Consider the following 115,343-nt stretch of genomic DNA (forward strand, 5'->3'; position numbering starts at 1 on the left):
GATGTAACCCTGGCCGCCACCAGTGCACCAGCCGACCCGGCGGATCATCTCGCTGCCTTCGATCAGCAGCGGTTCGCGGCCCATGACTTCCTGTACGCGGCGGGCGAAATCACGCGGCGTCACCGGTTCGCTCAGAGAGCCCACCAGACCGACAATTTTAAGGTTATCCGGATCGAGCGGACCTTCGACGGTGATGTCCAGCTGACGCGCGAGCTGCACGTTGTTACCAACTTCGGGATGCAGATCCAGCGGCAGATGGTAGGACAGCAGGCTGATGTCGTGCTTGAGCAGGGTTTTCAACCTGCGCTGCTTCATGCCGGTGATGCACGGGTTCTCGCCCTTCCAGAAATAACCGTGATGCACCAGCACCAGATCGGCCTGGGCCTCGACCGCAGCGTCCAGCAACGCCTGACTGGCGGTGACGCCACTGACGATGCGCATCACCTGCGGCCGACCTTCAACCTGTAACCCGTTGGGGCAATAATCGGCAATCTTTGCACTGTTCAGATAGCGGTCGGCTTCTTCGACCAGGGTGCTCAGGGCGACGGCCATAAAAGACTCCTAAATATCCCGTTCAGAGGCGCGCGCGGCCTCGTATAATGCGCGACATTATGGGCGGTCTCATACCGCCTGCAACCTTCCAGGACGTGCTTAATGCTCAAAGCGCTGCGTTTTTTCGGCTGGCCGCTGTTGGCCGGCGTGCTTATCGCTTTATTGATCATCCAGCGTTACCCGCAGTGGGTCGGGCTTCCGAGCCTCGACGTCAACCTGCAGCAAGCCCCACAAACCACCACGATGCAGCAAGGTCCGGTGTCGTATGCCGACGCGGTCACCACCGCCGCGCCGTCGGTGGTGAACCTGTACACCACCAAGGTCATCAACAAACCGAACCATCCGCTGTTCGAGGACCCGCAGTTCCGCCGCTTCTTCGGCGACAATGCGCCCAAGCAGAAGCGCATGGAATCGAGCCTCGGCTCCGGCGTGATCATGAGCCCGGAAGGTTATCTGCTGACCAACAACCACGTGACCAGCGGCGCCGACCAGATTGTGGTCGCGTTGAAGGACGGCCGTGAAACCCTGGCTCGGGTCATCGGCAGCGACCCGGAAACCGACCTCGCCGTCCTGAAGATCGATCTGAAGAACCTGCCGTCGATCACCGTCGGCCGCTCCGACAACATCCGCATCGGCGACGTGGCCCTGGCCATCGGCAACCCGTTCGGCGTCGGCCAGACCGTGACCATGGGCATCATCAGCGCCACCGGCCGTAACCAGCTGGGCCTGAACAACTACGAAGACTTCATCCAGACCGACGCCGCGATCAACCCCGGCAACTCCGGCGGTGCGCTGGTGGACGCCAACGGCAACCTGACCGGCATCAACACCGCGATCTTCTCCAAGTCCGGCGGCTCGCAAGGCATCGGTTTCGCGATCCCGGTGAAACTGGCCATGGAAGTGATGAAGTCGATCATCGAACACGGCCAAGTGATTCGTGGCTGGCTGGGGATCGAAGTGCAGCCGTTGTCGCAGGAACTGGCGGAGTCGTTTGGTCTGTCGGGGCGCCCGGGTATCGTGGTCGCGGGGATTTTCCGTGACGGCCCGGCACAGAAGGCGGGCCTGCAGTTGGGTGACGTGATCCTCACCATCGACGGCGAACCGGCGGGCGATGGCCGTCGCTCGATGAATCAGGTGGCGCGGATCAAGCCGACCGACAAAGTCACGATTCTGGTGATGCGTAACGGCAAGGAGCTGAAGCTGACCGCGGAAATCGGTTTGCGCCCGCCGCCTGCTCCGGTCAAAGAGAAAGAAGAAGAGTAAGCAGTCAACACACACAATCTGTAGGAGCGTGGCTTACCCGCGAAGAACGATAACGCGGTGTACTTGATGCACCGTGTCATCGTTCTTCGCGGGCAAGCCACACTCCTACAGGGTCAGTGTTGGCTTAGAGGTCGCCGAGGCCGTCGATCAACGCCTGATTCTGCTCCGGCGTGCCAATGGAAATCCGCAGGAACTGGGCAATCCGCTCCTGCTTGAAGTGCCGGACGATCACGCCCTGCTCGCGCAGCTTCGCTGCCAGCCCCGCCGCATCGTGCTGCGGGTGACGGGCGAAAATGAAGTTCGCCGCCGACGGCAGCACTTCAAAGCCTTTAGCCTGCAACTGCGAAATCACCCATTCACGGTTTTCGATCACCAGACGACACGTCTTGTCGAAGTACTCACGGTCCTCGAACGCAGCCGCTGCGCCGACATTCGCCATGCGATCCAGCGGGTACGAGTTGAAGCTGTTCTTGATCCGCTCCAGCGCCTCGATCAAATCCGGATGTCCGACCGCCAGGCCCACTCGCAGGCCAGCCAGTGAACGGGACTTGGACAAAGTCTGAGTGACCAGCACATTCGGATAACGGTCCACCAGACTGATCGCCGTTTCGCCACCGAAGTCGATGTAAGCCTCGTCCACCACGACCACCGAATCCGGGCTGGCCTTGAGGATTTGCTCAACCGCGTCCAGCGCCAGCAGGCAACCGGTCGGTGCGTTCGGGTTGGGGAAAATGATCCCGCCGTTCGGCTTGGCATAGTCCGCCGGGTTGATCTGGAACTGCTCATCCAGCGGCACCGCGTCGAATGTGATGCCATACAACCCGCAGTAAACCGGGTAGAAGCTGTAGCTGATGTCCGGGAACAGCAGCGGTTTATCGTGCTGCAGCAAACCGTGAAAAATGTGCGCCAGGACCTCATCGGAACCGTTGCCGAGAAACACCTGATTGCTCTGCACACCGTAATACCTGGCGACTGCGTTCTTGAGCAAATCACTGTTCGGGTCCGGGTACAGACGCAGGTTGTCGTTCAGCTCGGCCTGCATCGCCGCCAGGGCTTTTGGCGATGGACCGTAAGGATTTTCGTTGGTGTTGAGCTTCACCAGTTTCGCCAGTTTCGGCTGCTCGCCCGGCACGTAAGGCACCAGATTCTTGACGAACGGGCTCCAGAATTTACTCATGTTCAGTTTCCCTTTTGCTCGTCAACGATACGGTATTCGGCGCTGCGGGCGTGGGCGGTCAGCGACTCGCCACGGGCCAGCACGGAAGCGGTCTTGCCCAGATCGGACGCACCCTGCTCGGAGCAGAAGATGATCGACGAGCGTTTCTGGAAGTCGTACACACCCAGCGGCGACGAGAAGCGTGCGGTGCCGGAGGTTGGCAACACGTGGTTCGGGCCGGCGCAGTAGTCGCCCAAGGCTTCGGAGGTGTGACGCCCCATGAAGATCGCGCCCGCGTGACGGATCTGCGGCAACCAGGCTTGCGGGTCGGCGACCGACAACTCCAGGTGCTCCGGCGCGATACGGTTGGCTACTTCGATCGCCTGTTCCATGTCGCGCACCTTGATCAGCGCACCACGGCCATTGATCGAGGTTTCGATGATTTCGGCACGCTCCATGGTCGGCAACAGTTTGGCGATGCTGGCAGCGACCTGATCGAGGAATTCGGCGTCCGGGCTGACCAGAATCGCCTGGGCATCTTCGTCGTGTTCGGCCTGGGAAAACAGGTCCATGGCGATCCAGTCCGGATCCGTCTTGCCGTCGCACACCACGAGGATTTCCGATGGACCGGCGATCATGTCGATGCCGACCTGGCCAAATACGTGGCGTTTAGCGGTGGCCACATAGATGTTGCCCGGACCGACCACCTTGTCGACCTTCGGCACGCTTTCGGTGCCGTAAGCCAGCGCGGCGACGGCTTGTGCACCGCCGATGGTGAAGACGCGGTCAACGCCGGCGATGCAGGCGGCGGCCAGCACCAGCTCGTTGAGTTCACCACGCGGGGTCGGCACCACCATGACCACTTCGGTCACGCCGGCAACCTTGGCCGGAATCGCGTTCATCAGTACGGACGACGGGTAAGACGCCTTGCCGCCTGGCACGTACAGACCGGCGCGATCCAGTGGCGTGACCTTCTGGCCGAGCACGGTGCCATCGGCTTCGGTGTAGCTCCAGGAATCCTGTTTTTGCTTCTCGTGATAGCTGCGCACGCGGGCCGCGGCTTTTTCCAGGGCTTCGCGCTGAGGCACGGTGATTCGGGTCAGGGCCAGTTCCAGGCGTTCGCGCGGCAGGATCAGGTCGGCCATCGAGGCGACGTCCAGACCGTCGAACTGCCGGGTGAACTCCACCAGCGCCGCATCGCCACACTCACGCACGGCTTTGATGATGTCCAGCACCCGCTGATTGACCGAGTCGTCAGACACACTTTCCCAGCTCAGCAGATGATCCAGATGATGTGCGAAATCCGGGTCAGCAGCGTTGAGTCGGCGAATTGCAGTCAGTGCGGTCATAGCGAGAGCCTCATAGGATTGGCAAAAACTCAGGCGCCCGAAGCTAACATTCGATCCGCTTGGGCACCTGAGAATTCTGGCTATGAGGCGGATAGACGGCGCGCCTTGCGGTCGCGCAGGTGAATCAGCCGCGGTGTCGAGACTCCACTGCCTTGCGCAGGGTGTCGATCAACGCCTGGATACGGGCGTGCTGCATTTTCATCGAAGCTTTGTTGACGATCAGCCGGGAGCTGATGTCGGCAATGAAATCCTGAGGTTCCAGGCCATTGGCGCGCAGCGTATTGCCGGTGTCGACCACGTCGATGATCTTGTCCGCCAGACCGATCAGCGGCGCCAGCTCCATCGAGCCGTAGAGCTTGATGATGTCGACCTGACGACCCTGTTCGGCGTAATAGCGCTTGGCAACGTTGACGAACTTGGTTGCCACGCGCAGACGGCCCTTGGGCTCGACATCGCCGACGCGGCCAGCGGTCATCAGCTTGCAGAGGGCAATTCGCAGGTCCAGAGGCTCGTACAGGCCCTGGCCACCGTATTCCATCAGCACATCTTTACCGGCGACGCCCAGGTCAGCGGCACCATGCTCGACGTAAGTCGGCACGTCGGTGGCGCGCACGATCAGCAGGCGCACATCGGCCTGGGTCGTGGGGATGATCAGCTTGCGGCTCTTGTCCGGATTCTCGGTCGGCACGATGCCCGCTTCAGCCAGAAGCGGCAGGGTGTCGTCAAGGATGCGGCCCTTGGACAGTGCGATGGTCAACATGGGAAACGTCAGTCCTTATCAGGCTACTGATGCCCGGTCGCAAATGGCGCCGGACACACATCGAGGGCTCTCTCAATAAATGAAAAGACGCCCCCGACTTGAAACGAATTCAACGGGCACATCCTTATGCCCATGCAGCAAAAAAACTAGCCCGGTACGCGACGGATCTTCGCGCCGAGCATCTGCAGTTTCTCTTCGATGCACTCGTAACCACGGTCGATGTGGTAGATGCGGTCGATCAGGGTGTCGCCTTCAGCGATCAGGGCCGAGATCACCAGGCTGGCCGAAGCTCGCAGGTCGGTCGCCATGACTGGCGCGCCTTTCAGCTTCTCGGTGCCGGTAACGATAGCGGTGTTGCCTTCGACCTGGATCTTGGCGCCCATGCGGTGCAATTCGTATACGTGCATGAAACGGTTTTCGAAGATCGTCTCGATCACCGCACCGGTGCCTTCGGCAATGGCGTTGAGCGAGATGAACTGCGCCTGCATGTCGGTCGGGAACGCCGGGTACGGAGCGGTCCGCACGTTGACGGCTTTTGGCCGCTTGCCGTGCATGTTCAGCTCGATCCAGTCTTCGCCGCAGGTGATTTCGGCACCCGACTCACGCAGCTTTTCCAGAACGGCTTCGAGGATGGTCGGATCCGTGTCCTTGACCTTCACGCGACCGCCGGTCACGGCGGCAGCCACCAGGTAGGTGCCGGTTTCGATACGGTCAGGCATCACTTTGTAAGTGGTGGTGTGCAGACGCTCGACGCCATCGATGGTGATGGTGTCGGTGCCGGCGCCAGTGATCTTGGCACCCATGGCGATCAGGAAGTTCGCCAGGTCGACGACTTCAGGCTCGCGCGCGGCGTTGGCCAGAACGCTGCGGCCCTTGGCCAGAGCGGCGGCCATCATGATGTTTTCGGTACCGGTCACGCTGACGGTGTCGAAGAAGAAGTGCGCACCGCGCAGGCCGCCTTCAGGGGCCTTGGCCTTGATGTAGCCGCCTTCAACGTCGATGACCGCGCCCATGGCTTCAAGACCACGGATGTGCAGGTCCACCGGACGCGAACCGATGGCGCAACCGCCAGGCAGTGCGACTTCGGCTTCACCGAAACGGGCAACCATCGGGCCCAGTACCAGGATCGACGCACGCATGGTTTTCACCAGTTCGTACGGGGCGATCAGGGTCTTGATGGTGCGCGGATCGATTTCGACGCTGAGCTTCTCGTCGATCACCGGCTCGATGCCCATGCGACCGAACAGTTCGATCATGGTGGTGATGTCATGCAGGTGCGGCAGGTTGGCAACGGTAACCGGGCCATCGCACAGCAAGGTTGCAGCCAGGATCGGCAGGGCAGAGTTTTTTGCCCCGGAAATGCGGATCTCGCCATCAAGACGAGCGCCACCGGTAATAATCAATTTATCCATAAGAATCTCGACGCCCTTGGGCTCAGGTGCGCTCGGCCCAGGCCGCGCTGCTGAAAAATTTCATAGTGACCGCATGGATGCTGCCATCGGTGATCCATGGGTTCAAATGGGCATAGACCTGCTGCTGACGCTTCACCGGGCTCAACGCCGCCAGTTCATCGCTAATCACGTTCAGCTGAAAGTTGCAGCCTTCGCCTTCAACTTCCACCTGTGTGTTCGGCAGCTTTGCTTCAAGGAAGCTCTTCACTTCTACGGCCTGCATGCTCAACCTCAATCGGCGCCCTGTGCGCGCGGGTCGGACATCATACAAAAAAGCCCCGCGCCTGCGAACCCCGCGAAGCAGGACTCTGACGGGGGGCCTTCTTATCGATGCGGTTAGGGATGCGCCAACAGCTCGGTCAATTCGCTGACCTGAGCAATTTCACGCATGTCTTCGGGCATTGCACGGATGCTCAGCGGCTTGCCGACCTCCTGGGCATCACGCATGAAACACAGCAGCAGCGACAAGCCGACACTGCTGGACTTCAACACCGCCGAACAATCCACCACCAATGCGGCGGCCTTGCTGGCCTTGATCAGCGCCTGGCCCTGCTTGCGCAGGCCCGGGCCAGTGCGGTAGTCCAGCATCCCGCTTAGCATCAGCTCGCCGGATTCGCTCATGCGAATGGCCGATACACTCATTGGGCTTGCTTCTCGGGGGTTTGCTTCTCGCTGGCTTCCTTGGCTTTGGCGACTTCACCGGCCCAACCATTGATGGTCTTGTCCAGGTCGTTGCCATTGCGCTGCATCGCATCAGCGAACTGATCACGGAACAGCTTGCCGATGTTGATGCCATTGATGATCACGTTGCGCAGCTTCCACTCGCCATTGATCTTTTCGAGCGTGTAGGACACAGGATAGATCGCGCCGTTGCTGCCCTTGACCGTCATGCCAACGCTGGTGCGGTCTCCCGACTCGTCTTTGGCCGGATCAACGGTGATGCCCTGGTTGTTGTACTCAAGCAAAGCATTGCCATAGAACTGGAACAGGCCCTTCTTGAAGTTTTCTTCGAAGGTTTTCATCTGTGCCGGCGTGGCCTTGCGCGAATATTTGACCGTCATGATGCTCTTGGAGATGCCCTCGGCATCCACCACAGGGCCGACGATGGTGTTCAGCGCCGTGTAAAAGTCCTGCGGATCCTGTTTGTACTTCTCTTTGTTGGCGGACAGATCAGCCAGCAAACGGGTCGTGGTGTCCTGTACCAGTTCGTGCGCGGAAGGCGCCGCCACGGCGTTAGCCACCAACGGCAGAGCCGTGAGTAATACCAACAGGCCACGTCGCAAGGTAGAGATCATTCAAAAGCTCCTCATTTGGCGTCTTTGCTAACGGTATTGAGCAGGAATTTACCGATCAGGTCCTCAAGCACCAGCGACGACTGGGTGTCGTGGATGGTTCCACCATCCTTGAGCAGGCCTTCTTCGCCGCCCACGCTGATACCGATGTATTTCTCGCCCAACAGGCCAGCAGTCAGAATAGATGCAGTGGAGTCAGTCGGCAGGTTATCTACGCGCTTTTCCAGTTGCATCGTCACCCGACCGGTGAAGCTGTCGCGGTCCAGATCGATCGCCGTGACCTTGCCGATGGTCACGCCGGCCATGGTCACTTTAGCTCTGACCGTCAAACCGGCGATATTGTCGAAATAGGCATAAAGTTTATATGTATCGGTGGTTGCGCTCGGGGACAGGCCACTCACCCGCAACGCCAGCAACAGCAAAGCCAGGATGCCAGCCAGCAAGAAAAGGCCGACACCGATTTCCAGGGTGCGGTTTTGCATCAGAAATCTCCAAACATCAAGGCGGTCAGAATAAAGTCCAGGCCGAGTACAGCCAACGAGGCATACACAACGGTCTTGGTAGTGGCACGACTGATCCCCTCGGATGTGGGCTCGCAGTCATAGCCTTGGAATACGGCGATCCAGGTCACGACAAAGGCGAAGACGATACTTTTGATGATGCCGTTGAGCACATCGTCAGTGAACGTCACGCTGTTCTGCATGTTGGACCAGTAGGAACCTTCATACACACCCAGCCAGTCGACAGCCACCCACGAACCGCCCCAGATACCCACCACGCTGAAAATCATCGCCAGCACCGGCAGGGAAATGAAGCCGGCCCACAGGCGCGGGGCAATGATGTACTTGAGCGGGTCGACACCAATCATTTCCAGACTGGACAGCTGTTCGGTGGATTTCATGTTGCCGATTTCAGCCGTCAGGGCCGAACCGGCGCGTCCGGCGAACAGCAATGCCGTGACCACAGGCCCCAGTTCGCGCAGCAAGGTCAGGGCAACCATCTGCCCGACCGCCTGTTCAGAACCGTAGCTGGACAGAATGTTGAAGCCTTGCAGCGCCAGCACCATGCCGATGAACACCCCGGAGACCACAATGATCACCAGGGACATCACGCCCACCGAATGCAGTTGCTTGATCAGCAGGCCGAAACCGCCGCCGATGCCGCCTCGACCGAGCAAGGCATGAAACAGGAATATCGTCGAACGGCCGAACACCGCCAGCACGTCGATGCCGGCGTGGCCGAACCGGCGCACGCGTTCTATGAGTGAAATCTTGCGCATCAACGCTTCCCCAGAAGATCTGCGCGGAAATCCGTCGCTGGAAAGTGGTATGCGACCGGGCCGTCAGGTTCGCCGGTCATGAATTGGCGAATCCGTGGCTCCTGCGAGTTCATCAGCTCCTCGGGCGTGCCCTGCCCCAATACCTGGCCTTCGCCGACCACGTAGATGTAGTCAGCGATGCTCGCGGTCTCGGCCAGGTCGTGGGAGACCACGATGCTGGTGATGCCCAGGGCATCGTTGAGCAGGCGAATCAAACGCACCAAGACGCCCATGGCGATCGGGTCCTGACCGACGAATGGTTCGTCATACATGAGAATCTGCGGATCGAGGGCAATCGCCCGGGCCAGTGCGACACGACGCTTCATGCCGCCGGACAGTTCGTCAGGCATCAGGTCGATGGCGCCACGCAGGCCCACGGCCTGTAATTTGAGCAAGACAATGTCCCGGATCATTTCTTCCGGAAGCTCGGTATGAACGCGCAGGGGAAAGGCAACGTTCTCGAACACGTCGAGATCGGTAAACAGTGCGCCACTCTGAAACAGCACACCCATGTGTTTACGCGCATCGAACAAATCACTGCGCGACAGTTTCGGCAGGTTCTGACCGTTGACCCAGACTTCACCCTTGGTCGGACGCAATTGGGCGCCCATCAAACGCAACAGCGTGGTCTTGCCACACCCGGAAGGCCCCATGATGCCGGTGACCTTGCCGCGCGGAATACGGATATCGACGTTATTGAAAATGCTGCGCGCACCGCGCTTGAAGGTCAGTCCCTTCAGCTCGACCGCGTAGGCGTTATCGGCACTCATCTAAACTCCTTGCGATGCAGCCTCTCACTCGGACGCCTGACTTTCTGACGAAAGCACATACCTCCCCGGGCAGGCCGAACTGGCGGCGAACTATATCACTGCAAAGGCAAAGCGCCCAAGGGCCAAGCCGGGTCATGTTCAGCGACATGGCGTGCAAATGCTTCATTTAAAGGGATTCGGTAACAGGGAATGTCAAAGCGCGACGAACTTGCGTGAGGGTTTCGATCATTACCGCTATAATCGCCGCCTTTTCATCAGGCTATACGATTTCTGACATGAGCCAATCCAGCGACCTGATTCAATCAGCACAACGCACCATCCGCCTCGAACTGGAAGCCGTACAAGGCTTGCTGCCCCATATCGACGCAGATTTCGTACGCGCTTGCGAGATGATTCTGGGCAGCAAAGGCCGCGTGGTCGTGGTCGGCATGGGCAAATCGGGGCACATCGGCAACAAGATTGCCGCCACCCTGGCCAGCACCGGCACCACGGCGTTCTTCGTGCACCCGGCCGAAGCCAGCCACGGCGACATGGGCATGATTACCCGCGACGACATCATCCTGGCCCTGTCGAACTCCGGTTCCACCAATGAAATCGTCACCCTGCTGCCGCTGATCAAACGCCTGGGCATCAAATTGATCAGCGTGACCGGCAACCCCGACTCCCCGCTGGCCAAGGCTGCCGAGGTCAATCTCAACGTGCATGTCGAACACGAAGCCTGCCCGCTGAACCTGGCACCGACATCGTCGACCACCGCCGCCCTGGTCATGGGCGATGCCCTGGCCGTTGCGCTGCTCGAAGCCCGCGGCTTCACCGCTGAAGACTTCGCCTTTTCCCACCCCGGTGGCGCGCTGGGCCGACGCCTGCTGCTGAAAGTGGAAAACGTCATGCACGCCGGGCAGGAGTTGCCGCAAGTCCAGCGCGGGACGCTGCTCAAGGACGCGCTGATGGAAATGACCCGCAAGGGCCTGGGCATGACCGTTATTCTGGAAGCCGACGGCAAACTCGCCGGGATCTTCACCGACGGCGATTTGCGCCGCACCCTGGATCGCAGCATCGATATTCACAGCGCCACGATCGACCAGGTCATGACCGCCCACGGCAAGACTGCCCGCGCCGAGATGCTCGCCGCCGAGGCCTTGAAAATCATGGAAGACCATAAAATCAACGCACTGGTCGTGGTCGACAGCGAAGACCGCCCGGTCGGCGCCTTGAACATGCACGACTTGTTGCGCGCGGGAGTAATGTAATGAGCACGGACCTGCTGCAACGCGGCAAACAGATCAAACTGGCGGTATTCGACGTCGACGGCGTCCTGACCGACGGACGCCTGTACTTCCTTGAAGACGGCAGCGAATTCAAGACCTTCAACACACTCGACGGCCAAGGCATCAAGATGTTGATGGCAGCCGGCGTGCAGACCGCTATCATCAGCGGCCGCAAGACCCCGGTAGTCGAGCGCCGGGCGAAGAACCTCGGCATTCCCCACCTGTATCAGGGTCGCGAAGATAAACTGGTGGTGCTGGACGAACTTCTCGCCCAACTCAACCTAAGCTATGAGCAAGTCGCCTACCTCGGTGACGACCTGCCAGACCTGCCGGTGATTCGCCGCGTCGGCCTGGGCATGGCGGTGGCCAATGCCGCCAGCTTCGTGCGCGAACACGCCCATGGCATCACCCAGGCCCGTGGCGGCGAGGGTGCCGCCCGCGAATTCTGCGAACTGATCTTGCGCGCCCAAGACCGCCTCGATGCGGCCAACGCTGCGTACCTGTGAGCCAACTATGCTGAGCAAGAAATTTCGCAACATCCTGGTGTTCGGTTGCATCGCAGCGATTTTTGCGGCGGTCGGCTACTGGAACATCAGCCCGGAGCGCTTCCTCGACAAGCCGGCGGTCAAGGTCGACGAGACCAGGATCGACTGGTACGCGACCAACACGCACACGCTCCAGTATCTCGAAGACGGCAAATTGCAGTACGAAATGACGTCTGACAAAGCCGAGCACTTGAAAGCGACCGATGTCACCCTGGTCACCAAACCGGACCTCAACATGTTCCGGGGCACCGAGTTCCCGTGGCACGTGACCAGCGAGCACGCCGAGGTGAACTCCGGTGGCACTGAAGTCGAGTTGATCGACAACGTGCGCGTGAAGCGTACCGACGAAAAGAATCGCGACACCCTGATCACCAGCACCCGCATGACAGTGTTCCCGCAACAGCAATATGCGCAGACCGATCAACCCGTTAGAATCGACGGCGCTGGTGGTGTCTCGACTGGCAAGGGAATGAAAGCGTATTTGAAAGAAAGCAGGATACACCTGCTATCGAACGTAAGAGGACAGTATGAGGCTCGTTAAAACTCTCCCTATTTTGCTCGGTCTGGGCGCAGCACTGGGAAGCGTGAGCGCCTGGGCTCTGCCGAACGATCAACAGCAGCCTATCCGTATCCAGGCCGACGATGCCCAACTGGACGACAAGAATGGCGTTGCCACCTACACCGGCGACGTGATCATCACCCAGGGCTCGATGAAGGTTACCGGCAACAAGGTCACCATCACCCGCACCGCGGCCGGTGACATTGACGTGGTGACTTCGGTGGGCAACCTGGCCTACTTCGAGCAACTGCAGACCGCTGGCGACACCAAGCCGGTTCAGGGCTACGGCGTCACTATCCAGTATCACGCCTCGCAAGACCGCGTCGTGCTGATCGACAAGGCGAAAGTCATCGACAAGGACGGCAACGTTACCCAAGGCGAGAAAATCGTCTACGACACCAACAAAAAGCTCGCCAGCGCCGGCCGTGCCACAGGCACCAACGTGACCGAGTCGCGTCCGCGCATCGACATGGTGATCCAGCCGAAAAAGAAAACCGAAGAGCAAAAGGCCCCGTAATGGCAACTCTGAAAGCTCAGCATCTGGCCAAGAGCTACAAGAGCCGTCAGGTCGTGCGCGACGTCAGCCTGTCCATCGACAGCGGTCAGATCGTCGGCCTGCTTGGCCCTAACGGTGCCGGCAAGACCACTTGCTTCTACATGATCGTCGGCCTGGTCCAGGCCGATCAGGGCCGCGTCCTGATCGACGATCTGGACGTCAGCCACCAGCCGATGCACGGTCGTGCGAAGGCCGGTATCGGCTATCTCCCGCAAGAAGCGTCGATCTTCCGCAAACTCTCGGTCGCCGACAACATCATGGCGATCCTCGAGACCCGCAAGGAACTCGACAAGGCCGATCGTCGCAAAGAACTGGAAAGCCTGCTGCAGGAATTCCACATCAGCCACATCCGCGACAACCTCGGCATGAGCCTGTCCGGTGGTGAACGCCGCCGCGTGGAAATCGCCCGGGCACTGGCAACCAACCCGAAATTCATCCTCCTCGACGAACCCTTCGCCGGCGTGGACCCGATTTCGGTGGGCGACATCAAGCAGATCATCTACCACCTCAAGGCCAAGGGCATTGGCGTGCTGATCACTGACCACAACGTCCGTGAAACCCTGGATATCTGCGAAACCGCCTACATCGTCAACGATGGCCAGCTGATCGCCGAAGGTGACTCTGCCACCATCCTGGCCAACGACCTCGTGAAAGAAGTCTATCTGGGCCATGAGTTCCGCCTTTAAGCACTGAGGTGTCTGGCTGGTTGCCCGAGCGCCTGTCTCGATAAAAAATCAATACTTTTTTATTGTTACAGCGCTCTAGGCAAACGCTGCAGTTTCGGGCATATAATTTGCTTATGTTTGGCGCTCCGGCGCCCTGTAGTGGATGGCGCATGTGCGCCGGCGAATAAGGTGTTTAGCCCCTGCCATGAAACCATCGCTAGTCTTGAGAATGGGCCAGCAGCTGACGATGACACCGCAGCTGCAACAGGCCATCCGCCTGCTCCAATTGTCGACCCTGGACCTGCAACAGGAAATCCAGGAGGCCCTGGAGTCCAATCCGATGCTCGAACGCCAGGAAGAAGGCGACGACTTCGATAACACCGACCCTTTGGCCGACAAAGCCGAACAGCAACCCAACGCCGACGTCTCAGAACCCTCGTACCAGGAAACCGCCCCGACGGTGGACAACCTCGATGAGGGCGACTGGAACGAGCGTATCCCCAACGAATTGCCCGTCGACACTGCATGGGAAGACGTCTACCAGACCAGCGCCAGCAGCCTGCCGAGCAACGATGACGACGAGTGGGATTTCACCACCCGCACATCGGCCGGTGAAAGCCTGCAAAGCCACCTGTTGTGGCAACTGAACCTTGCGCCGATGTCTGACACCGATCGCCTGATCGCCGTGACCTTGATCGATTGCATCAACAATCAGGGCTACCTGGCCGAAACCCTCGAGGAAATCCTCGAAGCCTTCGATCCGGAGCTCGACATCGAACTGGATGAGATCGAAGCCGTCCTGCATCGCATCCAGCAATTCGAACCGGCCGGTATCGGTGCCCGCAACCTCGGTGAATGCCTGCTGTTGCAATTGCGTCAGCTGCCCGCCAAGACACCTTGGCTGGCCGAGGCCAAGCGCCTGGTCACCGACTACATCGACTTGCTCGGCAGCCGCGACTACAGCCAACTGATGCGCCGCATGAAGCTCAAGGAAGATGAACTGCGCCAGGTGATCGAACTGGTCCAGAGCCTCAACCCACGCCCAGGCTCGCAGATCGAGTCGAGTGAAGCCGAATACGTCGTTCCCGACGTGATCGTGCGCAAGGACAACGAGCGCTGGCTGGTAGAACTGAATCAGGAATCGGTGCCCCGCCTGCGGGTCAACGCCCAATACGCCGGTTTCGTGCGCCGCGCCGACACCAGCGCCGATAACACCTTCATGCGCAATCAGTTGCAGGAGGCCCGCTGGTTCATCAAGAGCCTGCAGAGCCGTAACGAAACCCTGATGAAAGTTGCCACCCAGATCGTCGAGCATCAGCGCGGTTTTCTGGAATACGGCGACGAAGCGATGAAACCGTTGGTGTTGCATGACATCGCCGAAGCGGTGGGCATGCACGAATCGACGATTTCCCGGGTGACCACGCAAAAATTCATGCATACCCCTCGGGGCATATATGAGCTGAAATACTTTTTTTCCAGCCACGTCAGCACCTCCGAAGGCGGCGAATGCTCGTCCACGGCGATCCGCGCGATCATCAAAAAACTGGTTGCGGCGGAAAATCAGAAAAAGCCGTTGAGTGACAGCAAGATCGCTGGTTTACTGGAGGCACAAGGCATTCAGGTGGCTCGCCGCACCGTCGCCAAGTACCGCGAATCCCTCGGGATCGCGCCTTCGAGCGAACGCAAGCGGTTGATGTAGAGCCACGCCACAGCGTTCCAGTGGTAGATCATCTGATCTACCGCTTTATGCACTGGCAACGAAGGAGAAGCTGTATGCAAGTCAACATCAGTGGACACCAACTGGAAGTGACCGAACCTCTTCGCACCTACATCGGCGAAAAACTCGAACGATTAGAGCGGCATTTCGACAAGATCACCAACGTGCAAGTCACGATGACGGTCGAGAAGCTGAAGCAGAAAATCGAAGCCACACTGCATATTCCCGGCAATGAAGTGGTCGCAAACGCGGAACATACCGACATGTACGCGGCGATCGACGCGCTGACCGACAAGCTGGATAAACAACTCAAAAAGCATAAGGAAAAGACCCAAAGCCTCCTCCAGGGCGCGACCGGTCGTTAACACTCCCAACCCATGATCCGACTTGAAAGCATCCTGACCCCCGGCCGTTCCCTCGTGAACGTGCCGGGCGGCAGCAAAAAGAAAGCCCTCGAGCAAATTGCCAACCTGATCGCCCGGGAAGTGCCGGATCTGGAGATGCAAGATGTCTTCGAGGCTTTGATTGCCCGTGAAAAACTTGGCTCGACCGGTTTTGGTAACGGTATAGCTATCCCCCACTGTCGGTTGAAAGGTTGCACCTTGCCCATCAGTGCCTTGATGCACCTGGATGCTCCCATCGATTTCGACGCCATCGACGGCGCTCCGGTCGACCTGCTGTTCGTTCTGCTGGTCCCGCAAGCGGCCACCGATGCGCACCTGGAATTGCTCCGCCAGATCGCCAGCATGCTTGATCGCAAGGAAGTCCGTGATCGCCTGCGTAGCGCCGCGAGCAATGAAGCCTTGTACCAGGTTGTCCTGGACGAGCAAAACAGGCACTAATCATGCGCTTGATCATCGTCAGTGGCCGCTCCGGCTCAGGTAAAAGTACCGCACTCGATGTTCTCGAGGACAACGGCTATTACTGCATAGACAACCTGCCTGCCGGGCTGCTGCCGGAACTGGCCGAACGTGCGTTGATTCATACCGAGCTGGCTCAGCCGCTGGTTGCCGTCTCCATCGACGCACGCAACTTGCCGAGTCACCTGAGCCGTTTTCCGGAACTGCTCGCAGAAGTTCGCAGCCGGCATATCCAGTGCGATGTCCTGTACCTGGATGCCGACGAAGAAACCTTGCTCAAGCGCTTTTCGGAAACCCGCCGTCGTCACCCGCTAAGCAGCGCCAATCGCTCGCTGGCCGAGGCGATCAACGACGAAACCAACCTGCTCGGGCCGATTGCCGACCTCGCCGATCTCAAGGTCAACACCACCAACCTGAACCTGTATCAGCTTCGCGATACCATCAAGCTGCGCCTGCTGAACCAGCCGGAACCCGGCACCGCGTTTCTGGTGGAGTCCTTCGGGTTCAAGCGCGGCATGCCGGTGGACGCCGATCTGGTGTTCGACGTGCGCTGCCTGCCGAATCCCTATTGGAAGCCGGAGCTACGCGACCAGTCCGGACTTGATCAACCGGTTGCCGATTACCTGGCAGCCCAGCCGGACGTCGAGGAGATGTTCCAGGACATCTCCACGTACCTGCTTAAATGGCTGCCCCGCTTTGCCGCCAGCAACCGTGCTTATGTCACCATTGCCATTGGCTGCACCGGCGGGCATCACCGCTCCGTCTACCTGACCGAACGTCTGGGTCAGGTCCTGCAAAAATCCCTGAAGAACGTCCAGGTCCGCCACCGCGACCTCAGCTAAAGGATTCACATCGCGATGCCTGCTCTGGAAATCGAAATCATCAATAAGCTGGGCCTGCATGCCCGCGCTTCTGCCAAGTTCGTTGGGGTGGCAGGTCAGTTTCCTTGCCAGATCAGAGCAGGGCGTACACCTGAGACCATGGTCGATGGCAAAAGCATCATGGCCATGATGATGCTGGCTGCAGGCAAAGGCACCAAGATCCATCTGAGAACGGAAGGCGAGCAGGAACAGGAAGCGATGGACGCCTTGGTGGCGTTGATCAACAACTTCTTCGACGAAGGCGAATAAAAAGATCGCAGCCTTCGGCAGCTCCTGCGTGTGAATGCAATCTCATGCAGGAGCTGCCGAAGGCTGCGATCTTTTTTCAGGCGAGCGCGGTATCCATCACCATCATCAAACAAAACCCGATCAACAGCCCAAGGCTGGCCAGCTTGTCGTGACCATGGCGGCGCGACTCGGGAATGACTTCATGGGTCACCACCAACAACATGGCCCCGGCCGCCAGTGCCAGGCCCAACGGCAAGAGCAACTCGGCCAGGCTCACCAGCCAGGCGCATAACAGCGCAAAGACCGGCTCGACCAATCCTGACGCCGCACCGATCAGGAACGCCTTGACCCGCGACATCCCGGCCCCGGCCAACACCAACGCAATCACCAGCCCTTCGGGCACATCCTGTAACGCAATGCCCATGGCCAGACTGTCGGCGTCAGGCATGCCACCGCCCGCCGAGACACCGACCGCCATGCCTTCTGGAATGTTGTGGGCAATGATGGCAAACACGAACAACCAGATCCGTGGCGGAATGACCGGCCGTTCCAGCGTGCCGACGAGCATTTCCGGCGATGCGCCAGATACCTTTCGATCCACCAGAAACAACCCGAACGCCCCCAGCATGACGCCGAAACTGATCAGCCCGCTGGCCGCCCAAGGCGTCAGCCCCAGGCTTTCAGCCGCAGCGATACCCGGAACGATCAGCGAAAACGCCGTCGCCGCGAGCATCACCCCGGCACCGAAGCCGAGCAGCGTATCGCTGAGCGCCTGGGGCATGCGCCGAATCACCAGCACCGGCACCGCGCCCAAGGCCGTACCCAGCGCACAGATCGCTCCGCCCTGTAAGGCGCGCAGCAGTTTGGGTTCAAGATCCAGCCACGCCAGGCCCTGGGCGACCAACAAGCTCATACCCGCCAACAGTAACAGCGACCCCAATGCGTAACGAAACATCCGCCCACTTCCGATCGCCAGTGTTTCAGTGCCCATAGTCAGCCCTGGATTTTTTTATAGAAGACTTAAACCAGTGCAGCCTGATAGCGCGCAGCGACTTCAGGCCAATTGATCACGTTGTAAAACGCGTTGATGTATTCCGGGCGACGGTTTTGATATTGCAGGTAATAGGCGTGCTCCCAGACATCCAGGCCGAGGATGGGGGTATTGCCGCTCATCAACGGACTGTCCTGGTTGCCGCTGCTTTCCACGACCAGGGTCTTTTGCGGCGTCACACTCAGCCAGGCCCAGCCGCTGCCGAAACGGGTCAGCGCGGCTTTGGTGAACGCTTCCTTGAAACGGTCGAGACCACCCAGTTGGTCGTCGATCGCCTTGGCCAGCTCGCCGTCCGGCTGACCGCCGCCGTTGGGCACCATGACTTCCCAGAACAGCGAATGGTTGGCATGACCGCCCCCCTGATTGATCACTGCTGCGCGGAGTTTTTCCGGCAGTTGCTGAACGGCAGCCACCAGTTTTTCCACCGGCCACTCGGCAAACTCGGTGCCTTCGACCGCAGCGTTCAGGTTGTTGATGTAGGTTTGGTGATGCTTGGTGTAGTGGATTTCCATGGTCTGCGCATCGATGTGCGGTTCCAGGGCATCGTAGGCGTACGGCAAGGCAGGCAAGCTAAAAGCCATTTCAATGGACTCCATGATGTAGAGGTGCTGCGGGCGACGCGGCATCGGTGTGCAGCAAACGATGAGTTCGTGGGTATTCGCCGTGCTCGCTGATGAAATTCAGCAGTTCGACGTAGGTTTTGCTGCTCTGACGCAGCGCTGCTTCGCGTAATGCCGGCGCCAGTCGCGGGTCCTGCATGGTCTTCAACAGCCGCTGGTGGATGGCGCACAGGTATTCGGCGCTCTCCTCCGGCTGGTTCAGACGCAAATGCAGGTCCGCCAGGTTGTGGTGGGAAATGACGCAGGCCGCCACCGCTTCGTCGGCGTCCACCCAGCGCTCGAATAACACCTGGGCCAGGGCCAATGCCTGCAGATAAGCCTCGCGGGCATCCACCAGTTCGCCCAGCATGAAACAGCGGTTTGCCCTTTCGATCGTGCGTTTCCAGTGCTCCATGGTGAGCCTCCAAAGCGGTTGAGGTGATTACACGCCGCCTGCGGTGAGTTTTTCCGGATTGAGCAACTCTTCCAGTTCGCTACGCGTCAGGTCGGTGTGTTCCAGAGCGACATCGATCACCGGCCGGCCTTGCTGATAAGCCTTCTTGGCGATTTCAGCAGCTTTTTGGTAACCAATGATCGGGTTGAGTGCAGTGACCAGAATCGGGTTGCGCGACAGCGCTTCCTTGAGCCGGGCTTCGTTGACCTTGAAGCTGGTGATAGCCTTTTCACCCAGCAGATGGCTGGCGTTGGCCAGCAACTCGATGCTGCTCAGCAGGTTCTGGGCAATGATCGGCAGCATCACGTTCAGCTCGAAGTTGCCCGACTGGCCAGCGATGGTGATGACTGTGTCATTGCCGATGACTTGGGCGGCGACCATGGCGGTGGCTTCCGGGATCACCGGATTGACCTTGCCGGGCATGATCGACGAGCCCGGCTGCAAGGCCTCGAGTTCGATTTCACCGAGACCGGCCAGCGGACCGGAGTTCATCCAGCGCAAGTCGTTGGCGATTTTCATCAGTGAAACAGCGGTGGTTTTCAGTTGCCCGGAGACCGCAACGGCGGTGTCCTGGGAGCCAATCAGTGCGAACAAATCGATGCCCGGCGTGAATCGCACCTGCGTCAGTTGGGTCAGCTGCTGGCTGAAAAGCCCGGCAAACTCGGGATGCGCATTGATACCGGTGCCCACCGCCGTGCCGCCTTGCGCCAGGGATTGCAGGCTCGGCAGCAGGTCCTGCAGATGGCCGATATTGGCCTTGAGCTGTTGCGCCCAACCGTTGAGCACCTGGCTCATGCGAACTGGCATCGCATCCATCAAATGAGTGCGGCCGGTTTTGACGTGGTGATGAACCTCTTCGGCCTTGTGCTCGATCACCTGCACCAGACGCACCAGCGCCGGCAGCAGTTGTTCATGCAACGCCAGCGCAGCGCTGACGTGGAGGGTGGTCGGGATGATGTCGTTGCTACTCTGGCCGCAATTGACGTGATCGTTGGGGTTCACCGGCTCGCCGAGCAGACGGCTGGCGAGGGTCGCGATCACTTCGTTGGCGTTCATGTTGGAACTGGTGCCGGAACCGGTCTGGAAGATATCCACCGGGAAGTGCTGCATGAAGTCGCCCTGCAGCAAGCCCAGTGCCGCGTCGACGATGGCTTTGCCCTGGGGTTCGCTGATCTGCTTGAGTTCGACGTTGGCTCGGGCAGCGGCGGCCTTGGCCAGGATCAGTGCGCGGATGAATTGCTCCGGCATCGGTCTGCCGCTGATCGGGAAGTTATTCACCGCACGCTGGGTCTGTGCGCCATAGAGGGCGTCCACCGGGACCTGGAGCTCGCCCATGCTGTCGCGCTCAATACGAGTCTTGTTCATCAGAAAATCCTTGCACCAGTTCTATGAGAGGAATCGAAGGCTGCAACTCGCAGGTCGCCAGTTGCCAGGTGTAGCTTTGCCAGCGCTTGAGGCGGCACTTGCAGAGGGAGAGGCGTTCGAGTTCGCGCAGCGGGCGCCACGCCTGATCCAGGCAATAAGTCCGCCAGTGCCAGGGCAGCGCGACATCGGTGGCGGTGTCGATCAGCAAACGGAAGGAAGTTTCGGCGATGGTCCAGGGTGAGGTCGCCGTGCAGCACGCCAGATACCGGCCTTCAGCCAGGTAATGTTCGATCAGGCGAGGCTCGTCGGGATCCATCGCACAGCGGATCTGGCGACTCATCCAGCGCCAGTTTTCGAGGTAGGGCTGCTCATGCAAGGCAGAACTCATGATCCGGGGCTCATTCGGTAATGAGATTTATTATTAGATGATAATGATAACCAATACAAGCCCGGAGTATGGTCCCTTGTAGGAGCCGGCTTGCTGGCGATGGCGATCTGGCATTCAGCATTGATGTCGACTGATTGACCGCAATCGCCAGCAAGCCGGCTCCTACAGGTGTGCTATGCGGGCACAAAAAAAGGCGCGCCCCCCCATTGGGTGGCGCGCCTTTTGTGTAGCGGTCGCGGGTTAGCTGCCTGCGACTGTCATCCGCTCGATCAGCACCGAACCCGTGCGAATGTTGCTGCGCAATTCCAGGTCGTTACCCACCGCAACGATCTGCTTGAACATGTCGCGCATGTTGCCGGCGATGGTCACTTCCTGGACCGCGAACTGGATCTCGCCGTTCTCGACCCAATAGCCCGCCGCACCACGAGAGTAATCGCCGGTGACCATGTTCAGGCCCTGGCCCATCAACTCGGTGACCAGCAAGCCACGGCCCATGCGCCGCAGCAAGGCCGCCTGATCTTCTTCGCCGTGGGTAACGAACAGGTTGTGCACGCCGCCAGCGTTGGCGGTGCTCGGCATGCCGAGCTTGCGACCGGAATAGGTGCCGAGGATATAGGACACCAACTCACCCTTTTCGACGAACGGCTTGGCATACGTCGCGAGGCCATCGCCATCGAACGCCGAACTGCCCATGGCGCGCATCAGGTGCGGGCGCTCATCGATCGTCAACCATTCCGGGAACAACTTCTGCCCAAGGGTGCCTTCCAGGAACGACGATTTGCGATACAGGCTGCCGCCGGAAATCGCCGAGAGGAAACTGCCGAACAAACCGCCGGCCAGTTCCGCGGAGAACAAAACCGGCACTTCACAGGTCGGCACCGGACGTGCGCCCAGACGGCTCGCTGCACGCTGTGCTGCACGCTGGCCGATGCTCACCGGGTCAGTCAGCAAATTGCCCTGGCGGTTAACGTCGTACCAGTAATCTCGCTGCATCTGGCCATCGGCCTCGGCGATCATCACGCAGCTCAGGCTGTGACGAGTCGAGGCGTAACCGCCAATGAAACCGTGGCTGTTGCCATAAACGCGGCAGCCCTGGTGAGTGCTGAGGGTAGTGCCGTCGGCGTTCTTGATCCGGCTGTCGGTGGCAAACGCTGCCGCCTCACAGTTCAAGGCCATCTCGATGGCTTGCTCCGGTGTGATGTCCCATTGATGGAACAGGTCGAAATCCTGCAGATCCTTGGCCATCAGCGCAGCATCCGCCAGGCCGGCGGCTTCGTCTTCGGAGGTGTGTTTAGCGATGGCCAGCGCTGCAGCTACGGTTTCACGGATCGCGTCCGGGCCACTGGCCGAAGTGCTGGCCGAGCCCTTGCGCTGGCCAACATACAAGGTGATGCCGAAGCCCTGATCGCGGTTGAATTCAACGGTTTCGACTTCGCGCTGGCGTACAGAGGTCGACAGGCCCTGTTCCAGGGACACCGCCACTTCACAGGCACTGGCGCCCTGGCGCTTGGCTTCAGCGATGATCTGCTCGACTTGTTCTTGCAGTGCCGGCAACGCTTGTGGGCCGACGCTTTCAACTGCACTCATGCTGTTCTCCACTCAAATTCTGCTTTCGGTAAAGGCCTTCGAGCGACCGGGCCGGACAAGCGGCCCCCGACTGGTTATCATGGCGGCGTTTCTTTGCGGACGGCCACCATGGTTGATTCTTACGACGACTCCCTCGATACGGGAGAAAAAAGCAAATCCCAGGTTAAACGCGAGCTGCATGCTCTGGTTGACCTCGGCGAACGCCTTACAACGCTCAAGCCTGACTTGCTGGCAAAACTGCCGTTGACCGACGCCATGCGCCGGGCACTGGCCGATGCGCCCAAGCACACCGCGAATATCGCGCGTAAACGGCACCTTATGTTCATCGGCAAACTGATGCGCGATCAGGACACTGACGCCATTCTGACGTTGCTCGATCAACTCGATGCCTCTACCCGGCAGTACAACGAACGTTTCCATGGTCTGGAACGCTGGCGCGATCGCTTGATCGCGGGCGACGATGCAGTCCTGGAGAAGTTCGTGCTCGACTACCCGGAGGCTGATCGTCAGCAGTTGCGCTCCCTGATCCGTCAGGCCCAGCACGAACTGGCGACCAACAAGCCGCCGGCATCGAGCCGTAAAATCTTCAAGTACATCCGTGAGCTGGACGAGACTCAACGCGGTCTGCGTTAAGTCCCTTCTCGGGTGAGTCGCCACGCGGCTCACCCGAAGCTCCATCCCTTACGATCCTGTGCCACCCACAGTGATCGCATCGATTTTCAGCGTTGGCTGGCCGACACCCACCGGCACCGACTGCCCGTCCTTGCCGCACGTGCCCACGCCGCTGTCCAGCGACAGATCGTTACCGACCATCGACACCTTGCTCATCGCTTCAGGCCCGTTGCCGATCAACGTCGCGCCTTTGACCGGCGCTGTAATCTTTCCGTCTTCGATCAGGTACGCCTCACTGGTGGAGAACACGAATTTGCCGCTGGTGATGTCCACCTGACCACCGCCAAGGTTGGCGCAGTAGATGCCGCGTTTCACCGACGCAATGATTTCCGCCGGATCGCTTTCGCCCGCCAGCATGTAGGTGTTGGTCATACGTGGCATCGGCAGGTGCGCGTAGGACTCGCGACGACCATTGCCTGTGCGGGCCACGCCCATCAGGCGCGCATTGAGCTTGTCCTGCATGTAGCCTTTGAGTACGCCGTTTTCGATCAGCGTGGTGCACTCGGTTGGCGTGCCTTCGTCGTCGACGCTCAGCGAGCCGCGGCGACCGGCCAGCGTGCCGTCATCGACGATGGTGCAGAGTTTGGATGCGACCATCTCGCCCATACGCCCACTGTAAGCAGAGCTGCCCTTGCGGTTGAAATCACCTTCCAGACCGTGGCCGACCGCTTCGTGCAGCAGCACACCGGACCAGCCCGAACCCAGTACCACCGGCAACGTACCGGCCGGCGCGGGAATGGCTTCAAGGTTGACCAGCGCCTGACGCAGCGCCTCACGGGCGTAGCTCATCGCGCGGTCTTCGGCGAGGAAATAACGGTAATCGGTACGACCGCCGCCGCCATGACCGCCACGCTCGCGGCGACCGTTCTGCTCAACGATCACGCTGACATTAAAACGCACCAACGGCCGCACATCCGCCGCCAGGCTGCCGTCAGTCGAAGCAACAAGAATGCGTTCCCAGACACCGGCCATGCTCACGGTCACTTGCTGGATACGCGGATCGAGGGCGCGAGTGGCGACGTCGATACGCTTGAGCAGCTCGACTTTCTCTGCACGGGTCAGCACTTCCAATGGGTTATCCGGCCCGTACAACTGGGCGACATCCTGAGTGGTGAACGCCTGCACCGTGCCGTTCTGCCCGGCGCGGGAGATCGAGCGCGCGGCACGCGCCGCTGCGCCCAAGGCTTCCAGGGTGATCGCATTGCTGTAGGCAAAACCGGTTTTTTCACCCGATTGCGCGCGAACGCCAACGCCTTGGTCAAGGTTGAAGCTGCCTTCCTTGACGATCCCGTCTTCCAGCGCCCACGACTCGGAAATCTGCCCCTGGAAATACAGGTCGGCGGCATCGATGCCCGGGCCGGCCAGATCGCCGAGCACACCCTGCAGGCTCTCGATAGTGACGCCGCCGGGCGCCAAGAGGTGTTCACTGACTGAGGACAACAACTCGCTCATATGCTTTACGCCTTAAATTCGTCGTTCTGAGGCAGGTCGCTGCGCGCCCTGCGAGAAAAAGCGCCGATGACTGGACACCGGCATCCGCGCCCGGATGGACGCCTGTTCGCTGCTATCGCGTTCGGCCAGCAGCACGGCCTCGCCTTGATCCTGTTGCGCGAGCACTCGCCCCCACGGGTCGATGATCGCGGCATGGCCGAAGGTCTCTCGCGGCCCCGGATGCGTTCCGCCCTGGGCAGCTGCGAGCACATAACACTGAGTCTCGATGGCCCGCGCACGGATCAGCACATCCCAATGCGCCGCGCCGGTCACGGCGGTAAAGGCCGACGGCGCGGTAATCAACTCCGCACCGGCAGCGCGCAATTCGCTGTACAGCTCCGGGAATCGCAGGTCATAACACACCGTCAGGCCGACCCGACCGACGGGTGTGTCGGCGACCACCACGCCACTGCCGTAAGCATAGTCATCGGACTCACGATAACGCCCGCGGTTGTCCGCCACGTCCACATCAAACAGGTGCAGCTTGTCGTAGCGCGCCACCGTTTCGCCCTGATCGTCGACCAGAAGCGAGCAGGCATGCACTTTGGCCGTCGGTTGATCCACCGGCGGCAACGGCAAGGTGCCTGCCACTATCCATAACTTGAGGTCGCGGGCGGTCTGTTTCAACCAGGGCAGGATCGGACCTTCGCCAGACGCCTCGGCGCGACCGATGTCAGCGATGTCACGGCGACCCATGGCGGCAAAATTTTCCGGCAGCACAGCCAGCTTCGCGCCACCGGCCGCCGCTTGCTCGAGCAGCCGACGAGCCTGGGCCAGATTGGCCAGCACATCGCTCTGGCTGACCATTTGAATCACCGCTAAAGACATGGCCTTACCCTTTTCTGAATCAACACATACCCGTAGAAGCGGCTGCAGGCTGCGTTCTTTTGACGTTGAATTTTGCAAGATCAAAAGATCGCAGCCTGCGACAGCTCCTACAGGGGGCTTACGGCCATGCTACTCCATAGGCCTGGAGAGTGGGCTCGGAAAAAAAGCGTTAAAAAGGTTTATCGAAAGTGATTTTCGGCTCTTTCCACGGGCCTTTGACGGTGTACTTCACGCTGGCGAAGCGCGCTACACGGTCACCGATCAGCTTGTCGATCAGGAACAACGCACCGCCAATGGCCGGTGCGCCGACGATCAGCGCGGCAATCGGCAGGTTGTTGGTCACCGGCAAGGTCACCAGCAGCTTCGCATCGACCTGATCGTTCACCAGATCCAGCTTGCCATTGAGTTCCAGATTACTCGACGGGCCGGTCAGCACGATCGGCTCACGAGTGTCATACACCCCGTTGGTCGCGACCAGCAGCCCCTTGACCCGGTCATAACTCAGACCCTTGCCGAACAGGTCGGAGAAGTCCAGACGCAAGCGCCGGCCGATGGAGTTGAAGTTGAGCAGGCCGAATACCCGCAATGCCTGGGCGCCGCCCTCGACTTCAACGAACTGGCCCTTATTGAGCGACGCATCGAGAGTGCCGGAGAAACGCTTGGTGGCCAGCCACGCCGGTGAACCGGGCCAGCGACCGTCAACATCCATGTGGAATTCTTCACTGGTGACACTGGGCGCAAAGCCCCAGCCTTTCAGCACATCCGCAAGGTTCTTGCCGCTCGCCCGGCCCTTGAACCAACTGGTGGATGCGCCAGGCACACCTTCCCAGCCGCCATTGCCCTGCAACAAAATGCCTTTGAGGCCCAGATCCAGTGTATTGAGCGCTATGCCCTTGGCGGTCGGACGCACTTTCAGCGACCAGCCCCCGACCAGATCCTGGCCCTGGAACAGTTGATTGATGGTGACATCCAGCGCCGGGATTTTGGTCGGATCGACAGTGGCCAGTGGATCCGGCGAGTTTTCATCGGACAGGACCGTCGGGTCCGGCGCCGGCAAACGCACGTATTGCAGATTGATCGCAATCGGTGCGGCTTTCGCATCAGGGATAGCGGCAGTGCCCTTGACCTGCTGGCTGTCGAGCTGCAACGCCCACGTCGTCGGTTTGCGGTTCAACTGCACCGACGCCTGATCCAGGGTGGTACCGATGCCGCTGAGCTTGCCGACCTTGAAGTCCGCGCTGCTGAGCAGTTGCTTGGCGCTGCCACCCGGATCCTGGCCGGCATATTTGTCTACCAGGTCTTTCCAGGGGCTGACATCCAGCTCCGACAACACGCCGCGCACCCGCAGGCCTTTGGCGCCGGGCAACACCGCATCGCCGCCACCGAGGAACAATTCGCCGCGACCGTCGGCGAAGTTGCCGGGCGGTGCTGCAAACGTGAAACTCGCCAGATCGCCATATTTGACCCAGTAACGCCGCTCCTGGCCTTGCAGGGTCATGCGGAACATCGTATCGCGCCCCACATCGGCCGTCATGCCGAACGGGGCCGGCAAATCCACCGCCACACCTTGAAGGTTCGAGTTGACCGTCAACTGGCTGTCGAGGCCATCCAGGGTGAGTTGCAACTGATAAGGGATCAGGCCGGACACCGGTAACGGCTGGGTAACGCTCAACCAGTCGGTGAGTTTCTTTACCTCGACCTGACCCGAGGCGGTGACACGGGTCTTGATGTTGCCCGGGCTACCCTCGGCGAAAATCTGCGCAGTGACCGGTTTGTCAAAGGCGCGAGCGCTGATGTTCTGGCCACTTAAACCCTTGGTGCTGTCAAAGCGGAAATCGCCCTTCAGCTGGGTCAGTTCAAGAACGGGCTCGGCCAGTTTCAAGCGCGCCTTGGCGGTCTTGAAATCGACGAGAATATTCGGCTGCTCGCCTTTGGCCAGTGGAATATCCAGTTTCACCTTGCCCTTCAGATCGCCCTCACCCTCCCATCCGGCAAAGGTCGTGGCGGTGCCGATCGGCGCTTCCTGGAGAATTTTCAGGCCATCGCCCAACCCGCCAGCGAAAGCGCCATCGAGTAACAGGTGAGGGTTTTGCCCGGCGGGCGCGTGGGGAATATTGACGTAAATATCGCTGACTTGCGTGTCGAGCAACTGGCCTTTGCTGGCCACAATACGCACGCCACTGTCCTCGATGAACACGTCGCCGCTGACATTGCTGACATGCGGCCAACCCGGCTGGAACGCCAGCTCCGCATCGTGAACCTTGAAGAACAGGCTGATGCTGCGAGCGGTGTCGGCAGCGCCATGATTCAGCGAGCCTTGATACTGGAAGAAGCCCTGGTCCACCGCGCCTTTGAGAATGGCCGTACGCAGCCATTCGTCCAGCGCCGGGCTGAGCACTTGCGGCAGGTACTTGGCGGTGTACTTGCCGTCGCCGTCCACCAGGCCGACCCGCAGGTCCATGTAATCTTCCTGGGTATGGTCGAAATGCAGGCGGATCAGGAAGTCGCCGGCAATCTTGCCCTCCTCGCCCAACACTTTCAGGTACGGGGCGATCAGGGTGAAGCCTTCTTTATCCAGCTTCCAGGTCAGCCGGGCGTTGGCCTGAATGTATTGCCATGGCTTGGCAAAAATCGGGTCGAGGTGCAGGACAAAATCCTTGCTGTCCATTCGCAGTTCGCCGTGACCGAGGTCACCGCTGATGCTGCCGCTGACATTTCGCGCTGCCGGAGCACCGTGATAGGCATCAAAGCCGACCTGGTCGAGGTTGGCGGCGAAGCTGACCTTGCTGTCGTCGGTGGCGCTGGGACGGAAGTCGACCAGCACGTTGCGCAAACCACCGGTCACCTTGAGTCGCTCCACGGCGGTGGCGACACCTTCGGGCAGTGGCCCCAGCGCATTCAGCAACGGCGTGAGCGGCGTGAGGTCGAGGCGATCGGCTTGCAGATGCCAGAGTTCTTCGGCCTTGTCGGTGGCCAGGCTTTGTTTGAGTTGCAGATGCGATTCCCAGCGGGTCTCGCCGAAGTTCATGGACAGCGAGTCCACCGTCACCAGGAAGCCTTCGGCACTGCGCTGGAAATAGCTGTTGAGCGCCAGGTTGTTGATCTGGATCGGCTTGCGCTCGGCGTAGGCGCCCTTGATCTGCGGCGCGTTCAAGCGGATCGCGGCGCTTTGCAGCGCGCCTTGGCTCCAGTTGATCCACAGCTCGCCACCGGCCTTGATCTCGGAAAAATTCCATTGCCGTGTCAGGCGTTCGGGAAGCCATTTCGACCAGTCGCTTTGCGGCAGGCTCACGTAAGCCTGCGCTTCGCCATCCTTCCACTGGCTGGCGCGAATGCGAGTGCGCAGGCTCATGGCCACTGGCTGACCGTCGGGCAGGGTCAGCCGCGCGTCGAGTCGCTGACGGGAGACGCCGGTTTTCAGGTTCAGGCCAACGTAGGTAAAGGTCAGTGGCGGATGGTCCAGCGGTTGCAGGGTCACCTGGCTGTCGAGCACCGACAGTTGCTGGACCATTTGCAGGCGATTGAGCAACTGTTCCGGGTCCAGTGGCTGATCCTGCTGCACCGGCAAGCCTTCCAGCGCCCAATGACCGTCCTCACCTTCCTTGAGGCTGATCTTCAAACCATTGAGTTCAAGGTGGGCGATGCGCACTTCACGCGCCAGCAGACTGCCCCACAGATCCGGCACCGCACGTACCTGATCCAGGCGCAGGGTATTGGCGCCCTCGCCGACCATTACGTCGTGAGCCAGCAGAATCGGCACGAAGCCGCGCCAGTTACCTTCCAGTTCACCGATGTGCAGCGGCATGCCCAGGGCAGCGCCGGCTTTGGCTTCGACGTCGGCCCGATACTCGGCCACCAGCGGCGTCAGCTCGCGGCCGAGACTGACGTAAAGCGCCATCAGCACCAAAGCCAACGCGCACAGGCCCAGACCCCAGCGGGTCAGTGCGGCCAAAATGCGTGTCAGACGCTCCATGTCAGTTGGCTCCCATGGCAAAAATACTGCAAAAAGCTGAGGCCAGCCGTTCTAGTTGGGGTGAAGCACAGCGATTCAGAGCAGCACCACGTCGTATTGTTCCTGGGAATACATGGTTTCCACCTGAAACCGAATGGTGCGTCCGATAAAACCTTCGAGCTCAGCCACGTTGCCCGACTCTTCATCCAGCAGGCGATCGACAACTTTCTGGTTCGCCAATACACGATAGCCTTCCGCCTGATAGGCACGAGCCTCACGGAGAATTTCGCGGAAAATTTCGTAGCAAACGGTTTCCGGCGTCTTGAGCTTGCCGCGACCCTGGCAGCTGCTGCAGGGCTCGCACAACACCTGTTCGAGACTTTCGCGGGTGCGCTTGCGGGTCATCTGCACCAGGCCCAACTCGGTGATGCCGATGATGTTGGTCTTGGCGTGATCGCGCTCCAGTTGTTTCTCTAGCGTGCGTAACACCTGACGTTGGTGCTCTTCGTCTTCCATGTCGATGAAGTCGATGATGATGATCCCGCCCAGGTTGCGCAGGCGCAGCTGGCGAGCGATGGCGGTCGCGGCTTCCAGGTTGGTCTTGAAGATGGTTTCTTCAAGGTTGCGATGGCCGACGAACGCCCCGGTGTTGACGTCGATGGTGCTCATGGCCTCAGCCGGATCCACCACCAGGTAACCGCCGGACTTCAGGGGTACTTTGCGTTCGAGGGCTTTCTGGATTTCGTCTTCGACGCCGTACAGGTCGAAAATCGGCCGCTCACCCGGGTAATGCTCCAGACGATCGGCAATTTCCGGCATCAGTTCGGCGACGAACTGCGTGGTTTTCTGGAAGGTTTCCCGCGAGTCGATGCGGATCTTCTCGATCTTCGGGCTCACCAGATCGCGCAAGGTCCGCAGCGCCAGGCCGAGGTCTTCGTAGATCACACTCGGCGCGCTGATGGTTTTGATCTGCTCGTTGATCTGATCCCAGAGCCTGCGCAGGTAGCGGATGTCCATGAGAATTTCATCGGCGCCCGCGCCTTCAGCGGCGGTACGCAGGATGAAGCCGCCGGCCTCCTTGATGCCTTCTTTGGCCACGCAATCGGTGACCACTTGCTTGAGGCGTTCGCGCTCGGCTTCGTCTTCGATCTTCAGGGAAATGCCGACATGCGCGGTGCGTGGCATGTACACCAGATAACGCGAAGGAATCGACAGCTGCGTGGTCAGGCGTGCGCCTTTGGAACCGATCGGGTCTTTGGTGACTTGCACCACCAGGCTCTGGCCTTCATGAACCAGCGCGCTGATGCTCTCGACCGCAGGGCCCTCGCGCAGGGAAATTTCCGAAGCATGAATGAACGCGGCACGATCCAGGCCGATGTCGACGAAGGCCGCCTGCATCCCCGGCAATACCCGCACGACTTTGCCTTTATAAATGTTGCCGACGATCCCGCGCTTTTGCGTGCGCTCGACGTGGACCTCTTGCAGGACACCGTTTTCAACCACCGCCACGCGCGATTCCATCGGCGTGATGTTGATCAGGATCTCTTCACTCATGGCAGGGTCTCGTTCAGGCATGTTCACGATAATGGCCGCATCTTGTCAGTACGACGCTCAGTGCGCGTTAAGGGTTTGCCAACAGGGTATGCCGAAATGGCCGAGCAGCTCAGCGGTTTCGCACAGCGGCAGTCCGACCACCGCCGAGTAGCTGCCATTGAGCCCGGCGACAAACACCGCGCCCAGTCCTTGAATGCCATAGCCACCGGCCTTGTCCCGAGGTTCGCCGCTGGCCCAGTAGGCCGCCGCTTCATCAGGATCGATGGGGCGAAAACGCACCAGGCTGCGCACAACCCGTGACTCACAGCGCTCACCGTCAAGCACGGCAATGGCGGTCAGCACTTCGTGCTCTCGACCGGCCAGCATCATAAGCATGGCGCACGCATCGGCTTCGTCCACCGGTTTGCCGAGAATTTTCCCGTTGAGCACCACGGCGGTATCGGCGCCCAGCACGCAGAATGCTGCGTCGGACACGACCGCACCACGCCCGGCTTCGGCCTTGCCGCGCGCGAGGCGCTCGACATAGGCCGACGGCGATTCATGATTCAAAGGGGTTTCGTCGATGTCTGCGCTGATGGTGGAGAACGGCAAGCCGATCTGCGTGAGCAGTTCACGGCGACGCGGCGAGCCTGAGGCGAGGAACAGCTGTTTCATCAAGACATCTCCCTTGTCGTGGTATGGGCAAATGCCTGACCGAATCAGTTGATTTTGTAGCGTCGACGCAGACCGCGCAAACCGAAGCTGATCCACGGCCAGAGCAACGCGCTGACCAGTGCCGGCAAGACCAGCGCCAGCGTTGGCTGACGGTTGCCGGTCAGGGCGCTGAGCCACAGCTGAACGAGCTGCGCGAGGCCGAAGATCACCAGGATCACCAGGCTCTGTTGCCACATCGGGAACATCCGCAACCGCTGTTGCAGCGACAGCACCAGGAACGTGATGAGGGTCAGGATCAACGCGTTCTGGCCCAGCAACGTGCCGTAGAGCACATCTTCGGCCAGGCCCAGGCACCACGCGGTAACCATGCCGACTTTCTGCGGCAGGGCCAACGCCCAGAACGCCAGCAGCAAGGCGAGCCACAGCGGACGCAAGATTTCCATGAATTGCGGCAGTGGCGAAACACTGAGCAGCATGCCGATGGCGAATGTCAGCCAGACCATCCAGTCGTTTCGGGAGGCGGTAGCACCGACCATTATTCTCTTCCCCCTTGGGTGGCCGGCGCGGAGACAGGCGGTTTGGCAGCAGGCTTCACGACAGCGGGTTGTGTCGACGGTGGTTTGGCCGCCGGAGTCGTCGCGGGGGGCTTGGCGGCGGCAGGATGTGCGGCGGCGGGTTTGGCCGGGGTAGCGGCAGCAGGTTTGGCCGGGGCAGCCGTCACAGGTGCAGCGGCGGGAACGGCCGGGGCCGCAGCGGCAGCAGGGGCAATCACACCGACAGGTTTCGGCACGGTCGCGGGAATGATTGGCCCGCCGCCCTGTGCATCCAGGTTTTCCTGGGCCTGAGCAGCATCGTTTGCGCGCTCTTCCGGCGTACGAGTGTCACTGAATACCAGCAGCAAGTAACGACTGCGGTTCAAGGCGGCCGTCGGCACGGCGCGGACAATGGCGAACGGCTGCCCGGAATCGTGAATCACTTCCCTGACTGTCGCCACCGGGTAACCCGCCGGGAACCGCTGCCCAAGACCAGAGCTGACCAGCAGATCGCCTTCCTTGATATCCGCCGTGTCGGCAACGTGACGCAATTCCAGGCGTTCAGGGTTGCCGGTACCGCTGGCAATCGCCCGCAGACCGTTACGGTTTACCTGCACCGGAATGCTGTGTGTAATGTCAGTCAGCAGCAGCACACGGGAGGTATACGGCATCAACTCGACCACCTGGCCCATCAGGCCGCGGGCATCGAGCACCGGCTGACCGAGGACCACACCGTCGCGCTCACCTTTATTGATGATGATGCGATGGGTGAAGGGATTGGGGTCCATGCCGATCAACTCGGCCACTTCGACCTTTTCGTTGACCAGCGCGGAGGAATTGAGCAACTCGCGCAGCCGAACGTTCTGCTCGGTGAGGGCTGCAAGCTTTTGCATGCGGCCCTGCAGCAGCAGGTTTTCGGTCTTGAGTTTTTCGTTTTCGGCGACCAGCTCGGTACGGCTGCCAAACTGGCTGGCCACACCTTGCCATAGCCGCTGTGGCAGGTCGGTGATCCAGTAAGACTGCATCAGCACCAGCGACATCTGGCTACGCACTGGCTTGAGCAGTGTGAAGCGGGCATCGACCACCATCAGTGCGACCGATAGCACGACCAGCACCAACAAGCGCACGCCCAGTGAAGGCCCTTTGGTGAAAAGCGGTTTAATAAGCCGCTCCTCCCAGGCAAATGTTTTCTTTATTCATACGGCAGACCGGCCTGGATACAGACTGACAGAAGGTAAACGCAAACAGGCAGCACTGCAAAGTGCCGCCTGCGCGCTCAACAGCATAGATGCATCGGGCGATCACTCGCTCGACAGCAGGTCCATCGTGTGCTTGTCCATCATTTCCAAAGCACGGCCACCGCCGCGAGCAACGCAGGTCAGCGGGTCTTCGGCAACGATCACCGGCAGACCGGTTTCCTGGGCCAGCAACTTGTCGAGGTCACGCAGCAACGCGCCACCACCGGTCAGCACCAGGCCACGCTCGGCGATGTCGGAAGCCAGCTCCGGCGGCGATTGTTCCAGCGCACTTTTCACGGCCTGAACGATGGTAGCCAGCGACTCTTGCAGAGCTTCAAGCACTTCATTGGAGTTCAGGGTGAAGGCACGTGGAACGCCTTCAGCCAGGTTACGGCCACGAACGTCGACTTCGCGAACTTCGCCACCCGGGTAGGCTGTACCGATTTCCTGCTTGATGCGCTCGGCGGTGGATTCGCCGATCAGGCTGCCGTAGTTGCGACGCACGTAGGTGATGATCGCTTCGTCGAAGCGGTCGCCGCCAACCCGTACGGATTCGGCGTAAACCACGCCGTTCAGGGAGATCAGCGCGATTTCAGTGGTACCACCACCGATATCGACCACCATCGAACCGCGTGCTTCTTCAACCGGCAGGCCGGCACCGATCGCAGCAGCCATTGGCTCTTCGATCAGGAACACTTCACGTGCGCCGGCACCAAGGGCCGATTCACGGATGGCTCGACGCTCAACCTGAGTGGATTTGCACGGAACGCAGATCAGCACACGAGGGCTAGGCTGCAGGAAGCTGTTCTCGTGAACCTTGTTGATAAAGTATTGCAGCATCTTTTCGCAGACGCTGAAGTCGGCAATGACGCCGTCCTTCATCGGACGAATGGCCGCGATATTGCCCGGCGTACGGCCGAGCATGCGCTTGGCCTCGGTGCCGACAGCAACGACACTTTTCTGGTTACCGTGTGTCCGAATAGCCACAACCGATGGCTCATTCAGGACGATGCCGCGCTCGCGCACGTAAATAAGGGTGTTGGCAGTGCCCAGGTCAATGGAAAGATCGCTGGAAAACATGCCACGCAGTTTCTTGAACATGGGAAAGGGACCCTAGGCAACGCGTGGGTAAAAAAGTGCGGCAAACTCTAACAACGACAGGGATTTTGGGCAAGGCGCCAATATGTTAAATTGGCCGCTTTTCTGTGCACCAACCCCCACAATCGCGGCCTTATGACCGTAGAAATGCGGTAGTGTTCAGACAATCTAACACACGGACGCCGTCCGTTCTGTTTTCCACTGGAGAATCGCAATGGCGCTTGAACGCTCCGACGTGGAAAAAATCGCTCATCTGGCCTGCCTTGGCCTCGATGAAGCCGATCTTCCACATATTACTTCGGCCCTGAACAGCATTCTGGGTCTGGTCGACGAAATGCAGGCGGTCAATACCGACGGTATCGAACCGCTGGCTCACCCACTGGAAGCCAGTCAGCGCTTGCGTGCAGACGTCGTGACCGAGACCAATCATCGCGAGGCCTATCAGTCCATCGCACCAGCGGTCGAAAACGGCCTGTACCTGGTTCCGAAAGTCATCGACTAAAGGGAAAGAGCCTGCAATGCATCAATTGACTCTGGCCGAGATCGCCCGCGGACTCGCCGATAAAAAGTTTTCTTCCGAAGAGCTGACCAAAACCCTGCTGGCGCGTATCGCCCAGCTCGATCCTCAGCTCAACAGTTTTATCAGCCTCACCGAAGACCTGGCGCTCCAGCAGGCAAAAGCCGCTGACGCACGCCGGGCTAACGGTGAGAACGGCGCCCTGCTTGGTGCGCCGATCGCTCACAAAGACCTGTTCTGCACTCAGGGCATCCGCACCAGTTGCGGTTCGAAGATGCTCGACAACTTCAAAGCTCCGTACGATGCCACCGTGGTTGCCAAACTGGCGGCTGCCGGCGCGGTGACGCTGGGCAAGACCAACATGGACGAATTCGCCATGGGGTCGGCCAACGAGTCGAGCTACTACGGCGCGGTGAAAAACCCGTGGAATCTGGAATACGTTCCAGGTGGTTCGTCCGGCGGTTCCGCTGCGGCGGTCGCGGCGCGCCTGTTGCCGGCAGCTACCGGCACCGATACCGGCGGCTCGATCCGTCAGCCCGCTGCACTGACCAACCTCACCGGCCTGAAACCGACATACGGTCGCGTTTCGCGCTGGGGCATGATCGCTTACGCCTCCAGCCTCGATCAGGGCGGTCCATTGGCCCGCACGGCCGAAGACTGCGCGATCCTGCTGCAAGGCATGGCTGGCTTCGATCCGCAGGACTCCACCAGCATCGATGAACCCGTGCCTGATTACAGCGCCAGCCTCAACGGCTCGCTGCAAGGCCTGCGCATCGGCGTGCCGAAAGAATACTTCAGCGCCGGCCTGGACCCGCGCATCGCCGACCTGGTCATGGCCAGTGTCGAAGAGCTGAAAAAACTCGGCGCCGTGATCAAGGAAATCAGCCTGCCGAACATGCAGCACGCGATCCCTGCGTACTACGTGATCGCTCCGGCGGAGGCCTCTTCCAACCTGTCGCGTTTCGACGGCGTGCGTTTCGGCCATCGCTGCGAAGACCCGAAAAACCTGGAAGACCTGTACAAGCGTTCCCGTGGCGAAGGTTTCGGCGTGGAAGTGCAGCGCCGGATCATGGTCGGCGCCTACGCGCTGTCCGCCGGTTACTACGACGCCTACTACCTGAAGGCCCAGAAGATTCGTCGCCTGATCAAGAACGACTTCATGGCCGCCTTCAATGAGGTCGACATCATTCTCGGCCCAACCACGCCGAACCCGGCCTGGAAGCTCGGCGCCAAGAGCAGCGACCCGGTCGCTGCGTACCTGGAAGACGTCTACACCATCACCGCCAACCTCGCGGGTCTGCCGGGCCTGTCCATGCCTGCAGGTTTTGTCGACGGTCTGCCGGTCGGCGTGCAACTGCTCGCCCCGTATTTCCAGGAAGGCCGCTTGCTCAACGTTGCGCACCAGTATCAGCTGAACACTGACTGGCACACCCGCACCCCAACCGGCTTCTGAGGAGAAACACATGCAATGGGAAGTCGTGATCGGGCTGGAGATTCATACCCAGCTCACCACCCGGTCGAAAATCTTTTCCGGTAGTTCCACCACCTTCGGTTCCGAGCCGAACACCCAGGCCAGCCTGGTTGACCTCGGCATGCCCGGCGTACTGCCGGTGCTGAACCAGGAAGCGGTGCGCATGGCGGTGATGTTCGGTCTCGCCATCGATGCCGAGATCGGCCAGCACAACGTGTTCGCCCGTAAAAACTATTTCTACCCGGACCTGCCGAAGGGCTACCAGATCAGCCAGATGGAATTGCCGATCGTCGGCAAGGGCCACCTGGACATCGCCCTGGAAGATGGCACGGTCAAACGCGTCGGCATCACCCGCGCGCACCTGGAAGAAGACGCCGGTAAAAGCCTGCACGAAGAGTTCAGCGGTGCCACCGGCATCGACCTGAACCGCGCCGGCACGCCGCTGCTGGAAATCGTCTCCGAACCGGACATGCGTAGCGCCAAGGAAGCCGTGGCTTACGTCAAGGCGATCCACGCGCTGGTGCGCTACCTGGGCATCTGCGACGGCAACATGGCCGAAGGTTCGCTGCGTTGCGACTGCAACGTGTCGATCCGTCCTAAAGGCCAGGTCGAATTCGGCACGCGTTGCGAGATCAAGAACGTCAACTCCTTCCGCTTCATCGAGAAGGCGATCAACAGCGAAGTGCAGCGTCAGATCGAGCTGATCGAAGACGGCGGCAAGGTGATCCAGCAGACTCGCCTGTACGACCCGAACAAGGACGAAACCCGTCCGATGCGCAGTAAAGAGGAAGCCAACGACTACCGTTACTTCCCCGATCCGGACCTGCTGCCGGTGGTTATCGAGGACTCGTTCCTCAATGACGTGCGCGCAACATTGCCGGAACTGCCACCGCAGAAACGCGAGCGTTTCCAGGAGCAGTTCGGTCTGTCGGTCTACGACGCCAGCGTCCTGGCCACCAGCCGCGAGCAAGCCGACTACTTCGAAAAAGTCGTGAGCATCAGTGGCGACGCCAAACTGGCGGCCAACTGGGTCATGGTGGAACTGGGCAGCCTGCTCAACAAGCAAGGCCTGGACATCGAGCAGTCGCCGGTTTCGGCCGAGCAACTGGGCGGCATGCTGCTGCGCATCAAGGACAACACCATCTCCGGCAAAATCGCCAAAGTGGTGTTTGAAGCCATGGCCAACGGCGAAGGCAGCGCGGACGAGATCATCGACAAGCGCGGTCTGAAGCAAGTAACCGACACCGGCGCGATCTCGGCGGTGCTGGACGAAATGCTCGCGGCCAACGCCGAGCAGGTCGAGCAATACCGCGCGGCAGACGAAGCCAAACGCGGCAAGATGTTCGGCTTCTTCGTCGGCCAGGCCATGAAAGCCTCCAAAGGCAAGGCCAACCCGCAACAAGTCAACGAACTGCTGAAAAGCAAGCTCGAAGGCTGATGAGAATGGAGCCAGCACTCAAATCTGGCTCAAATCCCTGTGGGAGCGGGCTTGCTCGCGAAAGCGGTCTGACAGTCGACAAAAGTGTTGAATGTGCAGCCGTTTTCGCGAGCAAACCCGCTCCCACATTTGTATGTGGAAACCATTGAATGAAACGTCTACTTGGTGCCGCCCTGCTCTCGCTGCTCGCCGGTTGCGCCAGCACCGATGTCGTCGATCCACACGGCTACGACCAGACAGGCATGGCGTCCTACTATGGCGCCAAACACCAGGGTAAACGCACCGCCAGTGGTGAACGTTTCGACAAGAATTCCCTGACCGCCGCCCACCGCCAACTACCCTTTGGTACGCGGGTGAAGGTCACCAATCTGAAAAACGACAAATCCTGCGTGGTCCGCATCAATGATCGCGGGCCGCACATTCGCGGGCGCCTGATCGACTTGTCTCATGAGGCCGCCGAGCAACTGGGCATGATCAAAAGCGGCACCGCACGGGTTCGCGTGCAAGCCCTCGACTGACTGACGGAGCCCCGACCATTTTCGGACTTGCCGACATCCCACTGATCAGCATGATTGAACTGCTCAGCGGCCTGGTTCTGCTGATCGCCGGCGCCGAGCTGATGGTGCGCGCCGCCGTGCGCCTGGCCGCGCGACTGCATGTACGGCCGCTGATCATCGGCCTGACCATCGTCGCCCTGGGCAGCAGCGCGCCGCAGATGGCGGTCAGCCTGCAAGCCACCCTGGCGCAGAACGCCGACATCGCCGTCGGCAGCGTGATTGGCAGCAGCATCTTCAACATCCTCGTAACCCTTGGGCTCTCGGCGCTGATCATCCCGCTGCGGGTTTCGCGGCAACTGGTGCGCCTGGACATTCCGTTGATGATCGGCGCCAGTCTGCTGGTGTTCGTTCTGGCCTGGAATAAAGAACTCACCCGCATCGATGGCGTGATGCTGCTGACGGCGCTGGCACTGTATCTGGGCTTGTTGCTGCGACAGTCGCGGCACTCGGTCCGTCCGCAATCGACAACGCATGACACCCCGCAAGTGCCGTGGTTCAGCAGCCTGCTGATGATCGTCGCCGGTCTCGCGATGCTGGTGTACGCCGGGCATTTGCTGTTGGGCGCCGCGGTATCGGTCGCCAAAGACCTGGGGCTGTCGGAAAGGATCATCGGCCTGACCATCGTCGCCGTCAGCACGTCCCTGCCGGAGCTCGCCACTTCGTTGATCGCGGCCTTGCGTGGTCAGCGCGACATCGCCGTAGGCAACGTGATCGGCAGCAACCTGTTCAACCTTCTGGGCGTGCTGGGCGTTACCGCACTGATCGCGCCGTCACCGTTGTCGGTCTCGCCCAACGCGCTGGATTTCGACTTGCCAGTGATGCTCGGCGTCGCGGCGCTGTGCTTGCCGATGTTCTATTCCGGTTATCGGGTGACCCGCGCCGAAGGTCTGCTGTTTCTGGGTTTGTACCTGGCGTACGGTCTGCACGTGGTGTCGTTCACCACCGGCATGCCGCTGGCGGGCAAGCTTGAACACCTGATGCTGATTTTCGTCCTGCCGGCGCTGGTGGCGTTTCTGTTGTTCACGTCGCTGCGCGCCTGGCGTCGCCAACACCACAAGAGGGAATTGCCATGACCGACCCAAAAAAGCCCGGCGTTGAAGTCCGCCGCCAAGTGATGGGCGACGCCTTCGTCGACCGCGCGCTGGGCAATGCCACCGAGTTCACTCAGCCGTTGCAGGATTTCGTCAATGAACACGCCTGGGGCAGCGTGTGGAATCGCGAAGGCCTGCCGCTGAAAACCCGCAGCCTGATTACCCTCGCCGCACTGACCGCGTTGAAGTGCCCGCAGGAATTGAAAGGCCACGTGCGCGGTGCACTGAACAACGGCTGCACCGTGGAAGAGATTCGCGAGGCGTTGCTGCATTGTGCGGTGTATGCAGGCGTGCCGGCGGCGATCGACGCGTTTCGGGCGGCGCAGGAAGTGATTGATACCTACCAGAAGCCCGAGTAATCAGCCCGAATTGTGCTGACAGTTCGGCCGTCTTCGCGAGCAAGCCCGCTCCCACATTTGATCGCCAGTGGACACAACATTTGTTTACAGCTCGGACCAGTGTGGGAGCGGGCTTGCTCGCGAAGGGGCCCGACAAAACACCGCAAACCCCAAGTTAAATCCACCCACCCCACTGCAACAAAAAGATCCCGATGTTGGTGGTCACCGCCGCCATCAGCGTGGTGATCACAATGATCGCCGCCGCCAACTCATGATTGCCATTGGCCGCCCGGGCCATGACAAAACTGGCCGCCGCGGTCGGGCTCCCGAAGTACAGGAACAGGATCCCCAACTCCGCGCCGCGAAAACCCCATAACCACGCGCCCAGCGTTGCCAGCACCGGCAGGCCGATCATCTTCACCAGGCTTGAACTCAATGCCAACTTGCCGCTCTTGCGCATGGCCGCCAGCGACAGCGTGCCGCCAATGCAGATCAACGCCAACGGCAACGTGGTTTGCGCCAGGTACTGACCGGACGTCTCCAGCCAGCCCGGCAAACCGATCTTGAAATACGCAAACGGCGCCGCCGCAAACACGCTGATGATCAGCGGATTGATCATCACGCTTTTGCAGATGCTCCAAGGGTCGGACTTGATCACCGGGCTGTAGACCGCCAGCACAATGGTCGAGAGGGTGTTGTAGAACAGGATCACCAGCGCCGCGAGAATCGCCCCGAGGGAAATCCCGTAATCGCCGTACATGCTCGCCGCCAGTGCGAGACCGATGACGCCATTGTTGCCGCGAAAGGCGCCCTGGGTGTAAATCCCGCGGTCTTCACGCGGACACTTCCAGATCGCCCAGCCCCAGGCGATGGCGAAACACACCAGCGTCGCAATCGAGAAATAGATCAGCAGCGCCGGTTGCAGCGCGGCGTGCAGGTCGGCATGCAGGATGCCCAGAAACAGCAACGCCGGCATGGTGACGTTGAACACCAGGGCCGACGCGGTGTGAATGAAGTTGTCGTTGATCCAGTCGATGCGCTTGAGCAGCACACCCAGAAACAGCATGGCAAACACCGGCGCGGTGATGTTCAGGGTTTCCAGAAAGATTGCCAGCATGCCGGGTGAACCTTGGGTGGGCCTCGTTAGGGGGCTAATGATAAGCCACCAAGTCCTCTGGCGTCTGTTAGACCGCTATCGCGAGCAAGCCCGCTCCCACATTTGATCGCATTCTTTCTGGCAGTACGCGGTCGAATGTAGGAGCGGGCTTGCTCGCGATGCAGGCGACTCGGTCTTAGGTAATCGGCGCCGGGTTGAACAAGGTGATGTCGTTATGCAGCTTATGCTGCTCGGCCCACGTCTGCTTCTTGCCGCTGGCCACGTCCAGGTAGTAGTGAAACAGCTCCCACCCAAGATCCTCGATAGAAGCCCGCCCGGTCGCAATCCGCCCGGCGTCGATGTCGATCAGGTCTGGCCAGCGCTGCGCCAATTCAGTCCGGGTCGACACCTTCACCACCGGCGCCATCGCCAAGCCATATGGCGTACCGCGCCCGGTGGTGAACACATGCAGGTTCATCCCCGCCGCCAGTTGCAACGTCCCGCAGACAAAATCACTGGCCGGGGTCGCACAGAAAATCAGGCCTTTGCGCTTGAAGCGTTCGCCAGGGCCAAGCACCCCGTTGATTGCGCTGCTGCCGGATTTGACGATCGAGCCCAACGACTTCTCGACAATATTCGACAGCCCGCCCTTCTTGTTGCCCGGCGTGGTGTTGGCACTGCGGTCCGCTTCGCCCTTGGCCAGGTAACGGTCGTACCAGTCCATTTCCCGCACCAGTTCCTGAGCGACTTCCTCGGTTTCGGCACGGGAGGTCAGCAGGTAAATCGCGTCACGCACTTCGGTGACTTCGGAAAACATCACCGTCGCGCCTGCGCGCAGCAACAGGTCCGAGGCAAAACCCAGCGCCGGGTTGGCGGTAATCCCGGAGAACGCATCGCTGCCGCCGCACTGCATGCCGAGGATCAGCTCGGACGCCGGCACGGTTTCCCGGCGACGCTGATCGAGCTTCTTCAAACGGGTCTCGGCCAGCGCCATGATCTGCTCGATCATCTCGGTGAAACCGTGACTCGAATCCTGCAAGCGATACAGCCACGGATCGCTCAGATCCACCGAGCTGTCGTTCTCATGCATCACCTGCCCGGCCTGCAATTTCTCGCAACCCAGGCTGATGACCAAGGCTTCACCCCCCAGGTTCGGGTTGCGGGCCAGGTTGCGCACGGTGCGGATCGGGATGTACGCATCAGTCGCGGTAATCGCCACACCACAACCGTAACTGTGGGTCAGCGCCACCACGTCATCGACGTTCGGATACTTGGGCAGCAATTCGTCCTTGATGCGTTTGACCGCATGATCGAGCACCCCGGTGACGCACTGAACCGTGGTGGTAATCCCCAGAATGTTGCGCGTGCCGACAGTACCGTCGGCGTTGCGATACCCCTCGAACGTGAAACCTTCGAGCGGTGCCTGCGCGGCCGGCACTTCGGTGGACAGCGGCAAGCTGTCCAGCGGCGGCGCGGTAGGCATGCGCAGTTGATCTTCCTTGACCCAACTGCCACGCGGAATCGGCTGCAACGCGTAGCCGATGGTCTGACCATAACGAATCACCTGGCCGCCCACCGGAATGTCTTCCAGGGTGACTTTATGGCTCTGTGGCACGAAGTCCACAGTCACCAGGCCATCGGGAAATTCGGTGCCGGCGGGCACGCCCTGGTCATTGACCACAATCACTACGTTGTCCCGCTCGTGCAGGCGGATGTAGCGCGGCGAGTCGGAGTGTTCAATCAACTGCATGACGCCGCTCCTCAGGAATGCGCTTGAGACAATTTGTTGTTGGTTTCAGGGCCGCTGACTGGCGGCTCTTTGAGCACCACACGCTTGATCGGGCCGACAATCACCAGGTAGCTGAACACTGCAACCAGTGCGTTGCAACCGACAAACACCAGCGCCCATTTGAACGAGCCGGTGGAGCTGATGATGTAACCGATGACGATCGGGGTGGTGATCGAAGCGATGTTGCCGAAGGTGTTGAACAAGCCACCGCTGAGACCGGCGATCTGTTTTGGCGAGGTGTCGGACACCACGGCCCAACCCAGCGCGCCCACGCCTTTGCCGAAGAATGCCAGGGCCATGAAGCCGACAACCACCCATTCAACATCGACATAGTTGCAGGCCACGATGCTGCTGGAAACCAACAGGCCGGCGATGATCGGTGCCTTGCGGGCGAAGGTCAGGGAGTGGCCCTTGCGCAACAGGTAATCGGAAATCACCCCGCCGAGCACACCACCGATGAAGCCGCAGATCGCCGGCAGCGAGGCGATGAAACCGGCCTTGAGGATGGTCATCCCGCGCTCTTGCACCAGGTACACCGGGAACCAGGTCAGGAAGAAGTAGGTAATGCCGTTGATGCAGTACTGGCCCAGATACACGCCGAGCATCATGCGGTTGGTCAGCAACTGGCGAATGTAGTCCCACTTCGGACCGTCAGCCTTGGTGCCTTTGCCTTTGTCCTGGTCCATGTCGACCATGCCACCGTTGTCGGCGATGTGCTTGAACTCGGCATCGTTGATCATCGGGTGCTGGCGCGGGCTGTAGATCACCTTCAGCCAGATACCCGAGAAGATAATGCCGATCACGCCCATGACGATAAACACGTGCTGCCAGCCGAAGCTGTAGACGATCCAGCCCATCAGCGGCGCGAACAGCACGGTGGCAAAGTATTGCGCCGAGTTGAAGATCGCCGATGCAGTGCCGCGTTCAGCGGTCGGGAACCAGGCCGCCACGATGCGTGCGTTGCCGGGGAAGGATGGCGCTTCGGCCAGGCCCACCAGAAAGCGCAGCATGAACAGCGCAACCACCGCCGTGGACATGCCGAACTCGCCGACATAACCCTGCAGCACGGTGAACAATGACCAGGTGAAAATGCTCAGCGCGTAGATTTTTTTCGAACCGAAACGGTCCAGCAGCCAACCACCGGGAATTTGCCCGGCCACGTAGGCCCAACCGAATGCAGAGAAGATGTAGCCGAGGGTGACCGCGTCGATGCCGAGGTCTTTTTGCAGGCTGGAGCCGGCGATTGCGATGGTAGCCCGGTCGGCGTAGTTGATCGTGGTCACCAGAAACAGCATGAGCAGGATCAAATAGCGGACGTGAGTCGGCTTTTGCGTCGATTGCATGTAGATGTACTCCCACTGATTATTTTTATGCGGGTAATAACGATGTTGTTTGCAGGAGCCGGCTTGCTGGCGATGCAGGCACCTCGGTGTGTCATTTACACCGTGGTGATGCGATCGCCAGCCAGCCGGCTCCTGCAGGTGGATCAGGAACCGACGTAGGCAGTTTTTACGACCGTGTAGAACTCTTGCGCATAGCGACCCTGCTCGCGGGAACCATAGGATGAGCCTTTACGCCCACCGAATGGAACGTGGTAATCCACGCCCGCGGTCGGCAGGTTGACCATCACCATCCCGGCCTGAGAGTGGCGCTTGAAGTGGTTGGCGTACTTCAGCGACGTGGTGGCGATGCCCGCCGACAGACCGAATTCGGTGTCGTTGGCCATGGCCAGTGCCGCTTCGTAATCCGCAACGCGAACCACGTTGGCCACCGGGCCAAAGATCTCTTCACGGCTGATGCGCATCGCCGCTTCGCTGTCGGCAAACAGCGTCGGTGCGAGGTAGTAGCCTTCAGTATCGCAAGTCACCAGACCACCGCCGCTGACCAGTCGCGCACCTTCGGACTGGCCGATGTCGATGTACTTCATGTCCTGTTCAAGCTGGGCCTGGGAAACCACAGGACCGATGTCGGTGCCGGCTTTCAGCGCGTGGCCGACCTTGATCGACTTCATGCGCTCGGCCACGGCCTCGACGAACTTGTCGTGGATGCCGGCGGTGACGATGAAACGGCTGGATGCCGTGCAACGCTGACCGGTGGAGTAGAACGCGCTCTGCACCGACAGCTCGACCGCTTGTTTCAGGTCGGCGTCGTCGAGAATGATCTGCGGGTTCTTGCCACCCATTTCCAGCTGAACCTTGGCCTGGCGCGACACGCAGCTGACGGCGATCTGACGACCGACACCGACGGAGCCGGTGAAACTGATGCCATCGACTTTCGGGCTCTGCACCAACGCATCGCCCACCACGCGACCACTGCCCATCACCAGGTTGAACACGCCGGCCGGGAAGCCTGCGCGGGAGATGATTTCAGCCAGTGCCCACGCGCAACCCGGAACCAGATCAGCCGGTTTCAGCACGACGCAGTTGCCATAGGCCAGGGCCGGGGCGATTTTCCATGCCGGGATCGCGATCGGGAAGTTCCACGGGGTGATCAGGCCAACGACGCCCAATGCTTCACGAGTGACTTCAACGTTGACGCCCGGACGTACCGACGGCAGGTAGTCGCCGGACAATCGGAGTGTTTCACCGGCGAAAAACTTGAAGATGTTACCGGCGCGGGTCACTTCGCCGATGGCTTCAGGCAAGGTTTTGCCTTCTTCACGGGCGAGCAAGGTGCCGAGTTCTTCGCGGCGAGCGAGGATTTCGGTACCGACTTTATCCAGCGAGTCGTGACGCGCCTGAATGCCGGATGTGGACCAGGCCGGGAACGCGGCGCGAGCAGCGTCGATGGCGGCGTGGACCTGGGCCAGATCGGCCTTGGCGTAGTTGCCGATGGTATCGGTCAGTTCGGACGGGTTGATGTTGGCGCAGTAATCGCTGCCGGCAACCCATTCACCGTTGATGTAGTTATCAAAGCGTTTTGCATCTGCCACTGGACTGCACCTTTTAAAAGAAGTCCTCACACAAAAAGCCGCTGATTGCTCAGCGGCCTTGTTTAATCGGGTGTGTTACTGCGCACCTTGCTTGTCGATCAGCGCGGCGAGCATTTCGTACTCTTCGCCGGTCAGGTCGGTCAGCGGTGCACGCACAGGACCTGCGTCATAGCCGGCAATTTTCGCACCCGCCTTGACGATGCTCACCGCGTAACCGGCTTTGCGGTTACGGATATCGAGGTACGGCAGGAAGAAGTCATCGATGATCTTGCCAACGGTGGCGTGATCTTCACGAGCGATGGCGTGGTAGAAATCCATCGCGGTTTTCGGGATGAAGTTGAACACCGCCGAGGAGTAGACCGGCACGCCCAGCGCCTTGTAGGCCGCTGCGTAGACTTCGGCGGTTGGCAAACCGCCCAGGTAGCTGAAGCGATCGCCGAGGCGGCGACGGATCGACACCATCAACTCGATATCGCCCAGGCCATCCTTGTAGCCGATCAGGTTCGGGCAGCGCTCGGCCAGACGTTCCAGCAGCGGCGCGGTCAGGCGGCAGACGTTGCGGTTGTAAACCACCACGCCGATTTTTACCGATTTGCACACGGCTTCAACGTGGGCGGCGACACCGTCCTGGCTGGCTTCGGTCAGGTAGTGCGGCAGCAGCAACAGACCTTTGGCGCCCAGACGCTCGGCTTCCTGTGCGTATTCGATGGCCTGGCGGGTCGAACCGCCCACACCGGCCAGGATTGGCACGCTGGTTTCGCACGTGTCGACGGCAGTCTTGATGATTTCCGAATATTCGCTGGCCGCCAGAGAGAAGAACTCACCGGTGCCGCCTGCGGCGAACAGAGCCGAGGCGCCGTATGGGGCCAGCCATTCGAGACGTTTGATGTAGCCCGCGCGATTGAAGTCGCCCTGAGCATTGAAATCGGTAACCGGGAAAGACAGCAGACCGGAAGAGAGGATGGACTTCAGTTCTTGTGGATTCATTATTCGAACACCCTGAGTTGCACGTTTGTGTGTGTGAGGAAATCGTTCAGCCTGCGCCGAAGTTGTAGGTCATCGTACAACTTAAAAAACAACCGTCAACTGCATTTCATCGCGGCATCCAAAATTTATGCGTCGGAAAAGTATTTTCTTGACGTAGGAAAGTTCTCCTCTATGCTCTGAATAACTGTATATACATACAGTTATCTTGAAACATACCGACGACATATCAAGGAGATAGAAATGTCAGGTCTACACGCACAAACCCAGGAAAAACCGAAGCAGGTCATCGCGGGTCTGGATGATCTGTTTACCGAGAACGGCATCGCCATTACCGGTAATGACCATCTGGTCCTGCGCCTCGACACCCATGGCACCGACGCCCATCAACCGCCCACCTCTGCATTCGGTAACGCCGTGAAAGGCAAGCCACAGCTGAGGTTCGAGGGTGGTGAACACACGGCCATCGGCGATAACACGCTGCTGCGTTTCGTCAAGGACGCACCCGCGATCGTGGCGTCGCAGGTCGAGCTGCACCTGCCGAACGGCTTGGCACTGACCTATGGGCAGGTCGTTGCGTTGGGAGGTGATTTCTATGGAATTGCGGATAAACCGGTCAGCGAAGGCGTAACCGCTGCCGACCGGGTCCAGCGCTTTACCGAGGCTTTCAATTCCCTGGCGGTCCTGCCGGCGTCCAATGCCGAGGCGAAGCTGATTCTCGCTGTCATGCAGAAGGAAATCGCTGCGGTTAAACAGGCAATCAAAGATGGCAAACAGCCCCACGAGGCGTATGACGCACTGGGTGATACGTTGTCAGAAGAGTGGAACAAAATCACCGGCGGCGGCAGTTTCGTCTCAGCCCTGTACCCATTGGGCCGCTACCTGAAACTGGCCGCCAACAACGCTGACCACTTCGCCGAGTGGGCACTGCTGGCCTACATCGCCGGGCACACCGCCGCGCTGCAACAAGCGGTGATCGCCCACAACAGTGGCGATGACACGTCGCTGGAACTGGCCTACGCGATGAACGCTTTCGCCGATCACTACCTGACCGACCTGTTTTCCGCCGGCCACCTGCGCGTGCCGCGCAAACAGTTGGCGGCGGTGGTCACGCCGAGCGACCTGGGCTCGTTGATTACCCGTTTCATGCACGACGAAGACAGCAAGTTCGGCCTCAACGTGCGCAATGGCGACGGCGCTCAATGGCATGCGTATGGCGACAAGCGCTACTTCGATGCAATCGACAGCGCCAATCGCATCCAGGTCAATCAAGCGGTCCAGGTGTCGGCGGATGAGATTTTCGCGGCTTACCTCAGCGGCATCACCCCGTCGCCGGGCAGTTTCGCGGCATTGAAAAAACTGCCGGATCTGCAAGCGGTGTTGAGCCCGGCGGGTAATTTCTCGCCGCTGTTCAAGGTCGAGGGCAACAAGGTGTTGCGGCGCAAGGACGTCAATAACCTGAATGACACCGCCACCGTCGATGACTGGTGGGGCTGGAGCACTTACCTGCTGCTCAAGGACTACAACCCGACTGGCAACGTAGCCTGATAAGGAGATCGATGATGACTATCAAATTGAAACTGGAACTGGCTTCGGGCGATTCGCTGAAGGGTGCGCCGTTGGAGTTGTTGGCTGAGGGCGTATCGATTGCTCGGGCGGTGGTGGGTGAGCGTGGGGAAGTGGTGTTCGATGCCAGGCCCGGTGTAGCTCGGTTGGCGGTGAGGGTGGATCGTTCGATTCTGCGTTCAGGCTGACGTTGTGGTGTAACGGCCACTGAGACTCCATCGCTGGCAAGCCAGCTCCTGCAGGAGCCGGCTTGCTGGCGATAGCGGTCTCTCGAGCAACCCGTAACCCGGGTTGAAATATTATCCCCGCTGCGCTTCAGCCTCTTCATGCGCATGACGCAACCGCTCGCGACTGTTCGTCAAATGCAAACGCATCGCCGCCCGCGCGGCATCGGAATCCTGACGCGCAATCGCATCGTAAATCTCTTCGTGCTCACGGCTCAGACGGCTCATGTAGTGCTGCTGGTCATCATGGGCCAGGCGCGCCGAGTTGAGGCGCGTACGCGGAATGATGCTGGTGCCCAGGTGAGTCATGATGTCGGTGAAATAGCGGTTGCCGGTCGACAGTGCGATTTGCAGGTGGAACTGAAAGTCCGAGGCCACGGCATCGCTGGCGTGGGCCGCGCTTTCGTTCAAGGCGTCCAGCGCGGCGCGCATCAACGCCAACTGTTCAGGGCTGCGGCGTTGCGCCGCGAGGCCGGCGGATTCCACTTCGAGGCTGATTCGCAGCTCCAGAATCGCCAGTACATCACGCAGCGTCACCACGGTGGCCGGATCGATACGAAAACCGCTTGGGCTCGGGGTATCGAGCACGAAGGTGCCGATGCCATGGCGGGTTTCCACCTGCCCGGCCGCCTGCAAACGGGAAATCGCCTCGCGAACCACGGTGCGACTGACGCCATGGGCATCCATGATCGCCGACTCGGTGGGCAACTTGTCGCCGCGCTTGAGGTGACCGTCGCGGATCTGCTCGGACAGCACCGTCACCAGTTCCTGTGCGAGGCTGCGGCGCTTGCGAGGGAGGCGAGGTACGTCGATCGGGTTTTCCATGGTGAACGTCTGTCTCGAAAAATTCGGCTGAAACCGCATCATAGCTCAACGCGGTTGTACGATCACCACCACCCCTATTGTAGGAGCGAGCTTGCTCGCTCCTACAATAGGGGTGGTGGTTATGCGGTCACGGTCTGATCCACCAGATGCCCGTTGTCGATGCGCACATGCCGTGGATGGAATCGTTTCAAACTGCTGCGATGCCCAACGCTGACAATGCTCAGCCCCGGAATCTCATCGATCAGCGCCTGATACAGCGACGCCTCATCCTCTTCGTCCATCGCCGAGGTCGCTTCGTCCATGTACAGCCATTGCGGTGCATAAAGCAGCGCACGGGCAAAGGCCACGCGTTGCTGTTCACCCGGCGAGAGCATGCGCTGCCAATGATTCGCTTCGTCCAGGCGCGAAACCAGGTGCGGCAAACGACAGGTTTCCAGCACGTGAACGTAACGCTCGTTCGGATAGGTGTCGCCAGCCTGTGGATAACTCAACACCTCGCGCAGCGTGCCAATCGGCAGATAAGGCTTTTGCGGCAGGAACAGATAGCGCGCCGCCGGCAGACGAATGCTGCCGTGGCCCGCCGGCCACAAATGCCCCATCGCCCGCAGCAACGTGGACTTGCCACTGCCGGAACGGCCGCTGAGCATTACGCGCTCGCCCTCCTCCACAGTCATGTCGGCGCTGGTCAGCAAGTGACGACCATCTGCGAGGTCGAGGCCCAGGTTATGCAGTTTCAACGCCGAGCCTGAATTCTGCACGTCGATCGCGGGTGCGCGCTCTTCGTTGTCGGTCATGGCCTGACGGAAACTCAGCAGACGATCACACGTGGCGCGCCACGACGCGAGGCTCTGGTACGCACTGATAAACCAGCTGAAACTTTCCTGCACATTGCCGAACGCCGAACTGATCTGCATCAGCTCGCCGAGTTCGATCTTGCCGGACAGGTAACGCGGCGAAGCGACGATGAACGGGAAGATGATGGCGGCCTGTTGGTAACCTGCGGTAAAGAACGTCAGACGCTTGGACACCTTCATGATGTCCCAGAAATTGTGCCAGACCATTCCGAAGCGGGTGCTCAAGCGACGGTTTTCATTGGGTTCGCCGTTGTACAGCGCAATGCTCTCGGCATTTTCGCGAATCCGCACCATGGAGAAACGCAGGTCGGCTTCGAAGCGTTGTTGCCGGTTGTTCAGGCCAATCAAACGGCGACCGATCAAGTGCGTTAACCAACTGCCAATCACGGCATACACCAGCACACACCAGAACATGTAGCCGGGAATGGTAAAACCGAACACTTCGATACTGCCCGACACGCCCCACAAAATGATCGAGAACGACACCAGGCTGACAATATTGCGAAGCAAACCGATGCCCAACTCCAGGGTGTTGGAGGTGAAGTTGTTGAGGTCTTCGGAAATCCGCTGGTCCGGGTTATCGGTGTAACCGCCCTGCTCCAGCTGGTAGTAATTCTTGTTGCCGAGCCAGCGGGCGAAATGCTTTTCCGTGAGCCAGGCACGCCAGCGAATGGTCAGCATCTGGGTCAGGTAGAGCCGGTACACGGCACCGACAATCGCCACCGCCGCAATCCCGCAGAAATACAGAATCAACCGCCAGAATGCCACTTCATCTTTTTGCTGCAGCGCGTTGTAAAAATCCTTGTACCAGGTGTTGAACCACACCGAGAGCCCCACGCTGACCAGCGATAACGCAATCACCGCGAGCAGCAACGTCCAGGCCTTGCCCTTCTCCTCGCTACGCCAATATGGCGTGATCATCGCCCAGACTTTGCGAAAAAACTGCCCGCGCACAGCATCGTTGACCGCGGAATATTCAGCGTTCTGATTCATGGATAAGGCTCGATAAAGAAAAGTACAGGCACGAACCGATCATAGAGGATCGGTTCGGTTTGTCGCGAGGCTCGGCCAGCATTCGTTCAGCGCAGGTTCAGCGACGAACGGGACGCTTCTGCAGTTTGCGCTGCAGCGTGCGCCGGTGCATGCCCAGGGCGCGGGCAGTGGCGGAGATGTTGCCTTCGTGTTCGGTCAACACGCGCTGGATGTGTTCCCACTGCAGGCGGTCCACCGACATCGGGTTTTCCGGCACCAGGGTGTCGAGGTCGGCATGCTCGGACAGCAACGCAGCAAGGACGTCATCGGCATCCGCCGGTTTGCACAGGTAGTTGCAGGCACCGCGCTTGATCGCCTCGACGGCAGTGGCAATGCTCGAGTAACCGGTGAGGATCACCACGCGCATGTCCGGGTCGAGCTCAAGCAGTTTGGGCAACAACACCAGACCCGAATCGCCGTCCATTTTCAGGTCCAGCGCGGCGTAATCCGGGATGTCGGCCTGGGCGATGGTCAGGCCTTCTTCGGCGGAACCGGCAGTGCTGACGCGAAAACCGCGGCGGGCCATGGCGCGCGCCATCACGCGGGTGAACGTGGCGTCGTCATCTACCAGCAGCAAGTGCGGCAGTTCTTCGCCTTCGACTTGGATCTCGTCACTCATGTTCGTCTCCTCGGGCGACACGGGGCAGGCGCAGCTCGGTGAGCGTGCCGCCTTCCTCATGACTGTAGAGTTTCACTGAGCCGCCGGCGCGTGTCACGCTGGCCTTGCTCAAAAACAGGCCCAGGCCGAAACCTTTGCCCTTAGTGGTAAAAAACGGTTTGCCGATCTGTTCGGCAATGGCCAGCGGCACACCGGCGCCGTGGTCGCGAATGCTGATGGTCAAATCCTCGGCATTCCAGTCCAGCGTCACTTGCAGCCCTTCGGGGCACGCATCAGCGGCGTTGTTGAGCAGATTCAGCAGCGCCTGGGTCAGGTCCGGCGGCGGCGCCATGCGCGGCACGGTGCCTTGGCCCAGGCGCTGGAAGCGGTAGCTGGCTTCCGGACGCATCAGGTGCCAGCGGTTCAGCGCTTCGTCGAGCCAGTCGGTAACGTCCTGCATTTCCACGGCCAAACGGCGATTGGCCTCTGCCGCCCGAACCAGCTGCTGCAAGGTCTCCTTGCAAAGTTTGACCTGATCCTGCAACACGCTCAGGTCGTCCTGCAACATCGGGTCGTGGTGGTCCTGACGCATTTCCTTGAGCAGTACGCTCATGGTCGCCAGCGGCGTGCCCAGCTCATGGGCGGCACCGGCGGCCTCGGTCGCGACGGCGAGCAATTGCTGATCACGCAGGCCTTCTTCGCGACGGATAGCACGTAGCTCTTCCTGCCGGCGCAGCTCTTCAGCCATGCGCGCGGCAAAAAACGTAATCACCGCCGCCGCGAGGGCGAAGCTCAGCCACATCCCGTAGACCTGCAGGTTTTCCCGGGCAATCGGGAAGGTTTGCAGCGGATAGAAACCCGCCAGCAGCAAGGTGTACATCGTCAGCGCGATGCCCGACAGGATCACCGAATAACGCCATGGCAGCGTCACGGCGGCGATGGTCAACGGCACCAGGTAATAAGAGACGAAAGGGTTGGTCGAGCCACCGGAGAAATACAGCAAGGCGCTGTGGATAAACAGGTCACAGGCCAGTTGCACGGCGTATTCGAGCTCAGTGACGGGCCATGAGGTGCGCAGGCGAATCGCCGTGAACGCGCACAGCAACATCGAACAACCGAGGGTCGCGGCCAGTTGAAACCAGGGCAGCGGCAGCAAGTCGAGCCAGTAAGCCAGTCCCACCGAACCAGCCTGGGCGGCCAGCACCAAGGTGCGGATGAACGTCAACCGCCAGAGGTTCTGGCGAGTCGCGGAAGTGATTTGAACGGGGGCGAGCATGAGCTCTCCTGATGAGCGCTCCAGGCGGATCGCACGGAGTATAACCAAGCACGGGGGCTGACAGGCAAAAGTGCGGCAAACGGCCACAGCCTCCAAGCAATGTATCTCTGACGAAGTACTCCCGTGGCGAGGGGGCTTGCCCCCTCACCACAGGGCCACCATCAATTCATCTGTATAGAAGTTGTAACTGTGCGAACCGGATCATTAAAGCTAGAGTCTGATGGTTTCACGCAGGCTCGGACCCAACCCCTGCGCATCGTCCAAGGAGATTTCATGCACACTTTCCGCCGCAGCGCCGCCCTACTCGCCCTCAGCGTCGGCACCGTCGCCAGCCTCCCGGCCCTGGCCGCCGACGAGCTGCATTACAACCAGATTTCCCTGCGCGCCGAAGTCAGTCAGGAAGTCGCCCGCGACCTGATGATCGTGACCCTCTACACCGAAGAACAAAACACCGACCCGGCCAAACTCGCCGCAGACGTCAGCACCACCATGAACAAGGCGCTGGCCCAGGCCAAACAAGTCAAAGACATCACCCTGCGCCAGGGCAGCCGCAACAGCTACCCGATCTACGACACCAAGGGCCAGAAAATCACCGGCTGGCGTGAACGCGCCGAACTGCGCCTGGAAAGCTCCGACTTCGCCGCGCTGTCGAAACTGACTGGCGAACTGCTCACCGACCTGAAAATGGGCGGCATGGACTTCGCCATCGCCACGCCAACCCGCAAGGCCAGTGAAGACGCACTGCTGAAAGATGCTGTAACCGCCTTCAAAGCCCGCGCACAACTGGCCACCGATGCACTGGGCGGCAAGGGTTACAAAATCGTCAACCTGAACCTCAACAGCAACGGCTACCCACAACCGTACATGCGCGGGCCGATCATGATGAAAGCGGCGAGCATGGACGCCGCGCCGGTGACACCGGAAGTCGAGGCCGGCACCAGCCAGGTCAGCATGACGGCGGATGGTGTGGTTGAAGTGTTGCTGCCTTGATTCGATAACCTGTACAAAAAACGGCGATCACCGAAGTGATCGCCGTTTTTTTATTGCCTCACGAAAGTCAGCGGAGGGACTGCCTGGCTTGCGGTGAACCACACCGCCGCCATCGTTAGCAAGTCGGCTCCTGCGAGGTCAGCGTATTTTCGCGAGAACAGGTTGGCTGGCAGGGCGCCTTCGCCAGCAAGCCGGCTCCTACAAGGTCTGCGTATGTCGGCGAGGATAGGTGGGTTGGCAGGGCACCATCGCCAGCAAGCCGGCTCCTACGAGGTCTGCGTATGTCGGCGAGGATAGGTTGGTTGGCAGGCCGCCATCGCCAGCAAGCCGGCTCCTACGAGGTCTGCGTGTATCCGCGAGAACAGGTTGGCTGGCAGGGCGCCATCGCTAGCAAGCCGGCTCCTACGAGGTCTGCGTATGTCGGCGAGGATAGGTTGGTTGGCAGGCCGCCATCGCCAGCAAGCCGGCTCCTACGAGGTCAGCGTGTATCCGCGAGAACAGGTTGGCTGGCAGGGCGCCATCGCTAGCAAGCCGGCTCCTGCGAGGTCAGCGTATGTCGGCGAGGATAGGTTGGTTGGCAGGCCGCCATCGCCAGCAAGCCGGCGCCTGCGAGGTCAGCGTATGTCGGCGAGGATAGGTTGGTTGGCAGGGCGCCATCGCCAGCAAGCCGGCGCCTGCGAGGTCTGCGTATGTCGGCGAGAACAGGTTGGCTGGCAGGGCGCCATCGCCAGCAAGCCGGCGCCTGCGAGGTCAGCGTATTTCGCGAGAACAGGTCGGTTGGGGGCCGTCTTCGCCAGCAAGCCGGCTCCTACAGGGATTGGGGGGAATCTGGGAGATCTGGTCGGCTGTGAGGCCGCCATCGCCAGCAAGCCGGCTCCTACAAAAGCAGATCGGCGTACCCCCGCTTCTCACCACTCATCAGGCCGAGCGTTAGCTCGCCTGCAGCTCTTGATCTTGATTCACCCGCCCCTTCGGGAGGCTGAGTGGAGGGGTTCATCCGGGGAGTGGCGCGCAGCGCCGTTCGACGCAGTCGAACTCATCGCATGTAGGTGCCAGCGAAGCCAACCGGAGGGCGATGCCCCCGGATGAATACCGGAGCGAAGGAACGCCGAGCCTTAGCGAGGGGCCGGACGCTCGGGGCGAGCCTTTTTTTGCTTACTTTTTTTTGGCGTTTGAAAAAAAAGTGAGTCGCCGTAAGGGCGAAACCGCCAGCCGCCGTTACCGCAGGAATGGATATATACACCGACAACAAGAAACCGGTCGGCTACCAGGCCGCCAAGATAAAGATCACTGCAAATACCAATGTGTACGCTGACAAACAGCAATGGGCCAAACTGTCCCCCCACACACAATAAATCCTTAAACAACAAATACCTGGCACAACAATCCCCCACTCGACGGCCTTACACCCCCCACCGACTTCAAGAACAGTCCCCTCGACCTCACTCCTTCTGCAAGGATGGGTATAAATAAGTAACACCACGCTCCAACCGGGTGCGCCAGACACCACGATCGCCCCCTGCCAGTGCACGGTTTGCACCGAAAAAACCGCGCGCAAACGGTCAAATGCGCACGAATTTATACATATGCGACATTAAGGTACGTTCGTGCCACTGTTTAACGCCTGTGGTCGTTCAGGATCTTGCATTGGGTATGGCCCCTGCATAAGTATCCGCAGGCACGGCTCACGAGGTCGTCCTCTAATTCCAAAAATGACAACAAATCATGAGGCCAACATGCTTAAACACGCGGTCATTCCGTTTTTAGTCGGCGCCAGCTTATTAGCTGCCGCACCTTTCGCCCAAGCGGCGACTAACCTGGTGTTTTGCTCCGAAGGGAGCCCGGCCGGTTTTGATCCTGGTCAGTACACCACCGGAACCGACTTCGACGCCTCTGCAGAAACCATGTTCAACCGCTTGACTCAGTTCGAGCGCGGCGGCACCGCCGTTATTCCTGGTCTGGCGACCAAATGGGACATCTCCGATGACGGCCTGACATACACCTTCCACCTGCGTGAAGGCGTCAAGTTCCACACCACCCCGTACTTCAAGCCCACTCGCGAGTTCAACGCCGACGACGTGCTGTTCACCTTTAATCGCATGATTAACAAGGATGACCCGTTCCGTAAGGCGTACCCGACCGAATTCCCGTACTTCACCGACATGGGGATGGACACCAACATCACCAAGATCGATAAAGTCGACGACAAGACCGTCAAGTTCACCCTCAAAGAAGTGGACGCGGCGTTCATCCAGAACATGGCCATGAGCTTCGCCTCGATCCAGTCCGCCGAGTACGCCGACAAGCTGCTCAAGGAAGGCAAAGCCGCCGATATCAACCAGAAGCCGGTCGGCACTGGCCCGTTCGTGTTCAAGAGCTACCAGAAAGACTCCAACATCCGCTACACCGGGAACAAGGACTACTGGAAGCCTGATGACGTCAAGATCGACAACCTGATCTTCGCCATCACCACCGACCCGTCGGTACGTATCCAGAAGCTGAAGAAGGGCGAGTGCCAGATCACTCTGTTCCCGCGTCCGGCCGACCTGAAGGCGCTGAAAGAAGACAAGACCCTGAAAGTGCCTGACCAGGCCGGTTTCAACCTGGGTTACATCGCCTACAACGTGATGGACAAGATCAAGGGCAGCGACCAGCCGAACCCGATGGCCCAACTGAAAGTGCGTCAGGCACTGGACATGGCCGTCAACAAGCAGCAGATCATCGACTCGGTTTACCAGGGTGCAGGTCAACTGGCCGTCAACGCCATGCCGCCGACCCAGTGGTCTTACGACACCACCATCAAGGATGCGCCGTACAATCCCGAGAAAGCCAAAGAGCTGCTCAAGGAAGCCGGCGTCAAGGAAGGCACCGAGATCAACTTGTGGGCGATGCCGGTACAGCGTCCTTACAACCCGAACGCCAAGCTGATGGCAGAAATGCTGCAGTCTGACTGGGCCAAGATCGGCATCAAAGCCAAGATCGTGACCTACGAGTGGGGCGAGTACATCAAGCGCTCCAAAGGCGGCGAAAACGGCGCGATGCTGATTGGCTGGAGCGGCGACAACGGTGACCCGGACAACTGGCTGAACGTGCTGTTCGGCTGCGATTCGCTGCAGGGCAACAACTTCTCCAAGTGGTGCGACAAGAAGTTCGACGGCATCGTCAAGGAAGCCAAGCGCACGACCGACCAGGGCAAGCGCACCGAACTGTACAAGCAGGCGCAACACGTCCTCAAAGACGCTGTTCCAATGACACCTATCGCTCACTCGACGGTGTTCCAACCCATGCGCAACGAAGTGCAGGATTTCAAGATCAGCCCATTCGGCTTGAACTCCTTCTACGGCGTTAGCGTCAGCAAATAAGATCTGGCAACGGCGACGTTTTTGACGTCGCCGTTGTTTTTTCTACCGAGAAAGCAGGAAACAACCTACATCCAGTTCCGCTGCGGACTACAGCAGTGACATCGGACGCGTTGCCCTTTCCTACAAGTCTTTAGGACTCTACGCATTTACTGCCGGAACCGCGGCTCATACCGTCGGGATCTGACCAGTGCATGCGTGGGCTCTCGGTTCTGCTGCACGTCATGGCTTGAGCTCAGTGACGCCTCCACGTCCCCGGACGGGACCGCGGCTCATTGAAAACACTTAGAGAAAGAGAAAAGGGAGCGTCATGCGTCATACCTTGGTTTTATCCGCATTGCTGGGCACCGGCCTGCTGGCCGCCACTTCCATCAGCCAGGCCGCCAATAACAGCCTGGTGTTCTGCTCCGAAGGCAGCCCGGCTGGTTTCGACACCGCGCAGTACACGACCGCGACCGATAACGATGCTGCCGAGCCGTTGTACAACCGACTCGCAGAGTTCGAAAAAGGCGCCACCAACGTCGTACCAGGCCTGGCAACAAGCTGGGATATTTCCGAAGACGGCCTCAAGTACACCTTTCACCTGCGCGAAGGGGTGAAATTTCACACAACCAAGTACTTCACGCCGAACCGTGATTTCAACGCCGACGACGTGCTGTTCACGTTCAATCGCATGCTCGATCCGCAGCAACCTTTCCGTAAGGCCTATCCCACCGAATTCCCGTACTTCAACGGGATGAGCCTGAACAAGAACATCGCCAAGGTCGAGAAGACCGGCCCGCTGACCGTGGTCATGACGCTCAATAGCGTGGACGCCGCGTTCATCCAGAACATCGCCATGAGCTTCGCCGCCATCCTGTCCGCCGAATACGCCGACAAGCTGCTGGCCGAAGGCAAGCCGAGCGACATCAACCAGAAGCCGATCGGCACCGGACCGTTCGTATTCAAGAGCTACCAGAAAGATTCCAACATCCGTTACAGCGGCAACAAGCAGTACTGGGACCCGAGCCGGGTCAAGCTCGACAACCTGATTTTCGCCATCAACACCGACGCCTCGGTGCGTGTGCAGAAGCTCAAGGCCAACGAGTGCCAGATCACCCTGCACCCCCGCCCTGCCGATGTCGAAGCGCTGAAGAACGACACCAAACTCAAACTCATCGAGAAGCCCGGTTTCAACCTCGGCTACATCGCCTACAACGTGCGCCACAAGCCGTTCGACCAGCTTGAAGTGCGTCAGGCGCTGGACATGGCGGTGAACAAGCAAGGCATTCTCAACGCGGTATACCAAGGCGCCGGGCAACTTGCGCAAAACGCCATGCCGCCGACCCAATGGTCCTACGACGAGACCATCAAGGACGCCGCCTACAACCCGGAAAAAGCCAAGGAACTGCTCAAGGCTGCCGGCGTGAAGGAAGGCACCGAAATCACTTTATGGGCAATGCCGGTTCAGCGCCCGTACAACCCGAACGCCAAGTTGATGGCCGAGATGCTCCAGGCTGACTGGGCGAAAATCGGTCTCAAAGTGAAGATCGTCAGCTACGAATGGGGCGAGTACATCAAGCGCACCAAGAATGGCGAGCACGACGTCAGCCTGATTGGCTGGACCGGTGACAACGGGGACCCGGACAACTGGCTCGGCACGCTTTACAGCTGCGACGCCATTGGCGGCAACAACTATTCCCAATGGTGTGATCCGGCTTACGACAAGCTGATCAAGCAGGCCAAGGTCGTCACCGATCGTGACCAGCGCACCGTGCTCTACAAACAGGCTCAGCAGTTGCTCAAGCAGCAAGTGCCGATCACGCCTGTCGCCCACTCGACGGTCAACCAGCCGTTGAGCGCCAAAGTCGAAGGATTCAAGGTGAGTCCTTTCGGCCGCAACGTGTTCTCGGGCGTCAGTATCGACCAATAACCGATTAGCCAAAAACGCTGGGGGCGGATTCCGCCCTCACGCAAGCGTATTGCCGTAATTCGCCCAACAGGCGTGCAGCAAACGTTTGCGATGCCTTGTTTGAGTTACAAACCAATAGTCGGATCACCAAAAAAGACCGGCATTAAAAAAAGAAAGTAAGGAGCTTCACCCATGAAACTGAGCAGCACCGCGTTATTGGCCCTGGCCATCAGCAGCGTCACCGCCACGGCATACGCAGAATCCCAAAGCCAGGACTTCGTTCCGACCCAACTGGCAAGCACCAACGCACAGTCCGAAGCCAAGGGCTTCATTGATGGTCAGAGCCTGTCGGGCAGTACCCGTAACTGGTACGCCAACGAAGATAAACAGCGAGGCGCTACCTACAAGTACGAGCGCCACGGCGAAACCCTGACCGGCACGCGCCGTATCAACTGGGTTCAGGGCACCATCCTGAATTACACCTCGGGTTTCACCCAAGGCACCGTGGGTTTCAGCACCGAAGTCGCTGCTTACAATGCCATTGCACTGGATCGTAGCCGCGAAGACATCAAGGGCGGTTCCAACCGTACCCTGGCTCACACCAACGGCGACGCGGTGGATCAGTGGAGCAAACTGGGCCTGGCCAACGTCAAGGCGCGTATCTCCAACACCACCCTGACCGCCGGCCGCCAGAACTTCAGCAGCCCGATCGTCGACGTCATCGGCAACCGTCCGCTGCCTTCGAGCTTTGAGGGTGTGACCATTCACAGCGAAGAGTTCGACAACCTGTCGTTCGACCTCGGCACCTTCGACCGCGTATCGCCTCGTACCGAGCAGAGCCTGTCGAAATTTCGCTCTGAGTACACGAACAACAGCGCTGAAACCGACCACGTAAACACCGCGGGCCTGAACTATCAGCCGCTGAAGAGCCTGAAAACCAGCCTGTACGCGAGCAACGTAGAAGATTTCTGGAACCAGTACTACTTTGGCGCCACTCACGAACTGGGCGACAGCTCGATCCTGAGTCTGACCACCGGCCTGAACTACTACAAAACCGTCGACGAAGGCAAAAAGTTGATGGGTGAGATCGACAACGACACTTACTCGCTGTCGTTGGGCCTGACTCACCTCGCCCATAGCCTGACGTTCTCTTATCAGGAAGTGAACGGTAACGAGTACTTCGACTACCTGCATGAAACCAACGGCATTTACCTGGCCAACTCCTTGCTGTCCGACTTCAACGGCCCGAACGAGAAGTCCTTCCAGATCGCCTACGGCCTCAACATGGCCGAATACGGCGTGCCAGGCCTGAAGTTCAACATCTACCAGGCTCGCGGCTGGGGCATCGACGGTACGCACTACACCGGTACCGCCTACGACGTACGTAATATGGACGGCGAGAACCACTATGAATACGGCATCGGTACTTCGTACGCCGTACAGAGCGGTCCGCTCAAGGCCACCACAGTTCGCGCTACCTACACCACCCACCGCGCCAGCGATAACCAGGCTGACGGTAGCATCAACGAGTTCCGTCTCGTGACCACCATCCCGTTCAAAATTTTGTAAAAAGCGCCAGCCGACGGCTGACTCATGATGAGTCGGCCATTCGGTTTCTTCCTGTTCAACCGATTGCAGAGGGTTCTTGATGAAAATGCTTCCCCTACGTGCGGCCATCGCTGCCGCGTTGCTGAGTGTTGCCGTTGGCGTCTCGGCCAAACCCCTGGTGGTTTGTACCGAAGCCAGTCCGGAAGGCTTCGACATGGTTCAGTACACGACTGCAGTCACCGCCGATGCAGTGGCCGAAACCATCTTCAACCGCCTGGCGGACTTCAAGCCCGGCACCACGGAAGTGATTCCGGCACTGGCCGAGTCCTGGGATATCAGCGAAGACGGCCTGACCTACACCTTCCACCTGCGCAAAGGCGTCAAGTTTCACACCACCGAATACTTCAAGCCGACCCGCGACATGAACGCCGACGACGTGGTCTGGAGCTTCCAGCGTCAGCTGGACCCGAATCACCCATGGCACAAGCTGTCGAGCGTGGGCTTCCCGTACTTTGAAAGCATGGGCTTCAAGGAACTGCTCAAAAGCGTAGAGAAGATCGACGACAACACAGTCAAATTCACCCTGACCCGTCGCGAAGCGCCGTTCCTGGCCGACATCGCCATGGCGTTCTCCTCGATTTACCCTGCCGAGTACGCTGACCAGCTGCTCAAGACAAACAAGACCGGCGACCTGAACAACAAACCGGTCGGCACCGGCCCGTTCATTTTCCAGCGTTACGCCAAGGACGCTCAGGTTCGCTTCAAGGCCAACCCGGACTACTTCCGTGGCAAGCCGCCGGCAGACTCGTTGATCCTGGCCATCGCCACCGACAACAACGTGCGCCTGCAAAAGCTCAAGGCCAACGAATGCCAGGTGGCGCTGTATCCGAAGCCGGATGACATCCCGAGCATCAAGAAAGACGCCAAACTGAGCGTCGATGAACTGAACGCGATGACCGTTTCATACATCGCCATGAACACCACGCACAAATACATGAGTGATGTGCGGGTGCGCAAAGCCATCGACATCGCCTTCGATAAAGAGGCTTATGTCAACGCGCTGTTCGGTAAAGGCAATGCGACGGTGGCGGTCAACCCATTCCCGGATACGCTGCTGGGCTACAACCACGATCTGAAGAATCCGCCCCGCGATCTGGACAAGGCCCGCGCCCTGCTCAAGGAAGCCGGTGTACCGGAAGGCACCACCTTCACCCTGTTCACCCGCAACGGTGGCGGCCCGACCAACCCGAACCCGATGCTCGGCGCGCAGATGATGCAGGCTGACCTGGCCAAGGTCGGGATCAAGATCGACATTCGCGTGATGGAATGGGGCGAAATGCTCAAACGCGCGAAAAACGGCGAGCACGATATGGTTTCCGCCGGATGGACGGGCGATAACGGCGACCCGGATAACTTCCTGACGCCTATGCTCAGTTGCGAAGCCGCGAAGAACGGCGAAAACTATGCGCGCTGGTGCAATGACAAATTCCAGACGCTGATCGACCAGGCCCGGGAAAAAACCGATCCGGCCGAGCGGGCAGCGCTGTACGAACAGGCTCAGGTTATTTTTAACCAGGACCAGCCATGGATCAGCATGGCGCACACTAGAATGTTCACCGCAATGCGCAACAACGTAGAGGGCTATCACATTAGCCCCCTCACCACTAATAACTTCGCCACCACCCAGGTGAAGTAGATAAGAAAACTCCCGGTGTCCCTGACTCCAGGGACACCAGGCACGCCTAACCGGCTGATGAGGTACACCAGAAGATGTTTAGTTTTATTGCCCGCCGATTGGGGTTATTGATCCCCACGTTCTTCGGCATCACCTTGCTGACTTTCGCGTTGATTCGCATGATTCCAGGCGACCCCGTGGAAGTAATGATGGGCGAACGTCGAGTCGACCCCGAAATGCATGCTCAGGCAATGGAACGCCTAGGTCTGAACAAACCGCTGTATGCCCAATACCTGGATTACATTGGCAAACTGGCCCACGGCGATCTCGGCGAATCCCTGCGTACCCGGGAAAGCGTCTGGAGCGAATTCACCTCCCTATTCCCTGCGACCCTGGAATTGTCCATGGCCGCCCTGTTGTTCGCCGGCATCCTGGGCCTGTTGGCCGGGGTGATTGCGGCACTCAAGCGAGGATCCCTGTTCGACCACGGGGTGATGGGCATCTCCCTGGCGGGATATTCGATGCCGATCTTCTGGTGGGGCCTGATCCTGATCATGTTCTTCTCGGTGTCACTGGGCTGGACGCCAGTGTCCGGGCGGATCGACCTGCTCTATGACATCGAGCCGCGCACCGGCTTCATGCTCATCGACACGCTGCTGGCCGATGACGTCGGCGCGTTCTTCGATGCCCTGCATCACCTCATCCTGCCGGCCATCGTGCTCGGCACCATTCCGCTGGCTGTTATTGCGCGGATGACCCGTTCGTCGATGCTCGAAGTGCTGCGTGAGGATTACATCCGTACCGCCCGCGCCAAAGGCCTGTCGCCGTCGCGCGTGGTGTTCGTGCACGGCCTGCGCAACGCGCTGATTCCGGTGCTGACGGTGGTCGGCCTGCAAGTCGGCACATTGCTGGCCGGTGCGGTCCTGACCGAAACCATTTTCTCGTGGCCCGGCATCGGCAAATGGCTGATCGAAGCCATTGGCGCACGGGATTACCCCGTGGTGCAAAACGGCATCCTGTTAATCGCCTGCCTGGTGATTCTGGTCAACTTCGTGGTGGACATCCTCTACGGCTTTGCCAACCCACGCATCCGTCACCAGCGCTGAGATCATCATGACCACTCCAGCTTCAACTACAAATCAAGCGGTAACAGTCGATCAAAGCCTGCTGTATCCGTCCCCGTACAAAGAATTCTGGCAAGCGTTTTCCAAGAACAAAGGCGCCGTTGCCGGCCTGATGTTCATGCTGCTGGTGATTTTCTGCGCGATCTTCGCGCCGTGGGTTGCCCCGCATAACCCGAGCGAGCAATACCGTGACTTCCTGCTGACCCCGCCGTCCTGGCTGGAAGGCGGGCAGATCCAGTTCCTGCTCGGCACCGATGAACTGGGACGCGATCTGCTGTCGCGGTTGATCAACGGTTCGCGCCTGTCCTTGCTGATCGGCTTGTCGTCGGTGGTGATGTCGCTGATTCCGGGCATTCTGCTGGGTCTGTTCGCCGGGTTCTTCCCGCGCGTGCTCGGCCCGACCATCATGCGTCTGATGGACATCATGCTGGCCCTGCCGTCCCTGCTGCTGGCCGTGGCGATTGTCGCCATCCTCGGCCCTGGCCTGATCAACACCATCATTGCCATCGCCGTGGTTTCGTTGCCGTCCTACGTTCGTCTGACCCGCGCCGCGGTGATGGGCGAATTGAACCGCGACTACGTGACCGCCGCGCGCCTGGCCGGTGCCGGTCTGCCACGCCTGATGTTCGTCACCGTGCTGCCCAACTGCATGGCGCCGCTGATCGTTCAGGCGACCTTGAGCTTCTCCTCGGCGATTCTCGATGCCGCGGCACTGGGCTTCCTCGGCCTTGGCGTACAACCGCCAACCCCTGAGTGGGGCACCATGCTGGCTTCGGCTCGCGACTACATCGAACGCGCCTGGTGGGTGGTAAGTCTGCCTGGCTTGACCATTTTGCTCAGCGTGCTGGCAATCAACTTGATGGGCGACGGCCTGCGCGATGCGCTGGACCCGAAACTCAAGAACGCCGCCTGAGGAGATTCAAATGTCACTGTTAGAAATCAAGAATCTCAACGTTCGCTTCGGCGACAAGAACGCCGTTCCAGTGGTCGACGGGCTCGACATTTCCGTGGACAAGGGCGAAGTGCTGGCCATCGTTGGCGAGTCGGGCTCCGGTAAATCCGTGACCATGATGGCGCTGATGGGCCTGATCGAGCATCCGGGGATCGTCACCGCCGACGCCCTGAATTTCGACGGCAAGAACATGCTCAGGCTCAGCAACCGTCAGCGTCGGCAAATCGTCGGCAAAGACCTGGCCATGGTCTTCCAGGACCCGATGACTGCGCTGAACCCGAGCTACACCGTCGGTTTCCAGATCGAGGAAGTGCTGCGCCTGCACCTGAAAATGTCCGGCAAGCAAGCCCGCGCACGCGCCATCGAGCTGCTGGAAAAAGTGGAAATCCCGGGCGCCGCCAGCCGTATGGACGCCTACCCGCATCAACTGTCCGGTGGCATGAGCCAGCGTGTTGCGATCGCCATGGCGATTGCCGGCGAACCGAAACTGCTGATCGCCGACGAACCGACCACTGCCCTCGACGTAACGATTCAGGCGCAGATCATGGACCTGCTGCTGGCGTTGCAGAAAGAACAGAACATGGGCCTGGTGCTGATCACTCACGACCTCGCGGTCGTGGCCGAAACCGCCCAGCGTGTGTGCGTGATGTACGCCGGCCAAGCGGTCGAAGTCGGTCAGGTGCCGCAACTGTTCGACATTCCGGCGCACCCGTACAGCGAAGCGCTGCTCAAGGCGATTCCGGAACACAGCCTCGGCGCCACGCGCCTGGCCACGCTGCCGGGTATCGTTCCCGGTCGTTACGACCGCCCGCAAGGCTGCCTGCTGTCGCCGCGCTGCCCGTATGTGCAGGACAACTGCCGTGCGCAACGTCCGGCCCTTGACCCGAAAAGCAACAGCCTCGCCCGCTGCTTCTACCCGCTGAACCAGGAGGTGGCGTAATGGCCGTCGTACTTACCGCCCGCGACCTCACCCGTCACTACGAAGTGTCCCGCGGCCTGTTCAAGGGCCATGCGACCGTACGCGCCCTGAACGGTGTGTCGTTCGAACTGGAAGCCGGCAAGACCCTCGCCGTCGTAGGCGAATCCGGTTGCGGCAAATCCACCCTGGCCCGCGCCCTGACGCTGATCGAAGAGCCGTCCTCCGGTTCCTTGAAAATCGCCGGGCAGGAAGTTGCCGGCGCCGACAAGGCTCAACGCAAACAACTGCGCAAAGACGTGCAGATGGTATTCCAGAGCCCGTACGCCTCGTTGAACCCACGGCAGAAAGTCGGGGATCAACTGGCCGAGCCATTGCTGATCAACACCAGCCTCAGCGCCACTGAACGTCGCGAGAAAGTGCAGGCGATGATGAAGCAGGTCGGTTTGCGCCCTGAGCATTATCAGCGTTATCCACACATGTTCTCCGGCGGCCAGCGCCAGCGGATCGCCCTCGCCCGGGCGATGATGCTGCAACCAAAAGTGTTGGTGGCGGATGAGCCGACATCGGCGCTGGACGTGTCGATCCAGGCCCAGGTGCTGAACCTGTTCATGGATTTGCAGCAAGAGTTCAACACCGCCTACGTGTTCATTTCGCACAACCTGGCGGTGGTGCAACACGTTGCCGATGACGTGATGGTGATGTACCTCGGCCGCCCGGTGGAAATGGGCCCGAAGAACGACATTTATGAGCGTCCGCTGCACCCGTACACCCAGGCGTTGCTGTCGGCCACCCCGACCATTCACCCGGACCCGAACAAGCCGAAAATCAAGATCGTCGGCGAGTTGCCCAACCCGTTGAACCCGCCGTCGGGCTGCGCTTTCCACAAGCGTTGCCCGTACGCGACCGAGCGCTGCAAAACCGAAGAGCCAGCCTTGCGCCCTCTCGATAACCGGCAGGTGGCTTGCCACTACGCCGAGCAGTTCCTCGACGGCGCGGCATAAACGGGGAATAAAACCTGTGGGAGCGGGCAAGCCCGCTCCCACAGGGATATCTAAGCTGTTCAAAAACCTCTTATGCCCTGGCTGCGCTCAGTCGGGGGAAGGGGTTTTCTTTTGCCTGTTACTTAAGCCCCTTCATCTTCATCGGTATTGGCATCGGGATCATCGGTGGTCGAATCGTCATCATCCGCGCTGCCACCCTGCCCCTGATCACCGGGCTCCGACTCGGACGCGGCGATCATCAGCCCGGTGTGCGTCACCTCCCCGTTCGACGCTTGTTCATCATGATTCGGGCACTCAGCCCACGCAGCCGACGACAGGCCTACGGACAGCATTAGCAAAACCTTCAGCAACAACACGATGCGTTGAAAAATGCTCATGGCCGATTCCATCCCTTTTGCAGGTGAAACGTTGAAGCCCGACGGCACTGATAGACATCCGGTTCCGACGGGACGGGTTCTCCAGATAGGACATAGACGATGCGCGGGAAATGCCGTGAGTGGGGAGACTGGTTTGGAATAATGCTTATACCCAAACCCACCCACAACGCTGATCCCTGTGGGGGCCAGCCTTGTGGCGGGCACAAAAAAGCCCCGGCGCTTTCGCAACCGGGGCTTTTGGTTTTGCAGCTCAGCGCTTAATGATGCTCACGCGTCGCACGGAATTTCACATCCGGCCAGCGCTCTTCCATCAGCGCCAGGTTGACGCGGGTCGGGGCCAGGTAAGTCAGGTGACCACCGCCGTCAACCGCAAGGTTTTCCACGGCCTTGACCCGGAACTCCTCGAATTTCTTCTTATCGTCGCAATCGATCCAGCGCGCGGAATACACGGTGATCGGCTCGTAAGAGCACTCGACCTTGTATTCCTCTTTCAAGCGGCTGGCGACCACATCGAACTGCAGCACACCAACGGCGCCAAGGATGATGTCGTTGCTGCGCTCGGGGAAGAACACCTGGGTCGCGCCCTCTTCCGCCAATTGCTGCAAACCCTGGCGCAGTTGCTTGGATTTCAGCGGATCACGCAGACGCACACGACGGAACAGTTCCGGGGCGAAGTGCGGAATACCGGTAAAACCTAGCACTTCGCCTTCGGTGAAGGTGTCGCCGATCTGGATGGTGCCGTGGTTGTGCAGGCCGATGATGTCGCCGGCAAACGCTTCTTCCAGTTGCTCACGCTCGGAGGAGAAGAACGTCAGGGCGTCGCCGATGCGCACGTCCTTGCCGGTGCGCACGTGGCGCATCTTCATGCCCTTTTCGTACTTGCCGGAGCAGATACGCATGAAGGCGATACGGTCGCGGTGTTTCGGGTCCATGTTCGCCTGGATCTTGAACACGAAGCCGCTGAATTTTTCTTCGACCGGTTCTACGGTGCGTTCGTTGGCGACACGGGCCAGCGGTTTCGGTGCCCAGTCGACCACGGCGTCGAGCACGTGATCGACACCGAAGTTGCCCAGTGCGGTACCGAAGAACACCGGCGTCAGTTGGCCGTCGAGGAATTCCTGCTGGTTGAATTCGTGGCAGGCGCCTTGCACCAGTTCCAGTTGGTCAACGAAGCGATCGTATTCATCACCCAAATGCGCGCGAGCTTCATCGGAGTCGAGCTTTTCGATGATTTTCACATCGGTGCGCTCGTGGCCGTGACCGGCGGTGTACACAATGATGTAGTCGTCGGCGAGGTGATAAACGCCCTTGAAGTCGCGGTAGCAACCGATCGGCCAGGTGATCGGCGCCGCCTTGATCTTCAGGACCGCTTCGATCTCGTCGAGCAGTTCGATCGGGTCGCGGATATCGCGGTCGAGTTTGTTGATGAAGCTGACGATCGGCGTGTCACGCAGACGGCAAACGTCCATCAGCGCGATGGTCCGTGGCTCAACACCCTTACCGCCGTCGAGAACCATCAAGGCCGAGTCCACCGCTGTCAGCGTGCGGTAGGTATCTTCGGAGAAGTCTTCGTGGCCCGGGGTGTCGAGCAGGTTGATCATGTGGTCGCGATACGGGAACTGCATGACCGACGTGGTAATGGAAATACCCCGTTGTTTTTCCATTTCCATCCAGTCGGAAGTGGCATGGCGGTCGGACTTGCGAGACTTCACCGTGCCCGCAATCGCAATCGCCTTGCCCATCAACAAGAGCTTCTCGGTGATGGTGGTTTTACCGGCATCGGGGTGGGAAATAATGGCGAAAGTGCGGCGTTTCGCGACTTCGGCGGCCTGTTTGGTCATGGGAAATCGCCTGGCGGTGATTCAAAAAAGGGCGGCGAGTATAGCGCAAACCGACCGTCACGGACCACCGCCCGCCCGGACGCCCGGACGCCCGGAACTTTGTAGGCGCCGGCTTGCTGGCGATAGCGTCGCCTCGGTGTATCTGGCAAACCGAGGCGTGCCCATCGCCAGCAAGCGGGCTCCAACAGGGACGTGGTCAGGCATCAAGGGTGGCTATCTGCTGTTAAATATGGAACCTTTTAAAAGGTGGAGGCGTCCACTCCCCTGTTACAGCACTCGTAGCAGGGTTTGAAAAACCTGCAAGTTAGCCTGACGAGGCTGCGCTTATGGCTCGATCTCATGCGGTTTTACCAGTATGAAGAGCTGCTTCTCGCGAACGCTTTTTGCCCGGCAGCCAGGAATGGCATGCCACACGGGACTGCGTTCGCCGACAAAGAAAAAAGGAGTCCGCCTGTGGCTATTCGCTATGGCAAGGGGCTGATAGGAGGTGCGGTTGTCGTCGCTCTCCTGGCCCTGCTGGTCCACTGGATTGGCATCAACACGATCGAACATTACCGCGACGATTTGTTGTTTTACCTGCAAGCTCACTTGATTCTCGTCCTCGTTTCCATGCTGGCCGCCCTCGTCGTGGGCATCCCCGCCGGCATCGTCCTCAGCCGTCCGAGCATGGTGGGACGTGCTGAACGCTTCATGCAGATCTTCAACATCGGCAACACTGTGCCGCCTCTCGCCGTACTCGCCATCGCCCTGGGCATCCTCGGCATCGGCAGCGGTCCCGCGATCTTCGCCCTGTTCCTCGCCTCGTTGTTGCCGATCGTGCGCAACACCTATGAAGGCCTGAAAAACGTACAGGGTTCACTCAAGGAAGCGGCCGTCGGCATCGGCATGACACCGACTCAAGTGCTGTGGCGTGTCGAACTGCCGAACGCCGTACCGATCATCATCGGTGGCGTGCGCGTGGCACTGGCGATCAACGTCGGGACGGCCCCCCTGGCATTCCTGATCGGCGCCAACAGTCTGGGCAGCCTGATTTTCCCCGGCATCGCCCTGAACAATCAGCCGCAACTGCTGCTCGGCGCTGCCTGCACCGCCCTGCTCGCCTTGCTGCTCGACGGTCTGGTGACACTCGCCAGCCGCCTCTGGCTCGAACGCGGCTTGCGCCCGTCTTAAGCCTCGGCAAAGGAATTTTTATGAAAAAATTAAGCTTTTTAATAGGCTGCGCTCTGCTGTTCTCGGGAATCGTCCAAGCCGCAGAAAAACCCGTGATCCGCATCGGCGCCCGGGTGTTCACCGAGCAAACCCTGCTCGCGGAAATCACCTCCCAGTACCTGCGCACTAAGGGTTACGAAACCCAGGTGACCGGCGGTCTGGGCAGCAACCTCGCTCGCAGCGCCCACGAAAGTGGCCAGCTGGATTTGATGTGGGAATACACCGGCGTATCGCTGGTGGCCTACAACCACATCACCGAGAAACTCGACAGCGCTCAGTCCTACGCCAAGGTGAAAGAACTCGACGCGAAAAAAGGCCTGATCTGGCTCACCCCGTCGAAGTTCAGCAACACCTATGCCCTGGCCCTGCCGGAAAAAACCGCAAAGGCCTACCCGCAGATCAACACCATCAGCGAACTGAACACAGTGCTGCAGGCTGAGGCGAAAACCAATCACCTGGTCGCGCTGGACACCGAGTTCGCCAACCGTTCCGACGGTCTGGACGGCATGGTCGACCTCTACGGCATGAACCTGACCCGCAAAAACATCCGCCAGATGGATGCCGGGCTGGTCTACACCGCCCTGCGCAATGGCCAGGTGTTTGCCGGTCTGGTCTACACCACCGACGGTCGCCTGAACGCCTTCAAACTCAAATTGCTCGAAGACGACAAGCACTACTTCCCGGACTACACCGCTGCGCCGGTGGTGCGTCAGGTTTACCTCGATGCCCATCCGAAACTGGCGCAAGAGATCAAGCCGCTGGCCGAGCTGTTCGATGACGAAACCATGCGCCAGCTCAACGCACGGGTCGATGTCGATCACGAAAGCCCTTCATCCGTTGCCGCCGATTTCCTGCGCCAGCATCCAATCAACTAAGGAGGAAAAGTCATGGAATTTCTGAACGCCTTTTCCCATCTCGACTGGCCGCTGGTGCTGCACCTGACCTGGCAGCACATCACCCTGGTCGGTATCGCCGTGACCCTGGCGATTCTGGTCGGCGTGCCGCTGGGCATTCTGATGACGCGCTTCCCGACGCTGGCCGGCCCGTTGCAGGCCAGCGCCACGGTGCTGCTGACCGTGCCGTCAATTGCACTGTTCGGCCTGCTGCTGCCGTTCTACTCGACATTCGGCCAGGGCCTGGGTCCGATGCCGGCGATCACCGCGGTGTTTCTGTACTCGCTGCTGCCGATCATGCGTAACACCTACCTCGCGTTGACCGGCGTCGAACCGGGCATTCGCGAAGCCGCACGCGGCATCGGCATGACCTTCGGCCAGCGACTGCGCATGGTCGAGCTGCCGATTGCCGTGCCAGTGATCCTCGCCGGCGTGCGCACCGCCGTGGTCATGAACATTGGTGTCATGACCATCGCCGCGACCATCGGCGCCGGTGGCCTCGGTGTACTCATTCTCGCTTCCATCAGCCGCAGCGACATGTCGATGCTGATCGTCGGCGCCGTGCTGGTCAGTCTCCTGGCCATCTTCGCCGACCTGCTTCTGCAATGGCTGCAACGCACGCTGACTCCAAAAGGACTCCTGAAATGATCGAACTTCAAAACCTCAGCAAGACCTTCCAAAGCAACGGCAAAGATGTGAAAGCCGTGGACTCGGTGAGCCTGACCGTCAATGAAGGCGAAATCTGTGTGTTCCTCGGGCCATCGGGCTGCGGTAAAAGCACCACGCTGAAGATGATCAACCGTCTGATCAAACCGACCTCGGGCAAGATTCTGATCAACGGCGAAGACACCACCGACCTCGACGCGGTGACTCTGCGTCGCAACATCGGTTATGTGATCCAGCAGATCGGTCTGTTCCCGAACATGACCATCGAGGAAAACATCACCATCGTCCCGCGACTGCTGGGCTGGGACAAACAGAAATGCCACGACCGCGCCCGCGAGTTGATGAGCATGATCAAGCTTGAGCCCAAGCAGTATCTGACGCGCTACCCGCGTGAATTGTCCGGGGGCCAGCAGCAACGGATCGGCGTGATTCGCGCCCTGGCGGCGGATGCACCGCTGTTGCTGATGGACGAACCGTTCGGCGCGGTCGACCCGATCAACCGCGAGATGATCCAGAACGAATTCTTCGAGATGCAACGCGCGCTGAACAAGACCGTGATCATGGTCAGCCACGACATCGACGAGGCGATCAAGCTGGGCGACAAAATTGCGATTTTCCGTGCCGGCAAACTGTTGCAGATCGATCACCCGGACACGCTGCTGGCGCACCCGGCGGATGAATTTGTCAGCAACTTCGTCGGTCAGGACAGCACCCTCAAGCGCCTGTTGCTGGTGAAGGCCGAAGACGCGGCAGACAACGCGCCGTCCGTCAGCCCGGAAACGCCGGTGGCGCAAGCCCTGGAGTTGATGGACGAACTCGACCGTCGGTATGTGGTGGTCACGGATGGTGCGAACAAGGCGCTCGGTTATGTACGACGTCGCGACCTGCACCGTCAGGCCGGTACATGCGCGCAGTATTTGCGCGAGTTCAACGCCACCGCGGCGTACGATGAGCACTTGCGCATCCTGCTGTCGCGGATGTACGAGTTCAATCGCTCGTGGTTGCCGGTGATGGATGCCGAGCGGGTGTTCCTCGGGGAAGTGACCCAGGAGTCGATTGCCGAGTATTTGAGCTCCGGCAAGTCCCGTGGGGGCAAGACCAGTATTGTTTCGCCGGCCGAGACTGCTGTCGCCTGATCCTGTGGCGAGGGAGCTTGCCCCCGTTGAGCCGCAAAGCGGCCCTGAAACCAGAGCACGCGGTTATTCTGATAACCGCATGCGCTGATTTTACGACTGCTGCGCGGTCGAACGGGGGCAAGCCCCCTCGCCCCATAAGCTATGTGTAAATCCCTCCAGAATTCCTCATCCGGGGAACATCACACTGTCATGCAGGTCGGTTACATCAGTAACTGTCGGGGACCGCACGACGGAAGCGTGCAAAAACGCGACATTTTTTGTTGATCTCAAGCCCCTCACGCCCTAAAGTTCGCGCCGAACGTCCATGCTGGAAACGATCCATCCGGCTCAAGTACTGACGACGAGACAGCAAGGCCAAGGGAAGCACCGCCTCCCGTGGCCTTTTTGCTTTCGGCGACATGCCTTGGGAAGTAGGCGAACCAAAGTGGGGATACGGAGGACGTTCATTTGCACCCATTGATAATTTCAGTTTGCCAGTAGGAGTTCCCAGCATGTCGATCAACGTCGAAGACTATTTCGCGCGCGATACCTTCCAGAAAATGAAGGCCTTCGCCGACAAACAAGAAACCCCGTTCGTGGTGATCGATACCGCGATGATCAGCCAGGCCTATGACGACCTGCGCGCCGGTTTCGAATTCGCCAAGGTCTACTACGCGGTCAAGGCCAACCCGGCCGTCGAAATCATCGACCTGCTCAAAGAGAAAGGCTCGAACTTCGACATCGCTTCGATCTACGAGCTCGACAAAGTGATGAACCAGGGCGTCGGCCCGGATCGCATCAGCTACGGCAACACCATCAAGAAATCCAAGGACATTCGCTACTTCTACGAGAAGGGCGTGCGCCTGTATGCCACCGACTCCGAAGCCGACCTGCGCAACATTGCCAAGGCTGCACCGGGTTCGAAAGTCTACGTGCGCATCCTCACCGAAGGCTCGACCACCGCTGACTGGCCGTTGTCGCGCAAATTCGGCTGCCAGACCGACATGGCCATGGACCTGCTGATCCTCGCCCGCGACCTGGGCCTGGTGCCTTACGGCATCTCGTTCCACGTTGGCTCGCAACAGCGCGATATCAGCGTCTGGGACGCGGCGATCGCCAAGGTCAAAGTGATCTTCGAGCGTCTGAAAGAAGAAGACGGCATCCACCTCAAGCTGATCAACATGGGTGGCGGCTTCCCGGCCAACTACATCACCCGGACCAACAGCCTGGAAACCTACGCCGAGGAAATCATCCGCTTCCTCAAGGAAGACTTCGGTGATGACCTGCCGGAAATCATCCTGGAACCGGGCCGTTCGTTGATCGCCAACGCCGGCATCCTGGTCAGCGAAGTGGTGTTGGTGGCGCGCAAATCCCGTACCGCCGTCGAGCGTTGGGTGTACACGGATGTGGGCAAGTTCTCCGGCCTGATCGAAACCATGGACGAAGCCATCAAGTTCCCGATCTGGACCGAGAAGAAAGGCGAAGTGGAAGAAGTGGTCATCGCCGGCCCGACCTGCGACAGCGCCGACATCATGTACGAGAACTACAAATACGGCCTGCCGCTGAACCTGGCGATTGGCGATCGTTTGTACTGGTTGTCGACCGGTGCGTACACCACCAGTTACAGCGCTGTCGAATTCAATGGCTTCCCGCCGCTGAAGTCGTTCTACGTGTAAATACCGCAGGCTGAAAAACAAAAGGTCCATGACATGTCATGGACCTTTTTTTATGGCCGGGACCATTGCTGCATTCGGTCGGCCATCGACTTGACCTCCCTCAGTACATGTTCGATCTGCGCCAAGGCGCAATTCAAGTGCGAGAGTTTCATGGTCGGCTTGACGGCCAGCAACTCATTCTCTGCGACCCGCAGAAAACTGCGCATGGCAAACAGGAAGTCGTTCAGGTTGTGAACGGCTGAACAGGCGTCAGTCTTGATCGCGAACAGTTCGCGCAGATGCTCGTTGGACCGGGTCCGACGCGCCTGCACAGAACTCCCGGGACTGGCGGAGTTCCTCATACCGGGCAGGCTGGACCCACTTTCTACATACCAGGTTTCAATCCGGGAATAGTGCGAGTGGCACTCACAAGGCTTCAACGTCAACGAGCGGAAAAAGCGCTCAAACACGTTGTGGATATCAAGATTCAATTCCTTCGGCACAGCCTTGAAATCCAACAGTGCGGAAGTGGTGCGACTCAGACGAAAGTAAAGCTCGTGGGTCAGGCCTTTTACATCCTTGGGAGGAAACCAGATCCACCATTGCGACCTGGACAGACTGAATCGCTTGAAATCCACAGCGCTGATGCTCAAATGCCGACCACCATGAGACGTTTGCGCTGCTATTTTTCGACTCTCGTCGGCAAACTCTGCGATGTAGCTCAAGTTCTCATTACACACTTTGCCCAACGCCGAGATATCAGCTTCAAGCCGTTCCAGATAACCGTAACTGAATGACGCCAACACCTTGAGTCGCTCGGCATCGGGCAGTGTCGTCAGAACGTGTCCCTGACGTTGCAAGTTATCTGAATGGCGTTTCAGCTGGTCCAGCGTGGCGGGAAGTACACGAAGAAAATCAAAGTACTTTTTCAAGGCAACAAAGTGCCTCTGCGCAAGAAGAAATTCATACATGGGGAATGACCTGGTGACACTGGCGAATGCCAGAATGGAAAAACATCAGGCAGGGGTCACCACCTCAACGAAAACTCCCCCTGCCATCGGTCAATGATGTTGTTATGGCTGTGAGACAGGCGTCAGAAAGCCAATGAACTGGCCCGCTTCTTTAATGGCCCTGGCACTGCGCATCGCGACATCACCCGTCCTGTCACCCTCCACAGCCGCCAGGAATTGATTGAACGTAGCGGCTGCCTGCTTGTACTCGCCAACATAAAGCCGGCGCTGATCGTCCAGTGCATGGATCAAGTGAATAAACTCGATCTTGCCGACCGACTGATCGATCTCCTCGTCTTTCTGCGCAATCTTGCGACCCAGCTCATCGACCTGCGCCTGAAACTTGTTGCTTGCATGAATCATGTTGATGAAAGTAATGCCTTCGTTGATATCGGCGATCGCTTTCTTCAGTTCGTCGATCGCAAACAGCACGATCTGAGCTTGTGGTGGCGCCATGCCGAGCTCTTTGAGCTTATCGATGGTCAACGCAATGTCTTTGCCGATCTTCTCGATGCCGGCTTTTTCAATCGCACTGATTGCCTCGGATAACACCTTGAACTCGCTTTGAACCTTGGCCAGGGTTTCGCCTAATGCCTGACGGGAATTCTTTAGATCGAGCTGGTCTTTTTCCAGGCCGACGATGTAGCCCGACGTGGTGCGCTGATCATATCCGTCGCTAATATTGGCCAAACGAATGCTCACCTGGCTTGCCTCGTTGCGAGTAATGGCGAGCATTTTTTTCAAGGCGGCCTCGAGATCTTCCTCGATCTCTGCAAACTCCTCGGTGCCTTGCGCCGCGTCTGCCAACTCCTGTTCAAGAGCAATCAGTTTACGAACCTTGGATTCCAGGTCCATCTTGCTGTTGAAGCTGGACTCACGCAAATTGCGGGCAGCGGCACTGACATCTCCGAGCACTCTTTTGAATCGATCGAATACGCCTGGCAAATAATTGAGACGGATAAAAAGCGCTTCAGCAGCGACGGCATCGTCGCGCATTGCGTGATGACTGTCTTTCAAGGCCTGAAGGTTAAACGCTGGATAGTCATTCTTGCCGGAGAACGTTGTCATTTTTGGCACCACCATTCCTTGAGTCTGGCCATATTCGCGATCTGCTTCTCTGAATACCTCGATCACGAGGTCTGCGTCGTTGTGGATTTGTACCCACGGGCCAACGACCTCCCGGAACGCCGACATGAAGCGCCTCAGGCTCAGCGCATCGGTGATCCCCAACATGGCTGTCGAAGACTCATCGACATACCGATGCATCACATTCCAGACATGCATGAGGTTCTGCGTGGCCAGATCGGCATCGATGGCGATAATTGTCAGGTTTTGCAGATCCTGCTCCACTCGCTTCAACGAACCGAGGGTCCGATTCATGTTTCCCAGGACTTCAATATCCTTGTCCTGCAACGCATTCAGCTCTTTACGAGCGTTACGTACGGCCTCCGCCTCTACACCGTAGTAAATGGCCATTCCCAAACCAAACACATTCAAACCGGCTGCAGAACTCAGAGACTTGTCGACCAAGGCCTGATACTGGGTGTTTTTTTCCAGAATTTCCGCGGCACGACCGGCGATGATTTCATCCAGTTTCTTTACTTCGGCAGGATAAGAGTTGGTTTTGATCAGTGCCACTCTCAACTTTATTCCCGGCAGCACTTTTTCTCGCAAGTCATAGCCAAACGAGTCCAGATCGGTTTTTATACCTCGAACATTATCCAGACTGGAGGTAACTTTTTCGAATATCCTGCCCAGATAAAACCTCATATCAGGGATCGTGTCCGAATCAAGTTCTATACCGGGAAACTTGTCGCCCAGCTCAAGCTGCAACTTCTTCAGTTCGTCCAGCGTCTTGACATTGTGCTTTTCAAGCAAAGGGCCGGACTTGAGATCCAGGTAGACCTCTTCCATATCCTTGCCGTAGCGCTGCATGCTCGCGCCAAACAACTTCCGAGTAAGGAAGGGCCAGCCCTGCAGCCTCGTAACGCCTCAAATCGATGACTTGTTTTTTTGTCAGTAACAGACCGGTTTCACGCGTTACATCGTCCGCATCCGCTTTGGACACATCGGACAGGATCCTTGGAACTTCCGTGGCAAACTCGGTTAATTTCTCGTAGCTGGCGCCCTGCAAGGAACGCTCCCACAACGTATTATCGCTCATAACTATTCCATTAATTATATGCATGAATTTAATTCGAACAACATGAAGTTGATCGCTAACGCACAACTTGAATATTCAGATCAGTTGCGCCAGCGAAAAGACTAAAACACTTATAAAAGTAATGTCAAAGAAACCCCGAGGGGCATATATAAGAAAAGAATACAGAATCAAAAAACAACTAACAAAACGACCACAAAGATCATTCTGCTCGGCCGAATTTTGCTTGCTCATGTTTTTTGTAATCTTCGGCCAGCAACTTCAGCACCGGTTCGGCCGCATCCCGCAACCGTTGAGCACTCACCTGAAGGAAACGCTGATTTCCGTTGACCATCGCCAGACGCAGCCAGGCAAGTCCTTCTTCGATTCTGCCCAACTCCACCAACACCGCACCATGACTGAACTGGCCGCGGAAATCGCCGCTTTCGGCCGAGCGTCGATACCAGTCCCGCGCAGCCTGCGGATCTGCCGGGCAAACCCGACCTTCCTCCAGATAACGCCCAAGCAGGTTCATCGACTTCGCGTGGCCCAGTTCCGCAGCGTGGCGATAAAGGTTCAGCGCTTGCGCCTGATCCTCCATTACCCCGCGCCCGGTCGCCAGCAGATTGGCGTAGTTGTACATCGCCCAATCCAGTCCGGCTTCGGCGCCGACGCGATAATGCCGTGCGGCGACCGAGGCATCCGCCACGCAACCCCAGCCGTGCTCGTGACAACGACCGAGCATGTTGCGCGCCATCAGATGCCCACGCTGAGCGGCGATCCCGAACCAGCGCACGGCCAATGGCGGGTCCTGCTCGATCCCTTGCCCGTCCAGCAGAATCTGGCCGAGCAAGGCCTGGGCGTCGAGAACCCCTTCGCGTGCAGCGATCAGGATCGCCTGAGCCGCACGCGCCGGACTTTCATTGAGCATGGCTTTGAGCTGATCGCCGTCGAGCACTTCCTCGCGGCGCAATTGATAACTCATACGTCGACCCAGCGACGCAGCAGGTTGTGATACGTGCCTGTGAGGCGGATCAGCGACGGGTGATCCGGCATGTCCTGCGTCAGCTGCTGGATCGCCCCGTCCATCTCGAACAGCAGCGCGCGCTGGCTGTCTTCGCGGACCAGGCTTTGGGTCCAGAAGAATGAGGCATAGCGAGTGCCGCGGGTGACGGCGTTGACCTTGTGCAGGCTGGTGCCGGGATACAGGACCATGTCGCCGGCGGGCAACTTCACGCGCTGGGTGCCGAAGGTGTCCTGGATTTCCAGTTCACCGCCGTCGTAATCCTCAGGCTCGCTGAAGAACAGCGTCGCCGACAGGTCGGTGCGCACGCGCTCGATGCTGCCTTTGGGCTGACGCACGGCGTTGTCAATATGAAAATCGAAACTGCCACCCGCCGTGTAACAGTTCAGCAACGGAGGAAAAACCTTGTGCGGTAATGCCGCGGACATGAACAACGGATTTTCCCACAATCGCTCCAGCATCGCCGCGCCGACTTCCTTGGCCAGCGGATGACCTTCCGGCAGTTGCAGATTGTGTTTCGCCTTGGCCGACTGGTAACCGGCCGTGATTTTTCCGTCGGCCCAATCCGCCTGTTCCAGAGCCTCGCGAATGCGCTGCACCTCTTCTTTAGCGAACACGCCGGGGATGTGCAGCAGCATGGAAAGTACCTAAAGGCAAAAGGACGGCAATGGTATTGATTCTTATTGCCCGTGTAAAACACATACGACGAATGAAACAGCAAAAACCGTAAGGGTAAATTGTAAAGATTGTAAATTCAGTGCGAATAGTAACGTTTCGCAATTGATACGTAGACGCGTCTACCCTATATTCCGCGGCCTCAAATCCTTGGGGAGGGGAATTCACATGTCACGCCAACAACCACAATTACCGGTCAGTTCACCGCGTTTACTCGCTTCTGCAATTGGCGTGGCGATCACTGCCGGCTCTGCGGGCCACATGGTTTTCGCGGCTGAGAAAACCGACGAAAAAGCACCGGGCAACGTGATTTCCCTGGGCGCTACCGCCATCACCGGCGACGCCCAGGACGATACCTCCTACAAGACCGATACCTCAGCCAACAAGAAATACACCGCACCGCTGCGCGAAACACCGAAAAGCGTCACCGTGATTCCGCAGCAGGTGATCCGCGACACGGGCGCTACCAGCCTGGTCGACGCCTTGCGCACCACACCGGGCATCACCTTTGGTGCTGGCGAAGGTGGCAACCCGGCGGGCGACCGTCCGATCATTCGTGGCTTCAACGCTGAAAGCGACACGTTCGTCGACGGCATGCGCGACCCGGCGTCCCAGAGCCGCGAAATCTTCAACGTTGAATCGATCGAGGTCAGCAAAGGCCCGGGGTCTGCCTTCACCGGAGCCGGCTCTACCGGTGGCAGCCTGAACCTGGTGAGCAAGACCGCCAAACTGGGCAGCTTCTACAATGGCGGCTTCACCTGGGGCTCGGATCAGACCAAGCGCACCACGCTCGACCTGAACCAGCAGATGAACGACACCTCGGCCTTGCGCCTGAACCTGATGAAACACGAAGCCAATGTCGCCGGCCGTGACACTGTGGACGTCAGCCGCTGGGGTGTGGCGCCGACCTTCGCTTTCGGCCTGGGCACCGACACTCGCGTGACCCTCGGTTACTACCACGTCGAAACCGACGACATGCCGGATTACGGCATTCCGCTGACCCTGAACCCGGCCCGCAGCAAGTACAACGTCGACAAACCGGCGCATGTCGACCGCGACAATTTCTACGGCGTCACCCATCGCGACTATCGCGAAACGACCAATGACAGCGGCACCTTCAAGATCGAGCACGATCTGAATGAAGACCTGACCGTGTCCAACAGCTTCCGCATGTCCCGTTCGACCCTGGACTACATCGTCACCAACCCGGACGACAGCAAGGGCAACGTCGCGCGGGGCAGTGTCTACCGTGGCACCAAGAGCCGTAACTCGACGTCCAGCGGCTGGGTCAACCAGACCGACCTGAGCGCCAGGTTCGACACCGGCGCCATCGAACACAGCCTGGTCACCGGTATCGAGTTTTCTTATCAGGACACCCACAACCGCCCCTACATCCTGACTTCGGCTGCCAACGGCACGACGTGCAACCCTGCACTCTTTCGCTCCGGCGACTGCACCAGCCTGTACAACCCGACGCCTGGGGATAACTGGAACGGCAGGATCACCGACAGCGCCGCGTTCACCGATACCGACACCAAGACTGCCGCCGCCTATGTGTTCGACACGCTGAAGTTCAACGAGCAGTGGTCCCTGAACCTGGGCCTGCGTTATGACAACTACCAGGTCAAATCCAGCGGCTTCGCAAACGCTGGCCGTACCACACCGGCGGGGAGTTTTGATCGCGAGAACACCAGCGACCTGGTGAACTACCAGATAGGCGTGGTCTACAACCCGTTGCCGAACGGCAGCATCTACGCCGCCTACTCGACCTCCAGCAACCCGGCGGGCGAAACCAGCGGCAACGGCAACCTGGAACTGGCCGCCAACAACAGCGACCTCGATCCAGAAAAGAACCGCAACTACGAGATCGGCACCAAGTGGGACTTCTTCGGTGATGACCTGTCATTGACCGCCGCGTTGTTCCGCACCGAGAAAACCAACGCCCGTATCGACGATCCGGATGGCGCCACCACGCAAGTGCTGGACGGCGAGCAAACCGTCAACGGTCTGGAGCTGACGTACACCGGTAAGTTGACCCGTAACTGGAAGGTCTATGGCGGCTACACCTACATGGAAAGCGAAGTGGTCAAAACCACCCTCGCCGCCGATGAAGGCAACCATATGCCGAGCACCCCGCGGAACAACTTCACCCTGTGGTCGACCTATGATGTGGTGCCGGAAAAGTTGACCATTGGTGCGGGTGCCACGTTCGTCGATTCGCAGTTCGGCAACATCGCCAACTCGGTGGAAATTCCGTCCTACTGGCGCTACGACGCAATGGCCAGCTACCGCCTGACCAAAAACGTCGACCTGCAACTCAACGTACAGAACCTGACCGACAAACGTTACTTCGACCAGGTGTTCCAGACGCACTACGCCCATGTGGCGGCGGGTCGTACCGCCCTGCTGAGCGCCAACTTCCACTTCTGACCCCCAACACCGTAGGAGCTGCCGAAGGCTGCGATCTTTTGATCTTGATTTTGGGTGGAGCTGAAATCGCCAAAGATCAAAGGATCGCAGGCTTCGCCCGCTCCTACAGAAGGCCAGGCCCCGTTCATCCATATGAACGGGGCTTTTGTGTGTAAAAAAGAATGCTTCTCGACAGCCCACGGCATAATGCGCGCCGTGATGACAATTTTTGAACGAACAAGGCGAGCAACGTGTTGAAGAAAACCCTGTTCCAGTTGCACTGGTTTTTCGGTATCAGTGCCGGGCTGGTCCTGGCCCTGATGGGCATCACCGGGGCGACAGTGTCGTTTGAGGATGAAATCCTGCGCGCACTGAACCCGTCGGTGTTGCAGGTCGAGAAACAGGTCGCCGGCGTACTGCCACCCGCCGAACTGGTGGAAAAAATCGAAGGCGCGTCGGGCAAGAAAGTCTCGATGCTCTGGGTCGACACCGACAGCGGCAACGCCGCACGCGTGGCCTTCACACCACCGCCGGGGCAGCGACGCGGCGAAATGCGCTACTTCGACCCCTACACCGCCGAGTTCAAGGGCGACGCCATCGGCCAGGACTTCTTCGGCCTGATGCTGCAACTGCACCGCTTCCTCGCCATGGGCGATACCGGTCGGCAAATCACCGGCGCCTGTACGCTGATTCTGGTGTTTTTCTGCCTGTCCGGCCTTTACCTGCGCTGGCCGCGCCAGTGGAAAAGCTGGCGCGCCTGGCTGACCCTCGACTGGAAGAAAAAGGGCCGCAGCTTCAATTGGGATTTGCACTCGGTGGCCGGCACCTGGTGTCTGGTGTTTTACCTCCTGGCGGCGTTGACCGGGTTGTCGTGGTCCTACGAGTGGTACAACAAAGGCCTGACCCGATTGCTGTCCGATGCGCCGCAGAACGAACGGGTTCGCAATCGTGGTCCTGCGCCTGCTGGCCCGGCACCGACCGCCGATTACGCCTTGATGTGGAGCAGCATCTACAGCGCTGCCGGTCCGGCACTGAGCGCCTACAACATCCGCATGCCGCCAGTGGCCGGGCAACCGGCCACTGTGTTTTACCTGCTGAACTCCTCGCCACACGATCGCGCGCTGAACCAGATCAGCCTCGATCCGGCCACCGGCCTCGTCAAACGCCACGACCGTTACAGCGACAAGAGCCTCAAGGCGCAGCTGCTGACCAGCATTTACGCACTGCACGTCGGCAGTTACTTCGGGATTGTCGGCCGGATCATCCTGACGATCAGCGCACTGACCATGCCGCTGTTTTTCATCACGGGCTGGTTGCTGTACCTGGATCGTCGACGCAAGAAAAAGCAGATCAAGAACGCCCGCAAAGGTTTCGCGCAACCGGGCAGCGACGCACCGGCGTGGCTGATCGGTTTCGCCAGCCAGAGCGGGTTTGCCGAGCAACTGGCCTGGCAGACCGCCGGGCAATTGCAGGCTGCCGGTCTGCCGGTGAAGGTTTCACCGCTGGCGAATGTCAGCGAACAGGACCTGCATGATTCGAGCAACGCTCTGTTCGTGGTCAGTACCTTCGGCGACGGCGAAGCACCGGACAGCGCCCGCGGTTTCGAACGCAAGGTGCTGGGCCGCGCGTTGAGTCTGGAGAGACTGAATTACGCGGTGCTCGGACTCGGTGATCGCCAGTATCAGCACTTCTGCGGTTTCGCCCGCCGCTTGCACGCCTGGCTCGGCGAGCACGGTGGCAAGCACCTGTTCGCGCCCGTGGAAGTCGATTGCGGCGACCCTTACGCCTTGCGTCACTGGCAGCAGCAACTCGGGCTGCTGACCGGCCAGGCGCCCGTGGACACCTGGCAAGCACCGCGCTACGACAACTGGACACTCACCCGCCGCGAATTGATGAACCCGGACAGCAGCGGTGCGCCCGTGTACTTGCTGGGCCTCAGCGCCCCGACCACCAGCAGCTGGCTGGCCGGTGACCTGGTGGAAGTGTTGCCACGCAACTGCCCGTGGGTGATCGAACATTTCCTCGACGGTCTGGGCATTGATGGCCGGGCCACGGTGGTGCTCGATGACCTGTCGCAACCTCTGGAACAAGCCCTCGCCAGTCGACAATTGCCCGAGAACCGCGCCCACCTCGTTGGCCTGCACGCGCAAGCATTGGTTGATGCGCTGGTGCCACTGGCCATGCGCGAATACTCCATCGCCTCGATTGCCGCCGACGGCGTGCTGGAACTGATCGTGCGCCAGGAAGTGCATCCTGACGGCAGTCTGGGGGTCGGTTCCGGATGGCTGACCGAACACGCACCGGTGGGCAGTACCATCAGTTTGCGCGTACGACGCAACAGCGGTTTCCATCTGCCGGTCGAACCGGTACCGATGATCCTGCTGGGCAACGGCACCGGCCTGGCCGGACTGCGCAGTTTGCTCAAGGCGCGGATTGCCGATGGGCAGCAACGTCATTGGCTGCTGTTCGGCGAGCGCAATCGCGAACACGACTACCTGTGCCGTGCCGAGCTGGAAGAGTGGCTGATTTCCGGAGACATCGAGCGTCTGGACCTGGCGTTTTCGCGGGATCAGGCCGAGAAGATCTATGTGCAGGATCGCCTGCGTGAATCGGCCGATCTGCTCAAGCAATGGCTGGCCGACGGTGCCGTGATTTACATCTGCGGCAGCTTGCAGGGGATGGCTTCGGGGGTGGATCACGTGCTGAATCAAGTGCTCGGGATCGAAGAAGTCGACCGCCTGATCGAACAGGGCCGCTACCGCCGCGACGTTTACTGACCTACCTCCCCCTGTAGGAGCCGGCTTGCTGGCGATGGCGATATCAAAAACGCCATCGCCAGCAAGCCGGCGCCTACAGGTCATAGTGGCTGCAATTTCTGCTCAAACACCGCCACCCCATCCAGGTCCCGCAACACCACACTCATCTCCCCCGTCGTCCCCTCGATATTCACCTCGCCAAAAAACTGAAACCCGGCAAACGGCGAGGTGTTCTGCGCGGGCGGCGCCTTCTCGAACATCACTTGCGGCCCAAAGGTTTTATCCAGCGGATTCGGCCCGAAGCTCCCTGCATTCAACGGCCCGGCAACAAACTCCCAGAACGGTTCAAAGTCCTGAAACGCCGCACGATCCGGGTGGTAATGATGCGCCGCGCAGTAATGCACATCCGCCGTCAGGAACACGAAATTGCGCACCTGTTGCGCCCGCAGATAACCGAGCAATTCAGCGATTTCCAGTTCGCGTCCCTGGGCCGGTCCCGGATCACCATTGGCCACCGCTTCCCAGCGCGCCACGCCGGGGCTGACTTCGCCATCGGGCACACCGAGGCCGATCGGCATGTCGGCGGCGATGACTTTCCACTGGGCCTGAGAGCCTTTCAATTCACGCTTGAGCCAATCCAGTTGCTCACGTCCGAGAAAGGGTTTGGCGCCCCCAAGGTTGTTGTCATTGGCTTCGCGATAACTACGCATGTCGAGCACAAACACATCGAGCATCGGCCCGTAACCGATCTTGCGATAAATCCGCCCACCGCCATCGGCGCTCTGCCAACGCATCGGTGCATATTCAAGCCAGGCCTGGCGCGCACGCCCCACCAGGCTGTGGATATCCTTGCTTCTGTAGCGCTCATCGAGTTGCTTGCCCGGCGACCAGTTGTTCACCACTTCATGGTCGTCCCACTGCCAGATCTGCGGCACCTCGGCGTTGAAGCGGCGGACGTTTTCGTCCATCAGGTTGTAGCGGTAATTGCCACGATACTCGTCGAGGGTTTCGGCCACTTTGCTCTTGGCTTCAGTCGTGATGTTGCGCCACACGCGGCCGCTCTCTGTGGTGAGCTGCGCAGGTATGGGACCGTCTGCGTAGATGGTGTCGCCACTGTGAATAAAGAAGTCCGGCAGGCGCAGGCGCATGGCTTCGTAGATGCGCATGCCGCCGATGTCCGGGTTGATGCCGAACCCCTGGCCGACGGTGTCGCCGCTCCAGACGAAACGGATGTCGCGCCGGGTCTGCGGCACGCTGCGCAAGTGACCGAACCAGGGTTCGCTGGCGACGCCGCTCTGGGCGTCCTCGAAATGCACGCGATAGAAAATCGCCTGGTCGGCGGGCAAACCAGTGAGCTCGACCCGCGCGGTGAAATCGCTGCGGGCGTCGGCGAGGGGCGAAACGAACCGGCGCGGGTTGGCGAACACGCTGCGGGTGTCCCACTCCACCACCATCCGCGCCGCACGATCGCTGCGGCTCCAGACCATCGCCCGGTCACCCAGCACGTCGCCGGACTGCACGCCATCGGTGAGTTGCGGCCGATCCTTGACCGAAGCGATCACCGCCGGCGCAAGGCCGGGCAACAACAGCCCGGCGCCGACCACCTGCATGACACGACGGCGACCGAGGTTGAATTGGCTCATGGCGTTCTCCCTGAAAAAGGAAAACTAAAACATGGCCGTGTGACCCAACCATGACACACAAATCAGCCAACACCACAGATCCGTATGGAAGATTCCAGGTTGCAGGGCAACCCTGCAGCTTCAGACCGGCAGGTATTCGCTCTGATTTTTCATCGCGGCTCCTGTTCCTATCAAGGGAATAGGAAATTTCAGCGCTGCATTTGGGAAACGTCCTCACGCCAGCGCCTGAGCGCCCCAAGTAGTTTCGAGGCTCCCCTCGGCAAGTTCAACTCGGAGACCGGGGCGCAGACACAGCCAGCAAACAGAACCAGGAAGGTTGCCCCATGAAATATGATTTGAAATTTCAGATTTACGGCAGAGAAGAAGCCACCGACTTGGCTGTATTCGAGATCGACTTGCCCCCGACCGTTACCACGGATGCCCTGATGCCGATAATGGCTTGGCATGAAGAAGAGGATGCCATGGCGAGCCATCTTCTAACCGCCAGGCAGATGACGGCAATTGAACGTCTCGCAATGATTAAATTACCCAGGAACCTAGTGCTGTATATCAGCAGCTACATGTGAGCCTTCGGCATCCCCCCGCTTGAACGGCGGTTTAACACTCAAAAAAGTGACTGACAGAAAGATCGCCATCGCGAGCAAGCTCTGCTCCTACAGGGTATGCGTCGTTCTCCCACACGGGCTGAAATGAGCATCGTGAGGCACACAACTTTTCAAGACGTTTCCTACAACGTATCTTGTTGCCGCGTTTCGGGATCGACTTCATAGTTCGGGCTCGCGGAAAACACCGCGAACGACCTTGGCCGGTCGGTGCAGGAACGCTACAGCGTAGCAACACCTCCTCAGGCACTTTGTGCCTGAGGCGTTGTTTTATGGCAGCTGTGCGTGGGACACCTTCGGGTGTGCCGGTTCCTGTGCCCGGTCGGCCAACCCGCGTATGGCTGCCACCCTCTTCGTTTGGCCGCGAATGGTGGTAGCTCCCATTACAGGAGTTACTTCATGTTCCAAGTCATGCCGCGTTACCTCCCAATCGACACCTACGACGCCGAAACACCGGTGCTCTTCGTCAACACCCACAAAGAACTCAGCGAACTCACCGCCTGCGCCATGCACCGCTTCAGCGTGGTTCGCGATCTGGCAGACACGTTCACCAGCCTGAACCTGAAAAACATTTCCGACTGTGATCTGACGCGAATCACCCGCGCCGTGCATCTGCTCATGCGTGAGGGCTGTGCTGTGCTGGATGTGGTTCAGGCGCGGGCGTTGCAGCGGGAGAATGAGTACAAAACCCCTGCTTGATGGTGTTGCCACTGACGCCATCGCGAGCAAGCCCGCTCCCACAGGATCAGAGTCGTTCACAATTTTGGTGATCGCCACAACCTTGTAGGAGCCGGCTTGCTGGCGATGACGATTTCAAAAACGCCATCGCCAGCAAGCCGGCTCCTACAATGACGGGTTATGCGCTGACTGGCTCTACTGCCAGGTCAACAACCTCCGGCCGCTTGACCACCGCATACACCACCGCCGTCAGCAAACTCCCGGCCACAATCGCCAGCAAATAAAGCAGCGCATGGTTGATCGCATTCGGGATCGCCAACACAAACAATCCACCGTGCGGCGCCATCAGCTTGCAGCCGAAATACATCGACAACGCACCGGTCAGCGCGCCGCCGGCGATGCTCGCCGGAATCACCCGCAGCGGGTCCTTGGCGGCAAACGGGATCGCGCCTTCGGAGATAAAGCACAGCCCCAACACCAACGCCGCTTTCCCGGCTTCACGTTCGGCCTGGGCAAACTTGCGTCGGGCGATGAACGTGGCGATGCCCAGACCAATCGGCGGCACCATCCCGGCAGCCATCGTCGCGGCCATCGGTGCATAACTCTGCGACGCCAGCAGCCCCACCGAGAACGCATAGGCCGCCTTGTTGATCGGCCCGCCAAGGTCGACGCACATCATCCCGCCCAACAATACGCCCAGCAGAATCGCGTTGGTGGTGCCCATGCTGTCGAGGAAATGCGTGAGCCCCGCAAGCATCCCGGCCACCGGTTTGCCGACCACATAGATCATCACCAATCCCGTAAACAGGCTCGCCAGCAACGGGATGATCAGGATCGGTTTCAACGCCTCAAGGCTTTGCGGCAAACGCGCATACCGATTGATCGCCTGCGCCGCGTAACCGGCGATGAAACCGGCAATGATCCCGCCAATGAAACCGGCGCCCAACGTGCTTGCCAGCAGACCACCGATCATTCCCGGCGCAAGCCCCGGGCGGTCGGCGATCGAGTAGGCGATGTAACCCGCCAGCAGCGGCACCATCAGTTTGAACGCGGTCTCGCCGCCGATCTGCATCAGGGCGGCGGCGAGTGTGCCTTCCTCCTTGAACGCGGTGATGCCGAACACGAACGACAACGCGATCATCAGACCGCCTGCCACCACCATCGGCAGCATGAACGAGACGCCCGTCAGCAGGTGTTTGTAGACGCCGGTCTTCTCTTGTTTGGCCGGGCCTTTGGCACCGGTCGCGGCGCTTTCCTGTTTGCCTTCGGCCAGCGCTTTGTTCAGCGTTGCCTCGGCTTGCTTCAACGCGATGCCCGTGCCGCAACGGTAGATTTTCTTGCCGGCAAAACGCTCGGTCGCGACTTCGATATCGCACGCCAACAGCACCACGTCAGCATCGGCAATCGCCGTCGCGCTCAACGGATTGCGCGCGCCAACCGAACCCTGGGTTTCGATCTGCAGGTCATACCCCAAACGTTTCGCCGCTTGCTGCAAGGCTTCGGCAGCCATGAAGGTGTGAGCAACACCGGTCGGGCACGCCGTGATTGCGACCAGGCGCGGGGCGTTTTTCGTGACGGCCACAGGTTCGGCGACGACTTCGTCTGCGACGTAGACCTGAGCCTCTTCAGCACCGCGTCGCAGTACCGCTTCAACATCTTGCAGAGCATGTGCCGGGGTGCTTTGGAACACGCGCTTGCCGACGAATCGTGACATGTCCACCGGTACGCTGGTCACCACCAACACCCACTCGGCAGCCTCGATCGTGGCCGCCGACAATTGGCGTTCCGGGTGCGCCGCGTCCACCACTTCGACGCTGGTGCTCCAGCCCTGCCGCTGCGCCGCGGCATCGAGCAAACGGGCGCACAGCACACTGGTGACCATGCCGTTCGGACAGGCCGTAACAATGGCTAATTTCATGACAAACCCTCTTATTGTTCTGTCAGGGGGCGCACGCGCACACCCTGTTCGAGCCGCGCCAACTGGGTCGCATCGCCGATCCCGAAACCGATCTGGGTCACCGCCATCGCGGCAATCGCCGTGGCGGTGCGCAGGGTCTGTTCCGGCGTGTCGGCACTGAGCAGACCATGAAGCATGCCGGCCAGCAACGAATCACCAGCGCCCACCGTACTGGCGACGCTGACCCTGGGTGGCGTGGCATGCATCGCCGCGCCGACACTGAACCAGTTCACGCCATCGGCACCGTGGGAAATCACCACGTGCTCGATGCCTTGCGCGTGCAAGCGGCTCGCCGCTTCGGCTTGAGCCGCGACCGAAATCACTTCGCAACCGAGCACTTCGGCCAGTTCTTCGGTGTTCGGTTTGATCAACCACGGACCGGCCTTGAGTGCTTCTCGCAACGCTTCGCCACTGGTGTCCAGTGCAACGTTCAATCCAAGGTTTTTCAAGCGAAAAATCAGCGCCTGCAACCACTCGGGACTGATGCCTTGAGGCAGGCTGCCGGCAACGACAACCGCATCGTGCCCCGGCGCAATCTGATCCAGTCGATCCAGCAACGCCTGCTGCGCGGACTCACTGACCATTGGCCCCGGGCCGTTGATGTCAGTGATGCGCCCATCTCGTTCAGCCAGTTTGATATTGCTGCGGGTTTCGCCGGGGACCCGGATAAACGCATCGACGAAACCGCGCTTGGCAAACAGGGTTTCGAACGCTTGAAGATTGTCTTCGCCGAGAAAACCGCTGACGGTGAGCTGATGCCCAAGGTCCGCCAGCACCTGCGCCACGTTCACGCCTTTACCGGCGGCGTGGGTGTGCATCTCGTCGCTGCGATTGACTTGACCGGGCTCAAGGCGCGGCAACTGCACCGTCAGGTCCAGCGCCGGGTTGAGGGTCAGGGTCAGGATCTTGGCCATTACAGGGCCTCCACTAATGCGCGCACTTCATTTGCGCTGCCCACGGCAAGCGCCTGTTGAGCAAGGGTTTGGGTCTGGGCCAGGCTGAGTTCGCGAATGCGCGCCTTGACCTCGGCAATGCTGCGGCCCGACACGCTCAATTCGTCCACACCAAGACCGACCAGCACCGGCACCGCCAGCGGATCGGCCGCCAGCTCGCCGCACACGCCGACCCACTTGCCATGGGCATGGGCTGCGCGCACGGTGATGTCGATCAGTTGCAGCACCGCCGGGTGCAAGCCGTCAGCCTGGGCCGACAGGGTCGGGTGACCACGGTCGATGGCCAGGGTGTATTGAGTCAGGTCGTTGGTGCCGACACTGAAGAAGTCGACCTCTTTGGCCAGCACCGGCGCCAGCAACGCAGCCGACGGCACCTCGATCATGATCCCCAGTTGCAGGTCCGCCACCGGGATTTCCAGACGCAGCCGTTCGGTCATGTCCCGCGCCTGCCGCCACTCGTCGACGCTGCCGACCATCGGGAACATGATGCGCAGCGGGCGGTTATCAGCGGCACGCAGCAGGGCGCGCAATTGCGCTTCCATGATGTGCGGACGCTGCAAGGTCAGACGAATTCCGCGCACGCCGAGGAAGGGGTTTTCTTCCTTGGCGATCGGCCAATACGGCAGCGGTTTGTCGCCACCGACGTCGAGGGTGCGCACCACCAGCGGCCGACCGGCGAGGCCATCGAGCACGCGGCGGTATTCGACTTCCTGAGTCGCTTCGTCCGGCACCTGCGAGTGGGCCATGAAAATCAGTTCGGTACGCAGCAGGCCGATGCCTTCAGCGCCCTGCTCCACTGCGCTGGTGACACCAGCGCTTTCACCGATGTTGGCGAACACCTCCACCGCGTGCCCGTCGGTAGTCAGTGCCGGTTGATGACGTTGTTCGGCAGCCGCCTTCAAGCGTTGCTCGCGGGTGTCACGCTCTTCGGTGGCGCGCTGCAAGGTCGCCGTGTCAGCGTCCACATGCAAGCGACCGCGCTGGCCATCGAGCAGCAACGGCGTACCCGGCGCCAGCAGCAAAACCGCCGCACCCGCGCCGACCAATGCCGGAATGCCGAGCGCGCGGGCGACGATGGCGCTGTGCGCGGTGGCGCCGCCACGGGCGGTGAGAATGCCGGCGACGCGGGTTGGATCGAGACGCGCCACGTCGGAAGGACCGACTTCGTCCATCACCAGAATGTACGGTTGATTGGGTTCACTCGGGGTTTCGACGCCGCTCAGTTGCGCCAGCACGCGTCTGCCGATATCACGCAAATCTGCCGCGCGTTCGGCGAGCAAGGCGTCCTGCAGCGACTCCTGTTGCTTCGCCGCCGCTTCGATCACCGCCATCCACGCCGCTTCGGCACTTTCGCCCTGTTTGAGGCGAGTTTCGACTTCATCGGTCAATTCCGGGTCGTCGAGCATTTCCTGGTGGGTAATGAAGATTTCGCGAATGGCTTTGGATTTGCTGCGTTCGATCAAGCCTTCGATGTCGCGGCGCACGTCTGCCAGCGCTTGCTTGAGACGCTCGCGCTCAATGGCGGCGGACTCACCGCGCAGCGGGTAATCGATGGTTTGCAGCACCTGAATATGCGCCGGGCCGATGGCGATGCCCGGCGCTGCGGCGATGGCCTGGACCAGACTGCCGGACGCCGGAGCGAGCAGCACTTCAGCCACATCCGCAACGACTTCGCGCTGCTGGCTCACGGCGGGCAATGGCTCGACTTCTTCACCCAGGCCTTCTTCGATCGCGGCCAGCAAGGCTGGCAAGGCGTCGGCGGCAATGCTCGGCTCGGCGACAAATTCGAGCACTTGACCGCGACGGGCGCCGAGGCTGAGCAACTTGCTCAAGCTCTTCACCGACACGGCGCTGTCCTGTCCGTCGACGATGCGCACACGAATCTCGCCTTCAAAACTCTTCGCCAGTTGCGCGAGGATTTTCGCCGGGCGCGCGTGCAAACCGTGGGCGTTTGCCAGCGCAATGCGCGCGCTCGGCCAGTCTACCGGCAGTTCACCGCCGAGCACTTCGAGCACTTTGCGGCTGCTGGTGGCGCGCCCCAGTTCATGGCCACGGCCTTCGATCAGCAACGCGCAAAGGCGTTCGAGCAAGGCCTGATGCGCCTCGCCGAGGCTGGCCAGACAGAACAGGCCGCTGAGCGGCTGACCGAGATAACGCATCGGTTTATCCGGGGTGACGAAGGCCAGGCCCGGACGCTTGACCGTTTGTTCGCTGTGCAACCACCACAAGCCATCGCCGAGTGGCAGCGCCTCGACCTGTTGCAGCACCGCGGAGAAACCATTGCTCACACAATCTGCCTGTCGCAGCAAACGGGCACCGCGCCAGACCAGTTCTTCGAAGTCATCGGCCGACACGCCCAGGCCGATCATCTGTGCATCCAGCGCCAGTTCCTGCGGCGCGCCTTGCAGCAGTTTCAACAAGGCTTCGGCAGAAGCGGCGCGACGCAGGGCCTGGCCCAGATCGGTCTCGCCGAGGGCGCGGGTCAGCAGCTGCAGGAGCCGCAAGTGTTCATCGGATTTTGCGGCGATGCCGATCGCCAGGTAGACAATCTGACCGTCGCCCCAATCCACGCCTTCGGGAAACTGCATCAGCCGCACGCCGGTGGAAAACACCTGGTCGCGGGTTTCCGGCGTACCGTGGGGGATGGCAATACCTTGACCGAGAAAGGTCGAGCCCTGGGCTTCGCGTGCTTGCAAACCGGCGAGATAACCCTCCGCCACCAGGCCATCGGCGACCAGATGGTGTGCCAGCAGATGCAACGCTGCGGACTTGTCCACGGCCGATTGGCCCATGGAAATCTGCTCTATCGTGAGCTCGAGCATGCTTTCTCCTTTTTGGCACCTTGAGGTGCCAGGTATTGTTTTGAATGAGTCAGCTTAGGCGCTTAATCATCACTTTTGGCGGTTTCACGGCAGAACCGGCCAAAATGCACCTGAACGTAGAAAATACGCTTGCTGAAACGTTTAATCTAGAATGATTGGCACGTTACTCGATAATGTCCCATCCTTGAAGTCCAACTTGTCGGATTGGCTGCGACAATAGTTGCCTGCCTGAATCGGGTAGGATTGGCGAAAATGTCGGCCGACAAACAAGGAAACCCGAGTTGAAACTCAGTGATATCGCCCAACTGGCCGGTGTGTCCGTGACCACCGCCAGTTATGTCATCAATGGCAAGGCCGAACAGCAACGCATCAGCAGTGCCACCGTCGAGCGCGTGCGCGCGGTCGTCGAGCAGCATGGCTTCACGCCCAACCCCCAGGCGGCCGGGCTGCGCAGTCGGCACACCCGCACGCTGGGCTTCATTCTGCCGGACCTGGAAAACCCCAGTTACGCACGAATCGCCAAACTGCTGGAGCAAGGTGCCCGGGCGCGCGGCTATCAGTTGCTGATCGCCAGTTCCGACGACGCGCCGGACAGCGAACGCCAATTGCTGCAACTGTTCCGCGCCCGTCGTTGCGACGCATTGATCGTCGCCAGTTGCCTGCCGACCGGTGACGACAGTTACCGTCAGTTGCAAGCCAAGGGTATACCGATCATCGCCATCGACCGGGTCATGGAGCCTGAGCATTTCTGCTCGGTGATCAGCGATGATCGCGAAGCCAGCCTGCAACTGACGCGCAGCCTGCTCGACCCGCTGCCCAAGCAGATCGCCCTGATTGGCGCACGCCCTGAACTGAGCATCAGCCAGGAGCGGGCGGCAGGGTTCAAGGAAGCTCTGGCCGGGTTCAAAGGCGAAATCCTCATCGAACACGGCGAATCGTTCAGCCGCGAGTGCGGCAAGCAGTTGATGGAAGAAATGCTCCAGCGCCTGGGTCATTTGCCGGATGCGTTGGTGACCACCTCCTACGTGTTGCTTCAGGGCGTGTTCGACGCCTTGCACGACTTCCCGTTGAAAACCCGCCCACTGCGCCTCGGCACATTCGGTGATACGCAGTTGCTGGACTTCCTGCCACTGCCGGTCAACGCCATGGCCCAGCAGCACCAGTTGATCGCCGACAAAGCGCTGCAATTGGCCCTCGCGGCCATTGAGCAGTCCGATTACCAGCCCGGCGTGCAGGCCATCGCGCGGACCTTCAAGCAGCGTATTCGCCAGGACTGAACCGTGGAGCTGATCGACACCCACACTCATCTGGATTTTCCGGACTTCGACGAGGATCGTCAGGCGCTGCTCAGTGAGAGCCGCGCCCTCGGTGTGCGGCGGATGGTGGTGCTGGGGGTTTATCAGGCCAATTGGCAGCGAGTCTGGGAGTTGGTGCTGAGCGATCCCGATCTGCACGCGGCATTCGGTTTGCACCCGGTGTATCTGGATGATCATCGCCCTGAAGATTTACGCGAACTGGGTGACTGGCTGACCCGCCTGGCCGATCACCGCCAGCTGTGTGCGGTGGGCGAGATCGGCCTGGATTACTTCATCGAAACCCTCGATCGTGAACGCCAGCAGACGTTGTTCGACGCACAACTGCAACTGGCAGCGGACTTCAATCTGCCGGCGTTGATCCATGTGCGGCGCAGCCATGCGGCGGTGATTGCCACGCTCAAGCGCTTCAAGTTGAAACGCGCGGGCATCATTCACGCCTTCGCCGGCAGCAAGGAAGAGGCCCGCGAGTACATCAGGCTCGGCTTCAAACTGGGCCTCGGCGGCGCGGCGACCTGGCCGCAGGCGTTGCGCATGCACCGCGTGCTGGCCGAGCTGCCGCTGGAATCGGTGGTGCTGGAAACCGACTCACCGGACATGGCGCCGGCCATGTTTCCCGGTCAACGCAACAGCCCGGCGCATCTGCCGGCGATCTGCGAGGCGCTGGCGAAAATCATGGCGATCAGCCCTGAGCAACTGGCCGCCGCAAGCACGGCCAATGCCTGTGAGCTGTTCAACTGGTAGTCAATCGGCGTGAGCCTTTGCTGCATCGAGAATCAACGTGATGTGCTGCCGATGCCTCGCGTACTGAACAACGCCGCAGTAGATCAGAATTGCCACCAGCGAGAAATTCAGTTGCTCGACCACGCTGAGCAACCCGACCCACTCCATCACCAACGCCACCAGCAGCGCGGTGCAAACCATCACCAACGTACTCGCCCGCAACATCGCGAGTGAGTCGAGGGACTTGATGCGCCGGATCTGCGTTGGGTCGCTCAGTTGCAAGGCTTTGTGGCAGTGGGAACAAGAGAATGCTTCGTTGATTGCGATGGCGTTGAGTTGCCAGGGTTCGAGTAGCCGCGTGCTCCCGCAATGGGCACAGTGCCCCTGGATTCCAGTTGTAGCAAAGGACATAACCGAGCCTCCTCAGGGTAGGTCAGGGTTGTGGATCATCCTTCATTGAAGACCAAATGCCAGAGCCTGGGAGGAAACCGGATATTGCCGACGCGGGGAGGTAATAATTACTACAGACAGTGCACAAAAAACTGTGGGAGCGGCGTGACAGTCGACATTTCTGTTGAATGTTACGCCGCTTTCGCGAGCAAGCCCGCTCCCACATGGGGTTCTGTGTGCTCTCTAGACCCGAAACGCGCTGATCAGCTGTTTGAGCTCCACCACCTGAGCCGACAACGCCCGACTGGCGTTCTCGGTCTGGTGCGCACCTTCGGCAGTGCGCTCGCCGGCACGGTTGATCTCGACGATGTTCTGGTCGATGTCGTGCGCCACGGCAGTCTGTTGTTCCACGGCAGCAGCGATCTGCTGGTTCTGGTCGACGATCATTCCTACCGCGCCGAGGATATTTTCCAGCGCCTGCTGGACCTTTTCCGACTGTCCCACCGTGCCACTGGCCATTTGATGGCTGGTGCCCATGGCCTTCACCGCCGCACCGACACCGCTGTGCAGTTTGGTGATCATCTGTTCGATTTCTTCAGTGGATTGCTGGGTGCGTTTGGCCAAAGTCCGGACCTCGTCCGCCACCACTGCGAAACCTCGACCCTGCTCGCCCGCCCTCGCCGCTTCGATGGCCGCGTTGAGCGCCAGCAGGTTGGTCTGCTCGGCGATGCTCTTGATCACCTCCAGCACGCGGCTGATGGACTGGCTGTCACTGGCCAGTTGATTGATCACCCCCACCGATTGGTCGATCTCGCTGGCCAATGCGGCAATGCTGCCCTGTTGCGATTCCACCAGACCGCGCCCGCTGATGGTCTCGTCGTTGACACTGTGGGCGCTGCTGACCGCCGCCGCAGCACTGCGAGCCACTTCCAGTGACGTGGCCGACATCTGATTCATGGCCGTGGCGACCTGTTCGATCTGTGTGCGCTGACCCGCGACGGCCTGGTTACTCTGGGCCGACACGTTCTCGACCTGACCGGCCTGACGCTCGACTTCACCGACGGTGTGGCCGACACGCTCGATCAGGTCATGGATTTTCTTCACGGTGCCGTTGAACACCTCGCCCAACTCGCCCAGCTCATCACGGCTGTTGGCGTTGAAAGTCACGGTCATGTCACCGGCCGCCACCTTGTCCATCATCGCGCCAAGACGCTTGAGGGTGGTGCGGGTCGAGGCGTAGAAGCCGCCGTAGAGGTAGAAGATCAACACAAATACCACCGACAACGCGACGGCCTGCAGGACCATGTGCGTGCGGTTCTGAGCCAGTCGCTGTTGCAACTGGGTGTCGAGGAATTTCAGGGTGGCTTCGTTGAGTTGGTAAGTCTGGTCCATCAGGCCGGTGACCTGATCGTAGAAGTCCTGCCACGGCGCATCGAGGGTGTCGGCCATCACCACTTGTTCTTCGAACAGTTCACTGGCTTTTTTCAGCGTCGCCTTACTGCTTTCGGCCTGCGCGGCCAAGGTTTCACGCGCCGCTTTGCTTGAGCCCAGCGCGTCCTGCAACTTCAGTCCGTACTCGGCCTGCAGCTTTTCGATCTGCGCCAGCAACTCTTCGAAACGGGTGCTCGACGACGAATTGAGGAACCCTTGCCCCAGCGAGTAGGAGCCCATCGCGCGGCCATCGCCCAACGTCTGGGTGACGGGCGGTGTGACGTTGGTAATGAGTTCAGTGAGCTGACGCATGTCGCTCTGGCTGTCCCGGCTCAAACCGGCCTGACTGGCGATGATCTGGCTGAAAATCTGTGCGTTGCCGAGCAATTTGCCGATCAGCGCACTTTTGCTTTGCAGGGAGTTTTCTGCTTGCTGGGCCTTGAACGCTGTGATCATTTCATCGCGTTTACCATCGAAAACCGCTATCTGCTCCGGATCAGTGGTCATTGCAGCAAGCCCTTCCAGACGGGCCAGGACGCTTTGTTCCAGGGCGCTGATCTTGGTCTCGACATTGCCAGCCTTGCCGGACTGGCCAAGGTAAACGTTGATCTGCACCAGGTTGTTCAGGGTTTCCAGGTCACGTCGCAAGGTCAGGCTGCTGCCCAGCAGGTCGAGGCTCTGCAGTTCGACCTGAGTGCCCTGGAATTCACGATAGGAATCGCGCACCAGGTAAAAGTTGGTCACCAGCATCGGCACCAGGAACAGAACGCTGATCAGGCTGAACTTCATGCCGAAGCTCAGGCGATTCATTAGCGCGACGGCGGGATAGAGCAAGCTCTTCACTGGAAGTCTCCCTTTGCATTCTTATTTTTATTGGCAGGCACAGGCAGGCAGCAGATAGCCACTATTCAGTGCTATCTCTGTATAGCTTAAATCGGCGGGAGGTTTTGTAACTTAAGGTTAACGGCATTCGCAGCGGACCTGCCGGTCACAAGGCGCCTTGCCAACACTGCCCCTGTGGGAGCCGGCTTGCTGGCGATAGCATCAACGCGGTGTTGCTCAAACACCGAGGCGCATCCATCGCCAGCAAGCCGGCGCCTACACGGGACTCGGTGTTCAGGGAAGGACGGTCCACAGCGCAAAACCGGCGTACCAGAGCACCGCCGCTCGCAGCAGCAATTCCCAGATCCGGTCGAGACTGTTGATGCCGTCCGGCCCGACCACCGGTGCAGGAATTTCACCGGCCACCAGCCCGACCTTCTCGATCAACTGGGCGGCGCTGATGTTCCAGTTCAGCAGTTCGTGCAGCATCACCCGGCTGACCGCGACAAAGTTGCCGACCAACGCAAAACTGGCCGCCAGCAGACGCACCGGGACCCAATCGAACGCGTGACGCAATTGTGCGGCGCGCTCGACAACAGCCAGGCTCTGCCCATGCTCTTCGGCAAGTGCCAGCAGTCGATAGCTCAACGCCGCCACTGGACCCAACAGGAAGTACCAGAAAATCACCGCAAAAAAGCTCTGGTAAGCCTCCCAGAGCAGATGCCCTTCCACCCGTTCCAGCAATTGTTCGCCGCTGTCGGCGCAAATATCCAGGTCACGCTTTGCCACGTGAGCGGCGGCCTGCAAGTCTTCCCGGCGCCAGGCATCGCGAAACGGCCCGAGACCGGCCAGCAGATCGCCGCGCCCCAGGCTGTAGATGACCACCAGTAAATGCACCGGCAACGCCAACAGTCCGTAAGCCACCGGTTCCAGAACCACCAGTAGCAAGCCCAGCAGCGCCACCGGCAGCAACACCAGAATCACCAATATCAACCACGGACAGTCGGCCAGACGCGGGTTGACTTCAAGCTTGTGCAGCTCGCGCACCCAGCCGCCGTCACGTTGAATCCGATGGCGCAACGCCGAGAATTTCTCGATCCACACCGCCAACAGCAACACCAGAAAACTCATTCTTGTTCCTCTTTAGCCAGGGCGGCGCGATAGCGTGCCCAATCGAACGCCGGCCCCGGATCGGTCTTGCGCCCCGGCGCGATATCGCTATGTCCACAGATGCGCTGTGCGGTGATGGCCGTGAAAGTGCTTTGCAGCTGCAAGGTCAGGGCCGTCAACGCCTCATATTGAGCGTCGGTGAACGGCAGATCATCCGTGCCCTCGAGCTCGATGCCCACGGAAAAATCGTTACAGGTTTCCCGGCCGTCGAAACACGACACGCCGGCATGCCAGGCACGCTCAAGACAGGAGACAAACTGAGTGACAGTGCCGTCACGCTCAATCAGAAAGTGCGCGGACACCCGCAGGTCGGCGATCCCTTCAAAGTAGGGATGCTCTGTGACATCCAGCCGGTTCTGGAAAAATTCCTGCACCTTGCCGGTGGCGAACTGCGCCGGCGGCAGACTGATGTTGTGGATCACCAGCAGGGAAATTTCGCCCGTGGGGCGCGCATTGAAGTTGGGTGAAGGGCAGACATTCACGCCCTGACACCAACCGCTCGCGGGGTCCAACTGCATACAGGTTCCTTCAACGTCGACTGTGTTGGCGCCCAGTATGCCGCGATAGCCCCCCGCCGCGCGATCACTTGCCGCGATTGAGACGCTGCAGGTTGCCAATCACCGACTCCAGCGCCCGGTCGAAGAGCAAGGTATCGTCCAGGATTCGCACCACGCCACCGCGAAAATCCAGGGCCAGGCCGGTACGGCTGCGCTCCAGGACTTTCATCCCGGTGCGGTCGACGAAAATGTAGTTGCCCGTGGCCTCGATGATCGCCGTCAGTTTGCAGCGCAGGGTGTGATCCTCGTCCTCCTGAAACTCGACCCAGCAGCCCGGATGCAGTTGATCAACCTGAACAAGGCTCGCATCATCCGTCAGCAAGCGTACCGAGGTCGGCGCCACCGCCCCTTCGTCGGCGGTGCGCAGAACGACTTCTTCCTGCACTTGCACCATCACCGGCGCATCGGCTTCGCGGGTGGATGCCGGTGTCTGATCCGGACGTTCGAACAGTTGAACGTGCAGGCTTTCCAGTTCACTGAAAAACTCGCCGGTGGCAAACGGATCGAATGCCGCGCTGCTCAACCCGTCACGCAAGGACTTGAGCAACCCCGGCACCAACGCCAACAGGCGCAGGCTCGCATCAGGTTCGGCATGGCGCTGGACGCTCCAGACCAGTTGTTCCATGGTTTGCACATCGGTATGCCATTCGGCCGACTGATCGCCGTGCTTGAGACAGGTCAGCAACAACACCTGGCTCCAGGCCTCCTGGACAAACGCCACTACCCGCTGCGGCAGAACCTTGCCCATCAGCACTTGGTTCAGCGCCTGTTCGACGCGCTGACGGGACATTTCGGTTTTGGCGCGGCCTTCCTCGGCATCGCGGGTGCGTTGTTCCAGCAGCTCGCTGCGACGACGCTCGTCGCTGGTGAACGCGAGAAAATCCGCCAGCAGTTCGGAAAAGATGGCCGGATCATCGACAAAATCGTTCAACAAGCGCTGTACGACTTGCTCGATACGCAGGTACAGACTGTCGCGCTGATGGTCATCACATTCGCCCCACCCCATGGCCGCGGCGGCGATTTCGTTGAGCAGACGGCGGGCCGGATGACTGCTGCGACAGAAGAAACTCTTGTCGAGCACGGCCACTTTGAGCATCGGGATCTGCAAGCGGCCGATCAACGCCTTGAGAGAATCCGGCAGATTGCGGTCATCCAGAATGCATTCGAACAGCATCGCGATCAGGTTGATCACGTCCTCATCGGCCACACCCACCACGCGTGACTTGCCGCTTTTGACGCTGACCCGGGTCAGCAGTTGTTCAAGCTGGTTGCGCAGGTCGAAATCGTCCTGGGCGGCCGGCGCCGGCACGTATTGTTGCAAATGCGAGAGCAGGCGCAGCAGGTCGCGAGTGGAAATCGGCTGGGCCGTGCCACTGACTTCCAGCGTCGGCGCGACACTGCCGCGTACGTGGAATAGCAGCTCCTGCAGCGCCGCGAAAACCTCTTGCACGCCGTCGTCGACCGGCATGCTACCGGGATCGATACCGGCTTCGAGGGGCTCGGCACGGACACTGGCCTCCGCCCGATCGGTCGCACGCCGCGTCGGCGCGGGCTTGAGTTCGGGCAATATGCCGGTGGCGATCAGCAGTTGATTGGCTTCGGTATAGAGTTCGTCGGTGTTGCTGAGCACATAGCGTTCGAAGAGCTTCAGGATGATCAGCTTGACCTTGATCTCCACCCCCAGATTGCGCCCGGCCTGCATGAAATAGTCACACAGCATCGCCGGGCCCAGCGGGTTGTGCTGAGCCACCAGCTTCTTGCCCAGCAGCATGCTGAGCCGAGCGGTCAGTTGATCGAGACCGAAACCGTCCCGGCTCAGCACCTTGTTGACCATGGCTTCCACCGCCACGCTGCGCTCCAGGTCATCGCCGAACTGCGCAGTCGAGGTGTCGAAGGCCAGTGTCCGGGGCAAGGCAGACCTGGCCGTGTCGTTTCGGGCGAGCCAGACAAACGCCTCGAGGAATTGTTCGAGAAACACCCGCTCGATACTTTTGCGCTTGAGGCGCAAGTCGCGCATGGCCTGGAAAAAGAGGTTCTGCTCGACATCGTTTCGGGCGCGGTCAGCCATTTCGAACAGCGTGTCGTCGGCGTTATCGAACAGCTCCTGCAAACCATGCCTGAGCTGCAGCGCAGCCTTGTCGCGAACCTGAAGCAGAATCACAGGCACACGGGCGAGCGGCGAAGGTGTCGCCTGATCGGTAGGCGCCTTGTGCAAAGGCACTACATTCCCGTCGTTGTGCATCCTGGTCTCCTGAAACGGTGATGCGTCGGTAGATTCGGTGCGCCGGCCTCACAACCGCGCTCAACAGTGGACACTGCCCATCCGCTGTCATTCAAAAATTCGGGATACATATTTACGTCAAAGCTATGACGTCAAATGAAAGGCGCATTATCTTGCAAAAGACGTCCCGTCTGCCAGCGGACTCTGTACTTCGTATTGAAACAGGCGTTCCGGATTGACCGCCACTTAGCGCCAATTGCTCGGGCAAATCGACCAAATACAGGTTTCAGAGCGACCGGAAGGTCTCTCACGCCTTGGGTTGCCCTGCGCCATGGCCCTATAATCGGGCCACTTTGTTTGTGGAGCCCGTTATGCCGAATCTACGTCTCGCCGATCTGACCGCCGAAATCGAAGCCAACGTGCGCCGTGCGTTGCGTGAAGACATCGGCAGCGGCGACATCACTGCGCAGCTGATCCCGGCCGAACGCCTGGCCAAAGCCACCATCATCACCCGCGACGCCGCTGTCATCGCCGGCACCGCCTGGGTCGATGCCGTGTTCCGGCAACTGGACCCGCGAGTGGCCGTGCATTGGCAGGTGCGCGATGGCGAACGGGTGAAGCCCAATCAGGCCCTGTTCCACCTCGAAGGCCCCGCGCGCTCACTGCTGACAGGCGAACGCTGCGCACTGAATTTCCTGCAATTGCTGTCCGGCGTGGCCACGCGCGCGCAATACCTGGCGGATTTCGTTGGCGAAACGCAGGTGAAGCTGCTCGATACCCGTAAAACCCTGCCGGGACTGCGTCTGGCACAGAAATATGCCGTGACCTGCGGCGGTTGCCACAACCACCGCATCGGCTTGTACGACGCCTTCCTGATCAAGGAAAACCACATCGCCGCCTGCGGTGGCATCCCTGAAGCGATCAACGCCGCGCACAAGATTGCCCCGGGCAAGCCGGTGGAGATCGAAGTGGAAAGCCTGGCGGAGCTGAAGGAGGCCCTGGCGGCCGGTGCAGACATCATCATGCTCGACGAGTTGAGCCTGGATGACATGCGCGAAGCCGTGCGCCTGAACGGCGGCAAGGCAAAACTGGAAGCCAGCGGCGGCATCAACGAGAGCACGTTGCTACCGATCGCCGAAACCGGGGTGGATTACATTTCGATTGGTGCAATGACCAAGGATGTGAAGGCTGTCGATCTGTCGATGCGTTTAAGCCTCTGAAATTTCCTGAACGGCATGAAACTGTAGGAGCCGGCTTGCTGGCGATCCAGGCGACGCGGTTTACCCGTTACGCCGCCATCGCCAGCAAGCCGGCTCCTACAAGGGTCAGACCACCAGATTGTTCATCTCGCAGTACTCTTCCCACTCGACGCCCAATACCTCGGCCGCCTCCTTGTGCAGCGCGAGGCGCGCCGCCTCGAATTCTTCCGGGCTCGAGGTGTACTTGAGCGTCAGTTCCCACGGCTGCAAGCCCTGGGCTTCCGCTTCATCCTCGAACGCCCACTGAATCTGGTCTTTCTGATCGTCGGCGGGCAGGTCTTTGATCTCTTCGGCTAGCTGGGGCGATTCAAGCAAGTACTTCTTCAGCGCTTCTTCGTGCCTGGCTTCCTGGGTCAATTCTTTAACGGTCATGTCGTTCTCGCTGATCGGGGGAATGGAAGATGGATCTGGATCATCAAGGATCTCTCTGACGCAGAGAAACCGTGTGAAGCCCGGTTTGTCTGGCCTTCAGAACCATTCGTGGATCATTTGAAAACTGCAAAGTGGTACGTGTTCAACGTCCGAATATAGGACGTTTGGTCGACGATTTATATGGACTTTTACATCAAATCTACAAAAAAACCGCGGATCGGGCTTTCTGCAAATTTTCCTTCGCTACCCCGGAACAACATTCAAAAGGTAAAGTCATAGCGATGTGCCATCTAGGCACTTCACAAGGAACCCGGTGATGCGCAATTTTTCCAAGCTTTCGTCCATCCTGCCTGCAACTGGCATGACCGCCCTTCTTCTCGGCACCCTGGCAATGCCCGATTCGGTTCAAGCAGGTCTGGAGTACAAATCCGACAGCGCAAACTCTTCCGATAAATTCCTCGTTTTCCACAACTATTACGGCACAGACGTGATGGTCAGATCCGGTATCAGTATCGAGGACGTGGAAAGATTACAAAGAGTAGTTAAAACCGATACGGCAGATCTGGAAGAGCTGAAGAAAACCGTCAGTGCACAGGCGCGGCTCATCGAAGAGTTGAAAAAGAACACGCTGTCCGGTTCGAGCTCGACTGCCAGCGAAGTGGACAAACTCAAGCGCACCGTCAGTGAACAGGAAACGGCGCTGAAAAACCTCGCCAAGGCCATGGACGAGTTAAAACGCAACAGCGGCTCCAGCGCTGGCGAAGTTAACGACCTCAAACGCACGGTCAGCGAACAGAACACCGGCCTGGTAAACCTCGCCAAGGCCGTGGATGAACTCAAACGCAATAGCACGTCGAGTTCCAGCTCCAGTTCCAGTTCCAGTTCCAGTGAAGTCAGCGAACTCAAGCGTACGGCCAGCGAACAGGACAACCACCTGAAAAAACTTGCCAGTCAGATGGACGATCTCAAACGCAGCAGCGGCTCGAGCGCAAGTTCGAACTCCAGTTCCAGCGAAGTGAGCGACCTCAAGCGCACCGTCAACGAACAGGAAAACGACCTGAAAAGGCTTGCCAGCCAGGTGGAAGATCTAAAGCGCAGCGCCGGATCGAATTCCAGCTCGAGCGCCAGCGACCTGTCCAGCCTCAAGCGGGAAGTCAGCGATCAGGACAATCAACTGGATCAGCTCAAACGCAGCGTTGAAGATTTGAGCAGAAAGGTGAAATAAACGGAGGGGATGGTGCCCGAGACAGGAATCGAACCTGCGACCTTCGCGTTACGAGTGCGCTGCTCTACCGGCTGAGCTACACGGGCGGTGGGCTAAACCTAGCACCGGGTTCGAAAGCCAGCAACTTCATGCCCTGTTTCACAGACAAAAAAAATGCCCAGCAGTTTTCACTGCGGGGCATTTTTACAACGTTGAAGCGGTCAGGCGTGGGGGTGATTAAACGCCCGAAGCCTTGGCTGCTGCGACGTCTTTGATGGACAGCTTGATACGGCCGCGGTTGTCCACGTCCAGTACCAGCACTTCCACTTCCTGGCCTTCTTTCAGGATGTCGGTCACTTTCTCAACGCGAGCGTCGCTCAGCATCGAGATGTGAACCAGACCATCCTTGCCTGGCAGGATGTTGACGAATGCGCCGAAGTCGACGATGCGCTCAACCTTACCGACGTAGATCTTGCCGATTTCAGCTTCTGCGGTGATGCCCAGAACGCGTTGACGTGCTGCTTCAGCCGCTTCCTTGGTTTCGCCGAAGATCTTGATCGAACCGTCGTCTTCGATGTCGATCGAAGCCTTGGTCTCTTCACAGATCGCACGAATGGTCGCGCCGCCTTTACCGATGACATCACGGATTTTGTCGGTGTCGATTTTCATCGCGATCATGGTCGGAGCGTTTTCCGACAGTTCGGTACGCGACTGGCCAATGATCTGGTTCATCTGACCGAGGATATTCAGGCGCGCTTCCAGGGCTTGGCCCAGAGCGATCTCCATGATTTCTTCGGTGATGCCTTTGATCTTGATGTCCATCTGCAGCGCGGTCACGCCTTTGGCGGTACCGGCTACTTTGAAGTCCATGTCGCCGAGGTGGTCTTCGTCACCCAGGATGTCGGTCAGGACGGCGAATTTCTCGCCTTCTTTAACCAGACCCATCGCGATACCGGCAACCGGTGCCTTCATCGGAACGCCGGCGTCCATCAGGGCCAGGGAAGCGCCGCAGACCGAAGCCATGGAGCTCGAACCGTTGGACTCGGTGATTTCCGACACAACACGGATGGTGTACGGGAACACGTCGGCGGCAGGCAGCATGGCCTGAACGGAACGACGGGCCAGACGGCCGTGACCGATTTCGCGACGACCAGCGCCACCCATGCGACCACATTCACCAACCGAGAACGGAGGGAAGTTGTAGTGCAGCATGAACGGGTCTTTTTTCTCGCCTTCCAGGGTGTCCAGCAGCTGTGCGTCACGGGCGGTGCCCAGTGTTGCAACAACCAGAGCCTGGGTTTCACCACGGGTGAACAGTGCCGAACCGTGGGTCTTTGGCAGAACACCGACTTCGATGTTCAAAGGACGTACGGTCTTGGTGTCGCGGCCGTCGATACGTGGCTTGCCGTTAACGATGTTTTCGCGAACGGTGCGGTATTCGATTTCGCCGAAAGCAGCTTTGACTTCAGCGGAAGTCGGCTGGCCTTCTTCACCGGACAGCTTGGCAACCACCTGGTCTTTCAGCTCGCCCAGACGTGCATAACGGTCGGCTTTGACGGTGATGGTGTAAGCCTGGGAGATCGCTTCGCCGAACTCGGCACGGATAGCGCCCAGCAGAGCAGTGGCTTCTGGCTGTGGAGCCCAGGTCCAGGTCGGCTTGGCAGCTTCGGCGGCCAGTTCTTTGACAGCGTTGATCACAACCTGGAACTCGTCGTGAGCAAACAGTACTGCGCCCAGCATCTGGTCTTCGGTCAGCTCTTTGGCTTCCGATTCAACCATCAGAACGGCTTCCGAAGTACCGGCAACGACCATGTCCAGGCTCGACGCTTTCAGTTGTTCGTAAGTCGGGTTCAGCAGGTAGCCGGTGCTTTCGTGGAACGCAACGCGGGCAGCGCCGATCGGGCCATCGAAAGGAATGCCGGAGATGGCCAGAGCAGCCGAGGTACCGATCATCGCAGCGATGTCCGGATCGGTCTTCTTGCTGGTGGAAACGACGGTGCAGACAACCTGCACTTCGTTCATGAAGCCTTCAGGGAACAGCGGACGGATCGGACGGTCGATCAGTCGGGAAGTCAGGGTTTCTTTCTCGGAAGGACGGCCTTCACGCTTGAAGAAACCGCCAGGGATCTTACCGGCAGCGTAAGTCTTTTCCTGGTAGTGAACGGACAGAGGGAAGAAGCCCTTGCCTGGATCGGCTTGCTTGGCACCGACTACGGTCACCAATACGCTGACGTCGTCGTCAACGGTGACCAATACTGCGCCGGAGGCCTGACGGGCGATGCGGCCAGTCTCGAGGGTAACGGTCGACTGACCGAACTGGAATTTTTTGATTACCGGGTTCACGGTGTCCTACCTTCTTTTGTGGCTCTTGGGGAACTTGTCTTCTTGCGAAATTCTTGGGCAATGTCGGGAATCGGCCCAACGCCTGTCCAGGGTAAAACGTGTATCCAGATAAAACTTGAGGCTGGGAGCCTGCCATACGCCAGCGGAAAACCCACTGACGTACGACAGACAACCAACCTCTAGCGCAATCGCTTGTTAGCGACGCAGACCCAGGCGACCGATCAGAGCCTGGTAACGGCCCAGATCCTTGCCTTTCAGGTAGTCCAGCAGCTTACGGCGCTGGTTTACCATGCGGATCAGACCACGACGGGAGTGGTGATCTTTACCGTTGGCCTTGAAGTGACCTTGCAGTTTGTTGATGTTGTGGGTCAGCAGTGCAACTTGCACTTCTGGCGAACCAGTGTCACCAACAGCTTGCTGGTAGTCAGCTACGATTTGAGCTTTTTCTTGAACGTCGAGAGCCATGAGGCAATCCTTTTATCAGGAAACTGTTTCAGAAAAACAGCTTCAACAGGCCAGGGACAAATCCCTGTATCTAAAAATGAGGAAGTGACCGTGCCTGTTAACAGCCACCCTCGTCCGGTCATTCTGACCGAATCAGTCGACGCGGCGCGATGCGCCCGTCTTCGCTCACTTCACCGATACCGATGAAGCGACCGTTGTGATCCTGTACCCGTACCATGCCAAACTTCGGTGCATCCGGGGCTCGTACCGGTTGGCCGTTGAGCCAGTAGAACGAGCTGTGCTCCGAGAATTGCAACAGTGGCCAATCCAGCAGGCCGCTGTCCGATGGCATCAGGAAGCGATCGACCGCTTCGTTGCCGCCTTCGGCATGTACCGCTTCCAGCTCTTCAAGCGTGACCGTCTGCGCCAGCGTGAAAGGCCCGGCCTGGGTACGTCGCAACTCTGCAACGTAAGCACCACAACCGAGTTGCTCACCGATATCCTCCACCAGGGTGCGGATATAGGTACCTTTGCTGCAATCCACCGCAAGTCGCGCAGTATCACCTTCAAAGGCCAGCAATTCCAAGCGCGCAATAGTAACAGAACGCGGTTCGCGCTCCACTACTTCGCCTGCACGTGCCAGCTTGTACAGCGGCTGGCCATCACGCTTGAGCGCCGAGTACATCGGCGGTATCTGACTGATTTGCCCACGAAATTTCGGCAGTACCGCTTCGACATCGGATCGACCAACGGTCACCGGGCGTTCCTGCAAAACTTCACCTTCGGCATCCGCCGTGGTGGTGGTTTTGCCCAGTTGCGCCAGGGTTTCGTAACCCTTGTCGGAGTCGAGCAGGTATTGCGAGAACTTGGTGGCCTCACCGAAGCACAACGGCAAAACGCCGGTGGCCAGCGGATCGAGACTGCCGGTGTGCCCGGCCTTCTCGGCATTCAGCAACCAGCGGACCTTCTGCAACGCCGCGTTGGAGGTGAACCCCAGCGGTTTGTCGAGCAGGATTATGCCGCTGACGTTACGACGGATACGTTTGACCTGAGCCACCGATTACTCCTTGGTGTCTTCGGCTTCTGCCGCAACCGGGTGCTGATTGTCTTCAGCCACCGCACGCTCGATCAGGGCCGACAGGTGCGCACCACGCACGACGCTTTCGTCGTAGTGGAAGTGCAACTGCGGAACGCTGCGCAACTTCATTTCGCGGGCCAACTGCATGCGCAGGAAACCGGCGGCGGAGTTGAGCACCTTGATGCTCTGCGCGATGTCTTCGGCGTTGTCCTGACCCATCACGGTGATGAAGATCTTGGCGTGACCGACGTCACGGCTGACTTCAACAGCGGTAATGGTGACCAGGCCAACGCGCGGGTCTTTGACTTCACGACGGATCAGCTGTGCCAGCTCACGCTGCATCTGATCGCCGATACGTTGGGTACGGCTGTATTCTTTTGCCATGTCTTGTTACCTGTTACTGCCCCACGGTGAAACCCGAAGGGTCTGAAAGCGGCAAACGCCCGGCCTGACAAAAGCCAGACCGGGCGTTGCGTTTAGAGTCCTGACGCCGTGCCGCGCATTTGCATGCGGCGGCTTGGCGTGGCCCTTGAAGTGCGCGAGTTAGAGGCTGCGAGCAACCTGAACCTTCTCGAAGACTTCGATCTTGTCACCGACTTTGACGTCGTTGTAGCTCTTCACGCCGATACCGCATTCCATGCCGGCACGTACTTCGGAAGCGTCATCCTTGAAGCGGCGCAGGGATTCCAGCTCGCCTTCGAAGATAACGATGTCTTCACGCAGTACACGGATTGGACGGTTACGGTGAACGACACCTTCGATCACCATGCAACCGGCGATCGCGCCAAACTTCGGCGAACGGAACACGTCACGCACTTCAGCGATACCCAGGATGTTCTCGCGAACATCGCTGCCCAGCATACCGGTGAGGGCTTTCTTGACGTCTTCGATGATGTCGTAGATCACGTTGTAGTAACGCATATCCAGACCTTCCTGCTCGACGATCTTGCGAGCGCCGGCATCGGCACGCACGTTGAAGCCGAACAGTACAGCGTTGGAGGCCAGTGCCAGGTTGGCGTCGGACTCGGTGATACCACCGACACCGCCACCGACAACACGCACTTGCACTTCGTCGTTACCCAGGCCGTTCAAGGCACCGTTCAACGCTTCCAGCGAACCACGGACGTCGGATTTGAGGACGATGTTGAGCGTCTTCTTCTCTTCCTGACCCATGTTCTCGAAGATGTTTTCAAGCTTGCCGGCGTGAGCACGGGCCAGCTTGACTTCGCGGAACTTGCCTTGACGGAACAGAGCCACTTCACGGGCTTTCTTCTCGTCAGCAACTACGCTCATCTCGTCGCCAGCATCCGGAGTACCGTCCAGGCCGAGGATCTCGACAGGGATGGAAGGACCGGCTTCTTTGATTGGCTTGCCGTTCTCGTCGAGCATGGCACGTACACGGCCATAGTTCGAACCGACCAGCACCATGTCGCCTTGGCGCAGGGTACCGTCTTGAACCAGAACGGTTGCAACCGGGCCACGACCTTTGTCGAGACGCGATTCAACCACAACGCCACGACCTGGAGCCGATGGAGTTGCTTTCAGTTCCAGAACTTCGGCTTGCAGCAGAACAGCTTCGAGCAACTCGTCCACGCCAGTACCGACTTTCGCCGAAACCGATACGAACGGGGTGTCGCCGCCCCACTCTTCCGAAGTCACGCCGTGAACCGACAGCTCGCTACGGATGCGATCGAGATCGGCGCCCGGCTTGTCGATTTTGTTCACAGCTACAACCAGCGGAACACCGGCAGCCTTCGCGTGCTGAACAGCTTCAACGGTCTGCGGCATAACGCCGTCGTCCGCTGCAACCACCAGGATCACGATGTCGGTCGCCTTGGCACCACGAGCACGCATTGCGGTAAACGCGGCGTGACCCGGGGTGTCGAGGAAGGTAACCATGCCGCGTTCGGTTTCAACGTGGTACGCGCCGATGTGCTGGGTGATACCGCCGGCTTCGCCTGCAGCTACCTTGGCACGACGGATGTAGTCGAGCAGCGAGGTCTTACCGTGGTCAACGTGGCCCATTACGGTCACGACCGGAGCTCGGGAGAACGCTTCGCCTTCAAACTTCAGGGACTCGGCCAGGGAATCTTCCAGGGCGGTGTCGCTGACCAGGGTCACTTTGTGGCCCAGCTCTTCAGCAACCAGTTGGGCAGTTTCCTGGTCCAGTACCTGGTTGATGGTCGCTGGAGTACCCAGTTTGAACATGAACTTGATGATTTCAGCAGCCTTGACCGACATCTGCTGGGCGAGATCGCCAACAGTGATGGTCTCGCCGATCTTCACTTCGCGCACTACAGGGCCGGTTGGGCTCTGGAAACCGTGAGCGTTGCGTTTCTTCAGCTTGGCCTTGCCGCGACCACCACGACGGAAGCCATCGCTTTCTTCGTCGGTAGTACGTGGCGCAACACGTGGAGCAGGCGCTTTCTCTTTGACCGAAGCACGATGTGGAGCGTTTTTGCGCTCGCCATCGCCACTGCCACGACGATTGTTATCGTCGGCACGTGGTTTGTCCGGACGGCGCTGTTCGTTCTGCTTGTTGCGAACGTCAGCAGACGGAGCAGGGGCAGCTGCAACAACCGGTGCGCTTTCACGTACGGGTTCGGCAACTGCAACCGGCGCTGCAACGGCGTCGTTGGAAGCGGTTTGCGCAGCAGCAGGCTGGCGACGCGCTTCTTCTTCGGCGCGACGCTTGGCTTCTTCTTCAGCCTTCTGACGGGCAGCATTTTCTACTGCGCGACGTTCTTCCAGTTCGCGTTTGCGCTCGGCTTCGATTTCTTCCGGGCTGCGCTGTACAAAAACTTTCTTTTTACGGACTTCAACACTGATGCTTTTGCTGCCAGCAACACGCAAGGTGCTGGTGGTTTTACGCTGCAGTGTAATCTTGCGTGGTTCTTCCACTTTCGCCTTGTGGCTGCTTTTCAAGTGAGTCAGCAAAGATTGCTTCTCACTGTCAGTCACATGTTCTTCGGCGGCGGTGTGCGGCAGACCTGCCTCACGCATCTGCTGCAACAGGCGCTCTACCGGTGTTTTGACCTCATCGGCCAGTTGTTTCACCGTGACTTGCGTCATGCACTTCTCTCCTCAGGCCGCGCCTAATTACTCGAACCAGTGGGCTCGGGCGGCCATGATCAACTTGCCGGCACGATCATCGTCAATGCCGTCGATGTCGAGCAGGTCGTCAATAGACTGCTCGGCCAGGTCTTCGCGGGTAATTACGCCGCGCACCGCCAGTTCCATCGCCAAATCCTTGTCCATACCCTCAAGCGAGAGCAGGTCTTCGGCCGGATGGGCGTCTGCCAGCTTTTCCTCAGTAGCGATGGCTTTGGTCAACAAACGATCCTTGGCACGAGCGCGAAGCTCGTTGACGGTTTCTTCGTCAAAGCCGTCGATGTTGAGCATTTCTTCCAACGGTACGTAGGCAATCTCTTCCAGGCTGGTGAAGCCTTCATCTACCAGCACCTGTGCCAGGTCTTCGTCGACTTCCAGCTCGTCGATGAAGTTGCGCAGGATGTCGCCGGTTTCTGCTTGCTGCTTAGCCTGGATGTCCGATTCGGTCATCACGTTCAGGGTCCAGCCAGTCAATTGGCTAGCCAGACGCACGTTCTGACCACCACGACCGATGGCCTGAGCCAGATTGTCTGCGCCAACGGCGATGTCCATTGCATGGGCATCTTCGTCAACGATAATTGCCGCCACTTCAGCCGGCGACATTGCATTGATCACGAACTGAGCCGGGTTGTCGTCCCACAGGACGATGTCCACACGCTCACCGCCCAACTCACCCGACACTGCCTGGACGCGCGAGCCGCGCATACCAATGCAAGCGCCTTGCGGGTCGATGCGTTTGTCCTTGGAGCGGACCGCGATCTTGGCGCGCGAACCCGGGTCACGGGAGGCAGCCATTACTTCGATCAGGCCTTCAGCGATTTCCGGCACTTCGATGCGGAACAACTCGATCAGCATTTCCGGCGCGGTACGCGACAGGATCAGCTGCGGGCCGCGATTCTCGGTGCGGATTTCCTTGAGCAGTGCACGCAGGCGCACACCAACCCGGAAGGTTTCGCGAGAGATGATGTCTTCACGAGCCAGCAACGCTTCGGCGTTGTTGCCCAGGTCGACGATCACGTTGTCGCGGGTCACTTTCTTCACGGTGCCGGAGATGATTTCCCCCAGGCGCTCGCGATAGGCGTCAACGACTTGAGCACGCTCGGCTTCGCGAACTTTCTGCACAATGACTTGCTTGGCAGTCTGTGCAGCGATACGGCCGAACTCGATGGATTCGATTTTTTCTTCGACTACATCGCCAACCTTGGCGCCAGGATGCGTTTCGGCAACCTTGCTCGGCCAGGTTTCGATGGCCGGATCGTCCAGGTCTGCTTCTTCGACAACCGTCCAGCGACGGAAGGTCTCGTAAGCACCGGTGTGGCGATTGATTTCCACACGCAGATCGACTTCGTCCTCAAACCGCTTTTTGGTAGCGGTGGCCAGAGCCAGCTCCAGCGCTTCAAAAATTACGTTTGCCGGTACGCCCTTTTCATTGGATACCGACTCAACAACCAGCAGTACTTCTTTGCTCATCGTACGCCTCGCCTTTCGCAAGCCATTGGATCCGCGGGATCCGCGTCTCAGTCAAAACTGGGAATAATGTTGGCCTTGTCGATCATATCGATCGGCAACAGGAATTCATGGTCTTCTACCTGCACCACGACGTCCTGCTCTTCTACACCGCGCAGAAGGCCCTGAAAGTTGCGTCGTCCTTCAAAAGGCGAGCGCAGCTTGATCTTCACTTGTTCACCGGCAAATTTTGCAAACTGCTCAATAGTGAACAGCGGGCGTTCCATGCCAGGCGAGGAAACTTCAAGGGTGTATTCAACGGCGATTGGATCTTCAACATCCAGAACACCGCTGATCTGACGGCTGACGATGGCGCAATCGTCCACCAGCACGCCGCCTTCTTTATCAATATAAACGCGCAACATTGAGTGGCGACCTTGAGCCGAGAACTCAATACCCCAGCATTCATAGCCTAGGGCCACGACCACCGGGGCCAACAAGGCCTGCAACTCTTCTAGCTTGCTCGACACCTGAACCCCCTCGTGCATGTATGTGCATGCTATGCAAAATAAAAAAATGGGCGAAACGCCCATCCTTGAAACGCCGTCGAACAGCGGCGTAGAAAGTGTCCAGCTAACAAAAAGCCCCTTAAAAGGGGCTCCTTAAACTGGTTGCGGGGGCCGGATTTGAACCGACGACCTTCGGGTTATGAGCCCGACGAGCTACCAGACTGCTCCACCCCGCGACAAAGCTGGGGCGGAAGTATACGACCGATCCCTTACAGGGTCAATGTAACCTTCCACCTACAAGAAAGCCCGCAACAGCGGGCTCTCCTGATAATTGGTACCGAGAAGGGGACTCGAACCCCTACACCCTATGGGCACAACCACCTCAAGGTTGCGTGTCTACCAATTCCACCACCTCGGCAATACAACGTTTGAAACCCTTCTTACTTCTGCTCTTGAGCTGGAGGTACGTCAGTCGCTGGAGTAGCCGACTTTTGCTCTTGAAGCACCGGAACATCATCAGAAGCCGGTTGTTGCTTTGGAACTTCCAACACTGCCGGGTTTGGCAAACCTACTTGAGTCAGCTGGTGAGCCTTCTCTTTAGCAAAGTAACCTAACCCCAAGCTGGTTATGAAGAAACCGGCGGCAAGTATAGCAGTAAACTTACTAAGAAAGGTAGAGGAACCTTGGCTTCCGAACACAGTATTTGAAGCACCTGCTCCGAAAGACGCGCCAGCATCCGCACCTTTACCCTGCTGCAGCAATACCAGAGCGACTACGCCCAATGCACCCAGCAGATGAAAAACGACTACGACTGTTTCCAGCATTTTTTCAGTTTCCCGCGGCGCGAATAATCGCACCGAACTCATCTGCATTCAGGGAAGCTCCACCAATGAGCCCCCCATCGATATCCGGCATGCCGAACAGTTCGACCGCATTGGCCGCCTTCACGCTGCCGCCGTATAGAAGTCGCACACCTTGTGCAACTTCAGAATTCTCTGCCGCCAACTGAGCGCGAATGGCTGCATGCACATCCTGCGCCTGTTGCGGCGAAGCAGTCAGCCCGGTGCCAATGGCCCAGACCGGCTCGTAAGCGATTACTGCCTTTGCAAAAACACCGACACCCAGCTTCTCGATGACGCTGCCAAGCTGATGCCCGACAATTTCAAGAGTTTTACCGGCTTCACGCTGCTCGAGGGTTTCCCCTATGCACAACACGGGAATCAAGCCACATTCCTGTGCCGCTGCGAACTTGCGAATCAGTGTTTCATCATTCTCGCCGATGATCTGGCGGCGTTCGGAATGCCCGACAAGCACCAGGGAACAACCTTCATCAGCCAACTGACTCGGCGCAACTTCACCGGTCAATGCACCTTGCTTGGATTCCACCGCAGCGTTCTGCGCGCCGACCTTGATCGACTTGCCTTCCAGACCATCAATCACTTGATTGACATGCAAGAAAGACGGGAATACCGCTACATCAACACCGCTCGGCAAGGCCAAATCACGCAAGCCTTTGATCAGCTCAGCGACGCTGGCGCGGGTACCGTGCATCTTCCAGTTACCAGCTACCATAGGGCGACGCATGCTGTACCTCGTCGGTCAAAGTGGGCGCAGATGTTACCCAACACAATCATGGCTGGCAAGCCGAATTCAGGCAGAAACTTCAGTAACCAGTTTTGCCAGCTCTTCGGCGTAGCCGCGAACCTGTGTTTCGTCCTCGCCTTCGACCATAACTCGTACCAACGGCTCCGTACCGGACTTGCGCAACAGCACGCGCCCACGGCCCGCCATGGCTTTGGTCACGCGCTCGCTGGCCTCTTTGAC

104 protein-coding genes, 3 tRNA genes and 1 pseudogene (2 of these 108 only partly in view) are annotated in these 115,343 nt (G+C 59.4%); 43 read left to right on the top strand and 65 right to left on the bottom strand.

Annotated features, from left to right (window positions below; all coding sequences use genetic code 11):
* Positions 1-552: the 5' portion of a Nif3-like dinuclear metal center hexameric protein gene (locus tag FBY04_RS06295; protein WP_008026945.1), read on the bottom strand. Its footprint begins 207 nt before the window's first position; the window shows 552 of its 759 coding nt (coding positions 1-552); it begins with the start codon at positions 550-552; its stop codon lies beyond the left edge, outside the window.
* A gap of 102 nt (positions 553-654) precedes the next feature.
* Between FBY04_RS06295 and algW the strand changes: the two genes are divergently transcribed.
* Positions 655-1,815 (top strand): Do family serine endopeptidase AlgW, encoded by a 1,161-nt coding sequence (algW, locus tag FBY04_RS06300; RefSeq protein ID WP_084318122.1) that lies wholly within the window; start codon positions 655-657, stop codon positions 1,813-1,815.
* Positions 1,816-1,939: 124 nt separating this feature from the next.
* Here the strand turns inward: algW and hisC are convergent, their stop codons facing one another.
* The 10 genes from hisC to FBY04_RS06350 all read right to left on the bottom strand — a co-directional run bounded on the left by hisC (position 1,940) and on the right by FBY04_RS06350 (position 9,911).
* Positions 1,940-2,992 (bottom strand): histidinol-phosphate transaminase, encoded by a 1,053-nt coding sequence (gene hisC / locus FBY04_RS06305; protein WP_145314802.1) that lies wholly within the window; start codon positions 2,990-2,992, stop codon positions 1,940-1,942.
* A 2-nt stretch (positions 2,993-2,994) separates the two neighbouring features.
* A complete protein-coding gene (gene hisD / locus FBY04_RS06310; protein ID WP_145314803.1) occupies positions 2,995-4,320 on the bottom strand; it encodes a histidinol dehydrogenase in 1,326 nt (441 codons plus the stop codon).
* Between the two features lie 124 nt (positions 4,321-4,444).
* On the bottom strand, positions 4,445-5,080 hold the full coding sequence (hisG, locus tag FBY04_RS06315) for an ATP phosphoribosyltransferase (protein ID WP_007901570.1): 636 nt from the start codon (positions 5,078-5,080) through the stop codon (positions 4,445-4,447).
* A 146-nt stretch (positions 5,081-5,226) separates the two neighbouring features.
* Positions 5,227-6,492, bottom strand: coding sequence for a UDP-N-acetylglucosamine 1-carboxyvinyltransferase (gene murA / locus FBY04_RS06320; RefSeq protein WP_017336551.1), 1,266 nt, complete (start codon positions 6,490-6,492; stop codon positions 5,227-5,229).
* Between the two features lie 22 nt (positions 6,493-6,514).
* Positions 6,515-6,754 (bottom strand): BolA family protein, encoded by a 240-nt coding sequence (locus tag FBY04_RS06325; RefSeq protein ID WP_084318119.1) that lies wholly within the window; start codon positions 6,752-6,754, stop codon positions 6,515-6,517.
* Between the two features lie 113 nt (positions 6,755-6,867).
* A complete protein-coding gene (locus tag FBY04_RS06330; protein WP_084318118.1) occupies positions 6,868-7,173 on the bottom strand; it encodes a lipid asymmetry maintenance protein MlaB in 306 nt (101 codons plus the stop codon).
* Positions 7,170-7,826 carry a phospholipid-binding protein MlaC gene (locus FBY04_RS06335; protein WP_084318117.1) on the bottom strand — a complete coding sequence of 219 codons (657 nt, stop codon included), beginning with the start codon at positions 7,824-7,826 and terminating at the stop codon, positions 7,170-7,172. Before FBY04_RS06335 ends, FBY04_RS06330 begins: the two co-directional genes overlap by 4 nt.
* An 11-nt stretch (positions 7,827-7,837) precedes the next feature.
* On the bottom strand, positions 7,838-8,305 hold the full coding sequence (mlaD, locus tag FBY04_RS06340) for an outer membrane lipid asymmetry maintenance protein MlaD (protein WP_010463308.1): 468 nt from the start codon (positions 8,303-8,305) through the stop codon (positions 7,838-7,840).
* A complete protein-coding gene (gene mlaE / locus FBY04_RS06345) occupies positions 8,305-9,102 on the bottom strand; it encodes a lipid asymmetry maintenance ABC transporter permease subunit MlaE (protein ID WP_084318116.1) in 798 nt (265 codons plus the stop codon). The genes mlaD and mlaE overlap by 1 nt, the downstream gene beginning before the upstream one ends.
* A complete protein-coding gene (locus tag FBY04_RS06350; RefSeq protein ID WP_084318115.1) occupies positions 9,102-9,911 on the bottom strand; it encodes an ATP-binding cassette domain-containing protein in 810 nt (269 codons plus the stop codon). The genes mlaE and FBY04_RS06350 overlap by 1 nt, the downstream gene beginning before the upstream one ends.
* 275 nt (positions 9,912-10,186) lie before the next feature.
* Between FBY04_RS06350 and FBY04_RS06355 the strand changes: the two genes are divergently transcribed.
* The 10 genes from FBY04_RS06355 to FBY04_RS06400 all read left to right on the top strand — a co-directional run bounded on the left by FBY04_RS06355 (position 10,187) and on the right by FBY04_RS06400 (position 17,211).
* A complete protein-coding gene (locus FBY04_RS06355) occupies positions 10,187-11,161 on the top strand; it encodes a KpsF/GutQ family sugar-phosphate isomerase (protein ID WP_084318114.1) in 975 nt (324 codons plus the stop codon).
* Positions 11,161-11,685 carry an HAD family hydrolase gene (locus FBY04_RS06360; protein ID WP_084318113.1) on the top strand — a complete coding sequence of 175 codons (525 nt, stop codon included), beginning with the start codon at positions 11,161-11,163 and terminating at the stop codon, positions 11,683-11,685. Before FBY04_RS06355 ends, FBY04_RS06360 begins: the two co-directional genes overlap by 1 nt.
* A 7-nt stretch (positions 11,686-11,692) precedes the next feature.
* On the top strand, positions 11,693-12,265 hold the full coding sequence (lptC, locus tag FBY04_RS06365) for an LPS export ABC transporter periplasmic protein LptC (protein ID WP_084318112.1): 573 nt from the start codon (positions 11,693-11,695) through the stop codon (positions 12,263-12,265).
* Positions 12,252-12,800, top strand: coding sequence for a lipopolysaccharide transport periplasmic protein LptA (lptA, locus tag FBY04_RS06370; protein WP_017336542.1), 549 nt, complete (start codon positions 12,252-12,254; stop codon positions 12,798-12,800). The genes lptC and lptA overlap by 14 nt, the downstream gene beginning before the upstream one ends.
* A complete protein-coding gene (gene lptB / locus FBY04_RS06375) occupies positions 12,800-13,525 on the top strand; it encodes an LPS export ABC transporter ATP-binding protein (RefSeq protein WP_017336541.1) in 726 nt (241 codons plus the stop codon). Before lptA ends, lptB begins: the two co-directional genes overlap by 1 nt.
* Positions 13,526-13,709: 184 nt before the next feature.
* A complete protein-coding gene (locus FBY04_RS06380; protein ID WP_145314804.1) occupies positions 13,710-15,203 on the top strand; it encodes an RNA polymerase factor sigma-54 in 1,494 nt (497 codons plus the stop codon).
* Between the two features lie 74 nt (positions 15,204-15,277).
* Positions 15,278-15,586 (top strand): ribosome hibernation-promoting factor, HPF/YfiA family, encoded by a 309-nt coding sequence (gene hpf / locus FBY04_RS06385; RefSeq protein WP_007941242.1) that lies wholly within the window; start codon positions 15,278-15,280, stop codon positions 15,584-15,586.
* A 12-nt stretch (positions 15,587-15,598) separates the two neighbouring features.
* A complete protein-coding gene (ptsN, locus tag FBY04_RS06390; protein ID WP_084318110.1) occupies positions 15,599-16,063 on the top strand; it encodes a PTS IIA-like nitrogen regulatory protein PtsN in 465 nt (154 codons plus the stop codon).
* Positions 16,064-16,065: 2 nt separating this feature from the next.
* On the top strand, positions 16,066-16,923 hold the full coding sequence (gene rapZ, locus FBY04_RS06395) for an RNase adapter RapZ (protein ID WP_084318109.1): 858 nt from the start codon (positions 16,066-16,068) through the stop codon (positions 16,921-16,923).
* 15 nt (positions 16,924-16,938) lie between these two features.
* The gene (locus FBY04_RS06400) at positions 16,939-17,211 is read left to right on the top strand and encodes an HPr family phosphocarrier protein (RefSeq protein WP_145314805.1); all 273 of its coding nucleotides are present in this window, start codon (positions 16,939-16,941) and stop codon (positions 17,209-17,211) included.
* Between the two features lie 76 nt (positions 17,212-17,287).
* On the opposite strand, the gene FBY04_RS06405 is transcribed toward FBY04_RS06400, so the two are convergent.
* The 6 genes from FBY04_RS06405 to pmbA form a co-directional block, all read right to left on the bottom strand.
* Positions 17,288-18,181 carry a ZIP family metal transporter gene (locus FBY04_RS06405; protein ID WP_145314806.1) on the bottom strand — a complete coding sequence of 298 codons (894 nt, stop codon included), beginning with the start codon at positions 18,179-18,181 and terminating at the stop codon, positions 17,288-17,290.
* A 29-nt stretch (positions 18,182-18,210) separates the two neighbouring features.
* A complete protein-coding gene (locus FBY04_RS06410) occupies positions 18,211-18,822 on the bottom strand; it encodes a superoxide dismutase (protein ID WP_084318106.1) in 612 nt (203 codons plus the stop codon).
* Between the two features lies 1 nt (position 18,823).
* A complete protein-coding gene (locus tag FBY04_RS06415) occupies positions 18,824-19,255 on the bottom strand; it encodes a hypothetical protein (protein WP_084318105.1) in 432 nt (143 codons plus the stop codon).
* 27 nt (positions 19,256-19,282) lie between these two features.
* Complete coding sequence (locus FBY04_RS06420) at positions 19,283-20,659, bottom strand: aspartate ammonia-lyase (RefSeq protein ID WP_145314807.1); 1,377 nt, start codon at positions 20,657-20,659, stop codon at positions 19,283-19,285.
* On the bottom strand, positions 20,640-21,047 hold the full coding sequence (locus tag FBY04_RS06425) for a FagA protein (RefSeq protein WP_145314808.1): 408 nt from the start codon (positions 21,045-21,047) through the stop codon (positions 20,640-20,642). Before FBY04_RS06425 ends, FBY04_RS06420 begins: the two co-directional genes overlap by 20 nt.
* A 240-nt stretch (positions 21,048-21,287) precedes the next feature.
* Positions 21,288-22,634 carry a metalloprotease PmbA gene (gene pmbA, locus FBY04_RS06430; RefSeq protein ID WP_084318102.1) on the bottom strand — a complete coding sequence of 449 codons (1,347 nt, stop codon included), beginning with the start codon at positions 22,632-22,634 and terminating at the stop codon, positions 21,288-21,290.
* A gap of 108 nt (positions 22,635-22,742) precedes the next feature.
* On the opposite strand from pmbA, the gene yjgA reads away from it, so the two are divergent.
* Complete coding sequence (yjgA, locus tag FBY04_RS06435; RefSeq protein WP_007901505.1) at positions 22,743-23,267, top strand: ribosome biogenesis factor YjgA; 525 nt, start codon at positions 22,743-22,745, stop codon at positions 23,265-23,267.
* Between the two features lie 48 nt (positions 23,268-23,315).
* On the opposite strand, the gene tldD is transcribed toward yjgA, so the two are convergent.
* The 8 genes from tldD to mreB form a co-directional block, all read right to left on the bottom strand.
* Positions 23,316-24,758: a metalloprotease TldD gene (gene tldD / locus FBY04_RS06440; protein ID WP_017336530.1), complete on the bottom strand. Its 1,443-nt coding sequence runs from the start codon at positions 24,756-24,758 to the stop codon at positions 23,316-23,318.
* 12 nt (positions 24,759-24,770) lie between these two features.
* Positions 24,771-25,625 (bottom strand): carbon-nitrogen hydrolase family protein, encoded by an 855-nt coding sequence (locus tag FBY04_RS06445; protein WP_084318101.1) that lies wholly within the window; start codon positions 25,623-25,625, stop codon positions 24,771-24,773.
* Between the two features lie 169 nt (positions 25,626-25,794).
* A complete protein-coding gene (locus tag FBY04_RS06450) occupies positions 25,795-29,598 on the bottom strand; it encodes a YhdP family protein (RefSeq protein WP_145314809.1) in 3,804 nt (1,267 codons plus the stop codon).
* A 75-nt stretch (positions 29,599-29,673) separates the two neighbouring features.
* Entirely contained in the window at positions 29,674-31,131 is a 1,458-nt protein-coding gene (rng, locus tag FBY04_RS06455; RefSeq protein WP_008008603.1) for a ribonuclease G, read from the bottom strand.
* Positions 31,132-31,188: 57 nt separating this feature from the next.
* Complete coding sequence (locus FBY04_RS06460) at positions 31,189-31,785, bottom strand: nucleoside triphosphate pyrophosphatase (RefSeq protein ID WP_145314810.1); 597 nt, start codon at positions 31,783-31,785, stop codon at positions 31,189-31,191.
* Between the two features lie 44 nt (positions 31,786-31,829).
* Complete coding sequence (gene mreD, locus FBY04_RS06465) at positions 31,830-32,321, bottom strand: rod shape-determining protein MreD (protein WP_084318098.1); 492 nt, start codon at positions 32,319-32,321, stop codon at positions 31,830-31,832.
* Complete coding sequence (gene mreC / locus FBY04_RS06470; protein ID WP_145314811.1) at positions 32,321-33,481, bottom strand: rod shape-determining protein MreC; 1,161 nt, start codon at positions 33,479-33,481, stop codon at positions 32,321-32,323. Before mreC ends, mreD begins: the two co-directional genes overlap by 1 nt.
* Positions 33,482-33,619: 138 nt before the next feature.
* Positions 33,620-34,657, bottom strand: a complete 1,038-nt coding sequence (mreB, locus tag FBY04_RS06475; protein WP_002555108.1) for a rod shape-determining protein MreB — start codon at positions 34,655-34,657, stop codon at positions 33,620-33,622.
* 211 nt (positions 34,658-34,868) lie between these two features.
* Between mreB and gatC the strand changes: the two genes are divergently transcribed.
* The 6 genes from gatC (at position 34,869) to FBY04_RS06510 (ending at position 40,087) form a co-directional block, all read left to right on the top strand.
* Positions 34,869-35,156: an Asp-tRNA(Asn)/Glu-tRNA(Gln) amidotransferase subunit GatC gene (gatC, locus tag FBY04_RS06480; RefSeq protein ID WP_084318096.1), complete on the top strand. Its 288-nt coding sequence runs from the start codon at positions 34,869-34,871 to the stop codon at positions 35,154-35,156.
* Positions 35,157-35,172: 16 nt separating this feature from the next.
* Positions 35,173-36,624 carry an Asp-tRNA(Asn)/Glu-tRNA(Gln) amidotransferase subunit GatA gene (gatA, locus tag FBY04_RS06485; protein ID WP_084318095.1) on the top strand — a complete coding sequence of 484 codons (1,452 nt, stop codon included), beginning with the start codon at positions 35,173-35,175 and terminating at the stop codon, positions 36,622-36,624.
* 10 nt (positions 36,625-36,634) lie between these two features.
* Positions 36,635-38,080, top strand: a complete 1,446-nt coding sequence (gatB, locus tag FBY04_RS06490) for an Asp-tRNA(Asn)/Glu-tRNA(Gln) amidotransferase subunit GatB (RefSeq protein WP_084318094.1) — start codon at positions 36,635-36,637, stop codon at positions 38,078-38,080.
* 149 nt (positions 38,081-38,229) lie between these two features.
* Positions 38,230-38,598 carry a septal ring lytic transglycosylase RlpA family protein gene (locus FBY04_RS06500; protein ID WP_145314812.1) on the top strand — a complete coding sequence of 123 codons (369 nt, stop codon included), beginning with the start codon at positions 38,230-38,232 and terminating at the stop codon, positions 38,596-38,598.
* Between the two features lie 50 nt (positions 38,599-38,648).
* Positions 38,649-39,710: a calcium/sodium antiporter gene (locus FBY04_RS06505; protein ID WP_145314813.1), complete on the top strand. Its 1,062-nt coding sequence runs from the start codon at positions 38,649-38,651 to the stop codon at positions 39,708-39,710.
* On the top strand, positions 39,707-40,087 hold the full coding sequence (locus FBY04_RS06510; protein WP_084318091.1) for a carboxymuconolactone decarboxylase family protein: 381 nt from the start codon (positions 39,707-39,709) through the stop codon (positions 40,085-40,087). The genes FBY04_RS06505 and FBY04_RS06510 overlap by 4 nt, the downstream gene beginning before the upstream one ends.
* Positions 40,088-40,241: 154 nt before the next feature.
* Here FBY04_RS06510 and FBY04_RS06515 read toward each other — a convergent pair whose 3' ends face one another.
* From FBY04_RS06515 to kdgD, 5 genes are all read right to left on the bottom strand, one after another.
* On the bottom strand, positions 40,242-41,183 hold the full coding sequence (locus FBY04_RS06515) for an AEC family transporter (RefSeq protein ID WP_084318090.1): 942 nt from the start codon (positions 41,181-41,183) through the stop codon (positions 40,242-40,244).
* Positions 41,184-41,358: 175 nt separating this feature from the next.
* The gene (gene garD, locus FBY04_RS06520) at positions 41,359-42,912 is read right to left on the bottom strand and encodes a galactarate dehydratase (RefSeq protein WP_145314814.1); all 1,554 of its coding nucleotides are present in this window, start codon (positions 42,910-42,912) and stop codon (positions 41,359-41,361) included.
* A gap of 11 nt (positions 42,913-42,923) precedes the next feature.
* A complete protein-coding gene (locus FBY04_RS06525) occupies positions 42,924-44,294 on the bottom strand; it encodes an MFS transporter (protein ID WP_145314815.1) in 1,371 nt (456 codons plus the stop codon).
* Positions 44,295-44,437: 143 nt separating this feature from the next.
* On the bottom strand, positions 44,438-45,883 hold the full coding sequence (locus tag FBY04_RS06530) for an aldehyde dehydrogenase family protein (protein WP_084318087.1): 1,446 nt from the start codon (positions 45,881-45,883) through the stop codon (positions 44,438-44,440).
* A gap of 75 nt (positions 45,884-45,958) precedes the next feature.
* Complete coding sequence (kdgD, locus tag FBY04_RS06535) at positions 45,959-46,870, bottom strand: 5-dehydro-4-deoxyglucarate dehydratase (protein WP_084318086.1); 912 nt, start codon at positions 46,868-46,870, stop codon at positions 45,959-45,961.
* Between the two features lie 240 nt (positions 46,871-47,110).
* On the opposite strand from kdgD, the gene FBY04_RS06540 reads away from it, so the two are divergent.
* Both FBY04_RS06540 and FBY04_RS06545 read left to right on the top strand, forming a co-directional pair.
* The gene (locus FBY04_RS06540) at positions 47,111-48,415 is read left to right on the top strand and encodes a phospholipase (RefSeq protein ID WP_145314816.1); all 1,305 of its coding nucleotides are present in this window, start codon (positions 47,111-47,113) and stop codon (positions 48,413-48,415) included.
* A 14-nt stretch (positions 48,416-48,429) separates the two neighbouring features.
* Positions 48,430-48,621: a hypothetical protein gene (locus FBY04_RS06545; protein ID WP_145314817.1), complete on the top strand. Its 192-nt coding sequence runs from the start codon at positions 48,430-48,432 to the stop codon at positions 48,619-48,621.
* 111 nt (positions 48,622-48,732) lie between these two features.
* On the opposite strand, the gene FBY04_RS06550 is transcribed toward FBY04_RS06545, so the two are convergent.
* From FBY04_RS06550 to FBY04_RS06565, 4 genes are all read right to left on the bottom strand, one after another.
* Positions 48,733-49,482 (bottom strand): FadR/GntR family transcriptional regulator, encoded by a 750-nt coding sequence (locus FBY04_RS06550; RefSeq protein WP_174602648.1) that lies wholly within the window; start codon positions 49,480-49,482, stop codon positions 48,733-48,735.
* 119 nt (positions 49,483-49,601) lie between these two features.
* A complete protein-coding gene (locus FBY04_RS06555) occupies positions 49,602-51,329 on the bottom strand; it encodes an ABC transporter ATP-binding protein/permease (protein ID WP_084318082.1) in 1,728 nt (575 codons plus the stop codon).
* Positions 51,330-51,426: 97 nt separating this feature from the next.
* Positions 51,427-51,987 carry a response regulator transcription factor gene (locus FBY04_RS06560; RefSeq protein ID WP_017336511.1) on the bottom strand — a complete coding sequence of 187 codons (561 nt, stop codon included), beginning with the start codon at positions 51,985-51,987 and terminating at the stop codon, positions 51,427-51,429.
* Positions 51,980-53,242 carry an ATP-binding protein gene (locus FBY04_RS06565; RefSeq protein ID WP_017336510.1) on the bottom strand — a complete coding sequence of 421 codons (1,263 nt, stop codon included), beginning with the start codon at positions 53,240-53,242 and terminating at the stop codon, positions 51,980-51,982. The genes FBY04_RS06560 and FBY04_RS06565 overlap by 8 nt, the downstream gene beginning before the upstream one ends.
* A 273-nt stretch (positions 53,243-53,515) precedes the next feature.
* Between FBY04_RS06565 and FBY04_RS06570 the strand changes: the two genes are divergently transcribed.
* From FBY04_RS06570 to FBY04_RS06615, 9 genes are all read left to right on the top strand, one after another.
* Complete coding sequence (locus FBY04_RS06570; RefSeq protein ID WP_145314818.1) at positions 53,516-54,232, top strand: SIMPL domain-containing protein; 717 nt, start codon at positions 53,516-53,518, stop codon at positions 54,230-54,232.
* A 1,736-nt stretch (positions 54,233-55,968) separates the two neighbouring features.
* Entirely contained in the window at positions 55,969-57,594 is a 1,626-nt protein-coding gene (locus FBY04_RS06580) for an ABC transporter substrate-binding protein (RefSeq protein ID WP_084318080.1), read from the top strand.
* A gap of 307 nt (positions 57,595-57,901) precedes the next feature.
* Entirely contained in the window at positions 57,902-59,503 is a 1,602-nt protein-coding gene (locus tag FBY04_RS06585) for an ABC transporter substrate-binding protein (RefSeq protein WP_145314819.1), read from the top strand.
* A gap of 171 nt (positions 59,504-59,674) precedes the next feature.
* The gene (locus tag FBY04_RS06590) at positions 59,675-61,051 is read left to right on the top strand and encodes an OprD family porin (RefSeq protein WP_084318078.1); all 1,377 of its coding nucleotides are present in this window, start codon (positions 59,675-59,677) and stop codon (positions 61,049-61,051) included.
* Between the two features lie 79 nt (positions 61,052-61,130).
* Entirely contained in the window at positions 61,131-62,726 is a 1,596-nt protein-coding gene (locus FBY04_RS06595) for an ABC transporter substrate-binding protein (protein WP_145314820.1), read from the top strand.
* A 74-nt stretch (positions 62,727-62,800) separates the two neighbouring features.
* Complete coding sequence (locus FBY04_RS06600; protein ID WP_017336505.1) at positions 62,801-63,811, top strand: ABC transporter permease subunit; 1,011 nt, start codon at positions 62,801-62,803, stop codon at positions 63,809-63,811.
* 7 nt (positions 63,812-63,818) lie between these two features.
* A complete protein-coding gene (locus tag FBY04_RS06605; RefSeq protein ID WP_084318186.1) occupies positions 63,819-64,742 on the top strand; it encodes an ABC transporter permease subunit in 924 nt (307 codons plus the stop codon).
* A gap of 10 nt (positions 64,743-64,752) precedes the next feature.
* Positions 64,753-65,721 (top strand): ABC transporter ATP-binding protein, encoded by a 969-nt coding sequence (locus tag FBY04_RS06610; RefSeq protein WP_145314821.1) that lies wholly within the window; start codon positions 64,753-64,755, stop codon positions 65,719-65,721.
* The gene (locus FBY04_RS06615; RefSeq protein ID WP_084318075.1) at positions 65,721-66,701 is read left to right on the top strand and encodes a peptide ABC transporter ATP-binding protein; all 981 of its coding nucleotides are present in this window, start codon (positions 65,721-65,723) and stop codon (positions 66,699-66,701) included. Before FBY04_RS06610 ends, FBY04_RS06615 begins: the two co-directional genes overlap by 1 nt.
* 122 nt (positions 66,702-66,823) lie before the next feature.
* Here FBY04_RS06615 and FBY04_RS06620 read toward each other — a convergent pair whose 3' ends face one another.
* Together FBY04_RS06620 and FBY04_RS06625 are read right to left on the bottom strand one after the other, a co-directional pair.
* The gene (locus FBY04_RS06620; protein WP_145314822.1) at positions 66,824-67,078 is read right to left on the bottom strand and encodes a hypothetical protein; all 255 of its coding nucleotides are present in this window, start codon (positions 67,076-67,078) and stop codon (positions 66,824-66,826) included.
* Positions 67,079-67,335: 257 nt separating this feature from the next.
* Complete coding sequence (locus FBY04_RS06625) at positions 67,336-68,919, bottom strand: peptide chain release factor 3 (protein ID WP_145314823.1); 1,584 nt, start codon at positions 68,917-68,919, stop codon at positions 67,336-67,338.
* Positions 68,920-69,372: 453 nt separating this feature from the next.
* On the opposite strand from FBY04_RS06625, the gene FBY04_RS06630 reads away from it, so the two are divergent.
* The 5 genes from FBY04_RS06630 (at position 69,373) to FBY04_RS06650 (ending at position 74,478) form a co-directional block, all read left to right on the top strand.
* Complete coding sequence (locus tag FBY04_RS06630) at positions 69,373-70,089, top strand: ABC transporter permease (protein ID WP_145314824.1); 717 nt, start codon at positions 69,373-69,375, stop codon at positions 70,087-70,089.
* A 20-nt stretch (positions 70,090-70,109) separates the two neighbouring features.
* Entirely contained in the window at positions 70,110-71,003 is an 894-nt protein-coding gene (locus tag FBY04_RS06635; protein WP_084318069.1) for a glycine betaine ABC transporter substrate-binding protein, read from the top strand.
* 12 nt (positions 71,004-71,015) lie between these two features.
* A complete protein-coding gene (locus FBY04_RS06640; RefSeq protein WP_084318068.1) occupies positions 71,016-71,669 on the top strand; it encodes an ABC transporter permease in 654 nt (217 codons plus the stop codon).
* Positions 71,666-72,823 carry a betaine/proline/choline family ABC transporter ATP-binding protein gene (locus tag FBY04_RS06645; protein WP_084318067.1) on the top strand — a complete coding sequence of 386 codons (1,158 nt, stop codon included), beginning with the start codon at positions 71,666-71,668 and terminating at the stop codon, positions 72,821-72,823. The genes FBY04_RS06640 and FBY04_RS06645 overlap by 4 nt, the downstream gene beginning before the upstream one ends.
* A gap of 491 nt (positions 72,824-73,314) precedes the next feature.
* On the top strand, positions 73,315-74,478 hold the full coding sequence (locus FBY04_RS06650; protein WP_008024420.1) for a type III PLP-dependent enzyme: 1,164 nt from the start codon (positions 73,315-73,317) through the stop codon (positions 74,476-74,478).
* Between the two features lie 50 nt (positions 74,479-74,528).
* On the opposite strand, the gene FBY04_RS06655 is transcribed toward FBY04_RS06650, so the two are convergent.
* Complete coding sequence (locus FBY04_RS06655; RefSeq protein WP_139272960.1) at positions 74,529-75,317, bottom strand: hypothetical protein; 789 nt, start codon at positions 75,315-75,317, stop codon at positions 74,529-74,531.
* A 9-nt stretch (positions 75,318-75,326) separates the two neighbouring features.
* On the opposite strand from FBY04_RS06655, the gene tilS reads away from it, so the two are divergent.
* Positions 75,327-75,437 (top strand): tRNA lysidine(34) synthetase TilS, encoded by a 111-nt coding sequence (gene tilS / locus FBY04_RS33150; RefSeq protein ID WP_139272958.1) that lies wholly within the window; start codon positions 75,327-75,329, stop codon positions 75,435-75,437.
* 93 nt (positions 75,438-75,530) lie between these two features.
* Here tilS and FBY04_RS06665 read toward each other — a convergent pair whose 3' ends face one another.
* The 4 genes from FBY04_RS06665 to FBY04_RS06675 all read right to left on the bottom strand — a co-directional run bounded on the left by FBY04_RS06665 (position 75,531) and on the right by FBY04_RS06675 (position 79,269).
* Entirely contained in the window at positions 75,531-77,402 is a 1,872-nt protein-coding gene (locus tag FBY04_RS06665) for an alpha-xenorhabdolysin family binary toxin subunit B (RefSeq protein ID WP_256666780.1), read from the bottom strand.
* Complete coding sequence (locus FBY04_RS32625; protein ID WP_256666781.1) at positions 77,338-77,631, bottom strand: hypothetical protein; 294 nt, start codon at positions 77,629-77,631, stop codon at positions 77,338-77,340. Before FBY04_RS32625 ends, FBY04_RS06665 begins: the two co-directional genes overlap by 65 nt.
* A 199-nt stretch (positions 77,632-77,830) precedes the next feature.
* Positions 77,831-78,592, bottom strand: a complete 762-nt coding sequence (locus FBY04_RS06670) for a tetratricopeptide repeat protein (protein ID WP_145314825.1) — start codon at positions 78,590-78,592, stop codon at positions 77,831-77,833.
* Entirely contained in the window at positions 78,589-79,269 is a 681-nt protein-coding gene (locus tag FBY04_RS06675; RefSeq protein ID WP_145314826.1) for a Fe2+-dependent dioxygenase, read from the bottom strand. The genes FBY04_RS06670 and FBY04_RS06675 overlap by 4 nt, the downstream gene beginning before the upstream one ends.
* A 205-nt stretch (positions 79,270-79,474) precedes the next feature.
* Between FBY04_RS06675 and FBY04_RS06680 the strand changes: the two genes are divergently transcribed.
* Together FBY04_RS06680 and FBY04_RS06685 are read left to right on the top strand one after the other, a co-directional pair.
* Positions 79,475-81,736 (top strand): TonB-dependent siderophore receptor, encoded by a 2,262-nt coding sequence (locus FBY04_RS06680; protein ID WP_084318062.1) that lies wholly within the window; start codon positions 79,475-79,477, stop codon positions 81,734-81,736.
* Between the two features lie 230 nt (positions 81,737-81,966).
* Positions 81,967-84,492, top strand: coding sequence for a sulfite reductase flavoprotein subunit alpha (locus FBY04_RS06685; RefSeq protein WP_145314827.1), 2,526 nt, complete (start codon positions 81,967-81,969; stop codon positions 84,490-84,492).
* An 80-nt stretch (positions 84,493-84,572) separates the two neighbouring features.
* Here FBY04_RS06685 and FBY04_RS06690 read toward each other — a convergent pair whose 3' ends face one another.
* Positions 84,573-86,114: an alkaline phosphatase gene (locus FBY04_RS06690; protein WP_145314828.1), complete on the bottom strand. Its 1,542-nt coding sequence runs from the start codon at positions 86,112-86,114 to the stop codon at positions 84,573-84,575.
* Between the two features lie 323 nt (positions 86,115-86,437).
* Here FBY04_RS06690 and FBY04_RS06695 point away from each other — a divergent pair, with 323 nt between their 5' ends.
* Positions 86,438-86,680, top strand: a complete 243-nt coding sequence (locus FBY04_RS06695; protein WP_084318059.1) for a hypothetical protein — start codon at positions 86,438-86,440, stop codon at positions 86,678-86,680.
* 435 nt (positions 86,681-87,115) lie between these two features.
* Positions 87,116-87,415: a hypothetical protein gene (locus FBY04_RS06700; RefSeq protein WP_084318058.1), complete on the top strand. Its 300-nt coding sequence runs from the start codon at positions 87,116-87,118 to the stop codon at positions 87,413-87,415.
* A gap of 157 nt (positions 87,416-87,572) precedes the next feature.
* On the opposite strand, the gene FBY04_RS06705 is transcribed toward FBY04_RS06700, so the two are convergent.
* The 3 genes from FBY04_RS06705 to ptsP are packed head-to-tail and all read right to left on the bottom strand — an operon-like array spanning position 87,573 to position 93,126.
* Positions 87,573-89,312, bottom strand: coding sequence for a PTS fructose-like transporter subunit IIB (locus tag FBY04_RS06705; RefSeq protein WP_084321863.1), 1,740 nt, complete (start codon positions 89,310-89,312; stop codon positions 87,573-87,575).
* A gap of 11 nt (positions 89,313-89,323) precedes the next feature.
* On the bottom strand, positions 89,324-90,265 hold the full coding sequence (gene pfkB, locus FBY04_RS06710) for a 1-phosphofructokinase (protein ID WP_084321862.1): 942 nt from the start codon (positions 90,263-90,265) through the stop codon (positions 89,324-89,326).
* The gene (gene ptsP, locus FBY04_RS06715) at positions 90,265-93,126 is read right to left on the bottom strand and encodes a phosphoenolpyruvate--protein phosphotransferase (protein WP_145314829.1); all 2,862 of its coding nucleotides are present in this window, start codon (positions 93,124-93,126) and stop codon (positions 90,265-90,267) included. The genes pfkB and ptsP overlap by 1 nt, the downstream gene beginning before the upstream one ends.
* A 281-nt stretch (positions 93,127-93,407) precedes the next feature.
* Here ptsP and cra point away from each other — a divergent pair, with 281 nt between their 5' ends.
* Positions 93,408-94,403, top strand: coding sequence for a catabolite repressor/activator (cra, locus tag FBY04_RS06720; protein WP_084321860.1), 996 nt, complete (start codon positions 93,408-93,410; stop codon positions 94,401-94,403).
* Between the two features lie 3 nt (positions 94,404-94,406).
* Positions 94,407-95,183, top strand: a complete 777-nt coding sequence (locus tag FBY04_RS06725) for a TatD family hydrolase (RefSeq protein ID WP_145314830.1) — start codon at positions 94,407-94,409, stop codon at positions 95,181-95,183.
* On the opposite strand, the gene FBY04_RS06730 is transcribed toward FBY04_RS06725, so the two are convergent.
* The 6 genes and pseudogenes from FBY04_RS06730 to FBY04_RS06750 all read right to left on the bottom strand — a co-directional run bounded on the left by FBY04_RS06730 (position 95,184) and on the right by FBY04_RS06750 (position 101,774).
* Entirely contained in the window at positions 95,184-95,573 is a 390-nt protein-coding gene (locus FBY04_RS06730; protein WP_084321858.1) for a hypothetical protein, read from the bottom strand.
* Between the two features lie 222 nt (positions 95,574-95,795).
* Positions 95,796-96,725, bottom strand: coding sequence for a methyl-accepting chemotaxis protein (locus FBY04_RS33155; RefSeq protein ID WP_371927713.1), 930 nt, complete (start codon positions 96,723-96,725; stop codon positions 95,796-95,798).
* Positions 96,702-97,793 (bottom strand): annotated as a pseudogene (locus FBY04_RS33160) (methyl-accepting chemotaxis protein); the annotation flags it as partial. The gene FBY04_RS33155 and the pseudogene FBY04_RS33160, both read right to left, overlap by 24 nt.
* 306 nt (positions 97,794-98,099) lie before the next feature.
* Positions 98,100-98,936: a regulatory signaling modulator protein AmpE gene (gene ampE, locus FBY04_RS06740; protein ID WP_145314832.1), complete on the bottom strand. Its 837-nt coding sequence runs from the start codon at positions 98,934-98,936 to the stop codon at positions 98,100-98,102.
* On the bottom strand, positions 98,933-99,493 hold the full coding sequence (ampD, locus tag FBY04_RS06745) for a 1,6-anhydro-N-acetylmuramyl-L-alanine amidase AmpD (RefSeq protein ID WP_084321855.1): 561 nt from the start codon (positions 99,491-99,493) through the stop codon (positions 98,933-98,935). The genes ampE and ampD overlap by 4 nt, the downstream gene beginning before the upstream one ends.
* A gap of 64 nt (positions 99,494-99,557) precedes the next feature.
* Positions 99,558-101,774, bottom strand: a complete 2,217-nt coding sequence (locus FBY04_RS06750) for a DUF1631 domain-containing protein (protein WP_145314833.1) — start codon at positions 101,772-101,774, stop codon at positions 99,558-99,560.
* A 350-nt stretch (positions 101,775-102,124) separates the two neighbouring features.
* Between FBY04_RS06750 and nadC the strand changes: the two genes are divergently transcribed.
* Positions 102,125-102,973 (top strand): carboxylating nicotinate-nucleotide diphosphorylase, encoded by an 849-nt coding sequence (gene nadC / locus FBY04_RS06755; protein ID WP_084321853.1) that lies wholly within the window; start codon positions 102,125-102,127, stop codon positions 102,971-102,973.
* Between the two features lie 105 nt (positions 102,974-103,078).
* On the opposite strand, the gene FBY04_RS06760 is transcribed toward nadC, so the two are convergent.
* Positions 103,079-103,384: a DUF6388 family protein gene (locus tag FBY04_RS06760; RefSeq protein WP_084321852.1), complete on the bottom strand. Its 306-nt coding sequence runs from the start codon at positions 103,382-103,384 to the stop codon at positions 103,079-103,081.
* Between the two features lie 316 nt (positions 103,385-103,700).
* Between FBY04_RS06760 and FBY04_RS06765 the strand changes: the two genes are divergently transcribed.
* Entirely contained in the window at positions 103,701-104,609 is a 909-nt protein-coding gene (locus FBY04_RS06765) for a hypothetical protein (protein ID WP_145314834.1), read from the top strand.
* 10 nt (positions 104,610-104,619) lie between these two features.
* Here the strand turns inward: FBY04_RS06765 and FBY04_RS06770 are convergent.
* The 13 genes from FBY04_RS06770 to glmM all read right to left on the bottom strand — a co-directional run.
* A tRNA-Thr gene (locus tag FBY04_RS06770) sits at positions 104,620-104,695 on the bottom strand.
* 130 nt (positions 104,696-104,825) lie between these two features.
* Positions 104,826-106,931, bottom strand: coding sequence for a polyribonucleotide nucleotidyltransferase (pnp, locus tag FBY04_RS06775; protein WP_007900459.1), 2,106 nt, complete (start codon positions 106,929-106,931; stop codon positions 104,826-104,828).
* 195 nt (positions 106,932-107,126) lie between these two features.
* A complete protein-coding gene (gene rpsO / locus FBY04_RS06780) occupies positions 107,127-107,396 on the bottom strand; it encodes a 30S ribosomal protein S15 (protein WP_003176135.1) in 270 nt (89 codons plus the stop codon).
* A 118-nt stretch (positions 107,397-107,514) separates the two neighbouring features.
* Positions 107,515-108,432: a tRNA pseudouridine(55) synthase TruB gene (gene truB / locus FBY04_RS06785; protein ID WP_017336477.1), complete on the bottom strand. Its 918-nt coding sequence runs from the start codon at positions 108,430-108,432 to the stop codon at positions 107,515-107,517.
* A gap of 3 nt (positions 108,433-108,435) precedes the next feature.
* Positions 108,436-108,837, bottom strand: coding sequence for a 30S ribosome-binding factor RbfA (rbfA, locus tag FBY04_RS06790; protein ID WP_008149016.1), 402 nt, complete (start codon positions 108,835-108,837; stop codon positions 108,436-108,438).
* Positions 108,838-108,996: 159 nt separating this feature from the next.
* Positions 108,997-111,525: a translation initiation factor IF-2 gene (gene infB, locus FBY04_RS06795; protein ID WP_084321850.1), complete on the bottom strand. Its 2,529-nt coding sequence runs from the start codon at positions 111,523-111,525 to the stop codon at positions 108,997-108,999.
* A 27-nt stretch (positions 111,526-111,552) separates the two neighbouring features.
* On the bottom strand, positions 111,553-113,034 hold the full coding sequence (nusA, locus tag FBY04_RS06800; RefSeq protein ID WP_007900474.1) for a transcription termination factor NusA: 1,482 nt from the start codon (positions 113,032-113,034) through the stop codon (positions 111,553-111,555).
* Between the two features lie 47 nt (positions 113,035-113,081).
* The gene (gene rimP / locus FBY04_RS06805) at positions 113,082-113,540 is read right to left on the bottom strand and encodes a ribosome maturation factor RimP (RefSeq protein ID WP_010463487.1); all 459 of its coding nucleotides are present in this window, start codon (positions 113,538-113,540) and stop codon (positions 113,082-113,084) included.
* A gap of 138 nt (positions 113,541-113,678) precedes the next feature.
* Positions 113,679-113,755: transfer RNA gene (locus tag FBY04_RS06810), tRNA-Met, on the bottom strand.
* A 96-nt stretch (positions 113,756-113,851) separates the two neighbouring features.
* Positions 113,852-113,937: transfer RNA gene (locus tag FBY04_RS06815), tRNA-Leu, on the bottom strand.
* Positions 113,938-113,959: 22 nt separating this feature from the next.
* Positions 113,960-114,343 carry a preprotein translocase subunit SecG gene (gene secG / locus FBY04_RS06820; RefSeq protein ID WP_017336473.1) on the bottom strand — a complete coding sequence of 128 codons (384 nt, stop codon included), beginning with the start codon at positions 114,341-114,343 and terminating at the stop codon, positions 113,960-113,962.
* A gap of 4 nt (positions 114,344-114,347) precedes the next feature.
* On the bottom strand, positions 114,348-115,103 hold the full coding sequence (tpiA, locus tag FBY04_RS06825) for a triose-phosphate isomerase (RefSeq protein WP_145314835.1): 756 nt from the start codon (positions 115,101-115,103) through the stop codon (positions 114,348-114,350).
* A 66-nt stretch (positions 115,104-115,169) separates the two neighbouring features.
* On the bottom strand, positions 115,170-115,343 hold the end of the coding sequence (glmM, locus tag FBY04_RS06830) for a phosphoglucosamine mutase (protein ID WP_145314836.1). 1,164 nt of this gene lie beyond the right edge of the window; the window shows 174 of its 1,338 coding nt (coding positions 1,165-1,338); the start codon falls outside the window, past its right edge; it ends in the stop codon at positions 115,170-115,172.

This window comes from Pseudomonas sp. SJZ080 (genome assembly GCF_007828295.1).
GTDB classification, from domain to species: Bacteria; Pseudomonadota; Gammaproteobacteria; order Pseudomonadales; family Pseudomonadaceae; genus Aquipseudomonas; species Aquipseudomonas migulae_A.

Coding starts and splice junctions, on each gene's coding strand:
- nadC (WP_084321853.1), top strand. CDS start 102,125: ATGCCGAATCTACGTCTCGCCGATCTGACCGCCGAAATCGAAGCCAAC.
- FBY04_RS06645 (WP_084318067.1), top strand. CDS start 71,666: ATGATCGAACTTCAAAACCTCAGCAAGACCTTCCAAAGCAACGGCAAA.
- garD (WP_145314814.1), bottom strand. CDS start 42,912: ATGCAGTTGATTGAACACTCCGACTCGCCGCGCTACATCCGCCTGCAC.
- lptA (WP_017336542.1), top strand. CDS start 12,252: ATGAGGCTCGTTAAAACTCTCCCTATTTTGCTCGGTCTGGGCGCAGCA.
- FBY04_RS33155 (WP_371927713.1), bottom strand. CDS start 96,725: ATGACCGTGACTTTCAACGCCAACAGCCGTGATGAGCTGGGCGAGTTG.
- mreB (WP_002555108.1), bottom strand. CDS start 34,657: ATGTTCAAGAAACTGCGTGGCATGTTTTCCAGCGATCTTTCCATTGAC.
- rpsO (WP_003176135.1), bottom strand. CDS start 107,396: ATGGCTCTCGACGTTCAAGAAAAAGCTCAAATCGTAGCTGACTACCAG.
- hisC (WP_145314802.1), bottom strand. CDS start 2,992: ATGAGTAAATTCTGGAGCCCGTTCGTCAAGAATCTGGTGCCTTACGTG.
- hisG (WP_007901570.1), bottom strand. CDS start 5,080: ATGTTGACCATCGCACTGTCCAAGGGCCGCATCCTTGACGACACCCTG.
- rbfA (WP_008149016.1), bottom strand. CDS start 108,837: ATGGCAAAAGAATACAGCCGTACCCAACGTATCGGCGATCAGATGCAG.
- rapZ (WP_084318109.1), top strand. CDS start 16,066: ATGCGCTTGATCATCGTCAGTGGCCGCTCCGGCTCAGGTAAAAGTACC.
- FBY04_RS06605 (WP_084318186.1), top strand. CDS start 63,819: ATGACCACTCCAGCTTCAACTACAAATCAAGCGGTAACAGTCGATCAA.
- FBY04_RS06595 (WP_145314820.1), top strand. CDS start 61,131: ATGAAAATGCTTCCCCTACGTGCGGCCATCGCTGCCGCGTTGCTGAGT.
- FBY04_RS06750 (WP_145314833.1), bottom strand. CDS start 101,774: ATGCACAACGACGGGAATGTAGTGCCTTTGCACAAGGCGCCTACCGAT.
- FBY04_RS06420 (WP_145314807.1), bottom strand. CDS start 20,659: ATGAACAAGACTCGTATTGAGCGCGACAGCATGGGCGAGCTCCAGGTC.
- FBY04_RS06700 (WP_084318058.1), top strand. CDS start 87,116: ATGTTCCAAGTCATGCCGCGTTACCTCCCAATCGACACCTACGACGCC.
- FBY04_RS06515 (WP_084318090.1), bottom strand. CDS start 41,183: ATGCTGGCAATCTTTCTGGAAACCCTGAACATCACCGCGCCGGTGTTT.
- mlaE (WP_084318116.1), bottom strand. CDS start 9,102: ATGCGCAAGATTTCACTCATAGAACGCGTGCGCCGGTTCGGCCACGCC.
- tldD (WP_017336530.1), bottom strand. CDS start 24,758: ATGAGCGAGTTGTTGTCCTCAGTCAGTGAACACCTCTTGGCGCCCGGC.
- secG (WP_017336473.1), bottom strand. CDS start 114,343: ATGCTGGAAACAGTCGTAGTCGTTTTTCATCTGCTGGGTGCATTGGGC.
- FBY04_RS06610 (WP_145314821.1), top strand. CDS start 64,753: ATGTCACTGTTAGAAATCAAGAATCTCAACGTTCGCTTCGGCGACAAG.
- FBY04_RS06330 (WP_084318118.1), bottom strand. CDS start 7,173: ATGAGTGTATCGGCCATTCGCATGAGCGAATCCGGCGAGCTGATGCTA.
- FBY04_RS06555 (WP_084318082.1), bottom strand. CDS start 51,329: ATGAATCAGAACGCTGAATATTCCGCGGTCAACGATGCTGTGCGCGGG.
- FBY04_RS06425 (WP_145314808.1), bottom strand. CDS start 21,047: ATGAGTTCTGCCTTGCATGAGCAGCCCTACCTCGAAAACTGGCGCTGG.
- FBY04_RS06545 (WP_145314817.1), top strand. CDS start 48,430: ATGACTATCAAATTGAAACTGGAACTGGCTTCGGGCGATTCGCTGAAG.
- FBY04_RS06760 (WP_084321852.1), bottom strand. CDS start 103,384: ATGACCGTTAAAGAATTGACCCAGGAAGCCAGGCACGAAGAAGCGCTG.
- FBY04_RS06510 (WP_084318091.1), top strand. CDS start 39,707: ATGACCGACCCAAAAAAGCCCGGCGTTGAAGTCCGCCGCCAAGTGATG.
- tpiA (WP_145314835.1), bottom strand. CDS start 115,103: ATGCGTCGCCCTATGGTAGCTGGTAACTGGAAGATGCACGGTACCCGC.
- FBY04_RS06380 (WP_145314804.1), top strand. CDS start 13,710: ATGAAACCATCGCTAGTCTTGAGAATGGGCCAGCAGCTGACGATGACA.
- FBY04_RS32625 (WP_256666781.1), bottom strand. CDS start 77,631: ATGAGCGATAATACGTTGTGGGAGCGTTCCTTGCAGGGCGCCAGCTAC.
- mlaD (WP_010463308.1), bottom strand. CDS start 8,305: ATGCAAAACCGCACCCTGGAAATCGGTGTCGGCCTTTTCTTGCTGGCT.
- FBY04_RS06350 (WP_084318115.1), bottom strand. CDS start 9,911: ATGAGTGCCGATAACGCCTACGCGGTCGAGCTGAAGGGACTGACCTTC.
- FBY04_RS06670 (WP_145314825.1), bottom strand. CDS start 78,592: ATGAGTTATCAATTGCGCCGCGAGGAAGTGCTCGACGGCGATCAGCTC.
- gatB (WP_084318094.1), top strand. CDS start 36,635: ATGCAATGGGAAGTCGTGATCGGGCTGGAGATTCATACCCAGCTCACC.
- FBY04_RS06355 (WP_084318114.1), top strand. CDS start 10,187: ATGAGCCAATCCAGCGACCTGATTCAATCAGCACAACGCACCATCCGC.
- FBY04_RS06550 (WP_174602648.1), bottom strand. CDS start 49,482: ATGGAAAACCCGATCGACGTACCTCGCCTCCCTCGCAAGCGCCGCAGC.
- pmbA (WP_084318102.1), bottom strand. CDS start 22,634: ATGAGTGCAGTTGAAAGCGTCGGCCCACAAGCGTTGCCGGCACTGCAA.
- FBY04_RS06400 (WP_145314805.1), top strand. CDS start 16,939: ATGCCTGCTCTGGAAATCGAAATCATCAATAAGCTGGGCCTGCATGCC.
- kdgD (WP_084318086.1), bottom strand. CDS start 46,870: ATGAATCCACAAGAACTGAAGTCCATCCTCTCTTCCGGTCTGCTGTCT.
- FBY04_RS06565 (WP_017336510.1), bottom strand. CDS start 53,242: ATGCTCGCCCCCGTTCAAATCACTTCCGCGACTCGCCAGAACCTCTGG.
- FBY04_RS06705 (WP_084321863.1), bottom strand. CDS start 89,312: ATGAAATTAGCCATTGTTACGGCCTGTCCGAACGGCATGGTCACCAGT.
- infB (WP_084321850.1), bottom strand. CDS start 111,525: ATGACGCAAGTCACGGTGAAACAACTGGCCGATGAGGTCAAAACACCG.
- FBY04_RS06730 (WP_084321858.1), bottom strand. CDS start 95,573: ATGTCCTTTGCTACAACTGGAATCCAGGGGCACTGTGCCCATTGCGGG.
- hisD (WP_145314803.1), bottom strand. CDS start 4,320: ATGACCGCACTGACTGCAATTCGCCGACTCAACGCTGCTGACCCGGAT.
- pfkB (WP_084321862.1), bottom strand. CDS start 90,265: ATGGCCAAGATCCTGACCCTGACCCTCAACCCGGCGCTGGACCTGACG.
- algW (WP_084318122.1), top strand. CDS start 655: ATGCTCAAAGCGCTGCGTTTTTTCGGCTGGCCGCTGTTGGCCGGCGTG.
- ptsN (WP_084318110.1), top strand. CDS start 15,599: ATGATCCGACTTGAAAGCATCCTGACCCCCGGCCGTTCCCTCGTGAAC.
- FBY04_RS06560 (WP_017336511.1), bottom strand. CDS start 51,987: ATGAGTGACGAGATCCAAGTCGAAGGCGAAGAACTGCCGCACTTGCTG.
- FBY04_RS06665 (WP_256666780.1), bottom strand. CDS start 77,402: ATGCAGCGCTACGGCAAGGATATGGAAGAGGTCTACCTGGATCTCAAG.
- murA (WP_017336551.1), bottom strand. CDS start 6,492: ATGGATAAATTGATTATTACCGGTGGCGCTCGTCTTGATGGCGAGATC.
- FBY04_RS06570 (WP_145314818.1), top strand. CDS start 53,516: ATGCACACTTTCCGCCGCAGCGCCGCCCTACTCGCCCTCAGCGTCGGC.
- FBY04_RS06325 (WP_084318119.1), bottom strand. CDS start 6,754: ATGCAGGCCGTAGAAGTGAAGAGCTTCCTTGAAGCAAAGCTGCCGAAC.
- FBY04_RS06500 (WP_145314812.1), top strand. CDS start 38,230: ATGAAACGTCTACTTGGTGCCGCCCTGCTCTCGCTGCTCGCCGGTTGC.
- hpf (WP_007941242.1), top strand. CDS start 15,278: ATGCAAGTCAACATCAGTGGACACCAACTGGAAGTGACCGAACCTCTT.
- FBY04_RS06580 (WP_084318080.1), top strand. CDS start 55,969: ATGCTTAAACACGCGGTCATTCCGTTTTTAGTCGGCGCCAGCTTATTA.
- FBY04_RS06675 (WP_145314826.1), bottom strand. CDS start 79,269: ATGCTGCTGCACATCCCCGGCGTGTTCGCTAAAGAAGAGGTGCAGCGC.
- FBY04_RS06640 (WP_084318068.1), top strand. CDS start 71,016: ATGGAATTTCTGAACGCCTTTTCCCATCTCGACTGGCCGCTGGTGCTG.
- gatC (WP_084318096.1), top strand. CDS start 34,869: ATGGCGCTTGAACGCTCCGACGTGGAAAAAATCGCTCATCTGGCCTGC.
- FBY04_RS06590 (WP_084318078.1), top strand. CDS start 59,675: ATGAAACTGAGCAGCACCGCGTTATTGGCCCTGGCCATCAGCAGCGTC.
- FBY04_RS06585 (WP_145314819.1), top strand. CDS start 57,902: ATGCGTCATACCTTGGTTTTATCCGCATTGCTGGGCACCGGCCTGCTG.
- ampE (WP_145314832.1), bottom strand. CDS start 98,936: ATGAGTTTTCTGGTGTTGCTGTTGGCGGTGTGGATCGAGAAATTCTCG.
- nusA (WP_007900474.1), bottom strand. CDS start 113,034: ATGAGCAAAGAAGTACTGCTGGTTGTTGAGTCGGTATCCAATGAAAAG.
- lptC (WP_084318112.1), top strand. CDS start 11,693: ATGCTGAGCAAGAAATTTCGCAACATCCTGGTGTTCGGTTGCATCGCA.
- gatA (WP_084318095.1), top strand. CDS start 35,173: ATGCATCAATTGACTCTGGCCGAGATCGCCCGCGGACTCGCCGATAAA.
- lptB (WP_017336541.1), top strand. CDS start 12,800: ATGGCAACTCTGAAAGCTCAGCATCTGGCCAAGAGCTACAAGAGCCGT.
- FBY04_RS06410 (WP_084318106.1), bottom strand. CDS start 18,822: ATGGCTTTTAGCTTGCCTGCCTTGCCGTACGCCTACGATGCCCTGGAA.
- FBY04_RS06360 (WP_084318113.1), top strand. CDS start 11,161: ATGAGCACGGACCTGCTGCAACGCGGCAAACAGATCAAACTGGCGGTA.
- yjgA (WP_007901505.1), top strand. CDS start 22,743: ATGGTTGATTCTTACGACGACTCCCTCGATACGGGAGAAAAAAGCAAA.
- ampD (WP_084321855.1), bottom strand. CDS start 99,493: ATGCAGTTGGACCCCGCGAGCGGTTGGTGTCAGGGCGTGAATGTCTGC.
- FBY04_RS06650 (WP_008024420.1), top strand. CDS start 73,315: ATGTCGATCAACGTCGAAGACTATTTCGCGCGCGATACCTTCCAGAAA.
- FBY04_RS06335 (WP_084318117.1), bottom strand. CDS start 7,826: ATGATCTCTACCTTGCGACGTGGCCTGTTGGTATTACTCACGGCTCTG.
- FBY04_RS06460 (WP_145314810.1), bottom strand. CDS start 31,785: ATGAAACAGCTGTTCCTCGCCTCAGGCTCGCCGCGTCGCCGTGAACTG.
- FBY04_RS06620 (WP_145314822.1), bottom strand. CDS start 67,078: ATGAGCATTTTTCAACGCATCGTGTTGTTGCTGAAGGTTTTGCTAATG.
- mreD (WP_084318098.1), bottom strand. CDS start 32,321: ATGGTCGGTGCTACCGCCTCCCGAAACGACTGGATGGTCTGGCTGACA.
- rng (WP_008008603.1), bottom strand. CDS start 31,131: ATGAGTGAAGAGATCCTGATCAACATCACGCCGATGGAATCGCGCGTG.
- FBY04_RS06625 (WP_145314823.1), bottom strand. CDS start 68,919: ATGACCAAACAGGCCGCCGAAGTCGCGAAACGCCGCACTTTCGCCATT.
- FBY04_RS06635 (WP_084318069.1), top strand. CDS start 70,110: ATGAAAAAATTAAGCTTTTTAATAGGCTGCGCTCTGCTGTTCTCGGGA.
- FBY04_RS06600 (WP_017336505.1), top strand. CDS start 62,801: ATGTTTAGTTTTATTGCCCGCCGATTGGGGTTATTGATCCCCACGTTC.
- FBY04_RS06450 (WP_145314809.1), bottom strand. CDS start 29,598: ATGGAGCGTCTGACACGCATTTTGGCCGCACTGACCCGCTGGGGTCTG.
- FBY04_RS06695 (WP_084318059.1), top strand. CDS start 86,438: ATGAAATATGATTTGAAATTTCAGATTTACGGCAGAGAAGAAGCCACC.
- FBY04_RS06765 (WP_145314834.1), top strand. CDS start 103,701: ATGCGCAATTTTTCCAAGCTTTCGTCCATCCTGCCTGCAACTGGCATG.
- FBY04_RS06415 (WP_084318105.1), bottom strand. CDS start 19,255: ATGGAGCACTGGAAACGCACGATCGAAAGGGCAAACCGCTGTTTCATG.
- tilS (WP_139272958.1), top strand. CDS start 75,327: ATGGCGTTTCAGCTGGTCCAGCGTGGCGGGAAGTACACGAAGAAAATC.
- FBY04_RS06405 (WP_145314806.1), bottom strand. CDS start 18,181: ATGGGCACTGAAACACTGGCGATCGGAAGTGGGCGGATGTTTCGTTAC.
- FBY04_RS06690 (WP_145314828.1), bottom strand. CDS start 86,114: ATGAGCCAATTCAACCTCGGTCGCCGTCGTGTCATGCAGGTGGTCGGC.
- FBY04_RS06615 (WP_084318075.1), top strand. CDS start 65,721: ATGGCCGTCGTACTTACCGCCCGCGACCTCACCCGTCACTACGAAGTG.
- ptsP (WP_145314829.1), bottom strand. CDS start 93,126: ATGCTCGAGCTCACGATAGAGCAGATTTCCATGGGCCAATCGGCCGTG.
- FBY04_RS06445 (WP_084318101.1), bottom strand. CDS start 25,625: ATGTCTTTAGCGGTGATTCAAATGGTCAGCCAGAGCGATGTGCTGGCC.
- FBY04_RS06505 (WP_145314813.1), top strand. CDS start 38,649: ATGATTGAACTGCTCAGCGGCCTGGTTCTGCTGATCGCCGGCGCCGAG.
- FBY04_RS06525 (WP_145314815.1), bottom strand. CDS start 44,294: ATGCAATCGACGCAAAAGCCGACTCACGTCCGCTATTTGATCCTGCTC.
- FBY04_RS06680 (WP_084318062.1), top strand. CDS start 79,475: ATGTCACGCCAACAACCACAATTACCGGTCAGTTCACCGCGTTTACTC.
- FBY04_RS06540 (WP_145314816.1), top strand. CDS start 47,111: ATGTCAGGTCTACACGCACAAACCCAGGAAAAACCGAAGCAGGTCATC.